The sequence below is a fragment of the Streptomyces olivochromogenes genome (assembly GCF_001514115.1).
Lineage (GTDB): Bacteria > Actinomycetota > Actinomycetes > Streptomycetales > Streptomycetaceae > Streptomyces > Streptomyces olivochromogenes.
This window is the reverse complement of the sequence record NZ_KQ948472.1, coordinates 1,515-116,857: the sequence shown is the minus strand read 5'-3', so window position 1 is coordinate 116,857 and position 115,343 is coordinate 1,515. Positions and strand designations below refer to the sequence as shown.

The 115,343-nt window shown below is 70.0% G+C and carries 91 protein-coding genes and 3 pseudogenes (1 of these 94 only partly in view); 52 read left to right on the top strand and 42 right to left on the bottom strand.

Annotated elements, in window-relative coordinates; all coding sequences use genetic code 11:
- A protein-coding gene (locus AQJ27_RS40880; RefSeq protein ID WP_067380706.1) for an acyl-CoA dehydrogenase family protein crosses the window boundary here: on the top strand, window positions 1-909 show its 3' portion. 261 nt of this gene lie to the left of the window's left edge; only the last 909 of its 1,170 coding nucleotides appear in the window; its start codon lies off the left edge, out of view; it ends in the stop codon at window positions 907-909.
- A gap of 96 nt (window positions 910-1,005) precedes the next feature.
- Here the strand turns inward: AQJ27_RS40880 and AQJ27_RS56780 are convergent, their stop codons facing one another.
- From AQJ27_RS56780 to AQJ27_RS40860, 5 genes are all read right to left on the bottom strand, one after another.
- Window positions 1,006-1,173 (bottom strand): hypothetical protein, encoded by a 168-nt coding sequence (locus AQJ27_RS56780; protein ID WP_159064532.1) that lies wholly within the window; start codon window positions 1,171-1,173, stop codon window positions 1,006-1,008.
- Between the two features lie 128 nt (window positions 1,174-1,301).
- Entirely contained in the window at window positions 1,302-4,220 is a 2,919-nt protein-coding gene (locus tag AQJ27_RS40875; RefSeq protein ID WP_067380703.1) for an FAD-binding and (Fe-S)-binding domain-containing protein, read from the bottom strand.
- 65 nt (window positions 4,221-4,285) lie between these two features.
- Window positions 4,286-5,158: an enoyl-CoA hydratase/isomerase family protein gene (locus AQJ27_RS53265; protein WP_079065634.1), complete on the bottom strand. Its 873-nt coding sequence runs from the start codon at window positions 5,156-5,158 to the stop codon at window positions 4,286-4,288.
- 112 nt (window positions 5,159-5,270) lie between these two features.
- Window positions 5,271-6,116 (bottom strand): fumarylacetoacetate hydrolase family protein, encoded by an 846-nt coding sequence (locus tag AQJ27_RS40865; protein WP_067380697.1) that lies wholly within the window; start codon window positions 6,114-6,116, stop codon window positions 5,271-5,273.
- Window positions 6,117-6,376: 260 nt separating this feature from the next.
- Complete coding sequence (locus tag AQJ27_RS40860) at window positions 6,377-8,830, bottom strand: SpoIIE family protein phosphatase (RefSeq protein WP_067380693.1); 2,454 nt, start codon at window positions 8,828-8,830, stop codon at window positions 6,377-6,379.
- A 252-nt stretch (window positions 8,831-9,082) separates the two neighbouring features.
- Between AQJ27_RS40860 and AQJ27_RS40855 the strand changes: the two genes are divergently transcribed.
- Together AQJ27_RS40855 and AQJ27_RS40850 are read left to right on the top strand one after the other, a co-directional pair.
- The gene (locus AQJ27_RS40855; RefSeq protein ID WP_067380690.1) at window positions 9,083-10,345 is read left to right on the top strand and encodes a PucR family transcriptional regulator; all 1,263 of its coding nucleotides are present in this window, start codon (window positions 9,083-9,085) and stop codon (window positions 10,343-10,345) included.
- A gap of 95 nt (window positions 10,346-10,440) precedes the next feature.
- A complete protein-coding gene (locus AQJ27_RS40850; protein WP_159064531.1) occupies window positions 10,441-11,634 on the top strand; it encodes an RsbRD N-terminal domain-containing protein in 1,194 nt (397 codons plus the stop codon).
- Here the strand turns inward: AQJ27_RS40850 and AQJ27_RS59265 are convergent.
- From AQJ27_RS59265 to AQJ27_RS40835, 5 genes and pseudogenes are all read right to left on the bottom strand, one after another.
- A complete protein-coding gene (locus AQJ27_RS59265) occupies window positions 11,550-11,957 on the bottom strand; it encodes an ATP-binding protein (RefSeq protein ID WP_244313883.1) in 408 nt (135 codons plus the stop codon). The genes AQJ27_RS40850 and AQJ27_RS59265 overlap by 85 nt on opposite strands.
- Window positions 11,958-11,993: 36 nt before the next feature.
- Window positions 11,994-12,466 (bottom strand): annotated as a pseudogene (locus AQJ27_RS53255) (PP2C family protein-serine/threonine phosphatase); the annotation flags it as partial.
- A gap of 438 nt (window positions 12,467-12,904) precedes the next feature.
- Window positions 12,905-14,845, bottom strand: a complete 1,941-nt coding sequence (locus tag AQJ27_RS40845; RefSeq protein WP_067380684.1) for an FHA domain-containing protein — start codon at window positions 14,843-14,845, stop codon at window positions 12,905-12,907.
- A 297-nt stretch (window positions 14,846-15,142) separates the two neighbouring features.
- Window positions 15,143-16,942: a serine/threonine-protein kinase gene (locus AQJ27_RS59260; protein ID WP_235613877.1), complete on the bottom strand. Its 1,800-nt coding sequence runs from the start codon at window positions 16,940-16,942 to the stop codon at window positions 15,143-15,145.
- Window positions 16,943-17,305: 363 nt separating this feature from the next.
- Window positions 17,306-18,937, bottom strand: coding sequence for an IucA/IucC family protein (locus AQJ27_RS40835; protein WP_067380681.1), 1,632 nt, complete (start codon window positions 18,935-18,937; stop codon window positions 17,306-17,308).
- Window positions 18,938-19,023: 86 nt separating this feature from the next.
- On the opposite strand from AQJ27_RS40835, the gene AQJ27_RS40830 reads away from it, so the two are divergent.
- From AQJ27_RS40830 to AQJ27_RS40820, 3 genes are read left to right on the top strand one after another with little or no spacing between them, the layout of a single operon-like run.
- Complete coding sequence (locus tag AQJ27_RS40830; RefSeq protein ID WP_067380678.1) at window positions 19,024-20,520, top strand: IucA/IucC family protein; 1,497 nt, start codon at window positions 19,024-19,026, stop codon at window positions 20,518-20,520.
- A gap of 49 nt (window positions 20,521-20,569) precedes the next feature.
- Window positions 20,570-21,835: a VWA domain-containing protein gene (locus AQJ27_RS40825; protein WP_067380675.1), complete on the top strand. Its 1,266-nt coding sequence runs from the start codon at window positions 20,570-20,572 to the stop codon at window positions 21,833-21,835.
- Window positions 21,835-22,650 (top strand): hypothetical protein, encoded by an 816-nt coding sequence (locus AQJ27_RS40820; protein ID WP_067380672.1) that lies wholly within the window; start codon window positions 21,835-21,837, stop codon window positions 22,648-22,650. Before AQJ27_RS40825 ends, AQJ27_RS40820 begins: the two co-directional genes overlap by 1 nt.
- Window positions 22,651-22,814: 164 nt before the next feature.
- On the opposite strand, the gene AQJ27_RS40815 is transcribed toward AQJ27_RS40820, so the two are convergent.
- Together AQJ27_RS40815 and AQJ27_RS40810 are read right to left on the bottom strand one after the other, a co-directional pair.
- Window positions 22,815-23,201: a hypothetical protein gene (locus AQJ27_RS40815; protein WP_067380669.1), complete on the bottom strand. Its 387-nt coding sequence runs from the start codon at window positions 23,199-23,201 to the stop codon at window positions 22,815-22,817.
- Window positions 23,202-23,305: 104 nt separating this feature from the next.
- Complete coding sequence (locus AQJ27_RS40810; protein ID WP_067380666.1) at window positions 23,306-23,941, bottom strand: winged helix-turn-helix transcriptional regulator; 636 nt, start codon at window positions 23,939-23,941, stop codon at window positions 23,306-23,308.
- 85 nt (window positions 23,942-24,026) lie between these two features.
- Between AQJ27_RS40810 and AQJ27_RS40805 the strand changes: the two genes are divergently transcribed.
- The 4 genes from AQJ27_RS40805 (at window position 24,027) to AQJ27_RS40790 (ending at window position 27,202) form a co-directional block, all read left to right on the top strand.
- Window positions 24,027-25,235, top strand: a complete 1,209-nt coding sequence (locus AQJ27_RS40805) for a pyridoxal phosphate-dependent aminotransferase (RefSeq protein ID WP_067380663.1) — start codon at window positions 24,027-24,029, stop codon at window positions 25,233-25,235.
- A 90-nt stretch (window positions 25,236-25,325) separates the two neighbouring features.
- On the top strand, window positions 25,326-25,925 hold the full coding sequence (locus AQJ27_RS40800; protein ID WP_067380659.1) for a histidine phosphatase family protein: 600 nt from the start codon (window positions 25,326-25,328) through the stop codon (window positions 25,923-25,925).
- 144 nt (window positions 25,926-26,069) lie between these two features.
- Window positions 26,070-26,699, top strand: coding sequence for a hypothetical protein (locus AQJ27_RS40795; RefSeq protein ID WP_067380656.1), 630 nt, complete (start codon window positions 26,070-26,072; stop codon window positions 26,697-26,699).
- Between the two features lie 80 nt (window positions 26,700-26,779).
- The gene (locus AQJ27_RS40790; protein WP_067380653.1) at window positions 26,780-27,202 is read left to right on the top strand and encodes an acyl-CoA thioesterase; all 423 of its coding nucleotides are present in this window, start codon (window positions 26,780-26,782) and stop codon (window positions 27,200-27,202) included.
- Between the two features lie 21 nt (window positions 27,203-27,223).
- On the opposite strand, the gene AQJ27_RS40785 is transcribed toward AQJ27_RS40790, so the two are convergent.
- Window positions 27,224-27,625: a winged helix-turn-helix transcriptional regulator gene (locus AQJ27_RS40785; protein ID WP_067380649.1), complete on the bottom strand. Its 402-nt coding sequence runs from the start codon at window positions 27,623-27,625 to the stop codon at window positions 27,224-27,226.
- A 205-nt stretch (window positions 27,626-27,830) separates the two neighbouring features.
- Between AQJ27_RS40785 and AQJ27_RS40780 the strand changes: the two genes are divergently transcribed.
- Window positions 27,831-29,324, top strand: coding sequence for an MFS transporter (locus AQJ27_RS40780; RefSeq protein WP_201264469.1), 1,494 nt, complete (start codon window positions 27,831-27,833; stop codon window positions 29,322-29,324).
- Here AQJ27_RS40780 and AQJ27_RS40775 read toward each other — a convergent pair.
- Window positions 29,297-30,151 carry an NAD(P)H-binding protein gene (locus AQJ27_RS40775; protein WP_067380646.1) on the bottom strand — a complete coding sequence of 285 codons (855 nt, stop codon included), beginning with the start codon at window positions 30,149-30,151 and terminating at the stop codon, window positions 29,297-29,299. The two genes, AQJ27_RS40780 and AQJ27_RS40775, sit on opposite strands and share 28 nt — an antisense overlap.
- 95 nt (window positions 30,152-30,246) lie before the next feature.
- On the opposite strand from AQJ27_RS40775, the gene AQJ27_RS40770 reads away from it, so the two are divergent.
- Window positions 30,247-31,119: an AraC family transcriptional regulator gene (locus AQJ27_RS40770; RefSeq protein WP_235613879.1), complete on the top strand. Its 873-nt coding sequence runs from the start codon at window positions 30,247-30,249 to the stop codon at window positions 31,117-31,119.
- Here AQJ27_RS40770 and AQJ27_RS40765 read toward each other — a convergent pair.
- The gene (locus AQJ27_RS40765) at window positions 31,074-31,307 is read right to left on the bottom strand and encodes a hypothetical protein (protein ID WP_067380643.1); all 234 of its coding nucleotides are present in this window, start codon (window positions 31,305-31,307) and stop codon (window positions 31,074-31,076) included. The two genes, AQJ27_RS40770 and AQJ27_RS40765, sit on opposite strands and share 46 nt — an antisense overlap.
- 203 nt (window positions 31,308-31,510) lie before the next feature.
- Between AQJ27_RS40765 and AQJ27_RS40760 the strand changes: the two genes are divergently transcribed.
- On the top strand, window positions 31,511-32,323 hold the full coding sequence (locus tag AQJ27_RS40760; protein WP_067380641.1) for a chitosanase: 813 nt from the start codon (window positions 31,511-31,513) through the stop codon (window positions 32,321-32,323).
- An 87-nt stretch (window positions 32,324-32,410) separates the two neighbouring features.
- On the opposite strand, the gene AQJ27_RS40755 is transcribed toward AQJ27_RS40760, so the two are convergent.
- From AQJ27_RS40755 to AQJ27_RS40725, 7 genes are all read right to left on the bottom strand, one after another.
- Entirely contained in the window at window positions 32,411-33,808 is a 1,398-nt protein-coding gene (locus tag AQJ27_RS40755) for a nucleobase:cation symporter-2 family protein (RefSeq protein ID WP_096240421.1), read from the bottom strand.
- Between the two features lie 223 nt (window positions 33,809-34,031).
- Complete coding sequence (locus AQJ27_RS40750) at window positions 34,032-35,420, bottom strand: 8-oxoguanine deaminase (protein WP_067380638.1); 1,389 nt, start codon at window positions 35,418-35,420, stop codon at window positions 34,032-34,034.
- Between the two features lie 179 nt (window positions 35,421-35,599).
- Window positions 35,600-36,547 carry a factor-independent urate hydroxylase gene (pucL, locus tag AQJ27_RS40745; protein WP_067380635.1) on the bottom strand — a complete coding sequence of 316 codons (948 nt, stop codon included), beginning with the start codon at window positions 36,545-36,547 and terminating at the stop codon, window positions 35,600-35,602.
- Window positions 36,548-36,552: 5 nt separating this feature from the next.
- Complete coding sequence (uraH, locus tag AQJ27_RS40740) at window positions 36,553-36,951, bottom strand: hydroxyisourate hydrolase (RefSeq protein ID WP_060894368.1); 399 nt, start codon at window positions 36,949-36,951, stop codon at window positions 36,553-36,555.
- Window positions 36,948-37,463, bottom strand: coding sequence for a 2-oxo-4-hydroxy-4-carboxy-5-ureidoimidazoline decarboxylase (gene uraD, locus AQJ27_RS40735; RefSeq protein ID WP_067380633.1), 516 nt, complete (start codon window positions 37,461-37,463; stop codon window positions 36,948-36,950). The genes uraH and uraD overlap by 4 nt, the downstream gene beginning before the upstream one ends.
- A 133-nt stretch (window positions 37,464-37,596) precedes the next feature.
- The gene (locus AQJ27_RS40730; RefSeq protein WP_067380630.1) at window positions 37,597-37,965 is read right to left on the bottom strand and encodes a helix-turn-helix domain-containing protein; all 369 of its coding nucleotides are present in this window, start codon (window positions 37,963-37,965) and stop codon (window positions 37,597-37,599) included.
- A complete protein-coding gene (locus tag AQJ27_RS40725) occupies window positions 37,962-38,213 on the bottom strand; it encodes a YkoF family thiamine-binding protein (RefSeq protein WP_054237051.1) in 252 nt (83 codons plus the stop codon). Before AQJ27_RS40725 ends, AQJ27_RS40730 begins: the two co-directional genes overlap by 4 nt.
- Before the next feature lie 170 nt (window positions 38,214-38,383).
- Here AQJ27_RS40725 and AQJ27_RS40720 point away from each other — a divergent pair, with 170 nt between their 5' ends.
- The 4 genes from AQJ27_RS40720 to AQJ27_RS40705 all read left to right on the top strand — a co-directional run bounded on the left by AQJ27_RS40720 (window position 38,384) and on the right by AQJ27_RS40705 (window position 43,040).
- Window positions 38,384-39,241: a TIM barrel protein gene (locus AQJ27_RS40720; RefSeq protein WP_067380626.1), complete on the top strand. Its 858-nt coding sequence runs from the start codon at window positions 38,384-38,386 to the stop codon at window positions 39,239-39,241.
- Between the two features lie 44 nt (window positions 39,242-39,285).
- Complete coding sequence (locus tag AQJ27_RS40715) at window positions 39,286-40,212, top strand: 2-hydroxy-3-oxopropionate reductase (RefSeq protein WP_067380623.1); 927 nt, start codon at window positions 39,286-39,288, stop codon at window positions 40,210-40,212.
- A gap of 771 nt (window positions 40,213-40,983) precedes the next feature.
- Complete coding sequence (locus AQJ27_RS40710; RefSeq protein ID WP_067380620.1) at window positions 40,984-42,441, top strand: catalase; 1,458 nt, start codon at window positions 40,984-40,986, stop codon at window positions 42,439-42,441.
- A gap of 362 nt (window positions 42,442-42,803) precedes the next feature.
- Complete coding sequence (locus tag AQJ27_RS40705) at window positions 42,804-43,040, top strand: hypothetical protein (RefSeq protein WP_067380617.1); 237 nt, start codon at window positions 42,804-42,806, stop codon at window positions 43,038-43,040.
- A gap of 258 nt (window positions 43,041-43,298) precedes the next feature.
- On the opposite strand, the gene gcl is transcribed toward AQJ27_RS40705, so the two are convergent.
- Window positions 43,299-45,083, bottom strand: a complete 1,785-nt coding sequence (gene gcl, locus AQJ27_RS40700; protein ID WP_067380614.1) for a glyoxylate carboligase — start codon at window positions 45,081-45,083, stop codon at window positions 43,299-43,301.
- 280 nt (window positions 45,084-45,363) lie between these two features.
- Between gcl and AQJ27_RS40695 the strand changes: the two genes are divergently transcribed.
- Window positions 45,364-46,251, top strand: coding sequence for a hypothetical protein (locus AQJ27_RS40695; protein WP_067380785.1), 888 nt, complete (start codon window positions 45,364-45,366; stop codon window positions 46,249-46,251).
- 60 nt (window positions 46,252-46,311) lie between these two features.
- Here AQJ27_RS40695 and AQJ27_RS40690 read toward each other — a convergent pair whose 3' ends face one another.
- Both AQJ27_RS40690 and AQJ27_RS40685 read right to left on the bottom strand, forming a co-directional pair.
- Window positions 46,312-47,919: an AMP-binding protein gene (locus AQJ27_RS40690; protein WP_067380611.1), complete on the bottom strand. Its 1,608-nt coding sequence runs from the start codon at window positions 47,917-47,919 to the stop codon at window positions 46,312-46,314.
- On the bottom strand, window positions 47,916-49,595 hold the full coding sequence (locus AQJ27_RS40685) for an AMP-binding protein (RefSeq protein WP_067380607.1): 1,680 nt from the start codon (window positions 49,593-49,595) through the stop codon (window positions 47,916-47,918). The genes AQJ27_RS40690 and AQJ27_RS40685 overlap by 4 nt, the downstream gene beginning before the upstream one ends.
- A gap of 101 nt (window positions 49,596-49,696) precedes the next feature.
- On the opposite strand from AQJ27_RS40685, the gene AQJ27_RS40680 reads away from it, so the two are divergent.
- From AQJ27_RS40680 to AQJ27_RS40670, 3 genes are all read left to right on the top strand, one after another.
- On the top strand, window positions 49,697-50,536 hold the full coding sequence (locus tag AQJ27_RS40680; protein ID WP_067380604.1) for a helix-turn-helix transcriptional regulator: 840 nt from the start codon (window positions 49,697-49,699) through the stop codon (window positions 50,534-50,536).
- Window positions 50,537-50,801: 265 nt separating this feature from the next.
- A complete protein-coding gene (locus tag AQJ27_RS40675) occupies window positions 50,802-53,624 on the top strand; it encodes an AAA family ATPase (protein ID WP_201264468.1) in 2,823 nt (940 codons plus the stop codon).
- A gap of 275 nt (window positions 53,625-53,899) precedes the next feature.
- Entirely contained in the window at window positions 53,900-54,691 is a 792-nt protein-coding gene (locus AQJ27_RS40670; protein ID WP_067380600.1) for a S1 family peptidase, read from the top strand.
- Between the two features lie 163 nt (window positions 54,692-54,854).
- On the opposite strand, the gene dmpI is transcribed toward AQJ27_RS40670, so the two are convergent.
- Both dmpI and AQJ27_RS40660 read right to left on the bottom strand, forming a co-directional pair.
- Window positions 54,855-55,037, bottom strand: coding sequence for a 4-oxalocrotonate tautomerase DmpI (gene dmpI / locus AQJ27_RS40665; RefSeq protein WP_067380597.1), 183 nt, complete (start codon window positions 55,035-55,037; stop codon window positions 54,855-54,857).
- A 104-nt stretch (window positions 55,038-55,141) separates the two neighbouring features.
- Window positions 55,142-56,008 (bottom strand): LysR family transcriptional regulator, encoded by an 867-nt coding sequence (locus AQJ27_RS40660; protein ID WP_067380594.1) that lies wholly within the window; start codon window positions 56,006-56,008, stop codon window positions 55,142-55,144.
- 52 nt (window positions 56,009-56,060) lie between these two features.
- Between AQJ27_RS40660 and AQJ27_RS40655 the strand changes: the two are divergent.
- A pseudogene (locus tag AQJ27_RS40655) lies at window positions 56,061-56,697 on the top strand (LysE family translocator).
- Between the two features lie 177 nt (window positions 56,698-56,874).
- On the opposite strand, the gene AQJ27_RS40650 reads toward AQJ27_RS40655, so the two are convergent.
- Window positions 56,875-58,053, bottom strand: a complete 1,179-nt coding sequence (locus tag AQJ27_RS40650) for a winged helix DNA-binding domain-containing protein (RefSeq protein WP_079065628.1) — start codon at window positions 58,051-58,053, stop codon at window positions 56,875-56,877.
- 177 nt (window positions 58,054-58,230) lie between these two features.
- Here AQJ27_RS40650 and AQJ27_RS40645 point away from each other — a divergent pair, with 177 nt between their 5' ends.
- Window positions 58,231-59,391: a magnesium and cobalt transport protein CorA gene (locus AQJ27_RS40645; protein ID WP_067380591.1), complete on the top strand. Its 1,161-nt coding sequence runs from the start codon at window positions 58,231-58,233 to the stop codon at window positions 59,389-59,391.
- A gap of 144 nt (window positions 59,392-59,535) precedes the next feature.
- On the opposite strand, the gene AQJ27_RS40640 is transcribed toward AQJ27_RS40645, so the two are convergent.
- On the bottom strand, window positions 59,536-60,072 hold the full coding sequence (locus AQJ27_RS40640; protein ID WP_079065626.1) for a DinB family protein: 537 nt from the start codon (window positions 60,070-60,072) through the stop codon (window positions 59,536-59,538).
- A gap of 334 nt (window positions 60,073-60,406) precedes the next feature.
- On the opposite strand from AQJ27_RS40640, the pseudogene AQJ27_RS53240 reads away from it, so the two are divergent.
- Window positions 60,407-60,604, top strand: a pseudogene (locus AQJ27_RS53240) (CorA family divalent cation transporter); the annotation flags it as partial.
- Window positions 60,605-60,683: 79 nt separating this feature from the next.
- Here the strand turns inward: AQJ27_RS53240 and AQJ27_RS40635 are convergent.
- The gene (locus AQJ27_RS40635) at window positions 60,684-61,325 is read right to left on the bottom strand and encodes a TetR/AcrR family transcriptional regulator (protein WP_067380588.1); all 642 of its coding nucleotides are present in this window, start codon (window positions 61,323-61,325) and stop codon (window positions 60,684-60,686) included.
- Window positions 61,326-61,466: 141 nt separating this feature from the next.
- On the opposite strand from AQJ27_RS40635, the gene AQJ27_RS40630 reads away from it, so the two are divergent.
- The 10 genes from AQJ27_RS40630 to AQJ27_RS40580 all read left to right on the top strand — a co-directional run bounded on the left by AQJ27_RS40630 (window position 61,467) and on the right by AQJ27_RS40580 (window position 75,016).
- Window positions 61,467-63,026: an acyl-CoA synthetase gene (locus tag AQJ27_RS40630; RefSeq protein WP_067380585.1), complete on the top strand. Its 1,560-nt coding sequence runs from the start codon at window positions 61,467-61,469 to the stop codon at window positions 63,024-63,026.
- 36 nt (window positions 63,027-63,062) lie between these two features.
- Window positions 63,063-64,280, top strand: a complete 1,218-nt coding sequence (locus tag AQJ27_RS40625; RefSeq protein ID WP_067380582.1) for an acyl-CoA dehydrogenase family protein — start codon at window positions 63,063-63,065, stop codon at window positions 64,278-64,280.
- A gap of 92 nt (window positions 64,281-64,372) precedes the next feature.
- Complete coding sequence (locus AQJ27_RS40620; RefSeq protein WP_067380579.1) at window positions 64,373-65,803, top strand: MFS transporter; 1,431 nt, start codon at window positions 64,373-64,375, stop codon at window positions 65,801-65,803.
- Window positions 65,800-67,173 carry a PhoPQ-activated protein PqaA family protein gene (locus tag AQJ27_RS40615; protein ID WP_067380576.1) on the top strand — a complete coding sequence of 458 codons (1,374 nt, stop codon included), beginning with the start codon at window positions 65,800-65,802 and terminating at the stop codon, window positions 67,171-67,173. The genes AQJ27_RS40620 and AQJ27_RS40615 overlap by 4 nt, the downstream gene beginning before the upstream one ends.
- A 398-nt stretch (window positions 67,174-67,571) precedes the next feature.
- Window positions 67,572-69,251 carry a PucR family transcriptional regulator gene (locus AQJ27_RS40605; RefSeq protein ID WP_067380569.1) on the top strand — a complete coding sequence of 560 codons (1,680 nt, stop codon included), beginning with the start codon at window positions 67,572-67,574 and terminating at the stop codon, window positions 69,249-69,251.
- Window positions 69,252-69,447: 196 nt separating this feature from the next.
- Window positions 69,448-70,689: a branched-chain amino acid ABC transporter substrate-binding protein gene (locus AQJ27_RS40600; protein ID WP_067380567.1), complete on the top strand. Its 1,242-nt coding sequence runs from the start codon at window positions 69,448-69,450 to the stop codon at window positions 70,687-70,689.
- A 157-nt stretch (window positions 70,690-70,846) separates the two neighbouring features.
- A complete protein-coding gene (locus tag AQJ27_RS40595; protein ID WP_067380773.1) occupies window positions 70,847-71,752 on the top strand; it encodes a branched-chain amino acid ABC transporter permease in 906 nt (301 codons plus the stop codon).
- A 5-nt stretch (window positions 71,753-71,757) separates the two neighbouring features.
- Window positions 71,758-73,437 (top strand): branched-chain amino acid ABC transporter permease, encoded by a 1,680-nt coding sequence (locus tag AQJ27_RS40590; RefSeq protein WP_067380770.1) that lies wholly within the window; start codon window positions 71,758-71,760, stop codon window positions 73,435-73,437.
- Window positions 73,434-74,303, top strand: coding sequence for an ABC transporter ATP-binding protein (locus AQJ27_RS40585; protein ID WP_067380563.1), 870 nt, complete (start codon window positions 73,434-73,436; stop codon window positions 74,301-74,303). Before AQJ27_RS40590 ends, AQJ27_RS40585 begins: the two co-directional genes overlap by 4 nt.
- A complete protein-coding gene (locus tag AQJ27_RS40580) occupies window positions 74,300-75,016 on the top strand; it encodes an ABC transporter ATP-binding protein (protein ID WP_067380560.1) in 717 nt (238 codons plus the stop codon). Before AQJ27_RS40585 ends, AQJ27_RS40580 begins: the two co-directional genes overlap by 4 nt.
- A gap of 105 nt (window positions 75,017-75,121) precedes the next feature.
- Here AQJ27_RS40580 and AQJ27_RS40575 read toward each other — a convergent pair whose 3' ends face one another.
- Window positions 75,122-77,389 (bottom strand): MMPL family transporter, encoded by a 2,268-nt coding sequence (locus tag AQJ27_RS40575; RefSeq protein ID WP_067380557.1) that lies wholly within the window; start codon window positions 77,387-77,389, stop codon window positions 75,122-75,124.
- Between the two features lie 138 nt (window positions 77,390-77,527).
- Window positions 77,528-78,232 (bottom strand): LmeA family phospholipid-binding protein, encoded by a 705-nt coding sequence (locus AQJ27_RS40570; RefSeq protein WP_067380554.1) that lies wholly within the window; start codon window positions 78,230-78,232, stop codon window positions 77,528-77,530.
- A gap of 102 nt (window positions 78,233-78,334) precedes the next feature.
- Here AQJ27_RS40570 and AQJ27_RS40565 point away from each other — a divergent pair, with 102 nt between their 5' ends.
- Window positions 78,335-79,000 (top strand): TetR family transcriptional regulator, encoded by a 666-nt coding sequence (locus tag AQJ27_RS40565; RefSeq protein WP_067380551.1) that lies wholly within the window; start codon window positions 78,335-78,337, stop codon window positions 78,998-79,000.
- 32 nt (window positions 79,001-79,032) lie between these two features.
- Here AQJ27_RS40565 and AQJ27_RS40560 read toward each other — a convergent pair whose 3' ends face one another.
- From AQJ27_RS40560 to AQJ27_RS40535, 6 genes are all read right to left on the bottom strand, one after another.
- Complete coding sequence (locus AQJ27_RS40560; RefSeq protein WP_067380548.1) at window positions 79,033-79,806, bottom strand: hypothetical protein; 774 nt, start codon at window positions 79,804-79,806, stop codon at window positions 79,033-79,035.
- A 299-nt stretch (window positions 79,807-80,105) separates the two neighbouring features.
- Window positions 80,106-81,806, bottom strand: coding sequence for a helix-turn-helix domain-containing protein (locus AQJ27_RS40555; RefSeq protein WP_067380545.1), 1,701 nt, complete (start codon window positions 81,804-81,806; stop codon window positions 80,106-80,108).
- 428 nt (window positions 81,807-82,234) lie between these two features.
- Window positions 82,235-83,221 (bottom strand): aldo/keto reductase, encoded by a 987-nt coding sequence (locus AQJ27_RS40550; RefSeq protein ID WP_067380542.1) that lies wholly within the window; start codon window positions 83,219-83,221, stop codon window positions 82,235-82,237.
- Complete coding sequence (locus AQJ27_RS40545) at window positions 83,218-84,051, bottom strand: amidohydrolase family protein (RefSeq protein WP_067380539.1); 834 nt, start codon at window positions 84,049-84,051, stop codon at window positions 83,218-83,220. Before AQJ27_RS40545 ends, AQJ27_RS40550 begins: the two co-directional genes overlap by 4 nt.
- 142 nt (window positions 84,052-84,193) lie before the next feature.
- On the bottom strand, window positions 84,194-84,547 hold the full coding sequence (locus AQJ27_RS40540) for an L-rhamnose mutarotase (protein WP_235613880.1): 354 nt from the start codon (window positions 84,545-84,547) through the stop codon (window positions 84,194-84,196).
- Window positions 84,547-85,299 (bottom strand): SDR family NAD(P)-dependent oxidoreductase, encoded by a 753-nt coding sequence (locus AQJ27_RS40535; RefSeq protein WP_067380536.1) that lies wholly within the window; start codon window positions 85,297-85,299, stop codon window positions 84,547-84,549. The genes AQJ27_RS40540 and AQJ27_RS40535 overlap by 1 nt, the downstream gene beginning before the upstream one ends.
- Window positions 85,300-85,708: 409 nt before the next feature.
- Between AQJ27_RS40535 and AQJ27_RS40530 the strand changes: the two genes are divergently transcribed.
- From AQJ27_RS40530 to AQJ27_RS40490, 9 genes are all read left to right on the top strand, one after another.
- On the top strand, window positions 85,709-86,503 hold the full coding sequence (locus AQJ27_RS40530) for a FadR/GntR family transcriptional regulator (RefSeq protein WP_067380534.1): 795 nt from the start codon (window positions 85,709-85,711) through the stop codon (window positions 86,501-86,503).
- A 246-nt stretch (window positions 86,504-86,749) separates the two neighbouring features.
- The gene (locus AQJ27_RS40525; protein ID WP_096240423.1) at window positions 86,750-89,959 is read left to right on the top strand and encodes a discoidin domain-containing protein; all 3,210 of its coding nucleotides are present in this window, start codon (window positions 86,750-86,752) and stop codon (window positions 89,957-89,959) included.
- A gap of 50 nt (window positions 89,960-90,009) precedes the next feature.
- Entirely contained in the window at window positions 90,010-91,107 is a 1,098-nt protein-coding gene (locus AQJ27_RS40520) for an enolase C-terminal domain-like protein (protein WP_067380530.1), read from the top strand.
- Window positions 91,108-91,134: 27 nt separating this feature from the next.
- A complete protein-coding gene (locus AQJ27_RS40515) occupies window positions 91,135-92,520 on the top strand; it encodes an ABC transporter substrate-binding protein (protein WP_067380528.1) in 1,386 nt (461 codons plus the stop codon).
- Complete coding sequence (locus AQJ27_RS40510; RefSeq protein WP_067380526.1) at window positions 92,517-93,449, top strand: carbohydrate ABC transporter permease; 933 nt, start codon at window positions 92,517-92,519, stop codon at window positions 93,447-93,449. The genes AQJ27_RS40515 and AQJ27_RS40510 overlap by 4 nt, the downstream gene beginning before the upstream one ends.
- Window positions 93,446-94,360, top strand: coding sequence for a carbohydrate ABC transporter permease (locus tag AQJ27_RS40505; RefSeq protein ID WP_067380524.1), 915 nt, complete (start codon window positions 93,446-93,448; stop codon window positions 94,358-94,360). The genes AQJ27_RS40510 and AQJ27_RS40505 overlap by 4 nt, the downstream gene beginning before the upstream one ends.
- 29 nt (window positions 94,361-94,389) lie before the next feature.
- Entirely contained in the window at window positions 94,390-96,084 is a 1,695-nt protein-coding gene (locus AQJ27_RS40500; RefSeq protein WP_067380521.1) for a class I mannose-6-phosphate isomerase, read from the top strand.
- Window positions 96,081-96,968, top strand: coding sequence for an ROK family protein (locus AQJ27_RS40495; protein WP_067380518.1), 888 nt, complete (start codon window positions 96,081-96,083; stop codon window positions 96,966-96,968). The genes AQJ27_RS40500 and AQJ27_RS40495 overlap by 4 nt, the downstream gene beginning before the upstream one ends.
- Window positions 96,969-97,319: 351 nt before the next feature.
- Window positions 97,320-98,153 carry a PIG-L family deacetylase gene (locus AQJ27_RS40490; protein WP_067380516.1) on the top strand — a complete coding sequence of 278 codons (834 nt, stop codon included), beginning with the start codon at window positions 97,320-97,322 and terminating at the stop codon, window positions 98,151-98,153.
- A 391-nt stretch (window positions 98,154-98,544) separates the two neighbouring features.
- On the opposite strand, the gene AQJ27_RS40485 is transcribed toward AQJ27_RS40490, so the two are convergent.
- The gene (locus AQJ27_RS40485) at window positions 98,545-99,276 is read right to left on the bottom strand and encodes a dienelactone hydrolase family protein (protein ID WP_067380514.1); all 732 of its coding nucleotides are present in this window, start codon (window positions 99,274-99,276) and stop codon (window positions 98,545-98,547) included.
- Between the two features lie 292 nt (window positions 99,277-99,568).
- On the opposite strand from AQJ27_RS40485, the gene AQJ27_RS40480 reads away from it, so the two are divergent.
- The gene (locus tag AQJ27_RS40480; RefSeq protein ID WP_235613881.1) at window positions 99,569-101,098 is read left to right on the top strand and encodes an amidase; all 1,530 of its coding nucleotides are present in this window, start codon (window positions 99,569-99,571) and stop codon (window positions 101,096-101,098) included.
- Between the two features lie 245 nt (window positions 101,099-101,343).
- Here the strand turns inward: AQJ27_RS40480 and AQJ27_RS56775 are convergent, their stop codons facing one another.
- Together AQJ27_RS56775 and AQJ27_RS55895 are read right to left on the bottom strand one after the other, a co-directional pair.
- Window positions 101,344-102,387, bottom strand: coding sequence for an NAD(P)/FAD-dependent oxidoreductase (locus AQJ27_RS56775; protein ID WP_067380512.1), 1,044 nt, complete (start codon window positions 102,385-102,387; stop codon window positions 101,344-101,346).
- Window positions 102,348-104,873: a twin-arginine translocation signal domain-containing protein gene (locus AQJ27_RS55895; RefSeq protein ID WP_159064529.1), complete on the bottom strand. Its 2,526-nt coding sequence runs from the start codon at window positions 104,871-104,873 to the stop codon at window positions 102,348-102,350. Before AQJ27_RS55895 ends, AQJ27_RS56775 begins: the two co-directional genes overlap by 40 nt.
- A 288-nt stretch (window positions 104,874-105,161) precedes the next feature.
- Here AQJ27_RS55895 and AQJ27_RS40465 point away from each other — a divergent pair, with 288 nt between their 5' ends.
- The 7 genes from AQJ27_RS40465 to kdpA all read left to right on the top strand — a co-directional run bounded on the left by AQJ27_RS40465 (window position 105,162) and on the right by kdpA (window position 113,550).
- Window positions 105,162-106,208 carry a magnesium and cobalt transport protein CorA gene (locus AQJ27_RS40465; protein WP_159064528.1) on the top strand — a complete coding sequence of 349 codons (1,047 nt, stop codon included), beginning with the start codon at window positions 105,162-105,164 and terminating at the stop codon, window positions 106,206-106,208.
- A gap of 507 nt (window positions 106,209-106,715) precedes the next feature.
- Complete coding sequence (locus tag AQJ27_RS40460) at window positions 106,716-107,132, top strand: SAV_915 family protein (protein ID WP_067380508.1); 417 nt, start codon at window positions 106,716-106,718, stop codon at window positions 107,130-107,132.
- A gap of 9 nt (window positions 107,133-107,141) precedes the next feature.
- Window positions 107,142-108,605, top strand: a complete 1,464-nt coding sequence (gene lysA / locus AQJ27_RS40455; protein ID WP_079065619.1) for a diaminopimelate decarboxylase — start codon at window positions 107,142-107,144, stop codon at window positions 108,603-108,605.
- A 148-nt stretch (window positions 108,606-108,753) separates the two neighbouring features.
- Window positions 108,754-108,843, top strand: coding sequence for a K(+)-transporting ATPase subunit F (gene kdpF, locus AQJ27_RS40450; protein ID WP_101913836.1), 90 nt, complete (start codon window positions 108,754-108,756; stop codon window positions 108,841-108,843).
- Window positions 108,843-111,008: a potassium-transporting ATPase subunit KdpB gene (gene kdpB, locus AQJ27_RS40445; protein WP_079065618.1), complete on the top strand. Its 2,166-nt coding sequence runs from the start codon at window positions 108,843-108,845 to the stop codon at window positions 111,006-111,008. The genes kdpF and kdpB overlap by 1 nt, the downstream gene beginning before the upstream one ends.
- Before the next feature lie 2 nt (window positions 111,009-111,010).
- Window positions 111,011-111,898 carry a potassium-transporting ATPase subunit C gene (locus AQJ27_RS40440; protein WP_067380503.1) on the top strand — a complete coding sequence of 296 codons (888 nt, stop codon included), beginning with the start codon at window positions 111,011-111,013 and terminating at the stop codon, window positions 111,896-111,898.
- Between the two features lie 2 nt (window positions 111,899-111,900).
- Window positions 111,901-113,550, top strand: coding sequence for a potassium-transporting ATPase subunit KdpA (kdpA, locus tag AQJ27_RS40435; protein WP_067380501.1), 1,650 nt, complete (start codon window positions 111,901-111,903; stop codon window positions 113,548-113,550).
- Between the two features lie 90 nt (window positions 113,551-113,640).
- Here kdpA and AQJ27_RS40430 read toward each other — a convergent pair.
- A partial coding sequence (locus AQJ27_RS40430; RefSeq protein ID WP_159064527.1) for a DUF4118 domain-containing protein occupies window positions 113,641-115,343 on the bottom strand: 1,703 nt, incomplete at its 5' end.

The window sequence follows — 115,343 nt, the reverse complement described above, 5'->3', positions numbered from 1 at the left end:
GTAGGTGTCTCCGTGCACGTGCTGTCGTGCTTCGGCCTGGCGACGATGGGCACCGAAGAGCAGAAGCAGGAGTGGCTGCCCGCGATGCTCGGTGGCGAGCTGCTGGGTGCCTACTGCCTCTCGGAGCCGCACGCCGGCTCGGACCCGGCCGCGCTGCGGACCCGGGCCCGTCTAGACGGCGATCACTACGTCCTGAACGGTGCGAAAGCCTGGACGACCCACGGCGGCCACGCGGACTACTACAAGGTCATGGCCCGCACCTCGGAAGACCGCACGGGTATCTCGTGCTTCATGATCCCCGCTGACACCGAGGGCCTCACCGCTGATGTGCCCGAACGGAAGATGGGCCTGACCGGGTCCACGACGGCGACCATGGTCCTCCGGGACGTCCGTGTCCCGGTCGAGCGGCGTATCGGTGCTGAGGGCGGCGGCCTGCGTATCGCTCTCGCAAGCCTGGATTCCGGTCGTCTCGGTATCGCGGCCGTCGCGGTCGGTCTCGCCCAGGGCGCTCTCGACCACGCGATCGCCTATGCACGCGATCGGGAGACGTTCGGATCACGCATCATCGACCACCAGGGAGTCGCGTTCCTGCTCGCCGACATGGAGGCCGCGGTCTTTTCAGCGCGTGCTGCGACCCTCCATGCCGCCCGGTTGAAGGACGCGGGGCTGCCGTTCAGCCGTGAGGCGTCGGTCGCGAAGCTCGTCGCGACCGACAATGCGATGCGTGTCACCACTGATGCGGTGCAGGTCCTCGGCGGGGTCGGCTACACGCGCGACTTCCCGGTCGAACGGTACATGCGTGAGGCCAAGTTGACTCAGATCTTCGAAGGCACGAACCAGATTCAGCGCATGGTCATCGGGCGGTCGCTCGCCAAGTCCAACAATGGTGACCTCACCCTGGCCCCTTGAGGCTTGGCTCCAAGGCTGATCGGAAAATCGATGTCCGGGAGGGCAGGCGGCAGCCTCCGGTCCGCGTGCGGACCGGGTAACGGTGCGACGGGCCGGTCAGGCTGATGCCGGAGTGAGCGCGACTTGGTGGCCGACGGCCTGGAGTTGGCGGACGAGATCGCGGATCGTGGGGTCTAGGTGGCGGCGGTGCCGGGCGATGACGAGTATCGAGCGGGTGACAGCGACCAGGGCGCTGACCCACCGCGCCCGGGAATGCCGTCGCACCCCCAATATGCAATCAGGGCAATTGATGTGCGCCCGTCGCTTCCGGCCTCCGGCATGAAGTGAGCATAGTAACCGAGGGTGACCGCAGGCGAGGAGTGCCCGAGTCACCACACCAAGAACACTACGGACTATCTGGTGAGTTCTTCGAGCAGGAAGATGAAGGACTCGTACGGCTGCCCGGTGGCTTGCCTCAGACCCATCTCGCACGTGCGGTTCGCCGAGAGGTACGCCTGCGCCGGAGAGGCGTCGAGTCCGGCCTTCTCGTCCCGTGTCGCGGAGACCACCAACTCCGGATGGAGCAGACCACGGTCTCCCGCGGTGCCGCAGCAGGTGGTGCCGACGGGCACCACGGTCGCATCCGCCAGGAAGGACGCGACGGCCTTGAGGTCACGGTTGAGCCCGAGGTGGGTCGTGGAACATGTGGGGTGAAGCGCGACCGTCTCGAGCTTGCGGTTCACCGAGAGAAGGGGAAGCAGGTCCCGGCACCAGGTGATCGAGTCCCGGATGCTCATGGCGTTCATCTGATCGCGCCGCGAGTCGTCAACGTGTTCGGCGACGTCGTCGAGCAGTCCGTGGGTGCAGGATGCGGCGTCGACCACGACAGGCAGCGAGCCATGATCGCTCCACCGCCAGAGGGCGTCGCAGACCGCCTCCGCCATCCAACGGTGCCCCTCTGCCAAACCCTTGCTCGCCCACGGCGTCGAGCAGCACAGTCCGCGGACGTCATCGGGAATCCACACCGGCATGCCGGCGCGGGCGGAGAGCGTGACGAATGCCTCCGGGAGCGATGGCGTGGTCGGCTTGTCGGGGTCGCGGCCGAAGATGCGGTTGATGCAAGCCGGGAAGTACACCGCACGCGCCGACTCTCGTTCGGTTTGCGGGAGGTGAGCCGGTGCCGGGTGGGGCATGGGGCCCGGTACCGAGGGGATGAGATCGCTGCCTGCGACGAAGCGCGCCGCGTTGGTCAGCTCCGTGAGAACCTTCACGCCGATGTGGGACTGGATGCCGTCGACGCCCGACATCGCCATGCGCGCGAGCCTCTCGATCCGACCCCAGTGCCTGGCCGCGGCCAACCCGGCACGCTCACGGGCAGCGGTGGATTCGGCGCGGCGGAAGCCCTTTATCAGGTCACCGGTGTTGATCTGCAGGGGACACGGAATGGCGCAGGTTCCATCAGCGGCGCAGGTCTCGATACCGTCGTATTCGTATTCGGCCTGGAGCTGTGCAAGCACCGGAGAATCCTCGGCCTGGCGAGCCATCTCCCGGCGGAGGGCGATCCGTTGTCGGGGGGTCGTGGTCACGTTACGGCTGGGACACGTGGCCTCGCAGAATCCACACTCGATGCACAGGTTCGCCACTTGTTCGATCTTGGGCGTGGATTTGAAATGCTTGAGATGGATGTCCTCGTCGGTCGTCAGGATGACGTCTGGTCCAAGGACCCCGTGGGGATCCGCCAGCCGCTTCAGGCGCCACATGATGTCGGTCGCTTTGGCACCCCATTCGCGTTCCACGAAGGGTGCCATGTTGCGTCCGGTGCCGTGTTCGGCCTTGAGCGAGCCATCGTACTTTCCGATGATCAAGTCCACGAGGTCGGCCATGAACGCCCCGTAGCGTTCCTTGTCGGTCTCCTCGGAGAGCAAGGGAGTCAAGGTGAAGTGCAGGTTGCCGTAGGCGGCGTGGCCGGCGACCCCGGGCAGGAATCCGTGCTTGCTGAGCAGTTGCTGCAGGTCGTGGGCACCTTCAGCGATACGCGCGGGAGGGAAACAGACGTCTTCATTGACGACCGCGCTTCCTTCGGGCCGTAGACGGCCGACGATGCCGAGCAGGCCCTCGCGTACCCGCCAGTTGAACTCGATGAGTTCTTCGTCTCGGGTGAACTCGATCGGGTGCAGCAGGGTGGCGTGCGCGAGAAGGTCCTTCACGCTCTGCTCGGCGTCGTCGAGCGCGTCGGCTTCGCCGCGGAACTCCACGAGGAGCGCGGCTGCCTTGGGATCGAGCGTGCGCCAGTAGGAGGGGGCGCCGGGAAATGCCTTCGCGGCCTCGGTCAACGCGGGCGCCATCATCAGTTCCACCGCCTCGGCGCCCAGCCCGACCAGCGCGGGCACCAAACGTGCCGCCGCATCGATGGATTCGGTCGAGATCCAGGTCACGGTGGTGGTCCCGGGGTTCGGGAGGGTGTCGATCACGACCTCGGCCATGAAGGCCAGGGTTCCTTCCGAACCGACGAGCAGCCGACGGAAGATTCCCAGCGGGGTCTCCGCGTCGAGGAAGGCGTTGAGGGCGTATCCCGTCGTGTTGCGGATGGTGTACTTGTGCTTGATCCGTTCGACGAGTTCCTCGTCGGCGAGTATTTCCGCCCGAAGGGCGAGCAGGCCGTCGGCAAGTTCGGGCTCCGCCTTACGGAACTCGGATTCGGCGTCGGCGGCTTCGGTATCTATCGTGGTTCCGGAGGGGAGCACGAAGGTGATCCCGGATACGCAGTGGTAGGCGTTTCGGGACAGCCGGCACCGCATGCCTCCCGCGTTGTTGGCGACGACTCCGCCGATGGTGGCGACATCGGCGCTGGCGGGATCGGGACCGAGTCGGCGCCCATGACGTGCGAGCACGGCGTTCGCGTGAGACAGGATCGTGCCGGGGCGCGCCCGTAGACGGGCACCGTCGTTTTCGACGGTCATTCCGTTCCAGTGGTGTCGGACGTCGATCAAGATGTCGTCGGACTGTGACTGACCGTTGAGGCTGGTGCCGCCGGATCGTAGCGTGGTGTGTCGCCCGGTCCGGCGACAGTAGTCCAACAAGGCGGCGACGTCGGCAGCGTCTCGTGGTCGCACGACGACCTGCGGCAGAAGCCGGTAGGGGCTCGCGTCCGAGGCGTAGCGCACCAGATCCGAGAGCCGATGCAAGACCTGCTCGGCACCCAGCAGTTCGGTCAGGTCGCGGGCAAGCTCTGTCGGTGAGCCGCCGAGGTGTTCGATGCCGATCGCATCGGGCTGCGCCGGCCCGTCCGGACGTCCGATACGGGTGGTTCGGGGGGCGAGAAGTTTCCTCATGCGATGACCTCCGAGGTTCGTCAGAGCGTTGAGGTGTCCGGGTGGGCAAGGACGAGATTCGCGTGTTACTCGGGCGGACGTTTGCGAGGAGTCGGGTTGTTGACCGGCCTCTGAGTCGAGAGTTTCGACAAATAGGCCATCTCCAACTCGCCTTCATATGTTTCGGCACCGGCCTTCAATGCTTCCTCCATGCGCGCTTGCGTCACCTCGCTGGCGACACTCAAATCGGACTCATGAGCTTCCACCAAGAGTCCCTCCGGAATGGAATTGAATGCGCCGGTGTCCACGGACTCCTTGGCGTGGGCGATGGCATGCGCAGGAAATGAAGCGATCCGATGAGCCAGTTTTTCGACAAAAGGCGTCAGCTCGTCCGCCGGCAACGCTCGGTTGATATAACCGTAACGTTCTGCCAGTTCTGCTGGTATGTCGTCGCAACCCAGGAGTACCTCCAGGGCGCGTCCCCGCCCCATGAGCCGTGGCAGTCTTTGCGTAGCGCCGCCTCCCGGAACAAGACCGATCGCCACTTCCGGTTGGCCGAAGATTGCTTTGCCGATGGCTGCGAAACGCATGTCCATGGCCAGCGCGATCTCACTGCCTCCACCCCGGGCCCGACCCTCGATTTTGGCAATGCTCACCTTGGGCATGTTCCTGAACCGCTCTCCGATCGTCTGCGTAAGACGAAAACTGCGCGTATGGGACACCTTTTTGGAGCCACTTCCGACCCGGCCCAGACCGGAGTGGGCCACGAAGAAATCGGGGAGCGCGCTCTGCAAGACGACGACTCGGACGCTCTCATCGTCCTCGAGTTCCCTGCCGAGTTTGTCGAATTCCTGCGACAGAGCTTCATCGAGAAGATTTATCGGCGGGTGATCGATGGTGACGAATGCGACTCCGGAATCAAACCCGATCCGGAAACACTTGTAGTCGAGATATCGCATGGGTGAGGCCCCATTTCGGTGTGATGCATGTTCTTCTGCTCGTGTCCTTACGCGGGACAGGGCGCAAGGGGTCGGGATCGAGCCCGGCCGGTGTCAGTTCGCCACTCCCCGATCAGGCACGCGCAAACCGCTGGCGAAGCTCGCCGATGCCGGTGATGTAGCTGACCAGTTCCTCGCCCGGCTGCAGCCACCGCTGCGGGTTGCGGCCGATGCCGACGCCTGCCGGGGTGCCGGTGAAGATCACGTCACCGGGCAGCAGCGGCAGAGTGGCCGACAGGCCCTCGATCAGCTGGGGCACCGGGAAGATCAGGTTGCTGGTGCGGGAGTGCTGCATGGACTCGCCGTCGATGGCGCAGCCGAGTTCGAGGTCGTCCGGGTTGTCGAACTCGTCCACGGTGACCACCCACGGCCCCATCGGGGCGAACCCGGGGAACGACTTGCCCATACTGAACTGCGGCGCGGGGCCCTCGGTCTGCAGGATCCGCTCGGAGATGTCCTGGCCCACGGTCAACCCGGCCACGTAGGACCAGGCGTCGGCGGCGGACACCCGCTCGGCGCGCCGGCCGATCACCACGACCAGCTCCACCTCCCAGTCGGTGTGCCCGCCCTCGGGCAGCGTCACCGTGCCGACCGGCCCGCTGATCGCGGTGCGGAACTTGGTGAACACCGGTGGGAACTTGTCCGGGGCCGCCAAGTTGGACTCGGCGGCGTGCTCGCGGTAGTTCAGTCCCATGGCGAACAGTTGGGTCGGCGTCGGGGTGGGCGAGCCGAGGTCTGCGGTGTCGAACGCGGACGCGTTGCTCAGGTCGGCGTCCTTGGCCCAGCCCAGGAAGTCCGCCCAGGCGTGGTAGGCCGCCTGCGGGTCGGGGCCGAACCGGCCGCCGCTGGCCTTCTCGACATCCACCGCACCGTGTTCGGTGAAGACGGTGAGTCGGCCTGAGAGGTTTCCGATGCGCATGGGGGGCTCCTTCGAAAATGGTGGATGGGACCTGGATGTGTCACTTCCTGCTCCGATCGCTCCGATCGCCCCGATCGGGGATCCAATGGCGTCGGTAGGAACGACGCTAGGAGGGAGCAGAGGCACCGCCACTGGGCGCAGAACACCATATTTACGCTCAATTTGGTTGTTCTGCACCAATTCGCCCGACGGGCCGTGCGTCAGCCTTGCGGCGCGGCTCGGGAGGAGAGCTGCGGCGCCGTCCTGGCTGCCAGATCCCTTCAAGCGTGCTTGGGCAGATCTTGTTCAGCCCACACGACCTTGCCGCCCGGTATCCAGCGGCAGCCCCACGTACGCGACAGCTGGGAGACGAGGAGGATGCCGCGGCCGAACTCGTCGGTGGTACGTGTGTGACGAAGACGCGGGAAGGACCTGCCGGCGTCGGATACTTCGCAGGTCAGCAGCCGGTGTTTGATCAGGCGCAGGGCTATGGGCCCGGCACCGTGACGGATCGCGTTGGTGACCAGCTCGCTGGCGATCAGCTCCGTGTCGGCGATCAGGCTCTCCAGCCCCCACCGGGTCAGCTGCCGGGCCACCAGGCTGCGGGCACTGCTGACGACGGCCGGGTCCCGGGGCAGGTCCCAGGACGCGGTCTGGCACGGATTCAGAGCACGGGTCCGGGCCAGGAGCAGGGTGACGTCGTCGGATGGTGACTGCGTCGGCAGCGCCTCGATCACCGAGGAGCAGAGGTCGTCCAGGGGCCGACGGGGCTGGGCTGCCAGGGTGGCGCCCAGTTGCCGCATGCCGACGTCGATGTCGCGATCGCGGGTCTCGACCAGGCCGTCGGTGTAGAGGGCGAGCAAGGTCCCCTCGGGCACGTCCATCTCCACGGCCTCGAAGGGAACCGAGCCGACACCGAGTGGGGCTCCGGTGGGGAGGTCGGGGAACGTGACCTTTCCCTGCGGGTCGACGACAGCGGGCGGGGGATGCCCGGCCCGTGCCATCGTGCACCGCCGGGTGACCGGGTCGTAGACGATGTAGAGACAGGTGGCGCCGGTGACCATCAGGCCGCCGTCGCCGGCGTCGTCGTCTTCGTCCGACTGGCACCGGACCGTGTCGTCGAGGTGGGACAGCAGTTCGTCGGGGGGCAAATCCATGTCCGCCAGCGTGCGCACAGCCGTTCGGAGCCTTCCCATGGTCGCCGCGGCGTTGATGCCGTGCCCGACGACATCCCCGACGACAAGCGCCACCCGGGCGCCGGACAACGGGATCACATCGAACCAGTCGCCTCCGACGCCGGTCTCCACGTCGGCCGGCAGGTACCGCGAGGCCGCCTGGATCGCCGCGCTGTCCCTCACTCCGTGCGGAAGCAGCTTGCGTTGAAGGGCCAGGGCCGCTGTGTGCTCGCGGGTGTACTGGCGAGCGTTGTCCAGGGACAGTGCGGCCCTGGTGACCAGTTCCTCGGCGAGGAGCAGGTCGTCCTCCTGGAACGGCATCGGTTCCTCGGTACGGATGAACAAGGCCACACCCAGCACGGCGTGCCGCGCGCGGATGGGGACAAGCATCATGGAGTGCATCCCGTTTTCACGAATGGCCTGCGCCCGCGCGGGGTCATGGTCCACCCATGTGCCGGGAGAGGCGTCCAGGGTGGGTTGCAGGTGAGAGCCTCCGGAGGAGAGCACCCTGATCCAGGGTGAGGTCGGGGGGACGCAGATGGACTCGCCGCGTGTCCAAGGCGACTCGGGAGTCCCCGGGTGGATCGAGGCGAGGCCGGCACGGCGAAAGGCCGGACCGCGCTGCCCCGACGTGCTGGTGCGGGAGGCGGGTTCGTCGCCGAGCGGGACGGACTCGGCCAGGTCGACGGCGGCGTAGTCAGCCAGGAGGGGCACGGCGAGGTCGGCCAGTTCCTGACTGGTCTGCATCACGTCCAGGGTGCTGCCGATCCGGGTGCCGGCCTCGCTGAGGATGGCGAGGCGCTCGCGGGCCCGCTGGTTGCCGGTGACATCCACGCTCATGGAGCACACCCCCAGTGGCCGGCCATCGGCGTCGCTCAGGCAGAAGAAGGAGGCCGCAAAGGCGTGCTCTCTGCGCCGATCCGACGGCGGCCACGCCCGGTATTCATGGACCGCGGCCATGCCACTGCTCAGCACCTGGCGCATCACCGCTTCGAGCGCCTCGGATTCGAGGCCGGGCAGCGAGTCCGGGAGGCGCCGTCCGAGCCGCTGGGCACGAGGGATGCCGTCCTGGAGTTCGATGACGTCGTTGACCCAGGTGCAGCGCAGTTCCACGTCGCGCACCACGATGCCGATCGGTGTGCGCGTGAGAAGCGACTCCCGCACCGACCCGGCGGCCTCCACCGCGGAGAGTGCGGCGATATCGGTGCCGGAGACGAGCCAGTGGACTGATCCGTCGCGCCCCCACAACAGCGAGACACGCAGGCTCACATGGAGGGTGTGGCCTTCGCGGTGATGGATCGTCGCTGTGCCGGACCAGCCGCCCCGGGCGCGGCGCTGCTCGCAGGCGGCCCATACGTGCAGTGCGTCCTGGAGGAACGGCAGCACGAACCAGGCGGGCCGGCCCACCACGTCTTTGGCCGCGTAACCGACAAGCCGTTGCGCGGTGTTCGTCCAACCGACCACCGTTCCCTCGCCGTCGATCATCGCAATCGCAGCGTCCGGCACCTCTCGAGTACCCAGTGCCTCCGTGAGGCCGTATCGGACAATATTGGTCGACATCGATCGCCCCTAGGTTGCTTCCGAAGAACGGCTTGAAGGCGAGTCGATCCCCCGGATCGCGCTCCGGAGGGTGTCGCCAGTAACCAGAGGCTAGGCGTGAACCGCACGGCAACCACTGGGCGCTTAGTACGACCTTCGGGTGGGAGTTGGTGCCAATGAACTAATCCGTCGGCGGTATTCGCGCAGGTTTGCGGAGTGCGGCCTGTCGCTTCCCGAAGAAGCGGATCACGGACGGCCCTGTAGCATTGCGGTATGGCTGCGGAGAATCCAGAGGCCGCAAAACAACTGTCCGTGGTCGCGGCGAACGTAGGGTCACACCTCCCGGAGGTCAGCCGCGACATAGGGGACTATGTCATTGCCGAGATCCCGGAACTCAGGGGCGACGAAACCGTCATTAAAATCCTGCGGGCGAGCATCGCGGAAAATGTCGCCACGTTGCTGCACATTTTCGAGAACGACATATCTCTGGACAAGATCGAGGGGCCTGCGGCCGCTCTTGAGTACGCCAGGAGGCTTGCTCAGAGAGGTATCTCCCTCAGCGCGATGGTGCGCGCCTACAGAATCGGCCACTGGCGTTTTCTGCAATGGTGTCTGGACGAACTCAACCGGCAGGACGCCGGCGAGGATCTCGCCATCGCGACCAACCGGCGCATGCTGCGGGTCAGTTTCGGTTACATCGACCGCGTGACCGAGCATGTCATCGCGGTCTACCAACAGGAACGCGATCACTGGCTGCTCAGCCAGACCGCCGCGCGCGCCGCGCGCGTGCGGGACATCCTCACCGAGAAGGACGTCGACCTCAACTGGGCCGAACCAGCCCTTGGTTACCGGCTCCGACAGCACCACCTCGGACTGGTGGCCTGGCTGCCCACACTGACGGGCGGGGGCGAGGGACTGGCCCGACTCCACCGGATCACCAACGAGGTCGCCCAGAAGCTGGACTGCCCCGCCAGGCCGCTTTTCGTCCCCCGCGACGCCGTTGTGTCCTGGGCCTGGCTGCCGCTCGGCTCGCACGGCGACGTCTCCTGGCAACAGGTGTCGGACGTCGTCGAGCGCTGCGATCCTTCCGTGCACGTGTGCGCTGGACGCGTGGGCTACGGCATCGAGGGATTCCGCTCCACCCACCGCCAGGCAGTACGCACGCAGGAACTTGCGGCAGCGGCCAAGCCGGCCCCCCAGTTCACCGACTTCTCCGCTGTCGCTCCCATCGCCTTGATGGCCACGAACATGGACGACATGCGCGCGTGGGTGTGGAGCGTCCTGGGGCCTTTGGCCGTCGACGACGAGAACAGCGCACGTCTTCGGGAGACGGCACAGATATTCCTGGACACCAGCTGCAGTTACACCGCCACCGCCAGCGCTCAGATTCTCCACAAAAACACCGTGCAGTACCGCATCCGGAAAGCCGAGGAAATCATGGGGCACCCTGTCCAGAAAGGGCACACTGATCTGGAAATTGCGCTGCGCGCCGTTCAGTACCTCGGCTCGACGCTCCTTCGCACCAGCCCCGCCTGAGGCGGGCAGCAGGCCGACCGTGCGCATGCGCTGCCGGAGTGCGGCCTGTCGCGTCCCGAAGAAGCGGGAAACGGACGTCCCTGTAGCATCGAGGTATGGCTGCGGAGCATCCAGAGGCTGCGAAACAACTGTCCGTGGTCGCGGAGAACGTAGGGTCACACCTCCCGGAACTCAGCCGCGACACAGAAGAGTATGTACTTGCCGAGATTCCGGAGCTCAGGGGCGACGCGACCTTCATTAAAATCATGCAGGCGACCATCGCGGAAAATTCCGCCACGTTGCTGCACGTTTTCGAGAACGACATTCCTCTGGACAAGATCGAAGGGCCCGCGGCTGCTCTTGAGTACGCCAGGAGGCTGGCTCAGAGGGAAATCCCCATCAGCACGCTGATCAGGGCCCACAGGCTCGGCCACTGGCGTTTTCTGCAATGGTGTCTGGACGAACTCAACCGGCAGGGCGCAGACGTGGATCTCGCCACCGCGACCACCCGCCGCATGCTGCAGGTGGCCTTCTGTTTCAACGACCGGGTGACCGAGCATGTCATCGCGGTCTACCAACAGGAACGCGATCACTGGCTGCTCAGCCAGACCGCCGCGCGCGCCGCGCGTGTGCGGGACATCCTCACCGAGAAGGACGTCGACCTCAACTGGGCCGAACCAGCCCTTGGTTACCGGCTCCGACAGCACCACCTCGGACTGGTGGCCTGGCTGCCCACACTGACGGGCGGGGGTGAGGGACTGGCCCGACTCCACCGGATCACCAACGAGGTCGCCCAGAAGCTGGACTGCCCCGCCAGGCCGCTTTTCGTCCCCCGCGACGCCGTTGTGTCCTGGGCCTGGCTGCCGCTCGGCTCGCACGGCGACGTCTCCTGGCAACAGGTGTCGGACGTCGTCGAGCGCTGCGATCCTTCCGTGCACGTGTGCGCTGGACGCGTGGGCTACGGCATCGAGGGATTCCGCTCCACTCACCGCCAGGCAGTACGCACGCAGGAACTTGCGGCAGCGGCCAGTCCAGTCCCGCAGTTCACGAACTTCTCCCATGTCGGTCCCATCGCCTTGATGGCCACGAACATCGACGACATGCGCTCCTGGGTGTGGGGCATCCTGGGACCCTTGGCCGTCGACGACGAGAGCGGCGCACGGCTTCGCGAGACCGTGCAGCTATTCCTCGGCACCGGCTGCAGTTACACCGCCACCGCCAGCGCTCAGATTCTCCACAAGAACACCGTGCAGTCCTTGGATACTCCGTCCAGCAAGGGCGCATCGCCCTCGTCCATGGTGGACGCCTGATGGGGATGGGGAATCGCGGTGCTGGAGTCGAACACTTCACACGTGAGGGCGTGGTCACAGAGCAGCCGAAGGTGGATCGGACCAGTGGTGTAGCGAATGGCGTTGTTCACCAGCTCGCTGAGGATCAACTCGGTCGTGAAGGCAAGGTCGTCCAGGCCCCAGTGCGCAAGCCGGCGCGCAACAGCAGCGCGCAGGTCCGCCACCGCCGCCGGCTCTGAGGAAACATCCCAGTCGGCGACCTGATCAGGTCGCATGCCGCGAGTGCGGGCGACCATCAGCGCGACGGCTCCGCCGGGACGGACTGGGAGCAGTGCCTCGAACACGGCCGCGCAGGTCTCCTCCGGGCCCACAACGCCTTTCCGGGCGGCAGCTCGGCTCAGAACCCTCCGCAGCAGTGCGAAACCGGCATCCGTGCCCCTTCCTCGACGCTGGATCAGGCCGTGGCCGTAGAGCACCAGTTGGCTGCCCTCGGGCACCTCCCACTCCGCTGTGGTGAAGGAGCCGCCGCCCAGGCCGAGGGGCGGCCCGGCGGCACGTCGGGGAATTCCACCCGGCCATGGGGACTGATCACCGCGGGCGGCCGATGCCCGGCCCGCGACACCGCGCAGTGCCGGGAGACCGGGTCGTAGATCGCATAGAGGCAGGTCGCTCCCCTGAAAAAGCCCTGCCGTGCGTCAGGGCCGTGGCCCCACCGGGTCGCGAGATGATCGAGACGGCTCAGGAGTTCGTCGGGCGGCAGGCCGGTCGAGGCGAGGTTGCGGACCGCGCCGCGCAGCCGGCCGATCCAGGCGCGGGCGCGCGGGCCGCCCCCCACCACACTGCCCACGGCCATGGCACGCGGTTCTCGGGCAGCGCGACGAGCTCGATCCAGTCGCCCGATGTCTCCGATCGCGCAAGCCGATGGCGGACTGCCACGTCGACGGCGTGCTGGGCGATCGGGCTCCGGGAGGCGTGGAGCATCTCGAGGGCTGACGGTTGTGGTGCGTCCGCGGACGTAGCCCAGTGGCTGTCGTGCCCTGGGTGCCTAGGGTCGGCCCGGCCGGGAACGCCTGACCTGTTTCTTGGTAGCCGCCCTTTTTCAGTAGCCGCCCCCACCCCAACCGTCGCCGCCGCCGGTGCCGGTGCCGGTGCCGGTGCCACAGAACCGTGGGCACATCGACCGCGTAACGCGGCACGCCCCCTGAAAGACGCTGGAGGAGAACACGACTGTCCTCTTCTCCGGGAAGAAGCGGAGCCGTGTTCTCCTCGGCGCGGAATGTCCCGCCCGGCCTCAGACCGGGTTGGAGGGCACGGAATCCTGCGGGACGAGGGCCGGCGGGCCGATCCGCGGGTCGACGGGGCGCGGGACGTAGACGGGGGAGTCCGATTGGTAGAAGAGGTCGATGTCGGCTTCCTCGCCGCCGACGATCAGCGTGTCCCACGCACCGCTTTCCTGCAGCGTGCGGAGCGTGGCCGGGTCCAGCGTCAAGAGGTGGTTGCGCAGTTCCTCGTCGGTAGGCATACCGGGGAGACGGGTCGCGAGGCGCTCGCGTATCGCGGTCATGCGCTCCAGCAGGGCGTCGAGGGACGCGTGCTCGGGTTCGGAGCCGTCGCCGGGTTCCGGTTCCATGCTGCGGGCGATGATGTCCTTGATGGCGCGGGTGACGCCTTGTTCGTCGGTGGTGACCATGGCGTTCCAGGCCCGGCTCTTGTGCCGGTACTGAAGCATGGACATGGCCGCCTCGTGCCGGATGAAGTCGGCGTCGCGCAGCGGCCTTCCCTGCCATGTGCGGCTGAGGGAACGAGCGAGCGAAGTGGCGGAGGCGAGACCGCTGTTGAGACCGCGGCCCGGCCAGAAGTGGATGGCGTTGGCCGCGTCGCCCAGCAGAAGACCGTACGTACCGGGGCCCGTCGCGGTCGGTCGGCTCAGCTGCGCCGTGAACCGCGGGCGCTGCACCATGTCCAGCCGGAACGACGTGATCGCGGTGAGGTCGTTCTCCGGGACGCCGAACAGCTTCAGCCCCTCCCGGATCCGCTTCCACAGGGGTGAACTGCGCAGCAGGGCGGGCAGGAAGAGGGTTCCGTGCGTGGGACAGCGGAACTCGTGGTCCTCTTCGCGGCTCATGACGCAGGGGCGAGCGGCGATGCACTCCTCGAAGACCTGACGGACCGGGTCGATGCCGATCACGTTGCGGGCCTCCTCGCGGGTGAGCCGCATGTTCAAGAAGCCCTCGCCGCGCAGCGAGTTGAGAAGAAACCTGTTCTGCGACACGGTCAGCAGGACGCTCATCTGGTCCGAGAGCGGGGACTTGACCCGAAGCCCCAGCACCACGTCCTGCAGGTGGTCGCCGTCAAGGGAGTAGATCGAGGCGTCGGCCGCGCCGAAGCGGTCGGCGTAGTGCTCCCGCGTGCGGGATCGTCCGCCTTCGCAGATCGCCAGGACGTGTTCCTGCGCGAGCCGACTCTGGTGCTCCGACGGGTCGAACCGCTCCGCCACCAGCCGGATCGCGGCGTTCTTGTTCGCCAACTCCAGCAGGCGGTCCTCGATGTAGGCGATCCGGATGTTGCGGGGAGGCAGGCCGTCCACGGAGTCCGGTCCGACGGGCCACATTTCCGAATAGTCGCCCACGTCCTCGAACAGCGCCGACTGTATGTCCTCGGGCAGAGCGAGGTACTGCCGGCTCTGGACGGTCACGACCTGCTGTCGACGGACGTTCCCCTGGGTCTCGTCCTTCCAGACGACGGTGGAGCCGTTCTTGGTCCACCGCCCTTCGTAGACCGTGATCGAGACCCGCCCGCGCAGCATGTTCTCCAGCGTCAGCGCGAAGGCGAGGCCCACCGGGCCTCCGCCGGTGATGGTGACCCTGAGCACGCCGGGGTCCGCGGAGGCGCTCACCCGGGGTGCGTCGAGGTGGGAGAGATCCATCATCGTCTCGATGGCGTCCTCCGACTCGAAGAGGAACGTCTCCTCACCGATTCGGATGCGGTCGCCGGAGCGCAGTGCATGCCGTGTGATGCGCTGGTCGTTGACGAAGGTGCCGTTCCGGCTGTTGCGGTCATAGAGCACGAAGCCGGCATCCTCCTCGAGGATTTCGGCGTGCAGACGGGAGGCGTTGGCGCTGACGATCACGACGTCGTTGTCGCTCTTGCGACCGAACGTCAGTGGAGCAGCGCTCAGGACCACGCTTTGACCAGTGAAGGGGCCCGTTTGCCCCAGGATGACCGATGGCACTCATACTCCTTATGAACGACATCCAACTGCGAAAGAGAGACCGCGTGACGCGGCTGACCCGACACGAGACCGGAGCCTTCACTCAAACGTGAACGTGACCTGGTTTAGTTCGATTCTTGCGACAAATTCGTTCCGCGCCTCGTCGCGGGGCCGCGATCCGGACACCTCACCGCGCCACAGGAGAACTCCGGACACCTCGCCGCGCAGGAGAACTCCGGGCACGGGACGGCCCGGACCGAGGGCCGCCCCGCTCCGCAAGGCGGTCCGAGCCGTCGGTCGGTGCCCGGACGGCGTGCCTCAGTTCGTTCCGTTCTCGCAAGTCAGCGACAGGGGCACCATGTTGGACTTGCCGTGCACGGGTGCCTTGAGCTCCACGCCGATCTCGCTCTCGAGCTTTCCGGCTTCCGCCCACGTGCTCAGGCTCACCGTGTCCTGCTTGCTGAGCCCTCCGTCGTCCGAGAACACCAGCGTCCTCCAGTGCGGATCGGTCACCGAGCCGTCCTTGGACACCCAGCGGTAGGAGAACTGGGCCGGGAGCCGGTCCACCGTGAACGTCGCCGTAAAGGTGGGCGCCTGCTCGCTCGGCGGCGGGCACTGTCCCGAGTACGTCGTGTGCGAACCCGTCACCGTCACCCGCACCCCCAGGGTGGCGGAGGCGCCTTGGTCGCCGCCCTGTGTGCTCGCGGCGGTGGCGTTCCCGGCGTTTTTCGAGGCCGAACCCGCCCCTGTGGTGGCGCCGGCGCTCTGCCGATCTCCACTTCCGTTTCCGTCGTTCATGAGCGCATAGCCCACCCCGGCCAGCGCCAGCACGCACAGGGACACGCCCGCGGCCACGAGCGCGATGCTGCGCCGGCTGCGCCGCGCGTCAACCGGGGGGACGGAGGAGGCGGGTGTTCCCGCGGCGCGCGGATCCAACGCAGCGGGATCCGCGACCGCGGGCTGCGCCGAAGGATCCGCGCCCGTCGCCTGCGCCAGGACATGCGTGACCGTGGGCTGCGCCGAAGGATCCGCGGCCTTCGCCTGCGCCAGGGGATCAGCGACCGTGGGCTGCGTCACGGGATCCGCGCCCGCCGCCTGCGCCGAAGGTTCCGCGACCGTCGCCTGCGCCAAGGGATCAACGACCGTGGGCTGCGCCAAGGAGTGCGTGACCGTGGGCTGTTCCCCAGGATCCGCGGGAGACGTGCGTGTCGTGGGCTGCGTCGAAACGGTCGGGGAGTCGGAGGACGGCTGCACGATTCCCGCGTCGGGGATGCCGCCCTGGCCGACGAGGCGCAGCTCCTGTGCCGCCTGCTCGGCGGTGAGGCGTTCGTCCGGATCCTTGCGCAGCAGTCCCTCGATGACCGGAGTGAGGGTGCCGGCCCGGCGGACTTGCGGCAACTCCGCGTCCACGATGGCCCGCAGGGTGCTGAGCGGGGTGTTCTGGCGGAAGGGGGAGCGTGCCTCGACGGCCGCGTACAGCAGCACGCCGAGCGACCACAGGTCCGACGCGGGCCCGGACCGCTGGCCCAACGCCCGCTCCGGAGCCAGGAACTCGGGCGATCCGACGACTTCACCGGTCATGGTGAGCGCGGAGTCGCCCTCGATCATGGCGATGCCGAAATCGGTGAGCACCACCCGGCCGTCCTTGGCTATCAGCACGTTGGCCGGTTTCACGTCGCGGTGCAGCACACCGGTCTCGTGGGCGGCCTGGAGCGCGGCGAGCACCTCGAGACCGATGGACGCGGCACGCTGCGGGGAGAGTCGGCCCTCGGCCTTGAGCAGGTCGGCCAGCGACTGGCCGCGGACCAACTCCATGACGATCCACGGGCGGCCCTCCTCCATGGCCACGTCGTAGACGGTCACCACGTTCGGATGCGCCACCCGGGCCGCGGCCCACGCCTCACGCTCCAGCCGCGTGTACATCCGGTCGATGTCGGACGCCGCCAGTCCGGCAGGCGCCCGGACCTCCTTGATGGCAACCTCGCGGTGCAGCACCTTGTCGTAGGCGCGCCACACGGTGCCCATGCCGCCCGCGCCGAGGGGCGACAGCAGACTGTAGCGGCCGGCGATCACCCGTTCGCTGCCCGACTCTTGGGACACGGTGTCCTCATTGGCCATCGGAGCGATTCTCCCTTTCCCTACCCAAGCTGCTCGTCAGAGCGCGGACATCGCACGTGGACCATGCACCTGGCCTGCCCGGAAAGCAGGGCACGGACGGGGTGACCCCACAGCGGAGGAACCCGCGGCGACCCAACGGACTAATCCGACGGTGATCGTACCGTCGTTTACCGGACGCGGATGCAGACGTGTGTGCGACACCGCCCGGGTCGAATCGCTCCATCATCACGTTCATCTGTCGTCCCCTGTTGTTCACCTCGCCAGGTCGGCGGGTCGATGGTGGAGGTCCGCCCGGATCCAGGGGCCGGCACGGGAGTTGAGCTGGTCGTTCGCCAGGGGGAGGGCGTGAGGAGGAACCCGGTGCTAGGCGCGGGCCAGTGGGTTCGGCAGCGGGAGGTAGCGGGCGTCCGCGCCGTCCGCGCCCGTCCAGCGAAGCAGCAGGTTCGTCTTGCCGGGGAGCGTGGGGGCGGCGAGCAACTCCGCGATCTCGTGCGCGATCCCGGGCAGGCCGTGGTGGGCCAGTTCGCTCCGTACGGCGGGCCACGGGTCCCAGCCCGGGTGGTCCTCCGCGAGCAGGGCGGCGAGTTCTGACACGTTGTTGACGATCAGGCAGTAGACCAGCCGCTCCCATCCGGCGGCCCGGTCCACGTCCGTGAGCAGCTTCACGCCCTCCGCGTCCCGGAACAGCGCCTGCACGGGGACGCCGTCGGCGTCCACGGCCACCACCGTGTTCTGCAGATGTGCCTCCAGGACGACTCCGTGCCGCGCGAACGCCTCCAGGGCCGGGGGGACGACCTGGCGCAGATACGCCGTCCACCAGGCGGACGGGTCGGCGAGACCGTCGAGGGGGCTGCCCTCGAAGCCCTCCACAAGGGCGGCGGCGAGGAGCGGCGTCGCGCCGGGGACGACGTGCTCACGCAGCCCGTCGCGGACGAGGACCGCGAGTTCCTCGAAGGCGAAGTCGGCGGTGCGGTAGCCGCGGTCGCTCAGCCAGGAGGCGCCCGTGCTCACGCCGGTCCTCGTGCCCGAGCTTGTCCCCGTGGTCGTAGTTGTAGTCGTGTTCGCGAACGCGGCGGCTGTCGCCTCGTCCGTACGGCGCAGTTTCAGGAGGTCGTGGCGCCACAGCCGGCGGATGTCGTTGGTGATGCGCACGTCGAGGCTGAACTTGACGAAGACGTCGTCCTCGGGGGCGTAGAGCGTGCGGATGGCGGCCGTCGGCCACAGCGGGCGCGCGGTGCGGCCCAGGCGGATCAGCCGGCCGTCCGCGAAGGCGGCCCGGATCTCCGGGCGGGCGCCGACCAGGTCGAGCTGCCAGGGGTGGGCCGGAAGCAGCCGGTAGCCCTCCGGGGACGGCCCGAAGTCGTCCAGCGCCGAGGTGTCGCCCTCCTCGACGACCGCGTCCTCCCGCACGCCGAGCAGCTCCAGCGGGAAGCGGGCGTACGCCTCGGGCGCGTACGGCAGCCAGCCGGCGACGGGTCCGCCGCCCCGGGCCTTGGGCGCCGGGTGGTACGGGTGCCCGGTGATCAGGGACTGCTCGGAGCGGATGTACGGGTCCGCGGGCGGCGTCGCGTGCAGGCGCGCGGCGAGCAGTGTGGCCACCGCGTCCCGGCTGTCGATCATCTCGGCGGGCAGCTCGGGGTTGGACAGACCGGTGAATCCGCGCAGTTCCTCGGCGGTGAGTTTGACCAGGTCGGCGTGGGTGAGCCGATGCCAGGCCCCGTCGGCGTACACCTCGGGCGCCATGGGCCTGCGCGTCCCCCGCACCCGCAGCAGCCGCCCGCTGGGTCGCAGTCGGAACACTCCGGAGCCCTCGGCGACCCGGCCGGGGTCCTCGGCAGGCTCATCGGATTCCTCGGCAGGCTCTCCGGGTCCCTCGGCGGGCTCCCCCACCTCCCGCAGCAGACAATTGAGCAGCGGCGCGGCGGCGTACTCGTCGGCGGCCTCTTCTATGTCGTCCCTGGGGTGCCTGGGGGGCATGGAGTCCACGCGATCCATTCGTTCCATACGGTGCACTGGTGATCAGTATGTCTGTCGGCGCGGGCGACCGCGACGCGCAGTCCCCGTACCCAAGGAGCCCGACCGTGCACCGTCCCCCCACGCCCGACGCCGAGGCAGCGCTCGCCGACGAGCTGAGCGCCGTACGCCCCGCCCTCTCGGCGCCGTACGCGGCCGGGCTCCCCGGCGCCCGGGCGGCCGTGCTGAGCCGTCTGTGGCGTGCGCTGGCGTACGAGCCGATGCCGTGGATCGCGCGCCGCGAACCGGGGGCCGACGGGCTAACGCTCCACCTCACCGACGGCCGCCGGCTGCACGGCCCGCGCCCGGATCCGTACGCGACCACCACGTACGTCACCGAGGTCCGGCTGGACAACACGGTGTACGAGCGTCCGGCGCGGCTCATGACGGCCCTCGGTGTACCGCACGCGACCGCCTTCGCCGTCGAGCTCGACGACAGTGTCGCCTCGTTGGCCCTGTCGCGCGCGAACCAGCCCGGAGTCGACCAGGAGCCCCTGACCAGCTGGGAGTGGGAGCAGCGGGTGGTCGACGGGCATCCGTACCATCCCAACTGCCGTTCCCGGCCCGGGTTCTCGGTGGCCGAGGAACTCGCCTACGGGCCGGAGCACCGGCCGGTCGTGGAACTCGGCCTGGTGGGCGCGGACGACTGTCTGGTCCGGGGTGAGTGGCCCAAGTGGCTGCGGGACGAGGGCCGTTTCCTGATCCCCGTCCACCCCTGGCAGCTGGCGCACGTCCTGCGCACCGCGCCCCAGGAGACCGTTTCCGCACACCCGTTGATGTCGCTGCGCACCCTCGCCCTGCCCGACGGACCGCACGTCAAGACCGCGCTGAGCGCCCGGCTGACCTCCTCCGTACGGGACATCTCGGTCTACTCGATCGAGACGTCGGCGACGGTGTCGGCGTTCGCGGAGGACATGGCGGCCCGGACGGACGGCCTGCTGCACGTCACCCGCACCCTGGGCGCCGTCACGGCCCACTCCCCCGACCTGGCGGCGGTGCTGCGCGAGTCCCCGGACGTGTACGCGCACCCGGGCGAGCGCGTCCTGCCCGTGGCCGCCCTCGCCACCACCGAGCTGCCCCGATCGGCCGCCTGGCTGGCCGACTTCACCCGCCTCGCGCTCACCGTCTGTCTGCGGCTGCTCGACCTGGGGGTGGCCCTGGAGGCGCACGGCCAGAACCTCCTGGTCGTGCTGTCCGCCACCGGCGCCCCGGTCCGGCTCGTCTACCGCGATCTGGCCGACATCCGTGTGAGCCCGGCCCGGCTGGCCCGGCACGGCATCCCGGCCCCGGCGCTCTCCGGACGGATCGTCACGGACGACGTGACCACCCTGCGCCGCAAGATGTTCGGCTCGCTGATCGGCGGCACGCTGGGGGCGACGGCCGGTTCGTCGGCCGTACTGCGGGAGGCCCTGGAGAGCGTCGTACGGGATCTGCCGCGCACCCCGGACCTGGCGGTCCTGCTCGACGAGCCGCTGCCGACCAAGGCGTTGAGCCTGATGCGGCTGTCTCCGGAGACTCCGGGGGACATCTGGGCGCAGCTTCCCAACCCGTTCGCCACCCGATAGTTCGTAGATCGTTTTGAAGCCCGGCACCTTTGCTCCATAGGATCCTGCGATGATCACAAGACAACGGCTGGCGGCAGGAGTCTGCGCCCTGCTCGCCGCCCTGACGGCCGGGATCGCCTTCCCGACCGGAGCGGTCGCCGACGAAACGGCGGAGCAGGCCGCTCCCAAGGTCGAACTCGTGCTGGACGTCAGCGGTTCGATGCGGGCGCGCGACATCGACGGCGGGTCGCGCATGTCCGCGGCGAAGCAGGCGTTCAACGAGGTGCTCGACGCGACACCCGAGGAGGTCCAGCTCGGCATACGGACCCTCGGCGCCAACTACCGCGGCAACGACCGCAAGACGGGCTGCAAGGACACCGCCCAGTTGTACCCGGTGGGCACGCTGGACCGCACGGAGGCGAAGACCGCGGTCGCGACGCTCACGCCCACCGGCTGGACGCCGATCGGTCCCGCGCTGCTCAAGGCGGCCGACGACCTCGACGGCGGCAACGGCACCCGGCGGATCGTGCTGATCAGCGACGGCGAGGACACCTGCCAGCCGCTCGACCCGTGCGAGGTGGCCCGCGAGATCGCCGCCAAGGGCATCGGGCTCACCATCGACACCCTCGGGCTCGTGCCCGACGCCAAGACCCGCGACCAGCTCAGCTGCATCGCGGACGCGACCGGCGGCACGTACACCTCGATCCAGCACAAGGAAGAACTCACCGACCGTGTCGGTCAGTTGGTGGAGCGCGCCGCCGACCCGGTGGTGACGCCGGTCGCCGTGGAAGGCGCCACCGCCTGCACGAGTGCCCCGACGCTGAAGTCCGGGCTGTACACGGACCGCGAGGAGTTCGGGCAGCACCGCTACTACCGCGTGGACGTCAAGCCGGGCCAGGAGCTGCGCGCCTCGGTGAGCGTCGCGGCCGACCGCGAGGTCAACCCGGACTACGGGGTGCTGCTGCGCGCCGTCACCGTGCACGGACGTGAGATCGTGCGTGGCGAGGCGGCGGGCAACGGCCGTACCGACGTCATCTCGACCGGTCTGCGCTATCCCAAGGCCGAGAGCGACGACGAGAACGCCCCCGCCGAGACCGTGTGTCTTCAGGTGTCCAACTCCTTCTCGGCGGCGAGCGGCGTGAAGACCACGCCGGGCATGCCGGTGGAACTGACGGTCGACGTCGTGGACGGGCCGGACCAGGCGAGCGACGTGGCCTCCTTCGGCCTCGGCCGCGGCTGGTGGCTGCTCGGCGCCCTCGTGCTCACCGGCTTCCTGGCGGGTGTGCTGTGGGGCTGGGTCTCGCGCCTGCGGATCGCGGTCTGGAGGACCAACTGATGCGTGTCAGAAGAGTGTTGAGCACCACCCTGCTGCTGCTCGGGATCGCCGCGGCGCCCGCCGCGGCCGACTCCTCGCCCTCCGCGAGCCCCTCGGGCGACAGCGCCGCGCCGACCCAGGCCGGCACGTCGTTCCGTACGGCGACCGAGATCGAGCAGGGCCAGCAGGCGACCGCCAGCGGGTCCACGGGCGACTACCTGTACTGGTCGTTCCCCGCGGACGCCGGGCAGCGGCCCACCGTGAAGGCGACGGTGAAGCTGCCGGAGGCCTCCACGCGGCACGCCGGCCAGACCTGGCAGCTCGACGTCTACGACGGGCTGCGGCGCCGCCAGGCGTGCCAGTACGGGGCGCAGACACGGACGGCGGCGCAGGACGCGGCCTCCGTGGAGCTGGCCTGCACCATGCGCACGGTCCGTTCCTGGTCGGAGACCTGGGCCAACGACCCGCTGCCGGGCACGTACTACGTCCGGCTGACCGTCACCGGGCTGCAGGCCTCGGACCTGGGTCTGCCGGTCGGGGCCGAGGTCAAGGTCGACTCCAAGGACATCGGCGGGTCGGCGGCGGTGGACGGTTCACTGGCGAAGCCGCTGGTGCCGGGCATCGCGACGAGCGCCGGGAAGTCCGACTCCGGCTCCGGTTCGTCGACGGCCGCGCTGTCGTCCATCGAGCCCGACGACGGCTGGGCCTCCGGCTGGTGGTCCGACCGCTGGGTGTGGACCGCGATCGGCGGCATCCTCGCGGCGCTCGCGGGCATCGGCGGGTACGCGTTGACCCGGGGGTCGGGACGGCCTTCCCGGGTGCCGCCGGGTGCGTAGGAACACGTAGGCGTCCGTGACGGCTCCAGGTGCGTAGGCACACGTAGGCGTCCCTGACGGCTCCGTGACGGCGAAGGCCCGCCGTGCCCCCTCGGCACGGCGGGCCTCGTCCCCCGCCCGGGTTCCGGTCCGGTGAGGTGCTGGGGTGGCGAGAGGTGTCCCGGCTACCAGCAGGCCGGGAGCGTGTTGGTCTCGCTGCCGATGGCGGTGTCCTTCATCCAGCCGTACTCCCCGTTGTCGGCCTCGGTCCACTCCCAGCGGTAGGGGTGCGGGCCGCCCACGTACTCGTCCGGGTTGCCCCCGTCGTAACGGCACTCGAACCAGCTGGGGTTCGAGTACATGTGACCGACGATGCGGCTGGAGTCCGGGTAGAACCGGGCCAGGTCCTTGTAGCCGTAGACCGGGGCGCCCGAGCGGTTGTTGCACCACCAGTGGCTCCCGCTGTACCAACAGCCGCTCGCGGCGGACGCGGCAGGCGCGGCGGTGGTCCCGAGGCCGACGGCGAGCGCCGCGGCGCTGAAGAGCACCGCCAGGGGCTTGTTGATACGCATGCGAGCCACCCTGTGGCCGCCGCCCCGCCACCCGCAATGCTTTCGAAGGCGCTGGAAGTGTCTGGCGCGAGCGGCACGCGACGGCTACGGGGACCGTACCGGCGTCACTCCCCGCGCAGCACCTTGGCGAGGGTGCTCTCCCCCGTGACCTCGATCCGTCCCTCGCGCACCGCGTCCAGCACGGTCGAGATCCCGCGGCTCACATCCGTGCAGGTTCCGGTGTCGAGGCTCAGCCGGACGTCCGGCTCCTCCGGGGCAGGCCCGTCCCCGTACGCGGGCCCTTCCTCGGCGCCCAGCCACACATGGAACTCACCCTCGTCCAGGCGGACTTCGACCAGCCCTTCAGCGCCCTCCCCCGCGAGGCCCCGCAGCAGCGGCAGCGCGAACCAGTGCGCCCGTACGGCGTCCGTGGCCCCGCGCTCGCCGAGCGAGGGAGCGCCCCACTCGCCGAGCGCCTGCAGCACGGGCAGCAACTCCCGCCCCCGGCCGGTGAGTTCGTAGACGTACGCGGCGCCCGGCGGCGGCAGTCGGCGTCGGGTCGTCAGTCCGTCGCGCTCCATGTCCTTGAGCCGGGAGGCGAGAACGTCCGTGCTCACGCCCGGCAGATCCGCGTGCAGATCGGTGTAGCGGCGCGGGCCGCCGAGCAGCTCGCGGACGATCAGGAGGGTCCAGCGGTCACCGACGGCGTCGAGCGCTCGGGCCGCGGAACAGTACTGGTCGTAGCTTCGGCGAGGTGACATGCGACGCAGTCTAGACATGTTGTTGGACTTTCCAAGCACTCACTTGGTAAAACCAAGCAACACCACGAACCGGAGGACACAGCGCATGGAGTTCCGGCAGTCGAGCAAGCTCAGCGAGGTCTGTTACGAGATCCGCGGCCCGGTGATCGAGCAGGCCGACGCACTGGAGGCGGCGGGCCACAGCGTGCTGCGCCTCAACACCGGCAACCCCGCGCTCTTCGGTTTCGAGGCACCGGAGGAGATCCTCCAGGACATGATCCGGATGCTGCCGCAGGCGCACGGCTACACCGACTCGCGCGGCATCCTCTCCGCCCGCCGCGCGGTCGCCCAGCGCTACCAGGAACGGGGCCTGGAAGTCGGCGTGGACGACGTCTTCCTCGGCAACGGCGTCTCCGAACTGGTCTCCATGGCGGTCCAGGCGCTGGTGGAGGACGGCGACGAAGTCCTCATCCCCGCCCCGGACTTCCCGCTCTGGACGGCCGTCACGACCCTCGCGGGCGGCAAGGCCGTCCACTACCTCTGCGACGAACAGTCCGACTGGTACCCGGACCTGGCCGACATGGAGTCGAAGATCACCGACCGCACCCGCGCGGTCGTCATCATCAACCCCAACAACCCGACCGGCGCGGTCTACCCCCAGGAGATCATCGAGGGCATCCTCGACCTCGCCCGCAGGCACGGCCTGATGGTCTTCGCTGACGAGATCTACGACCAGATCCTGTACGACGACGCGGTCCACCACTCGGCCGCGGCGCTCGCCCCCGACCTGGTGGTCCTCACCTTCTGCGGTCTGTCCAAGACGTATCGCGTGGCGGGCTTCCGCTCGGGCTGGCTGGTGGTGACGGGCCCCAAGCAGCACGCCCGCAACTACCTGGAAGGCCTGACCATGCTGGCCTCCATGCGACTGTGCCCCAACGCGCCCGCCCAGTACGCCATCCAGGCCGCGCTCGGCGGCCGCCAGTCCATCCACGAACTGACCGCGCCCGGCGGCCGCCTCCACGAACAGCGCAACCGTGTCTGGGAGAAGCTCAACGAGATCCCGGGCGTCTCCTGCGTCAAGCCCAAGGGCGCGCTGTACGCCTTCCCCCGCATCGACCCCGAGGTCCACAAGATCCACGATGACGAGAAGTTCGTCCTGGACCTCCTCCTCCGCGAGAAGATCCAGGTCGTCCAGGGCACCGGCTTCAACTGGCCCCGCCCCGACCACTTCCGCATCCTCACCCTCCCGCACGCCGACGACCTGGACGCGGCGATCAGCCGGATCGGACGGTTCCTGGGCGGGTATCGACAGTAGGGCCGCCGTATGGCGCACTCCGACCTGCGGACCGCAGGGGGCGATGACACCGTACGGGAGGAGTGACAGGACCGGAGAAGGGTGTCGGCCATGGGTGACCTGATCCTCGTGCGGCACGGCGAGACCGAGTGGTCCCTGTCCGGGCGGCACACCGGATCGACCGACATCCCGCTGACGGAGAACGGCCGCGAGCAGGCCAAGCGGCTGGCCCCGCTGGTCGCCTCGCACCACATCGCGGCGGCGTTCGTGAGCCCGATGCAACGGGCGCGGGAGACGGCGCGGCTGGCCGGGGTCGAGGGGGCGCGGGTGGACGCGGACCTGTGCGAGTGGGACTACGGCGGGTACGAAGGGGTCACGACCGTGGAGATCCACCGGACCCGGCCCGACTGGTTCCTGTTCGACGACGGGGTCGCGCCGGGGCCGCCGGAGCATCCCGGGGAGAGCCCGGAGCAGGTCGGGGCACGGGCCGAGCGGATGCTCGCCAAGGTCGACGCGGCGCTCGCCGAGGCGGAGGGCAGTGTCGTCCTCATCTCGCACGGGCACTTTCTGCGGGTGCTGACCGCGCGGCGGCTGGGGCTGCGGGCTTCGGGCGGCGCGTTGTTCCAGCTCGCCACCGGGACGGTGAGCCGGCTGAGCACCGAGCATCGGCGGCATGTCGTGGCCGGCTGGAATGTCAGACCCCCGTCGTAGTCTTCGAGTGGGTTCGGGTGAGCCGGGGACGGGGTTGGCCCAGGGGGATCGTCGTGCCCGGACTGCGGGCCGGTGGGGGCCGTTCGCGCGGTTCCCCGCGCCCTGACGGGGCGCTACGGCCGACATACGGAAAGGGGTGCCGTCATGACACGACCGCCGACCGTCGCGCAGCGGCGTGTCATCGATGCGGCGGACCCGGTCACCGGGCGGCTGAAGGGGACGGACGCGCAGCTCGCCGCGCTGGTGAAACGGGGGCTCGCCTTCCGGCATCCACGGCCGCCGCACGACCACTTCCTGACGCCCGCCGGGCACCGGATACGGGAGACGCCCGAGCCGACTGCGGCGCCTGAGCCTCCCGCCGCCCCCTCCGACTCGGGTGTGTTCACCGCGCGGATCGGCGGCGAGGAGAACGCTACGGGCGGCCCCTCCCGCACGCGCGAGGTGCACAGTGCCTGGCAGGGGCTGCTGGAGCTGCGGCGGATGACCCATCGGGACGGGGCGGTGGACCGCCCGTGCGGATGGGAGCGTACGCATCTGGTGCAGGCCGCCGCGCTCGCCCTGGAGGCCGCCGGGCACCGCCCCGCGGCAGGGGAGGGCCCCGGCTATCGGGTGCGGGCGACTCCGCAGCCGGAGGCGGTCGCCGTGCGCGAGCCGGACGCCGAGGCGCTGCGGGCCTGCGCGGCCACGCTGGAGAAGGCGGGCTGGCAGGTCGGCGAGCACACGGAGCCGCGTACGGGAACGCGGTATGTGCTTGCCTCACCCCGGCGGGCGTGAGGTCCCTCGATCCCCTTCCGCCTCTCAGTAGAGTGGCGTCCGTTCCGGCTGTCGTACACACGATCGAAGAGGGGAATGCCGTGACTGAGCCGTTTTCCGTGCCCGTGACCGTTCGCGGGTACGAGACCGACACCCAGGGTCATCTGAACCAGAGCGTGTATCTGCAGTACGCCGAACACGCCCGCTGGTGCTTACTCGATGCGGCCGGGATAGGCCAGACCGATCTGGTCTCCAAGGGTGTGGGACCGGTGACCCTGGAGACGACGATCCGCTATCTGCGGGAGTTGCGTGCGGGGGACCGGACCGAGGTGACCTGCGTGTTCACCTGGGGTGAGGGCAAGACCTACCGGATCGGGCAGACGATACGGAAGGCGGACGGCACGGTGGCCGCCGAGTTCACCGCGGTGGGTGGGCTGCTGGACCTCAAGGAGCGCAGGCTGGTTGCGGACCCCCGCGTGTACTTCCGCGCGCTGGCCACCGATCCGGGCGTCTTCGGCCTCTGAGCCCACCCCGCGTGGCGCGGTCTACACGTCCAGCAGCTCCGGGCTGTGCTGGGCGTCGTAGGCCGCGCGCGACTCGGCGATCGTGACGCGGTGCCGCTCCGCCCAGTCCGTCAGGGACAGCAGGGTGGCGTGCAACTCGGCGGCCACCGGCGTGAGTTCGTACTCGACCTTGGGCGGGACCGTCGGGTGGACGGTACGGGTGAGGAGTCCGTCGCGCTCCAGATTGCGCAGCGTCAGGGTGAGCATGCGGCGGCTGATGCCGTCGATGCTGCGCTCCAGTTCGGTGAAGCGGATCGGGCCGTGCGCGGCGGCCACGATGATCTGCACGCTCCATTTTCCGGCGACCCTGTCAAGAACCTCGCGGACCGGACATGCCTGCGCGTGCACGACCTGCGGGGTAACACCGGTGTTCCCTTGGGACATTGAGGTGCCTCCTTATGCCGATTTCCATGGTCACTCACGATGTACCCCGTTACAAGTCGTGCACCTATGGAAGCGCGTCGCACACGTGGTCGCATACATGGAGGTCGTCGTCATGCCGTTCCGGACCGAGTCACCGTCCGAGCCGCCGGTCCCCCGACCGTACTCCCGCTGGGCCTCGCTCGTCGTCCTGTGCGCGGGCACCCTGATGACGATCCTGGACGGGAACATCGTCACCGTCGCGATGCCCGCGATCCAGAGTGATCTGGGGTTCTCGGGGCCGGGGCTCGCCTGGGTGGTGAACGCGTATCTGATCCCGTTCGGGGGGCTGTTGCTGCTCGTGGGCCGGCTCGGGGACCTCGTGGGACGCAGGCGGATGTTCGCCGCCGGGCTCGTGGTGTTCACGGCGGCGTCCGTGCTGTGCGGGGTCGCCACCGACCGGGGCCTGCTGGTCGCGGCCCGCGCCCTGCAGGGTGTCGGCGGGGCGATGACCTCGGCCGTCGTCCTCGGCATGCTGGTCGCGCTCTTCCCCGAACCACGTGAACAGGCCCGCGCCATCGCGGTGTTCAGCGCGGTCGGCGCGGCGGGCGGGGCGCTCGGCACCTTCCTCGGCGGGGCGCTGACCCAGACGGTCGGCTGGCACTGGATCTTTCTGATCAACCTGCCGATCGGAGTGGTCGCGTGGCTCGCCGCGATCCGGATCCTCGCCCCGGACCGGGGAGTCGGGCTCGGCAAGGGCGCCGACTATCCGGGCGCGGCACTGGTCACGGGCGCGCTGATGCTGACGGTGTACACGATCGTCGGCGCCGGCGACCGGAATCCGGGGACCACGCTCGCCCTGGCCGTGGTCTCGCTCGGCCTCTACGCCGGCTTCCTCCTGCGTCAGGCGCGGGCCGCCCGTCCGCTGCTGCGGCTGCGGCTCTTCCGCTCCCGCGTGCTGAGCGGCGCCAACGGGGTGCAGATCCTGATGGTCGCGGGGATGTTCGGCTTCCAGTACATCGGTGCGCTCTACCTCCAACGCGTCCTCGGGTACAGCGAGTTGGCCACGGGCGCCGCGTTCCTCCCCGCGCCGATCGCGGTCGGGGTGCTGATGCTGACCCTGTCCGCGCGGACGATCGCCCGGTTCGGTCCGTACCGAGTGCTGCTCGCCGGGCTCGTCCTCATCACCGGAGGCATGGCCCTGCTGAGCCGGGCCCCGGCCGAGGGCTCGTACGTCGCCGACGTACTGCCGGCGATGCTGCTGCTCGCCGCCGGTTTCGCGGCCGCGATGCCCGCGGTGACGGGGCTCGCCATGACGGGCGCCCGGGAGGAGGACGCGGGACTGGCCTCCGGGCTCTTCAACACCACGCAGGTGGTGGGCGGTTCGCTGGGGCTGGCCGTGCTGACGACGCTGGCGGCGAGTCGCACGGAGCGTCTGACCGGCGGGGGTGAGGGGACCGTGGCGGCCCTGGCGGACGGTTACCGGCTCGCGTTCACGGTGGCCACGGGGATCGCGCTGGCGGCCCTGGCCCTGGCGGCGGCGATCCTGCGGCCGGGACGGGGACACGTCCCGCACGTCTCCTCCGCCCCCGCCCCCGCCCTCGAGGAGACACCAGAGCCGGTGCGGACCTCCGCGGAGGAGACTCCCGAAGCGGCGCACGCAGCCGACGCGAAGCCCGCGTCCGAAGCCGGTCGTCAGGTCCGCGCGAAGGCCTCCCCGTGATCACGCGCCCACTGCTCGAAGGTACGCGGGGCACGGCCCAGCACCGCCCGCACATCGTCCGTCACCACCGCGTTGCCGCCGGTACGGACGTACGCGGTGCCCGCCAGCACGCCGTCGGCGTAGGCCTCGGACATCCCCGCCTCGATGAACCGCTCGCGGAGCCGCGCCGCAGGAACGTCCTCGGTGGTGACGGGGCGGCCGAGCACCTGGGCGAGGGTGGCGGCCTGGTCGGCGGTGGTGAGGAGTTCGGGTCCGGTCAGGGTGTGGACGCGGCCCGTGTGACCGGGCGCGAGCAGGGCCTCGGCCGCGACCTCGGAGACATCGCGCGGGTCGACGACACCTTGCGCGCCGGTGCCGGTCGTATCGGGCACCGGGGTGCCGGAGCGGATCGCCTTTCCCCAGCTCAGGGTGTTGGAGGCGAACGACGAGGGGCGCAGGATCGTCCACTCCAAACCGCTTGCCCTGAGGGCTTGTTCGCCGCCGAGGTGCCAGGTGCCTGCGGGGCCCACGGCCGGGTCACCGGTGCCGATGGCCGAGAGCTTGACGACCCTGCGTACGCCCGCCGCACGCGCCGAGTCGACCAGCGCCGCGTCCCGTTCCGTGTCGTCGGGGCCCAGGACGGCCACCGTGAAGAGGGCGCTCGCGCCGGACAGCGCGGCCGCCACGGAGGCGGGCTCCCGGAAGTCGCCGCGGACCGCTTCCACGCCGGGCGGCAACTGCGCGCGGGACGGATCCCTGGTCAGGGCGCGGACCTTCGCGCCGCGGGCCGCGAGCTGTCTCAGGAGTTCACTGCCGATGGTGCCGGTGGCACCGGTCACTAGGATCATGTCCTCACCGTGCCTAGCCGGTACCGCCCGGCTCTAGGAAATTCCGGCACGGTTCCCGGGCCCGGTCGGCGCGCCGGCGCGTCTACCGTGGGAACGTGACCACCACCTCGTACGACGGCCCGGGGCAGGCGAAGCCCGGCGCTGCGAACGCTCTCCACGAGGAGGCCGTGCCGGTCCCCGACGCACTGCGCCCCTGGTTCGCCGACATCGGGCTCACGTCCGTCGCCGGTGATCTGCGCGAGCCCTTCGCGCATGTCCCGGACGCGGCGACGAAGGTGGTGGTGCGCGTCGAGGAGAACGGCCGCCGTGATGTGCTGGTCGTCGGCCCGCGCGCCCGTGCCTCCTACCACGCGGGCAAGCGGCTGGCGTCCTGCGTACAGCTGCGGCTGGGACCGGGGGCGGCGCGCCCGCTGCTCGGCGTGCCGGCGCTCGATCTGGTGGGCGCGGTGGCGCGGCTCGCGGACTTCCCGACGGCCACCGCGCGCGAACTGGCCGTGGAACTCCTGCCGTTGGAGCTGGACGAGGTGGTGGCCCGGCTTGCCGAGACGCTGCCCGGACGGCTGGCACCGGCCGACCGGGCGCGCACCGGGCTGCTGCGGGCGGCGGTGGCGGCGATGTCGACGGACGCGGGTCGACCGCCCGCGGGGGTGGGTGAGTTGGCGCGGCGGCTGTCGGTCAGCGAACGGCAGTTGCGCAAGCTCTTCGCGGACGGTGTCGGTCTCTCCCCCAAGCACTACGCCCGTATCGCCCGCGTCCGCCACGTCCTCACCCGTGCCCGGCAGGCGCCGCGCACGTCGTGGGCCCAACTGGCCGCCGCCAGCGGCTACTACGACCAGTCGCACATGACCGCCGACTTCCGGGCGCTGATGGGTGTGCCGCCCACGTCGTTCTTCACCGGCCGACTGCCGGCCGCGCGGCCGTGTCAGGCGTTGCGGGTCGCTACCGGGACCTGGTTGAAGCCGCAGTAGACCGCGATCAGGCCGTGGGCGGCCGGCGTCAGCGGGGCCGAGACATAGGCGAGGCCGACCGTGGCGGGGTAGGCCGGCGAGCCGAGGGCGAACCGGACGCGGGTGCGGCGGGCGCCGTCCATGTCGACGCGGGCGTCGAAGAGATGGCCGGTGCGGGCGAGGTGCCACCACAGGGCCTGGAAAGCCATCACGTGCCTTCCCCCTTGTGACCGGCCCCGACCAGGGCTGTGCGCTCAGACCGTAGCCCAGCGGCGCCCGGCAGCCGTGGCAGAAGCCTCAACTCGCCCTCGCCGGGCGGGTGTACGCCGCTCGGAATCTCTGGTAGGAAACTTTCCTAACAGTACGTGGACGCAACACTCCCCTCATCGGAGGTACCGTGCACACCCCCCACATGGATCCCCGGCTCCACACCTCACGGCGCACACTGCTCACCCTGATCGGAGCCTCGCTGGTGGCAGGCCCCCTCCTCGCGACCCAGTCCCAGGCCGCCGCCTCCGGCGGCCTGGACGACCCGGCGAAGAAGGAGATCGCGATGAAGCTGGTCTCCAGCGCGGAGAACTCCTCGCTGGACTGGAAGGCGCAGTACAAGTACATCGAGGACATCGGTGACGGGCGCGGCTACACGGCCGGCATCATCGGCTTCTGTTCGGGCACCGGGGACATGCTGGACCTGGTCGAGCTGTACACCCAGCGCAAGCCGGGCAACGTCCTCGCCAAGTACCTGCCCGCCCTGCGCCAGGTGAACGGCGGCGACTCGCACCAGGGCCTGGACCCCGGCTTCCCCGCCGACTGGCGCAAGGCCGCCCAGGACTCGGCGTTCCAGCAGGCCCAGAACGACGAGCGCGACCGTGTCTACTTCAACCCCGCCGTCGCCCAGGGCAAGACCGACGGCATCGGCGTCCTCGGCCAGTTCACCTACTACGACGCCATCGTGATGCACGGCGACGGCGGCGACAGCACCAGCTTCAGCAACATCCGCAGGCGCGCCCTGGCCAAGGCCAAGCCGCCGGCCCAGGGTGGCAACGAAGTGACGTATCTGAACGCCTTCCTCGACGCGCGCGTCTGGGCGATGAAGCAGGAGGAGGCCCACTCCGACACGACCCGCGTCGACACCGAACAGCGCGTGTTCCTGCAAAAGCGGAACCTGAACCTCGATCCGCCACTGGACTGGAAGGTGTACGGGGACAGCTACCACATCGGCTGAGACCGAGACCCGCACTCCGGGGTGCGGATCATCCGGCCCCCGGGGTGCGGATCATCCGGCCCCGGGGTGCGGATCCCGACCGGACCGCTACGCGCCCACCACCGCGGGGCCGGGACCGGTGCGCCTGTCCGCGATCTCCTCGCCCGGCTCCATCGGAGCCGTGACCTCGTCGTCGTCCCGGTTTCGGCCCAGGTGGTTGAAGACGAGGTTGAGCAGGACGGCCGCCACGCACCCCGTGGAGATCCCCGAGTCAAGGACGATCCGCGCGGTCTGGGGGAACGCGTGGTAGAAGTCCGGCGCGGTGATCGGGATGATCCCGACGGCCAGCGACACGGCGACGATCAGGACGTTGTTGTCCTTCTCCAGGCCGGCCCTGACCAGGGTCTGGATGCCGCTGGCCGCGACCGAGCCGAACAGGACGACGCCCGCCCCGCCGAGGACCGGGCGCGGTACGACGGCGATCAGCGACGCGGCCATCGGGCACAGGCCCATCAGCACCAGGAAACCGCCGCCGGTGGCGACGACGTACCGGCTGCGGATCCGCGTCATCGCGACCAGCCCGATGTTCTGCGCGAAGGCGCTGCACATGAAGCCGTTGAAGAGCGGGCTGAGGGCCGAGCCGAGGGTGTCCGCGCGCAGGCCCGCCGCGATGGTCCGCTCGTCGGCCGGACGCTCGACGATCTCGCCCAACGCCAGCATGTCCGCGGTCGATTCGGTCATCGAGACCACCATGACCACGCACAGCGAGAGGATCGCGGCGAGCTGGAACTGCGGTGCGCCGAAGTGGAACGGCGTCGGGAAGCCGACCACGTCCGCGTCGGTCACCGGACCGAAGTCCGTGACACCGAACGGGATCGCCACCAGCGTGCCGATGACCAGGCCGAGCAGCACGGCGATCTGCTTGACGAAACCGCGGGTGAAGCGGCGCAGCAGCAGCACGAGCACGAGCGTGGCCGCCGCGAGGCCCAGGTAGGTCGGCGAACCGTAGTCGTGCGCCGCGGGATCGGGTCCCTGCGCCCAGCCGAAGGCGACCGGCAGCAGCGAGACACCTATGAGGGTGATGACGGTGCCGGTGACGACGGGCGGGAAGAAGCGGACGGCCTTGCTGAAGAAGGGGGCCGCCACGAAGCCCAGGACGCCGGCGACCATCACCGCGCCGAAGATGATCGGCAGGGCGTCGGACCTGTCCTTGGTGGAGGCGACGACGGCGGTCATGGGGGCGACGCCCGCGAAGGTGACGCCGTTGACGAACGGCAGCCGCGCTCCGATCTTCCAGAAGCCGAGGGTCTGGAGGAAGGTGGCGAGGCCCGCGGTGAACAGGCAGGCGCCGGTGAGGAAGGTCAGCTCGGTGGGGGACAGACCGACGGCGGCGCCGACGATCAGGGGTGGGGCGACGACTCCCGCGTACATGGCGGCCACGTGTTGCAGGCCCGTGGTGGCCATCTTGAGTGCGGGCAGTTTCTCGTCGACGGGGTGGGCGGTCACGGCGGCTCCTCCGGGCGGGTAACACGTCGGCTCTGACGTGGGTTTCAGGAGGTGGTGCGCGGTCGTGCGGGACCGGGGGACGGAACGCCTCAAAAGGGGCGAGGGAGACCGTTCCGGGGCGCGCACGTGCATGCACGCCCCGGAGACGGCCGCCATGGACCCCGCTCGGGTCCACGGCTACCGGCCGAGGGCCGTCCCCCTCGGCCGGAGTTCTTTCGGTGGGTCAGGCCCCCGCGGCGATCCGCGCGAGGCGCTGTGCCTCCGCCCGCGTGGCGCGGGCGATGTCGTCCTCGTCGACGTGCAGCAGCCGGCCGTTCTCCACCACCGGCTCACCGCCCACGAGCGAGAGCGTGACCGGGGCCGCCGCGCCGAAGACCAGCGCGGTCACCGGGTCGGCGATCGAGGCGTGCGCGAGGGTGTCCAGCTTCCACAGCACGAGGTCGGCGAGCTTGCCCGGCTCCAGGGAACCGATCTCCGCCGCCCTGCCCAGGACCTGGGCGCCGCCGTAGGTGCCCAGGCGCAGCGCCTGACGGGCGTTCAGGGCGGCTTCCCGGTGGGCGCCGAGGCGGTTGATGAGGAGGGCGTTGCGCAGTTCGGTGTGGAGTTCGCCGGACTCGTTGGAGGCGGTGCCGTCGACGCCGAGGCCGACCGGGACACCGGCCGCGAGCATGTCCGGGACGCGGGCGATGCCGGCCGCGAGTCGGGCGTTGGACGAGGGACAGTGGGCGACACCGGTCTTCGTACGGGCGAAGGCGGCGATGTCGGAGTCGTTCATGTGGACGCAGTGCGCCATCCACACGTCCTCGCCGAGCCAGCCGGTGGACTCGAAGTACTCGGTCGGGCCCATGCCGAACAGCTCCTTGCAGAACTGCTCCTCCTCCACGGTCTCCGAGCCGTGCGTATGCAGTCGTACGCCCTTGCGGCGGGCCAACTCGGCGCCCTGACGCATGAGTTCGGTGGAGACCGAGAAGGGCGAGCAGGGCGCGACGGCCACCTGGGTCATGGCACCGAAGGAGGGGTCGTGGTGCTCGTCGACGGTCGCCTCGGTGGCGGCGAGGGCGCCTTCGAGGGTCTCGACGGCGAAGTCCGGCGGCAGCCCGCCGTCCTTCTCGCTGCGGTCCATGGAGCCGCGGGCGAGGGTGAAGCGGACGCCCATCTCGCGGGCGGCCCGGATGACGGCGCCGGACAGGTCGCCGGAGCCCTGCGGGAAGACGTAGTGGTGGTCCATGGCGGTGGTGACACCGCCGCGGGCCATCATGGCGAGGGAGCCCTGCGCGGCGGCGGAGACCATCGGCTCGTCGATGCGCGCCCAGGTCGGGTAGAGCGCGACGAGCCAGTTGAAGAGGTTGTGGTCGGTGGCCAGGCCGCGGGTGATCCACTGGTAGAAGTGGTGGTGGGTGTTGACCAGGCCGGGGGTCACGAGGTGGCCCGTGGCGTCGATACGGCGTACGACGTTCTCCAGGCCCTCCGGGGCCCTGCCCGCGCCGAGCGACTCGATGCGGTGGTCCGCGACGACGACATGGCCCGATGCGTGCTCGGTGTCGCCCGCGTCCACCGTCGCGATCGCACAGTTCTCGATGACGATGCGCTGGACTTCTGCCGATGCTGCCATGGTGCGTCCTTCTTCGTTTCGAGGGGTGGGCACGGCAGGACCCTAGGAGGTTTGAGTGCCGCGGCGGTCGATGCCACGGGTGCCGAAGGAGGGGCCTTCGCCAAGGCCTCGGAGGTTGGCCGGAGGCTGGTACGGAAGTGGGCTTGGAGGCCGGCTCGGAGGCCGGCTTGGAGGCCGGCTCAGAGGTTGGTGAGGTCCACCGGGATGTGCGGCTCGCAGCCGTCGCGCAGGATGGTGGCCTCGATCAGTCCGTAGGGCCGGTCGGCCGCGAAGTACACCTCGTTGTCGTTCTCGAGCCCGAACGGCCCCAGGTCGACGAGGAAATGGTGCTTGTTGGGAAGGGAGAAGCGGACCTCGTCGATCTCGCTGCGGTTCTCGATGATCCGCGAGCCCATCTGGTACAGGGTCTGCTGCAGCGACAGGGAGTAGGTCTCCGCGAAGGCCTGGAGCATGTGCTTCCTGACCTGGTCGTAGGACTTCTCCCAGTTGGGCATCTTCTGCTCGTCGCCGGTCCAGTTGAAGCGCCAGCGGCCGGAGACCTGGGTGGCCAGGATGCGGTCGTACGCCTCGGGGAGCGTCGTGTACTTGTCCTTGACGTAGCCCCAGAACTCGGAGTTCGTCGAGTTCATCACGACGAGGTCCTTCAGCCCCGAGATGACCTCCCACGACGAGCCGTCATAGGTGATCTGGGTGACCCGGGTCTCCTGGCCCTTGCGCACGAAGGAGTGCTTGACGTCGTCGGCACCGATGAACCTGGAGTTGGCGTCGGAGGTCTCGATGCGCTCCCAGGCGTACTCCTCGATGCGGATGCGCGCGGTCCTGATCGGCTCCTGCGAGGTCACGAAGTGCCGGGCGAGGTGGATGCCGAACTGTTCGGCGGACTCGATGCCGTACTCCTTGGCGAAGGCGTACACCGTGTTCTTGGTGGTGTCCGTCGGCAGGACGTTCGCGTTGGAGCCCGAGTAGTGGACCTCTTCCATGTCGCCGCTCAGCGCCACGGACACGTTCAGGTCCTTGATGTGGTGCGTCGCGCCGTCGCGGGTGATCTTCACTACGCGGTTCTCGGCCTTGCCGTACTGGTTCTGTCCCAGCATCACAGGGCGGCCGCGGTGGGAATTGTCAGTCATTTCTGCTAGCTCCCTCGGTAAACGGAGTAGCCGAACGGGTTGAGCAGCAGCGGTACGTGGTAGTGCTCGCCCGGCCTGACGGCGAAGGTGATCGTCACCTCGGGGAAGAACACTCCGCTCGCACCGCTGTCCCGATTCGCGGGGGCGTCCTGCTGCGCATCGGCTTGCTTCTTCTCGAAGTACGCCTCGACCTCGAAGTCGAGCCGTACGTGGGTCGTCCCCTCCGGCAGCGCCGGGAGGTCCTTGCACCGCCCGTCCGCGTCGGTCGCGGAGCCTCCGAGCTCCCGCCAGTCCGCCGTGCGGCCGCCACGGGCCGCGAGCCGGACGGCGACGCCCTCGGCGGGGCGTCCGACGCTGGTGTCCAGGATGTGCGTGGACACGGATGCGGTGGTGTCGGTGCTCATACGTTCTCCTCCTCCACGAGACGGGTCAGCCGGATGCGGTTGATCTTGCCCAGTTCGGAGCGCACGATCTCGCGCTCCTGCTCGGGCGAGTTGCCGATCCGTTCCTTGACCGCGTCGCGCATCTGCTCGCCGGTCCGGCCGGTGGCGCAGATCAGGAAGACATGGCCGAACCTCTCCTGGTACGCCAGGTTCAGTTCGAGCATCTCCTCCTTGAGCTCCGCGGAGGCGCCGGCCATGCCGCGCTGCTCCCGGGAGGAGGTGGGGTCCCCGGGCTTCGGCCGCCCGATCGGCGGGTGCCCCGCCATCGCCTCCGCGAGGTCCTCGGCGGTCAGCTCGGCCATGGCGGCGTCGCTCGCGGCGAAGAGGTCGTCGGGGGTGGCATACGGGCGGCGGGCGAGCAGGGTGCGCACCCAGGCCGTCGAGGCGCACGCCTCGTGGAGGGCGGCGTGGGCCGCGTGCTCCTCCAGGGCATTGAACCGGGCGAGACCGCCGGGTGTCGTACTCGAAGTCACGGGAAGCCTCCGTGGCCTTGTGCTGGACGGGCTGCGGCTAGCTAACGCCCTCGGAAACACCACGTCAACACTTTGTTGAAAAATCGAGGTAACAACCGACGTCCCGCGCGAGGCGACCACCGACGCCCGGCGCTCAGGCCTCCTTCTCGCGGTTCAGGTAGTTGTAGACGGTGAAGCGGCTGACACCCAGCGCGCTCGCCACCGTCTCCACGCCGTGCCGCACCGAGAAGGCCCCGCGGGCCTCGAGCACCCGTACGACCTCCTGCTTGGACTTGCGGTCGAGGTCGGCCAGCGGCTTGCCCTGCTTGCGCTCCAGGGCCGCCAGGATGTGATCGAGCGAGTCGGCCAATTGCGGCAGCCGTACGGCGACCACGTCCGCACCCTCCCAGGAGAGCACGACGTCGTCGGGGCCGGCCTCGTCGGGCGCCACCATCTCGCCCCCCATGGCGTCGACCAGCGGCTTGACCGCCGCGATGAAGGGGTCCTCTCCGATACCGGTCACTTATCGCCCTCCCCGACCGCGTTCACCTGCAGCGAGACCCTGGTGGCACCGGCCGCCAGAGCCCGGCGCAGCAGCGCGTCGACCGCGGTGAGCACCGCGTCCGCGTCCCCCTCGGCGGTGTTGCCGAACGGGCCCACGTCCACGGCGTCCAGTTCGGCCGCCTCGATGACCTCGCGGGCGACCAACGCGTGCGGGGGCGCCTCGTCGAGGTCGAAGGGCTCGGTCGTGAACTCCACTCTCAATCGCACGCGCTCAACCTACTGCGCGGTGCCGATTTTCCGGGAGCCCCCTCTTGACAAGCCTCGACGCCCGACGGCAGTCTTCCATTAAGCAGAAAGTAACTTCCGCAATACGGAATTCATTGACGTCTCGACTCTCGCCGCCGAACGTCTCGACACGGAAGGGAGCGCCGAGCCACATGCCGGGTTCCGAATGGGGCACAGCCACCGAGCAACGCTTCAACGTCAACCTGTCGATCCTCTTCACCGAACTCCCGCTCCTGGAGCGCCCCGCGGCCGCCGCCGCGGCCGGCTTCACCGCGGTCGAGCTGTGGTGGCCCTGGGTCGACTCCCCCACCCCCGAGCGGTCCCAACTCGACGCCTTGAAGAAGGCCATCGAGGACGCGGGCGTCCAGCTCACGGGGCTGAACTTCTACGCCGGACAGCTGCCCGGTCCCGACCGGGGCGCGCTGTCGATCCCCGGCGTGGAGTCGGAGCGGTTCCGCGCCAACATCGACGTGGCGGCCGACTTCGCGCGGTCGGTGGGCTGCAAGGCCCTCAACGCGCTGTACGGCAACCGTGTCGAGGGCGTGGAGGCGGCCGAGCAGGACGCGCTCGCGCTGGAGAACCTGGTCCTCGCGGCCCGGGCCGCCGACCGGATCGGCGCGATCCTCCTGATCGAGACCCTCAACCAGCCCGAGTCACCGCTCTATCCCCTGGTGAGCGCCCCGGCGGGAGTCGCCGTCGTCGACAGGGTCAACGAGGCGACCGGCCTCGGCAACGCCAGGTTCCTCATGGACCTGTACCACCTGTCCATGAACGGCGAGGACCTGCCGTCGGTGATCGAGCGGTACGCCGCGAAGACCGGCCACGTGCAGATCGCCGACAACCCCGGGCGCGGCGCCCCGGGCACCGGGACCCTGTCCCTGGAGGACCTGCTCGGCCGGCTGCGGAAGGCCGGTTACGAGGGCTGGGTCGGCCTGGAGTACAAGCCGGGCGACCGTCCGAGCGCGGCGGCCTTCGACTGGCTGCCGGCCGAGGCCCGAGCCGCCCGCTGAGCGGCAACTCATCGACGTATCAGAGCAGTCAGAGAGGCACCCTCATGAGCAGCACTCTTGCAGATTCTTCCCGCCCTAACCGTCCGGCCCGCCCGGCGGTCGCCTGGATCGGTCTCGGCATCATGGGTTCCCCCATGTCGGAGAACCTGGTCAAGGCCGGGTACGACGTCACCGGGTTCACGCTGGAGCAGGACAAGCTGGAGCGCCTCGCCGCCGCGGGCGGTACGGCCGCCGGTTCGATCGCCGAGGCCGTGCGGGACGCCGACGTGGTGATCACGATGGTGCCCGCCTCCCCGCAGGTCGAGGCCATCGCGTACGGCCCCGACGGCATCCTGGCGAACGCGAGGTCCGGCGCGCTGCTGATCGACATGTCGTCGATCACCCCGCAGACCTCGGTGGACCTCGCGAAGGCGGCCGCCGCGAAGGGGATCCGGGTTCTGGACGCTCCCGTGTCCGGCGGCGAGGCCGGGGCGATCGAGGCCGTGCTGTCGATCATGGTCGGCGGCGAGCAGGCCGACTTCGACGAGGCCGAGCCGCTCTTCGAGGCGCTCGGCAAGACGATCGTGCTCTGCGGTCCGCATGGCTCCGGCCAGACGGTGAAGGCCGCGAACCAGCTGATCGTCGCCGTGAACATCCAGGCGTGCGCCGAGGCCGTGGTCTTCCTGGAGAAGTCCGGGGTGGACCTGAAGGCCGCGCTCGACGTCCTGGGCGGCGGTCTTGCCGGCTCCACCGTACTGACGCGGAAGAAGGACAACTTCCTGAACCGCGACTTCAAGCCCGGCTTCCGTATCGACCTGCACCACAAGGACATGGGCATCGTCACGGACGCCGCCCGCACGGTCGGCGCCGCGCTGCCGGTCGGTGCCGTGGTCGCCCAGCTCGTCGCCTCCCTGCGCGCCCAGGGCGACGGCGGCCTCGACCACTCGGCCCTCCTCCGCTCCGTGGAACGCCTCTCAGGCGCCCACCTCTGACACGCCCCGTCACTCCAGGCACAACCCTGACGCCCTCGACGACGACCCTGATCCCTCGGGCACAACCCTGATCCCTCGGGCACAACCCTGATCCCTCGGGCACAACCCTGATCCCTCGGCCGCGGCCATGGCGCCTCGCGCGCGAACGGATGTGCCAAGCGCGGCCGGATGCGTCGGCCGCAGACCTGAGACACGCGGGGCGAAGCGCTGACACCTCGGGCGCGGCTCGATGCGTCAAGCGCCGTCCTGGCGCGAGGGGCCCAGCCCCGACGCAGCAGGCAAGGCCCGTACGTCGGGCGCGACCTGACGGCGTCGGGCGCAGCCCCGGTACACCGGGCACGGCCCCGATATCCCGGGCGCAGCCTGACGGCGTTGGGCACAACCCCGGCACCTCGGGCACAGCCCCGACCCAGCGGGCGCAGCCCGTACGTCGGGCGCGACCTGACGGAGTCGGGCACAGCCCCGGTGCACCGGGCGCAGCCCCGGCACCCCGGGCGCGGCCTGATGCGTCGGACGCAGCCCCGCCATGTCGGGCGCAGCCTCGATGTGTCGAGGGCGGACTCGATGGGGCGGGCGCAGCCCCGAGGGCTTCGGGGTGGTTCTGAGACTTCCGGGTGGTGTCGTCGCTGACACCTGTCCTGTCGCGCCCAAGCGGCGGCGCCACCCGGAACCCAACCCATTTCAACAAACTGTTGACGTTCGGAACGCCCCAAACCTAGGCTCCACAAAGCGGAAGTCGGTTTCCGCTGCCCCTCGCATGGAAGGTCCACGATGTCGAAGCGCGTGCTTACGACCGAGTCCGGTGCTCCGGTCGCCGACAACCAGAACTCAGCCACCGCCGGCGCGGGCGGCCCGCTCCTCCTCCAGGACCAGCACCTCCTGGAGAAGCTCGCGCGGTTCAACCGCGAGCGCATCCCGGAGCGCGTGGTGCACGCCCGCGGCTCCGGCGCGTACGGCCACTTCGAGGTCACGGACGACGTCACCGGCTTCACCCACGCCGACTTCCTGAACACGGTCGGCAAGCGCACCGAGGTCTTCCTGCGCTTCTCCACCGTGGCCGACAACCTGGGCGGCGCGGACGCGGTCCGCGACCCGCGCGGGTTCGCGGTCAAGTTCTACACGGAGGAGGGGAATTACGACCTCGTCGGGAACAACACCCCGGTCTTCTTCATCAAGGACCCGCTCAAGTTCCCCGACTTCATCCACTCCCAGAAGCGCGACCCGTTCACCGGCAAGCAGGAGCCGGACAACGTCTGGGACTTCTGGGCGCACGCCCCCGAGGCCACGCACCAGGTGACCTGGCTGATGGGCGACCGCGGCATCCCGGCCTCGTACCGGCACATGAACGGCTACGGCTCGCACACCTACCAGTGGACGAACGCCGAGGGTGAGTCCTTCTTCGTCAAGTACCACTTCAAGACGAACCAGGGCGTCCGCAGCCTCTCCACCGAGCAGGCGCAGGAGATCGCGGGCAAGGACCCGAACTCCCACCAGACGGACCTGCTCCAGGCGATCGAGCGGGGCGTGCGCCCGTCCTGGACCCTCCACGTCCAGATCATGCCCGCGGCCGAGGCGGCGGACTACCGCTTCAACCCCTTCGACCTCACCAAGGTGTGGCCGCACACGGACTTCCCGCTCCAGCGCGTGGGCCGGCTGGTCCTGGACCGCAACCCCGACAACGTCTTCGCCGAGGTCGAGCAGGCCGCGTTCGCCCCGAACAACTTCGTTCCGGGCATCGGCCCCTCCCCCGACAAGATGCTCCAGGGCCGGCTGTTCGCCTACGCCGACGCCCACCGCTACCGCCTCGGCGTCAACCACACCCAGCTCGCGGTGAACGCGCCGAAGGCCACGACCGCGGACAACTACGGCCGCGACGGCTTCATGGCGTCCAACGCGCAGGGCCGCGCCGCCAAGAACTACGAGCCGAACTCCTACGGCGGCCCGGCCGAGACCGGCCGCCCGCTGTCGGCCCCGCTGGCCGTCACCGGCTGGACCGGCACTCACGAGGCTCCCCTCCACACCAAGGACGACGACTTCTTCCAGGCCGGCGAGCTCTACCGCCTGATGTCGGCCGAGGAGCGGTCCCGGCTGATCGCCAACATCGCCGGCGGCCTCGCGCAGGTCTCCCGCGACGACGTCGTCGAGAAGAACCTCGCCCACTTCCACGCCGCCGACCCGGAGTACGGCCGGCGCGTGGCGGAAGCGGTCCACGCCCTGCGCGAGGACTGACCCCCTGACCGCGTCACCGGGCCAGACGGGAGGTCGGCCCGGTGACGCGCGGCCCGCGAGGACCCGAGCGACCCGGATGAGGGGTGGTCGCCGGTGGCACGCGGGCACGACGAGGACCGCGGCGGAGGTGAGCCAGTGCGGTGGTGAAGGTCCCGGGACCCCCTTCTCGACCTGAGGGAAGGCCGGCCCCGGTTCCGTCGCGGCCGCCGCGGTCCCCGTCACACACCGAGCGAGACACACCGAGCGAGGCGCCGGGTACGGACTCCGTACCCGGCGCCTCGGCGTGCTCCCGGGGTGCTCCCGGCGCGGTCCCGGCGTGCTCCCGGGGTGCGGAGTCGGCCGGAGCACAGCAGCCTGAAAGCATGGACTATCCCAGCATCGTCGTGCACGCCCCGGCACTGGACGGCTCACGACGGGTCACCACGGGGGACGAGACGCTCGGTGTCGCCTATCACCTCGACGACGTCGTCGAGATCCTGCGGCGGGCCGAGGTCGACCTGGACGAGATCGAGGTCGACAAGAGCGACATCATCGACTGGCAGGGCGGCGGCCCCGACCACTGGCCGGGATTCGAGGAGCTCGAGCTCCCGGAGGACTGAGAACACGCCTCCGACACGTACTCCAGTGGACGTACGCCGGATACGCAACCCTCAAATCAAGCTCTGAACACGGCTCCGGGGGCTTCAACTCACCCCGGTGGTGGGCACATTCTCGGCACACGAGGCCCGCCGGCACGGGGGCGGCGGGCCTCGTGACGGGGGTACGGGGGAACACGGGGGAACAGCACGAGGGGCGGCTCACCCAAACGGTGAACCGCCCCTGGTACGTGCGCGACCGGTACGCGAGGAACGCGTACGTCAGACCTTCAGCGTCCTGATGGACGTGGGCGCGTGGCCCGGCTCGGTCGCGATCTCCTCGAACTCCACGACGTTGCCGATGTCGTTCGTCGTGGACATCGAGATGTTGGTGACGCGCTCCAGGATCGCCTCGACGACGACCGGCACCCGGTACTCGGCGGCGAGCTTCTTGGCCTGCTCGAAGGCGGCGCCCAGCTCGGCCGGGTCGGTGACGCGGATCGCCTTGCAGCCGAGGCCCTCGACGACCTTGACGTGGTCGACGCCGTAGACGCCGAGCTCGGGCGAGTTGATGTTCTCGAACTCCAGCTTGACCTGGAAGTCGATGTCGAAGGCTCGCTGCGCCTGGCGGATCAGGCCCAGGTAGGCGTTGTTGACCAGGACGTGGACGTACGGGATCCGGTGCTGGGCGCCGACGGCCAGCTCCTCGATCATGAACTGGAAGTCGTAGTCGCCGGAGAGGGCGACGACGGAGGCCTCGGGGTCGGCCTTGGCGACGCCCAGCGCGGCCGGGATCGTCCAGCCGAGCGGTCCCGCCTGGCCGCAGTTGATCCAGTGCCGGGGCCGGTAGACGTGCAGCATCTGGGCGCCGGCGATCTGCGAGAGGCCGATGGTGGAGACGTACCGGGTCTCCGGGCCGAAGGCCTTGTTCATCTCCTCGTAGACGCGCTGCGGCTTGATCGGGATGTCGTCGAAGTGTGTACGGCGCTGGAGGGTCGCCCTGCGCTCCTGGGCGGAGGCGGCCCACGCGGAGCGGTCCGGCAGCCTGCCCTCGGCCCTGAGTTCCTTCGCCACCTGGACGAACAGTTCGAGCGCGGCCTTCGCGTCGGAGGCGATGCCGTAGTCCGGGGCGAAGATCTTGCCGATCTGGGTGGGCTCGATGTCGACGTGGACGAAGGTGCGGCCCGCGGTGTAGACGTCCAGCTTGCCGGTGTGGCGGTTGGCCCAGCGGTTGCCGATGCCGAGGACGAAGTCGGACTCCAGGAAGGTCGCGTTGCCGTAGCGGTGCGAGGTCTGCAGGCCCACCATGCCGGCGTTCAGCTCGTGGTCGTCGGGCAGGACGCCCCAGCCCATCAGGGTGGGGACGACCGGGATGCCCGTCAACTCGGCGAATTCCACGAGGAGTTCGCCGGCATCGGCGTTGATGACACCGCCGCCGGCGACGATCAGCGGCCGCTCGGACTCGTTCAGCAGCCCGATCGCCTTCTCGATCTGGGCGCGGGTGGCGGCGGGCTTGTACGCCTGGAGCGGCTCGTACGTCTCCGGGTCGAACTCGATCTCGGTGAGCTGGACGTCGACGGGCAGGTCGATGAGGACAGGTCCCGGACGGCCGGAGCGCATGAGGTGGAAGGCCTGCTGGAAGACGCCGGGGACCTGGGCCGCCTCCAGCACGGTGACCGCCATCTTGGTCACCGGCTTCGCGATCGAGGCGATGTCGACGGCCTGGAAGTCCTCTTTGTGGATCACGGCGGTCGGCGCCTGCCCCGTGATGCACAGGATCGGGATCGAGTCGCCGATCGCGGAGTAGAGGCCGGTGATCATGTCGGTGCCGGCGGGTCCCGACGTACCGATGCAGACGCCGATGTTGCCCGGGTGGGTGCGGGTGTAGCCCTCCGCCATGTGCGAGGCGCCCTCGACATGGCGGGCGAGGGTGTGGCTGATCCCCCCGGCGGCCTTGAGGGCCGCATAGAAGGGGTTGATCGCCGCGCCCGGGACGCCGAACGCGTCGCTGACGCCCTCGCGCTTGAGGATCTCGACTGCCGCGCGGGCAGCGGTCATACGAGCCATGGAGTACTCCTGCTTCGGCTGTCGGATTCGCGCTCCCGTCGCGCCCCTCGGAGAGCTGGTGATTCCTGGTGATTCCGCAGTGCGGTAATTCCATATTGCGGAAACTAACTTCTACTATCTGGAAGTAATGTAGGTGGCGTGCCGAAGAGCGTCAAGGGTGCGCAGCCGGCTGGATCCGCAGGAGGGAAGGGCGGAGGTTGTCGGAGCGTTTGGCTGCCGCGGGCCGCCCGCCTGGAGGACGATGGACACGCTGTCCCGACGTGACGTCCTGGAGTGGGCCATGGCCGAGAGCGTGCCGGTGCGGTGTCCGGCCTGCCGTCGCGAGCATCTCTTTGCCGCGCCGTCGTACCCGTGCGTGTGCGGCGCCCCCGTCACGCCCCCGCTCGACCTCCTCGCCGATCCCGCGCCGGTCACCCACCGCACCTGGGACGAGGACTGGGTCACGGTCCCCTGCGACACCTGCGGGCGCGCGGACCAGTGGCCCCATCCGGAACTGGGCTGCCCCTGCGGAGCCATGCTGCGGATTCCGGTACGAGGGGTACGGCGCCCCCTGCGCGCGGAGGTCGTGCCGGGCACCGGCGCCCCCGCGGACCTGGAGACGGAACCGGAACCTGAGGCGGCACCGCACACCCCCGAGCCACCGTCCCTCGACACCGCCGGGTCGCCGCCCTTCGACACCGCCGGGTCGCCGCCCCTCGGTACCGCAGGGTCGTCACCCGCCCCCGCCACGCCGGGCAGCCCTCTCATCCCCGACCACGTCCCGCTGCCCCGCACCACCCCGACACCGCGCCCGGTGTTCCAGCCGGTGACCATCCGCACCGCCCGGGACGCCGTCACGGCGGCCGCGCTGTATCTGCGGTGGCTCGGCTACCGCGACATCCGCAGGGCGGACCAGCGCCCGCCCTCGGGCATCGGACTCGCCGCCCGCGGCATGCTGGCGCAGGTGGACCCCACCGTCCGTCCGGCCACACTGCGCGACGTGGAGTGCCTGTGGCTGACGGCCATGTCGGAGTCCACGGGATGCGTCTACTTCTCCCTGGCCGGGTACGCGGACGACGCCCGCGGCCGCGCCGACGCCCTCGGGATCCCCCTCTTCGTGCTCGACCTCACGGGCACCCCCCAGCCGGTGAACACCCACGCCGACGAACTCCTCGCCACCGGGGCCTGAACACCGGCACGCGGGCCTGCACCCCGGCGTGGGGCCAGAACACCGGCAGGGGGAAGCGTCCTAGTCGGCGTACGTCTGCCGCAGTTCGATCTTGCGGACCTTCCCCGACACCGTCATCGGGAAGGACTCCAGGACCTGCAGACGGCTGGGGATCTTGTAGTGGGCCAACCGGTCCTCGCAGAAGGCGCGCAGTTCCTCCAGCGTCAGGGGGTCGGCCGGGTCGAGCGGGATGACGCAGGCGAGCACCTCCTCGCCGTAGCGCTCGTGGGGCACCCCGACCACCTGGACGTCGGCGATCTTCGGGTGGGCGTAGAGGAACTCCTCGATCTCGCGCGGGTAGATGTTCTCGCCGCCGCGGATGATCATGTCCTTGATGCGGCCGACGATCTCGACATACCCGTCCTCACGCATCACGGCCAGGTCGCCCGTGTGCATCCAGCGCCCCGCGTCGACGGCCTCGGCGGTCTTCTCGGGCTCGTTCCAGTAGCCGAGCATCACGCTGTAGCCGCGGGTGCACAGCTCTCCGGCGGTGCCACGCGGCTGCGTCACCCCCTCCGCCGGGTCGACGACCTTCACCTCCAGGTGCGGGAGCACCCGGCCGACGGTGCCGGTGCGGTGCTCCAGGTCGTCGTCCCTACGGGTCTGCAGGGACACGGGCGAGGTCTCGGTCATGCCGTAGCAGATGGAGACCTCCGCCATGTGCATCTCGGCGACCACCCGCTTCATCACCTCGACCGGGCACGGCGAGCCCGCCATGATGCCGGTGCGCAGCGAGGACAGGTCGTACGTCGCGAAGCCGGGGAGGTTCAACTCCGCGATGAACATGGTCGGTACGCCGTACAGCGAGGTGCAGCGCTCCTCCTGGACCGCGCGGAGCGTCGCGGCCGGATCGAAGGAGGGCGCGGGGATGACCATGCAGGCGCCGTGCGAGGTCGCGGCGAGGTTGCCCATGACCATGCCGAAGCAGTGGTAGAAGGGCACGGGGATGCAGATCCGGTCCTGCTCGCTGTAGGCGATCGACTCGCCCACGAAATAGCCGTTGTTGAGGATGTTGTGGTGGGAGAGGGTCGCCCCCTTGGGGAAGCCCGTCGTGCCCGAGGTGTACTGGATGTTGATGGGGTCGTCGCAGGACAACTCGCCCTCACGGACCCGGAGTTCCTCGCGGAGATCCGGAGTCCCGCGCCCGATCAGGGCGTCCCAGGTCGGGTCGCCGATGTAGACGGTCTCCCGCAACTGCGGGCATCTGCCGCGCACTTCCTCGACCATCGCCCGGTAGTCGCTGGTCTTGTGGCTGAGGGAGGCGAAGAGCAGCGAGATGCCGGCCTGCTGGAGGACGTACTCGACCTCGTGGGTGCGGTAGGCCGGGTTGATGTTCACCATGACCGCGCCGACGCGGGCGGTGGCGTACTGGACGAGCACCCACTCGGGGCAGTTGACCGCCCAGATGCCGACCCGGTCGCCCTTGGCGATGCCGGTGGCCAGCAGCGCGTACGCCAACTCGTCGACGTCCGCGGAGAACCGGGCGTACGTCCAGCGCCGCCCGGACGGCACGTCGACGAGCGCCTCCCGGTCCGGCCAGGCCGCGACTGCCCGGTCCAGGTTGGCCCCGATGGTGTCGCCGAGCAGGGTCGTCGCGCTGGTTCCGTGCGCGTAGGAGAGTGCGCTCACCGGAAGTCCTCCTCGCGGTACTCGGCGTCCGAGCCGACTGCCGTGGCCTCGCGCAGCTCGATCCGGCGGATCTTGCCGGAGATGGTCTTGGGGAGTGTGCCGAATTCCAGACGGCGGATGCGCTTGTACGGCGCGAGGACCGTCCGCGAGTGTTCGAAGAGCACCTTCGCCAGGTCGGGGCCCGGTTCGTGGCCCGTGGCGAGGACGATGTACGCCTTCGGGACGGCGAGCCGCAGTTCGTCGGGGGCCGGGACGACGGCAGCCTCCGCCACCGCCTCGTGCTCCAGCAGGGCGCTCTCCAGCTCGAAGGGCGAGATCTTGTAGTCGGAGGCCTTGAACACGTCGTCGGCGCGGCCGACGTAGGTGATGTATCCGTCCTCGTCCCGGGCGCCGATGTCGCCGGTGCGGTAGTAGCCGCCCGCCATCGCCTCCGCCGTACGGTCGGCGTCGCCGTGGTAGCCGGTCATCACGCCCACCGGTCGCGCCGACAGATCGAGCGCGATCTCCCCCTCCACCGCCCCGGGCGCACCCGTGACCGGGTCGAGGAGTTCGACGCGGAAGCCGGGACTCGGCCGTCCCATGGAGCCCGTCTTGAGCTGCTGCCCGGGGCTGTTGGAGACCTGGACGGCCGTCTCGGTCTGCCCGAAGCCGTCCCGGATGGTGACGCCCCAGGCGCGCCGCACCTGCTCGATGACCTCCGGGTTCAGCGGCTCACCGGCGGCGACGGCCTCACGCGGCGGGGTGCGCAGCTGCGTCAGGTCGGCCTGGATGAGCATCCGCCACACCGTGGGCGGGGCGCAGAAGGTGGTGACGCCCGCCCGGTCCATCTCCGCCATCAGCCGGCCCGGGTCGAAGCGCGTGTAGTTGTGGATGAAGACGGTCGCCTCCGCGTTCCAGGGCGCGAAGAGGTTGGACCAGGCGTGCTTGGCCCAGCCGGGCGAGGAGATGTTCAGATGCACGTCGCCGGGCTTGAGCCCGATCCAGTACATCGTCGACAGATGACCGATCGGGTAGGAGGCGTGGGTGTGTTCGACGAGCTTGGGGCGGGCGGTGGTGCCGGAGGTGAAGTAGAGCATCAGGGGGTCGTCCGAGTGGGTGACCCCCTCGGGCTCGAAGCCCGGGTCGGCGGCGTACGCCTCCTCGTACGACTGCCAGCCGGGCCGCGCTCCCCCCACCGTGATCCGGGTGTGGCGGCCGGGCACTTCGTCGAACTTCTCGGCGTCCTCGGCGCGCACGATCACATGCCGGACGCGGCCGCGCTCGACCCGGTCACGCAGGTCGGCGGGGCCCAGCAGGGTGGTCGCGGGGATGACGACGGCGCGCAGCTTCATCGCGGCGAGGGCCGTCTCCCACAGCTCGACCTGGTTGCCGAGCATGACCAGCACGCGGTCCTCGGCGCGCACGCCCCGGGCGCGCAGCCAGTTGGCCACCCGGTTCGAACGCTCGGAGAGGGCGGCGAAGGAGAACTCGGCGCGCTCGCCGTCCTCCTCGACGATGTGCAGGGCGGTGCGGTCGTTGTCCCGTGCGATGACGTCGAACCAGTCGAGCGCCCAGTTGAAGGACTCCGGGCGGGGCCAGTCGAAGCCCTCGTACGCCGTGGCGTAGTCCGCACGGTGCTCCAGCAGGAAGTCCCGCGCGGCGCGGAACTCGTCCGTCGCACCGTTCGTCACCGTCATGTGTCCTCCTCGTTGCCGCACAGCCGCTTACCATCGTGTATTCCGTGATGGAGGTCTCACCACCCCCGAACGGGGGTACGCCGCGACGAAGGGGCGAACACGTGGCAGCAGACACGGCCGAGGCGGTGGAGATGCGTGGTGCGCTGGTACGACTGCGGCGCGCCACGGGGCTGCCGGTCGCCTTCGGCGGCCTCGTCGAACCCGGTCGCGCCCAGGTACGTATCAGCGAACTCAGCGGTACGGCGACGCCCGCGCTCAGCGCCCTCGCCGTGTCCTCGGGCAACGGCCTGGGCGGCAAGGCGGTCGCGCTGGCCCGGCCCTGCGCGGTGACGGACTACTCCGCCTCCCGGCAGATCAGCCACGAGTACGACGTGGCGGTCGCCACGGAGGGCCTGTGCTCCGTGATCGCGGTACCCGTCGTCGTACGCCGCCGGGTGCGCGGGGTGTTGTACGGCGCCCTGCGCACGGCCCAGCCCCTGGGTGACCGCACGCTCGGCGCGGCGGTGGCGGCGGCCCGGGACGTGGAGCAGGCGCTTGTCGTACGGGACGAGGCGCAGGTGCTGCTGACCGTCGCCCGGGAGCCCGAACCTGCGGTCGGGAGCCCCGCGTGGGAAGAGGTCCGCGAGGCGCACGGGGCGCTGCGGGCACTGGCGCCGCGCATCGTCGACCCGGCGCTGCGGGCCGAACTGCTGGACGTGTGCGGGCGGCTGGCGGGTGCGGCGGCGTCCGACGCCCGGACGCCTCGCGTCGACCTCGCCCCGCGCGAGGTCGACGTTCTCGCCTGCGTCGCGACGGGAGCCACCAACGGGGTCGCCGCCGAGCGGTTGGGGCTGCGGCCGGAGACGGTCAAGGGGTATCTGCGCTCGGCCATGCGCAAGCTCGGTGCGCGCACCCGGTGGGAGGCGGTGGTCGCCGCGCGGCGGGTTGGGTTGTTGCCGTAGCTTTCCGGCTGCCCCGGCTTTGGCCGCTCCGCGGCCTTTTCTCCGTCGCTCCGCGACGGTTTCCCACCCAACCACCCCTTATGCCCGCTCCGCGACCCCCGTCACCGGCCACTCCGCGCCCCCCATCTGGCGTTCTTCATTCAGACGGCGGCGCCCTGAAATACGTTATGCCAACACTCCTGTTATTTCCCTCACCACCCCGAGACTCCGAAATTCAAAGAGTCGTTGCCTAATATTGGCTCGGACACGACATGCGAGGGGAGCGGTGACCGTGCGAGGGGACTTCAAGGAGCCTGCGAGACCCCGCCCCGACCTGGTCATCGGCCGGGAGGAGCTCTTCGCGAGCGCGCGCGAGCAGCTCTCCGACGGAGGCAGCGTGCTGGTGCACGGCCCCGCGGGAATAGGAAAGTCCACCGTCCTGCGTGCGCTGGCCGCGGAATGCGCCGAATCGGCACACACCGTCTTGCGCTGCTCGGCGACCGAGTCCGAATCCCATCTGCCCTTCCTCGCCCTGGCCGACCTCCTCGGCCTGGTGGTGGACCAGGTCTCCGACCGGCTGCCCGCCCCACAGCGCACCGCCCTCGAATCGGCCCTCACCGGCCGCGGAGAATCGACCCTGCAACGCGACGGCCTCGCCCTGCGCCTCGCGGTCCTCTCCGTGCTGCGCGCGCTGGCAGCCCAGGGCCCGGTCCTGATCGTCGCCGACGACCTCCAGTGGCTGGATCCGGCCAGCGCCGAACTGCTCGGCTTCGCCGCCCGCAGGCTCGGCGAGATGCCCGTACGGATGCTGTCCGCGGTGCGCACCGACACCGAGCCACGGGACCAACAGCACGACCGCCATCTACGCGCGTCCCCGCCGGACACCCTGGCCGTGCGGCTCAACCCGCTCTCCCGCGCGCAGGTCGCCGAACTCCTCGGCAACCGCGGCTACACCGGGCTGCCCCGCACGACCGTTCGCGACATCCACCGCACCAGCGGCGGCAACCCGCTCTTCGCGCTGGAACTCGGCCGCGCGCTCGCCGAGAATCCCGCCCGGCCCAACCCCGGCGAACCACTGCCCGTGCCGACCTCGTTGCGCGCGCTCGTCCTCAGCCGTCTGGAGATGCTCTCCGCCGAGGCCCGCCACACCCTGCTCGTCGCGAGCGCGGGCGCCCGCCCCACGCTGAGCCTGCTGCACGCGGCCGGCCGCGAGAACGCCGAGGCCGAGACCACGCACGCCGCCTCGCTCGGACTGCTGGCGACCGAGCGTGAGACCCCGGGCATCCGGTTCGCGCATCCGATGATCTCGGCCGCCCTGTACGCGGAGGCGAGCGCCCAGGAACGCCGCGCCGCCCATGGCGCGCTCTCCACTGCCGCCTCCGACCCCATCGAACGGGCCCGGCATCTCGCCCTGGCCACCACCGGTACCGATCCGCAGGTCGCCGCCCGGCTCGGGGAGGCGGCGGCCGTGGCCAGGGACCGGGGCGCGCCCTCGGTCGCGGCCGGGCTCGGGCTGCTCGCGGCCCGGCACTCTCCCCCGGAGACCGTTCCCGGCCCGGACGAACGGCGGTTGCAGGCCGCAGAGGACGCGCTGACCGCCGGGGAGTCGGACCTCGCGCGGGACATCGCCCGTGACGCGCTCCGCCGGGTCACGGCGCCGGCGGATCGTGTCCGCGCCTGGATGGTCGTCATCGACGCGGCGGGGCAGGCCATGGCCGAGGTCGACGCGGTCTTCCCACAGGCCCTCGCCGACGCGGGCGAGGACCCCCGGCTGCTCGCGCTCGTGCGCTACCAACTCGCCTGGCGGGCCCTGCTGGTGGAGGGCGAGATGGCCAAGGGCCGCGAGGAGGCTGCGATCGCCGCCCAGCTCGCCGCCCGCGCCGGGGACCGGCCCACCGAACTCCTCGCGCTCGGCTTCCAGGCCCAGATGGAGACCCTGATGGGCCACCCGGGCGCACCCGCCACCATCCAGCGGGCGATGCGCGAACCGCAGGACCCCCGGGTGGCGTGCGACCACAACGGCGCCGGCGCCGCCCGCTTCCGCTGGCTGATCATGGGCGACCAGCTCGCCGAGGCCCGCACCACGATCACCGCCCTGCTGCGCGAGGTGCGGCGGCGCGGGATGGTCGAGAGCGAGGTGCACTTCCTGCGCGGGCTCGCCGAGACCGAGCTGCGCTCCGGGCACTGCGGGCGGGCGCTCGACCTGGCCCGGGAGAGCCTGCGGCTGGCCCGCGACACGGGAATCGGTGAGGCGGCCACCGCCATGTTCACCTCGCTCGCCGAGGCCGCGGGCGGCGACGTCGACCGGGCGCTGGCGCTGGCCAGGGAGGCCGTGGACCGCGCGGAGGAGGACGGCGACCTGGTCTACCTCTCGCGTGCCCTGGGCGCCCTCGGGCACGCCCAGCTGGTGGCCGGGGACTCGCTCGCGGTCGTGCAGTCCCTGCGGCGGGTACGGGAGCTGGAGGAGCGGCTCGGGGTCACGGACCCGGCCCGGGGGCGCTGGCACGGCGACCTCGCCGAGGCGCTGGTGCGGATCGGTGAGCCGGTCGAGGCGCAGGACGTCATCGACGCCACGCGGGCGCAGGCGCTGCGGCTCGGGCGGGAGAGCGTGCTCGCCGTGCTCGACCGGGCGGAGGCGCTGGTGCGGGCCGCGCGCGGTGAACAGGGGCCCGCGGTACGTCAGCTGACGGCCGCTCAGGACCGGCTGGGCAAGCTGGGCTACGGCCTGGAGGAGGCCCGGGCGGCGTACGCCCTGGCCGGGCTGCGCACCCACCGGCCGGGGCCGACCTCCTACGACGAGGCGACGCGGCTGTTCCGCCGCTGCCGGGCGCTGCCGTGGCTGCGGCAGGTGGAGTCCGCGAGTGCGGCCGGGCCGGCGGTGGCCTCGGCCACGACGCCGCTCGCCCCCGCCGCGCTCGACAGCCTCGCCGCGACGGAGCGTCAGGTCGCGGCGCTGGTCATGGAGGGCGCCACCAACCGGGAGATAGCCGCGCGGCTGTTCATCAGCGTGAAGACCGTCGAGGCGACGCTGACGCGGGTGTACCGGAAGCTGGGGATTCGGTCGCGGGTGGACATCGTTCGGCTGGCTGCGGGGCGCCGGAGCGGGTGAATTTTCCCCGCTCCCGCCGCCCCTGCCCGTCCCATCCGTACGGGCAACCCCCACCGGCCCGCAGGCGAAGGTCCGGCGGCTAAACCCCGTGTCTCTCAAGCAAGGGTTTTCCCTCCCGCAACTCGCCTAGGGGGTTCCCCTCTTGGATGCGGAACGTTCCGCCTTCTAGCGTGAGCGTCGTGCCGCTCGCTCGGGCACACGGCGTCCACCCACAGACGCCGTGCGATACCCCCCACACCCGCGCGTCCCCCCACCGGCAACTTCTGAGGAGATCCATGTTCGGGCTCAACCGCGCCAAGAAGACCGCCGCCCTCTGTACGGCGACCGCTGCCGCCGCCGCGACCGCTCTCCTGTGCGCACCCGGCGCCGTCGCCGCCCCCCAGCCGATCGTCGGCGGCACGACGACCACCACGACCGCGTACCCGTTCATGATGCAGATCACGGACGCCTCGCAGAACCAGTTCTGCGGTGGCACCCTGGTTTCGGCCACGAAGGTCGTCACCGCCGCCCACTGCATGGTCGGCGAGACCACGAGCAGCGTCCGCGTCATCGGCGGCAGAACGTACCTCAACGGCACGAACGGCACCGTCAGCAAGATCAGCAAGATCTGGATCAACCCCGACTACACCGACGCCACCAACGGCGACGACGTGGCCGTGCTGACCCTGTCGACGTCGATGTCGTACACCCCGGCGTCGTACGTCGCCTCCACGGACACCGGCGTGTACGCCACCGGCGCCACCGCCCGCATCATCGGCTGGGGCACCACGTCGGAGAGCGGCAGCTCCTCCAACCAGCTGCGCACCGCGACCGTCCCGATCGTGTCCAACTCCAGCTGCGCCGGCTCCTACGGTTCCGACTTCGTGGCCTCCGACATGGTCTGCGCCGGATACACCTCCGGCGGCGTCGACACCTGCCAGGGCGACAGCGGCGGCCCGCTGCTCATCGGCGGCGTCCTGGCGGGCATCACCTCCTGGGGCAACGGCTGCGCCGAGGCCGGCTACCCGGGCGTCTACACCCGCCTGACGACCTTCTCGAACCTGGTGAAGACGCAGATCAACTCGTAGCCACCAGTCGCCGGTGACTGCTCGTCAGTCACCGGCGGCCGACGGGCTCCCCAGACTCCTGAGCATCCCTCAGGTGAAAGCCAGGGGGCGTTGCGGGCCTCCACGAGCGGCCCGCAACGCCCCCTATCCATTTCTCCCCCGCTTCCTCCCCCGCTCCTCCCCTCTACTTGTCGGCGGTCAGCTTCCCCGCACTGCCCCAACTGTCCGCCGGCACCTCGTGGATCCAGACGTACACGCTCTCGGCGGGGATCCTGTACGCGTCGACGAAGGCGTCGGTGACGCGTTTGACGAGGTCCCGCTTGAGCTCGACGTCGCGCGGACCCTGCTGAATGGTGACGATGGGCATGACTGAACTCCCTCTCCTGGGGCGGCTCCGGCCGCCTTCCGGCTACGGGTCCAGTTCATCGCGCGGGGGCTCGTCGACCAAGAAGCGGATCGCGACCGCAGCGATCAGTTCTCGTGATCGCCGCAGGCCGCGAGCAGGGCGTCCAGGTGCGGCGTCGGCGTCGCGCCGTGCACGGCGAGTCCCGTGGTGAGCGCGAGTCCCGGCGCCCGGAAGGGTACGAAGGCGACTCGGGGGCTGTGCAGGACGCGGGCGTGCGAGGCGTAGACGACCGTCCACAGCGGCCGGGTCCCGATGCTGGCGAGGGTGTCCTGCAGCGAGCCGCTCACCGGTCCTGGCAGTGGTTCGAAGCCGGCGTCGTGACAGGCCCCGACGACCAGGTCGACCAGGGTGGGGTTGTTCCGGCGCGCGGTGATGCTCAGCGGGAGTGGGGCAAGTTCGGCGAGGTCGATCCCGTCGCGGGCGGCCAAGGGATGCCCGGCGGGCAGCGCGGCCACCAGCGGATCGGGCCACAGCGGCAGCACGCGTACGCCCGGCAGGGGCTCCGCGCCCCGTACGAACGCGGCGTCGAGGCGACCGTCCACGACCCGCGCGAGCCGCTCCTGCGCGGGAAGCGAGACCAGCTCGACCTGGACCGCGGGCTTCCGCACGGCGAAGCCCGCGAGCACCCGGTCCAGGTGAGCGCCGAGTCCGGTACTGGTGCCCAGGCGCAGCACCTCGGCCGCGGCGACCGACGCGCGGGCCCGCTCCACGGCGGCGAGCACCGCCCGTGCCTCGGGCAGCAGCCGCTCCCCCGCCCCCGTCAGCCGTACGTGCCGCGGTGAACGGTCGAACAGTTCGGCACCCAGCTCCCGCTCCAGCCGCCGTATCTGCTGGCTGATGGCCGACTGCACGATGTGCAGGCGCTCCGCCGCCCGCCCGAAGTGCAGTTCCTCGGCGACCGTGACGAAGTGGACGAGTTGCCGCAGTTCCATGTCCGGGACTGTAGGGCCCCTGTTTGAATGGCGGCCGTTGGGGGTGATGGACATGGTGTCCACGGACCGGTTCCTGGCGTTCGCGGCGATGTCGCTGCTGGTGATCGTGATTCCCGGGCCGAGTGTGCTGTTCGTGATCGGGCGGGCGCTCGCGCACGGCGGTGATGACCGCGCTGGGCAATGTCGTCGGCTCGTATCTGCTGGTGACCGCGGTCGCCTTCGGGATCGGCTCGCTGGTGGAGCGCTCGCTGACCGTCTTCCTGGTGGTGAAGCTGGCGGGTGCCGCGTATCTGGTCCTGCTGGGGATACGGGCGTTGCGGCACCGCAAGGAGATGAAGGCCTCGGCGTTGCGGCAGGAGCCCGCAGCCGCGGCACGCGGTGATCTGCGGACCGTCCTGGACGGCGCCCTCGTCGGCCTCACCAACCCCAAGGGGCTGGTCTTCTTCGCGGCCGTGCTGCCGCAGTTCGTGGACCACTCGGCGGGGCGGGTGCCCGGGCAGATGCTGGTGCTCGGTCTGATCCCGATCTCCATCGGGCTGGTCACCGACACCCTGTGGGGGCTGACGGCGTCCGCGGCCCGCTCCTGGTTCGCCGGCTCGGACCGTCGGCTGTCGCTGATCGGGGGCGCGGGCGGCTGCACGCTCATCGGGCTCGGGGTGACGGTGGCGGTGACGGGTCGCGCGGACTGAGTGCCCTGGACGGACGTACGGGCGCTGCGCGACTTCAGTGACGTGCGCGGCTCGGGTGACGCGTATGGCTCAAGTGGCGTACGTGGTTCGGATGATGTGTATGGCTCAAGTGGCGTACGCGGTTCGGGTGATGTGTATGGCTCAAGTGGCGTACGCGGTTCGGGTTGCGTACGTGGCTTACGCGGCCACGGTCCCGAAGCGGACGTCGTACGACGCCGACGCGCCGAGCAGTGTCCGGAGCAGCCCCTCGGCCTCCGCCACCACCTCCTCCCGCTGGACCTTCGTGAGCCGGCCGAAGGGTTCGATGGTGAGCACGTCCCCCTCCTGTCGCCACAGGCCCCCCAGGAAGCCGTCGACGAGCAGCGTGCAGTACGCCTGGTTGCCCGCCCAGGTACGCCCTTTGAGGCCGGCGGGCACCACCCGGGAGCGGTCGGCGTGCGAGAGGAGCAGGTTGTCGAACTCGGGCAGGAAACGGGGCGGGGCCGGGGTGTCGGCGTCGGGGCGGGGCGCGTCGGGGAGGTCGAAGAGTTCGACGCCGTTCTCGTCACGGAAGGTGAGCAGTCGCGGGCGCAGGCGTTCGAAGGCCTCGCGCAGCCGGGTCAGCCCCGCCCAGGTCTGCATGTCCTTCACGGAGGCGGGCCCGAACGCGGCGAGGTAGCGCAGGACGGCCGCGTCGGGGCCCGGGGACGGCTCGGTGGGACGGCCCAGCCAGTGTTCGGCGGTGGTCAGCGTGACCTGGCCGCTGCGGCCCCACAGTCCGCGCGGGGTGACCTGGACGAGCGGCAGCCGGCAGCGGGCGGCGACCGAGAGCGCGAAGGGGTCGGCGTCCGGCCAGTGGACGAGCAGTTCCTCACGCAGCTGTTTCATCGTGCGCGGTTCGGCCTCCACCAGCTCCCGGGCGATCACGGCGAGCCGGTCCAGGTCGACACCCGCGAGCCCCTTGCGGAAGTTGTTCAGCTCCCGGTCGCGGGCCCCCTGCACGAGCGGTCGCAGGGTGAGGGCGTCGTCGGCGGTGTGGGTGTGGATGGTGGAGCGCAGGGTCACGATGCGGACGACGGCACGGTCCTCCATGGCCGTCGACAGCTCCTCGGGCCGGAATCCTTCCAGTCGGGCGGCGAGGGCGTAGTACGGCGGCTTCACGTTCTGCGCCTGGAGACCCACGAGGTGCCGGACCGCGTCCGTGACGCCACGCCCGGCGGACCGGCGCAGCAGGAGCTGGCGGGCGAGGGTCGCGCGATTGAGAGCGCGCGGGTCGAGCAGGGGTGCGGGGTGGGCGCCGACGCCGCGCCCCCTGTTCCCACTCCCGTCCACACCGCTCGCGTCCGCGTTCGCCTTCGCCTTCGTCGTCGTCGTCATGCTGTGCACGCTAACGGGGCTTGCGGACACCTTCTGTCCGCAATCCGTGAGACCCTCCACGGGCATGCCCGGCCGGACCCGCCCGGACGGTACGCCCACTGCCCGCCCGCGACATATGACCCGTATATCCTTCTCCGTGATCACAGCGACGTACCTGCGACTTGGGAGGCAGCCGCAATGTCCGAGCGACGCCCCCGTCCGGCCGCCAAGAACGGCAGAATGCCCGTCTGGCGACGCGCCCTGAACCCGCCCGCCGCGACCGGCGTGACACCCCCGGCGCCGCCCGCCGACCCCCCGGAGCCGGAACCCGCCGCCGCCGACAGCGTCGTACAGGCGGCCCTGTACCGCGACGGTGTGCGCGTCTCCACCCCCGCTTCCCTCGCCGACACGTTCCGAGAGCTGCGCGACCAGCCGTCCGGCATGGCGTGGATCGGCCTGGCCCGCCCCACGGAGGCCGAACTCCTCTCCCTGGCGGCCGAGTTCGACCTGCATCCACTCGCCGTCGAGGACGCGATGGAGGCACACCAGCGTCCGAAGCTGGAGCGCTACGGCGACACGCTCTTCGTCGTCCTGAGCGCGGCCCGCTATCTGGACGCGGCCGAGGAGGTCTACTTCGGCGAACTGCACGTCTTCGTGGGCCCCGACTTCGTGATCACCGTCCGGCACGGCGCGGCGCCGGACCTGTCGGCGGTGCGCCGCCGCATGGAGGACACCCCTGAGCTGCTGAAGCTCGGCCCCGAGGCCGTCCTCTACGCGATCCTCGACTCCGTGGTCGACGGCTACGTCCCCGTCGTCTCCGGCGTCCAGAACGACATCGACGAGATCGAGACCGAGGTCTTCCGAGGCGACCCCGAGGTGTCCCGCCGCATCTATGAACTCTCCCGCGAAATGGTCGAGTTCCAGCGCGCCACGCGCCCGCTGGTCGGCATGCTGCACGGCCTGATGGCGGGTTTCGCCAAGTACGGCACCGAAGAGGAACTCCAGCGCTACCTCCGCGACGTCGCCGACCACGTCACCCACACCAGCGAACGCGTCGACGGCTTCCGCCAGGCCCTCACCGACATCCTCACCGTCAACGCCACCCTCGTCACCCAACAACAGAACGCCGAGATGCGCGCACTGGCGGAGGCGGGCTTCGAACAGAACGAGGAGATCAAGAAGATTTCGTCGTGGGCGGCGATTTTGTTCGCGCCGACGCTGGTGGGGACGATCTACGGGATGAACTTCGACCGGATGCCGGAGTTGCACTGGGTGCTCGGGTATCCCTTCGCGATTCTCCTGATGGCGGTCGTATGCACCAGTTTGTACGTCATCTTCAAACGGAAAGACTGGCTCTGAGTAATCGCCCTGAGTGGCGTGCCCGTGAGTGGCTGCGGCCCGGATCACGGGCTCCGACGGCGCTTCCGAGGCCGCTGGGGAGAATCCCGGGAGAATGAGCCGCGCTCCGATCTGGGCGGTCTCCTGCTAGGGCGCAGCGGTCGGCTACTCGCCGGTGGTGCCGTCGATGGCCTCGCGGAGGAGGTCCGCGTGGCCGACGTGGCGGGCGTACTCCTCGATCACGTGCTCAAGGACGAACCGCACGTCGGTGTCACCGAATTCCCGGTTCGGCACAATGCGCGCGAGGTCGACGGTCACCCTCGCGAACACCTGCCGCGACTCCTCGCACGCCTTCAGGTAGTCCGCGTAGACGTCCCTGGCCGGCGTGGCGTCCGACTCGTCGTACCACTCGCCGCCGTCAGCGGTGGCATAGGTCCGATACGGGAAGAAGTCAGGCGTCGTGCCGGCCAACGTCCGCTGGAACCAGGCACGCTCGACCCCCTGCAGATGGCGCATGAGCCCCAGCAGGGTCAACGCCGACGACCCCACAGCACGTAGCCGCAGCTGTGCGTCCGAGAGACCCTCGCACTTCCACAGGAAGGTCGCTCGGTGGTAGTCGAGATTCGAGGCGATCACCTCCAACCACGGGCCCGATACCACACGCTCGGGCCGGACGATCTTCTGGACGACAAGGTCGCTCACGCTGGGGTCTCCCTGCTGGGCATCAGTCTTGGCCGAGTTGGTACGTACCCACGATCCGAGGACCGAGCAGCCTCTCTATCGGCACCTCGGGGGCACGTTCGACCAAGAAGACCTCTCTTCGCATCGGAACTCATCGCTCGACGCCGCACCGAGCGTGGCCAGGTGTCGCTGCGAGTCGCAGACGGCCTGAACGCAACCCGGTCAACCCATGCGGGCACAGGATCGGCGAGCACGAGCACACGTGGCGCGGATCCCTGCGGGACACCCTCGCTGGGGAGAATCTGGGGAGTAGCCAGAGGCCGCCAGAGCCGTATCGCCGCAGGTCAGCGCCCCTCAGGTAGACAACTTCAAGGAGATCTCGAGCTGGGCGGCGATTCTGCTTGCTCCCACACTCGTTGGGACGATCTACGGCATGAACTTCTCCCACATGCCCGAGCTGCACTGGGGGTTCGGATACCCCTTCGCGATCGGCTCGATGGGGATCGTATGCGCCAGTTCGTACGTGATTTTCAAGCGGCGGGACTGGCTCTAGGGTTGGTCGCCCCCACGCAGAGCGTCCGCCGCCTCGTACGTCACAGCGCCGTAGCGGCCTCGGTCTGGACCGGCTCCGGTTACCGGCGCTCTGGTCCACCTTCTGCGCCGACCACGGGTGGCCGCCCCTCGAACCCGTTCGCCCAGTACCGCCCCCTCAGCGACAGGTCGAGAAGCATCTCGGTGACCGCCTCGGGCGACAGTGGGCGCGGATCGGCCTCCAGCCACCACTGGAGTACGGAGATCTGCTCGCCGACCCAGGCGCGGGCGAGCACCTCGACGTCGATGCGGGGGGTCACCCCGAAGTGCTCGGCACGGGCGCTGAACACCGCGGCCGCCGCCTGGGTCCGTGCCTCCACGAGCTGGCGCAGCGCCCGCCCGTCGCCCTCACCGCGCAGCACGACCCGGTAGGCGTCTCGCTCCTCGTCGGCGTGCCGGAACATCTCCAGGACCGGTTTGCCGGTGAAGCCCTGCGCGTCGGCGGCCAGGAGTGGCCGGAGCCGGCGGTCCAGCTCCTCCTGGAGGTCGGTCACGACCTGGCCGAGCAGGTCGTCCTTGTCCGTGTAGTGGCTGTAGAACGTCGCGCGTCCCAGGTCGGCACGCTCGGTGATGTCCTCGACCTTGATGTCCGCGTAGCCCCGTTCCAGCACCAGTGACACCAGCGCGTCCCTGAGCAGACGTCGGCTGCGTCGTACACGGCGGTCCCCCACCTCTGGCGACATCGGTCCTCCTCGCAGTCCTGATCGTGTTGCAGGTTACACCTCCATTGACAGTCCGACTGTTTCTAGACACGCTGTCCAGCATTGGTCATCAAGGCAAATATCTGCCGGTCGCACGAGTGTCGAGAGGGATGTGGTTCGCCGGTGAACCTGGGCAGCTACCTCAGCCGCAGCAGCACGTTCTGGCCCGATCAGGAGGCTCTGGTCTGCGAGGAACAGCGCTGGAGCTACCGGGAGTTGGAGGACTCCACCAACCGGCTCGCGTCCGCTCTCCTCGTGCGCGGCGTTCAGCCGGGGCAGGCCGTCGCGACCTTCGCGGGCAACTGCGGGCAGCTCGTCGAGACGGAGATGGCCCTGTGCAAGGGCGGCTTCCTGCGCGTGCCGATCAACTCGCGCCTCGCCGCGGAGGAAGTCGAGCACATCCTCGACTACGCCGCCGTACAGGTCCTGTTCACCGATACCGCGCACGCCGAGGTCGCACGTCGTGCCGTCGCCCGCGCCGGCGCCGACTGCCTGGTCGTCGACTACGACAACACCGTCGAAGGCGTCACGCACTACAGCGACCTGCTGGCCGAGGGCACGGCCTCCGAGCCCGTCGCCGTAGACGTGAGCGAGGACGATCCCGCCGTACTGAACTTCACCTCGGGCTCCACCGGCAAACTCAAGGCCGCCGTGCAGACCCAGGGCAACCGGCTCGCCAACATGCGCAAACTCCTGATGACCCCGGGCGGCGGTCCCTCCACGGCCGAGCGCTATCTCGCCGCCGGACCCATCACCCACGCCACCGGCATGGGGCTCCTCGCGTCCCTGTCGCGTGGCTCGACCGTCGTCGTACTGCCCAAGTGGGACGCGGAGCTGTTCCTGCGCACCGTCGAGGCCGAACGGATCACGACGACCTTCCTCGTGCCCACCATGCTGAACATGGTGCTGGCCCACCCGAGCCTCGCCGGGCACGACCTGTCGTCCCTCACCTCCGTGCGCGTCGGGGGCGCACCGGTGTCACCGCAGCGGCTGCGCCAGGCGGTCGAGGCGTTCGGGCCCGTACTCATGCAGGGGTACGGACTCGGGGAGACGACCAGCGGCATCACCGTGCTGACCGCCGAGGACGTGGCGGCCGGCATCACCTCCGACCCGGACCTGCTGATGTCGTGCGGGCGGCCCGTCTTCGACACGGAGGTGCGGGTCGTCGACGACAGCGGCAAGCCCGTACCGGCCGGGAGCCTCGGCGAGATCGTCGCGCGCGGGCCGGACTGCGTGCGCGCGTACTGGAAAGAGCCGGAGCTGTCCGCCGAGACCTTCCGCGACGGCTGGGTGCACACCGGCGACATCGGCTACCTGCGCGCGGACGGCTATCTGTTCATCGTCGACCGCAAGAAGGACATGATCATCTCCGGCGGCTTCAACATCTACTGCAGCGAGGTCGAGGCCGTCCTGTACGAGCACCCCGCCGTCGCGGAGGCGTGCGTGGTGGGCGTACCGGACGTGCAGTGGGGCGAGGCCGTCAAGGCGGTCGTCGTACGGCGCGAGAGCGCCGCGCTGTCCGAGGGCGAACTCATCGAGTTCTGCGCCGAGCGCCTGGCCCGCATCAAGAAGCCCAGGTCGGTCGACTTCGTGGACGAGCTCCCGGTCAACCGCAACGGCAAGACCGACCGGCGCGCCGTCCGCGACCCCTACTGGGCGGGCGCCATACGCAAGGTCCACTGACCCGCCCCCTGCCCCCACGACTGGAGCCGCACAGCCATGCCCTTCTCCCTCACCCCCGGCTACGACGACAACCCCCGCCTCGCCGACCTCGTCGGCCGCCTGCGGACCTACCTCGACGGCGAACTCGCCGCCTATGAAGCCGACTTGGGCCTCACCCACGAATCCGTCTACACCCGCTCGATGCTCGAACCCGTCTGGAAACGCAGCCGCGAACTCGGCTTCTACGGCATCCACCTGCCCGTGGAGCAGGGCGGTCAGGGCCTGACCTTCACCGAACTCGCCGCCCTGAAGGAGGAAGTGGGCGCCTCCGGCCGGGTGCTGCAGCACAGCGTGCTCGGCGAGATGGGCGGGCCGCTGCGCGCGGGATCCATCCTCCAGTACGCCACCGACCACCAGCTGGAGAAGTACCTGCTGCCCGTCATCCGGGGCGAACGCGCCTGCTGCTTCTCGCTCACCGAGACCGACGCGGGCTCCGACGTACGCGCCATGCGCACCACCGCCACTCCGGACGGCGAGGGCTGGCGCCTCACCGGCCACAAGGTGTTCTCCTCCGCGGGGCCCTTCGCCGACTTCTCGGTCCTCATCGCGCGCATGGCCGAGCCGGAGCCCGAGGACGGCACCCCGCCGGGCAAGCCGAGGTTCTCCGCGTTCCTTGTCGACCTCGACGCACCCGGCGTCACCGTCGAGGCGGGCGAGACCCCGATGTCCGGCGAGCACATCGAGAGCGACATCGTCCTCGACGACTGCTACGTCGGCCCCGGACAGCTCCTCGGCGACGTCGGCGACGGCCTGCGCATCGGTCTGGGCCGCGTCACCACCAACCGCCTCCTGCACTGCCCGACCGCCCTCGGCGGCGCCCGCCGTGCCCTCGCGCTCAGCGTCGACTTCGCCCGGACCCGGCAGGTCTTCGGCGCCCCGCTCGGTGCCCTGCAGTCCATCCAGCACAAGCTCGCCGACATGGCAGCCGCCTACTACGCGGCGCGCGCCATGACGTACGACGCGCTCGCCGCCCTGGACGCCGGCGACGAGCCGCGCACGGAAGCGTTCATGTGCAAGCTCTTCGTCGCCGAGAACGCCTTCCGCATCGCCGACGACGCCGTACAGATCCACGGCAAGGCCGGACTCGTCCGCGGCTCCGAAGTAGAGCTGTTGTTCCGGCAGTTGCGGATGTTCCGGATCCTCACCGGCTCCTCCGAGATCCAGCGGAACGCCATCGCGGGCTCGTTGCTTCTCGGTGACCGGCCACGCGGTTGACCTCACCGCGAACCGAGCGGCCCAACTCCCGTACCTGAAAGGCCTGATCCGCCCCGTCCTCGCACGAACCCCGCACCGGAGGTCAGCTCACCGTGGACACTGTCGTCCCCGCCCGAAGCGTGGGAGACCGGCTCGACCGGCTCCCCCTCACCTCGTTCCACCGCAGACTCGTGGTCGCGCTGGCCGGAATGATCGTCTTCGAGTGGATCGAGACCCACTCCTTCGCATTCGCCGCACCCATCCTGCGCGAACAGTGGGACCTGCCGATCTCCGGGCTCGCGGCGGTCGTCGCGGTCAGCTCGCTCGGCGCGTTCGCCGGCGGTGTCCTGGGCGGCTGGCTGGCCGACCGGGTCGGGCGACGCCGCACGCTCCTCGCCTTCGCCGCCGTCTACTGCCTGGCCGCCCTGTCGGCCACCTCGGTGCAGTCGCCGGAACAACTCCTGGTGGCACGCACCGCCGTGCAGTTCGGCGCGCAGGGCACGGCGGTGGTCGCCATCGTCGTCCTCTCCGAGTTCGTGCCCGCCGCCGCTCGCGGACGCATGCAGACCTACAAGGTGGCTCTCGGATCCCTCGGCATCCCGATCGCCGCCTGGTCGGGGTATTTCCTTCTGCCGCAATGGAGTTGGGGATGGCGTCTGCTGTTCGGGCTGGGAGCGTGCGGGGCCGTCTTCGCCGTGCTCGTGTGGCGGTGGGTGCCGGAGAGCCCGCGCTGGCTGGCCGCTCACGGACAGACGGAGCGCGCCCACGAGGTCGTCCGCGCCATCGAGCGCGCTTGCGGGGTGGAGCCGTCGGACCCGGCGCCGTCCCGATCCCCCGACGGAGCCGGGGCCGGTACCGCAGCGAGGCCCCGCGTCCGTGCGGTCGGCCTGATCACCGGCGCGTACCGGCGCAGGTTCCTCGTCGTGACGGCCCTGTGGACCACCGGCCTTCTCGCGTACTCCGCCTTCACCACCTGGACCCCCACCCTCCTCAAGGACAACGGCCTCACCCTCGACGACACGCTGCTGCTTTCCGCCGTCCTCGCCACGGCGGCCCCCATCGGCGCGATCGTCGCCGCACCGCTCATCGACCGCTGGGACCGGCGCACGACGCAGCTGGTCCTCGGCGCCCTGACCGCGACCGTGCTGCTGCTGTTCAGCGTGGCCCGGTCCCCCGCGACGATCCTCGTCTTCGGATTCGCCGTCAGCCTGCTGTTCCAGATGGCCGTGCCCTTCATGCAGGTCTACTCCGCCGAGGTGTTCCCCACCCGGATCCGTGCCGTCGGCTCCGGCACCGCCAACGCACTCTCGCGGATCGTCAACTTCGCAAGCCCCGCCCTGGTGACCGCCGTGTACGGAGGTCTCGGCTACACGGCCGTCTTCGTTCTCCTCGCCGCCCTCGCCGCCACGGGCGGATGCGCCGTGTACCTCTTCGGGCCGCGTTCCACGGGCGTGAGCCTGGAGGACGCCGCATCCGGCGGGGGCACGACACCAGCCCCGGGCACCCGCGCCACCCGTACCGACACCGCAGTGGAGAACATATGACCGACTCGACGATCTCGGCGTACACGGCGGCCGGTGACTACGCATGGAAGCACGTCGGTCCCGCCGGCCTCTTCGACCTCGGCGAGCTGTACGACACCGAGAGTCTCGACGTGGTGATCGAGAAGGACGCGGTCGAGGAGAGCGCCGCCCGGCCCGGCGCCCGCGTGCGGACGATCGTCCTGACCTTCACCAGCCAGCGGTGGCACGGCATGACATGGCGTCACCCCGTCCACGTCTACGCCCCCGCCCACACCCTTGAACATCCCCCGGCCCACGGAATCGCGGGCATCATCGGCACCGAGGCCGACTTCTGGACGGAACCCGGCAACGAGCGCCGTGTCATCCCGGAGACCGGCCAGGAGACGGAGAAGGAGTACGCGGAAGGCGTCGCCGTCGATCTCGGCATTCCGGTCATGGTCTTCGCGACCCCTCCCGAACTCCCCATCGACATGAACGAGTCGGACCTCAACGGCTACAGCAACCGGAAGTTCTTCGAGACGGGCGACTTCACCTGGTACGGCTACTACCCCGTCGCCACGTCCTATCTGCGCGCCATCACCCTCCTGACGACTCTCCCGGGACTCGGCGTCCGCAAGGCCGTGCTGTTCGGCCACTCCAAGCGCGGCATCGGCTCGAGCATCGCGACAGGAGTGGACCCCGACCGCCTCGCCGGCATCGTGACGACGGGCACCAACGGGATGAACATGCTGGAGGCCACCGCCCGCAAGATCGGTCAGCTCGGCATGGACGTCGCCGGCCCTTCAGTGCGCAGGGAGGGCCTCGGATTCCTCTCCGCCGACACGCAGTTGAGGATGTTCAACACCCCGCTCGGCTTCGAGGCGCTCAAGCGATTCGACCCGTACTTCTGGCGCGACTCCCTCACGACGCCATGGCTCGTCGTCAACGGCACGAACGATCCGTTCTTCGCCGTGGACGTCGCGCAGAGCATGCGGCACGCGAAGGGACCGACCACACTCCTCGCCGTCGACGACCTCACCCACACCTGGGCTTCCCAGAAGATCCTCGCCGCCTGGCGGATGTGGCTGGACCACCTCGCCCACGGACGCCCCCTGCCCACCCTCGACAACCTGACGGCCGAGCGGTCCTCCGATCACCTCACCGTGACCACACGTACGAACATTCCGATCACGGCGGCCCACCTCGCCACCGCCGGCGTCCGCGGCACGGACTGGCGCCAGGCCAAGTGGTCCCTGACCGCCATGACACAGACAGCCGACGGGACGTACCGCGTCAGCGTCCCCTTTCCCGCGGACACGAGCATGGCCTGGTACGTGGAGCTGCGGCACGGAACCCCGTCGGATCCCGGGTTCGTCACCTCAGCGGTCAAGGTCGAAGGGCCTGGGGTGTGAACGGCTTCCCGGCTGCGAGGTCAATGGCCGGGCGGGTGAACACTCCCCCCCTCGAGTTCACCCGCCCGGCGTGCGGCCCGTACGAGCGCGGACCGCAGGCATCCCGCGTGGGGATGTCGACACCGGCCATCACCGAGACGTCCGTGCAGTCGGTGAAGGTGCCGGACGCCTGCGCGGCGGCGAACCGGGGAAACGCCTGCGGCGGGATGGCGAGCACGACAAGGTCGCCGGGTTCGAGCCGGAAGGGCCTGTCGGAACATTGAGCCACAGTGAGACGTCGTGTGGCTTTGCCCGGCGGGACAGTTCCAGGGGACCGTTGTTGTTCCGGCGGACAACTCCGCTGGTCGGAGGGGGAAGTTAGCGTGCGGCGGTCCCGTCCGGCTTCCTCGGAGAGCCTCATGTACACGCCCCCGGATCCCTCCGTGCCCGCTGTCGTCCAGCTGCAGCATGTCGTAACGACCCTCTCCGGTCCTCTGGTGGATCTCCTCGTCGCGCCGCTGGGTACCGAGCGTCCGCTGACGTCGGTGGTGATCGCGGAGCCCGATGACGAGCTTCGCTCCCACGACGAGGCGCTGGTGCTCGTCATCGGAGCGCGGGGCCGGGCCGCGCTGGGGGCGGTGATGGCGGCCGGACGGTGCGGTGCGACGGCCGTCGCCGTGCGGACGGGCGCGGACCCCGCTGACGTGGAGGCACTGCGCCGGGCCGCGTCCGAGTGCGGGGTGGCACTGCTGGGGGTGAGTGACGGGGCCCGTTGGGAGCAGGTCGAGGCGGTGGCCCGGACGGTCGTGGACACGGTGCACCAGGCACCGGATCTCGCCGGGCAGTACGCCGACAACGATCTGTTCTCGCTCGCGCAGACCCTGGCTTCGCTCACCGGCGGCATCGTGAGCGTCGAGGACACCGCCAACCGCGTGCTGGCCTACTCCCGCTCCGGCGACCGGGTCGACGAGGTGCGTCGGCTGTCGATCCTGGGCCAGGCCTGTCCCGAGGGATATCTGGCGGTGCTGCGCGAGGCAGGTGTGTATGCGCGACTGCGCGCCGGCGAGGAGGTCCTGGAGGTCGCCGAGCGTCCGGAGCTCGGCGCACGCCGCCGGGTGGTGGCCGGCGTCACCGCGGGCAGCAGGCTGCTGGGCACCATCTGGGTCCAGGAGGGACCGGCGCCGCTGGCGGAGCGGACCGGTGAGCTGCTGAAGGGTGCGGCCCGGCTCGCCACGCTGCTGCTCATCCGGCACCCCGGAGGACCCGGACGGCACAGCGTGCTGCGTGAGGAACTGGCCGCCGGGCTCCTGGAGGGGCGGCTGCCGCCCGGTTCGCTGGCGGGACAACTCGGCGTCATGCCGGACTGCGCGGCGACCGTGATCGGCATCGACCTGCGTGAACGGGACGACATGGACGGTCCGTCACTGGAACTGGGCCGGGCGCGCACCACCGAGATCGTCTCCGTGCACGCCGCGGCGTACCGGCGCACCGCGGTCGCCGCCCCGCTCGACGGGCGGCTCTACGTGCTCGTCCCGGAGTCGGGCACGGGCCCCGACCAGGCCGCGAACACCTCCCAAGCCGACTCTGTCGCGGAGTCGACCCTGCTCACGTGGACCGCCGAGCTCGTGGCCACCCTCCGGCGCCACCTGGGCACTCCCGTCCAGGCCGCCATCGCCCCGCCCGTACGAACGCTCACGGAGGCCCCGGCGGCCAGGCTTTCGGCAGACCGCATCCTGCGCGTCATGGAGCGGGAACCGAGCCGGCCGGTGGCGACGTACGCACAGGTGCGCGCCGCCGTCGTCCTGGGCCAGGTGCTCGACCTCCTCGCCGACCACCCGGCCATTCAAGACCCCGCGGTACGAATCCTGGCCGACCACGACCGCAGGCACGGCACGGACCTGTGCGGGTCGCTTCTGCAGTACCTCGATGCCTTCGGCGAGGTGAAGGAGGTGGCGGAGAGGCTCCACATCCACCCCAACACCCTTCGCCACCGCATCCGGCGGGCCGTGCAGCTCAGCGGACTCGATCTGCACGACCCCGACCAACGGCTCGTGGCCATGCTGGAGCTGCGCAAGATCCGTGGGCAGGACCGCGGGTGAGCGCGGCATGTGACAGCCGTGCTACCGGCGTTGTCCCGGCGGACAACAACAGACCCTCGACATCTGCCTGGGGAACAGAGGTAACAGGGTCGCCGCACGCCTAGCGTTCAGCCACCGCGCACAGCAGTTCCCGGCCAGGGAACGCCGAGGGGCCATGCCCCGGCGCGGTTCTGCGGAACTTTCTGGGGAGGCATCCATGCACCACACTCGTCTGCTGAAATTCGGTGTCCCGCTGTTGGCCGGGGCACTGACGCTGACCGCGTGCGGCAGCCGCGACGAGGGCGACGACACCGGCTCGTCCGCGAGCACGGGCACGACGATCACCATCGGCTTCGACGCCCCGCTGTCGAAGGATCTGGCCGCCGTCGGCCTGGGCATGAAGAACTCCGCCGAGTTGGCCGTGAAGAAGGCCAACGCCGACAAGGTGGTGCCGGGCGTCACGTTCAAGCTGGCCTCCAAGGACGACCAGGCGACCCCGAACATCGGCCAGCAGAACGCCGCCGCGTTCGTCGCCGACAACAGCGTCGTCGGCGTCGTCGGTGCGTACAACTCCTCGGTGTCCGCAGCGATGCAGTCCACCTTGCACGACGCGACGATGGTGCAGGTGTCGGGCGCCAACACCGCCGCGACCCTCACCCAGGGCGCCGACTACAAGACGGCGCCGAAGCGGCAGTACGACAACTACTTCCGCACCATCAGCACCGACGCCGTGGCCGCTCCCGTGATGGCCGAGTACTTCTACAAGGACCTCAAGGTCAAGAAGATCGCCACGGTGGACGACAAGAAGACCTACGGCACCGGCATCGTCGAGAACTTCACCGACGCGTACAAGAAGCTGGGCGGCAAGGTCACCATCCACCAGTCCATCAACCCGGACGAGGCCGACTACGCGGCCGTCGTCAACAGCGTGAAGTCCTCGGGCGCCCAGGGTGTGTTCTACGGTGGTGAGTACCCGCAGGCCGGACCGTTGAAGAAGCAGCTCGTCGCGGCCGGGTTCGACGGTCCGATGGGCGGCGGCGACGCCGTCAAGGACGACCAGCTCATCCCGCTGGCCGGCGCCAAGGCCGCGAACGGCGTGTGCGCACACTCGGACGGCGCCCCGATCGACTCCCTCGACTCCGCGAAGTCGTTCGTCGCCGACTACAAGGCGGCCGGTTACTCCGAGGGGTACGGCGTCTTCGGCGCGTACGTCTACGACGCGACGACCGCGCTGATCAAGGCGGTCGGCGCCGCGGTCGACGCCAACGGCGGCAAGGCGGGCGACCTCACGCAGCTGCGGCCGAAGGTCGTCGCGGCCATGCAGCAGGTCGCGTTCGACGGCGCCACCGGCGAGGTCGGCTTCGACGAGTACGGCGACAGCGTGAACCAGGTCATCAGCGTCAACTGCGTGAAGAACGGCGCCTGGAAGAACGGCGTCAAGATCGTGACCGTCAAGTAGCCGTAACCCACGCGGGCGCTCCGCCGCCGAACGCCCGGCCAACGGAGCGCCCGCACCCCCGCACCCTCTGCTTTCGCACGTTTTCGCACGTTAGGTACCCCGGGTGACCTTCACGGACTTCCTGCAACTTCTCACCGACGGCCTGGTCCTCGGTTCCATGTACGGCCTGATAGCCGTCGGCTACACGATGGTCTACGGCATCCTCCAGATCATCAACTTCGCCCATGGCGAGATCTTCATGCTGGGCGGCTTCGGCGCCCTGTTCGCCTACGCCTGGGTGCCCGCCCTGCACGAGATCTCCCTGTGGGCCGCGCTGCCGGTCATGCTGGTCGTCGGCGTCCTGGTCTCGGTCACCGCCGCGGTGGCCGCCGAACGCTTCACCTACCGCCCGCTGCGCAACGCTCCGCGGCTGGCGCCGCTGATCACCGCGATCGGCCTGTCGCTCTTCCTTCAGCAGGTCGTCTTCAACTTCTTCACGCTGCCCGGCGAGTCGATGGGCATCACCGCCCCCGTCCCCTTCCCCCAACTCGACGGCGGGCCCCTGCGTCTGGGCGGCGTGACCGTCTCGTACGCCGCGATCCTCACGCTCGTCGTCGCGGCGGGCGCGATGACCGGACTCACGTACTTCGTGGGCCGCACCCGCACCGGGCGGGCCATGCAGGCCACCGCCCAGGATCCGAAGACCGCCCGCCTCATGGGCATCGACACGGACCGTGTCATCGTCGTCGCCTTCGCCGTCGGCGCGGTCCTGGCGGCGGTCGCCTGCCTCACCCAGGGGCTCAGGCTCGGGAGCATCTCGTACAACATGGGGTTCATCGCGGGCCTGAAGGGCTTCACGGCCGCCGTGCTGGGCGGCATCGGCAACATCCGGGGCGCCATGCTCGGCGGGGTCGTCCTCGGTGTCGCCGAATCCCTGGCCTCGGGGCTGCTGCCGCATCTGCCGTCGCTGCAGATGTTCGGCGGATCCGTGTGGAAGGACGTGTGGGCCTTCGTGATCCTCATCGTCGTCCTGCTGATCAGACCACAGGGCCTGCTGGGCGAACGCATCGCGGACAGGGCGTGACCGACATGACGATCAAGATGAGTTCCCGTGTCGCGCAGGCCCTCACCGCCACGGGTGCGGCGCTGACGCTCGCCTCCCCGTTCCTCGCCTGGACATGGACCGCCGCCTACCCCGGCAATCTCACGCTCAACGGCTACCCGGGGGGAAGCCAGGTCGTCACGCTGGTCACCGGACTGCTCGCCACGATGTTCGCAGCCGCCGCCTTCGGGGTTCCGGGTGTGCGCCGGCTGGCGCCCGCGGGAGCCGTACGCGCACTGCGGGCCGCCTCGCTCGCGGCGCTGACCACCACCTGGGTCACCGTCGCGGCGATCGCCATCACCCTGGGCGGCGCCGTCAACGTCGAGCCGGGCGGCTGGCTCGCCGCCGTCGCCGTACTGCTCCTCGCGACCGGGGCGCACGCGCTGGCCGACGACACGGCCGAGTCGCCGCCGAAGGGCGTGCGGCTGCCCTGGGCGGTCGAAGTCGCCCTGATCACCGTGGTGTTCCTGGCCGCCATGTTCGTGCTGACGTACGGCATCACCACGGACTCGGCCGAGGACTTCCTGGCCTTCCTGCCCGCCGCGGGGTTCGGTGCCCGCGCGCTGTCCGTCGCGGGGGTCACGCGACGGATCAGTGAGATCAACGCCCGCCATCGGGTCGCGGTCGCGGCGCTGGCCTCGGCGCTGGTCTTCCCCTTCACCCAGACCGGCGACCAGTACACGGCGATCGCCGACAACATCCTCGTCTTCGCGGCGGTCGCGCTCGGCCTCAACATCGTCGTCGGCCTGGTGGGACTGCTGGACCTCGGCTATGTCGCGTTCCTCGGCACGGGTGCGTACTCGGCGGCGCTCGTCTCCGGCTCGACGTTCTCCACGTTCCACATCGCGCCCTGGCCGTTCTGGGCCACCGCCCTGCTCGGGATGGGAGTCTCACTCCTCGCGGGCCTGATCATCGGCGCGCCCACCCTGCGGCTGCACGGTGACTACCTCGCCATCGTCACCCTCGGCTTCGGCGAGATCTTCCGCATCACCGTCAACAACCTCGACGGCACCTCGGGACCCTCGCTGACCAACGGCCCCAACGGAATCAACGCCATACCCGACATCGAGCTGTTCGGCTTCGACTTCGGCGCACCGCACACCATCCTCGGTGTCTCCTTCGGCAGGTTCGCCAACTACTACCTGCTGCTGCTCGCGGTGATCGCCGTCATCGTCTTCGTGTACGCGCGGGCGGGCGACTCCCGGGTCGGACGGGCCTGGATCGCGCTGCGCGAGGACGAGAAGGCCGCCACCGCCATGGGCATCGAGGGCTTCCGGTTCAAGCTCCTCGCCTTCGGGCTCGGTGCCTCCCTCGCGGGACTGGCGGGCACGGTCATGGCGCACCTGCAGACCAACGCCGTTCCCGACAACTACAAGTTCGCCGACACCGCACCACCCAACTCGGCGTTCCTGCTGGCCGCGGTGGTCCTCGGCGGCATGGGCACCATCTCCGGGCCACTCGTCGGGGCGGCACTCCTGTACCTGATCCCGGCGAAGTTCGAGTTCTTCAACAGGTACCAGATGATGCTGTTCGGCCTCGCGCTGATCGTGATGATGCGGTTCCGCCCCGAGGGTCTGGTGCCCGACCGCAAGCACCAACTCGAGTTCCACGACGAGCAGGTCTCCGGCGCCGAGGCGCGCCAGGTGGCCGCGGAGGCCACCGTATGAGCACCCCACCCGTCCTCGAAGCCCCCGGCACGGGCACCTCGCCGCTGCTCGAGGCCCGCCGTGTGACCATGCGGTTCGGCGGCCTGACCGCCGTCGACGGCGTGGACCTGACGGTGGGCCGGGGCCAGATCGTCGGCCTGATCGGTCCCAACGGCGCGGGCAAGACCACCTTCTTCAACTGCCTGACCGGTCTGTACGTCCCCACGGACGGTGAAGTCCGCTTCGACGGCGCGGCGTTGCCGCCGAGACCCGCCAAGGTGACGCGGGCCGGAGTCGCCCGCACCTTCCAGAACATCCGCCTCTTCGCCAACATGACCGTGCTGGAGAACGTGATCGTGGGCCGCCACACCCGCACCACGGCCGGCCTCCTCTCCGCGATCGGACGCGGCCCGCGCTACCGCCGTGAGGAGCGCGAATCCCATTCCAGGGCCGGGGAGTTGCTGGAGTTCGTCGGTCTGGGCGGGCAAGGGAACCAGCTCGCCCGCAACCTCTCGTACGGGGCCCAGCGCCGTCTGGAGATCGCCCGCGCGCTGGCCAGCGAACCGAAGCTGCTGCTGCTCGACGAGCCGACGGCCGGCATGAACCCCCAGGAGACCAGGGAGACCGAGGAGCTGGTCCACGCTGTCCGTGACCAGGGCATCGCCGTCCTCGTCATCGAGCACGACATGCGGTTCATCATGAACCTCTGCGACCGGGTCGCCGTCCTGGTCCAGGGCTCCAAGCTCATCGAGGGCGCGCCCGGGGACGTACAGGCGGACGAGCGGGTCGTGGAGGCCTACCTCGGCGCGCCGGACGATGAGCCACCACCCCTGGACGAGGGCGACGAAGCCGCGACCCGTGACCCGAATCAGGAGAGGACCGCATGACCGCGCTGCTGGAGGTCGAGGACCTGCGGGTCGCCTACGGAAAGGTGGAGGCGGTCAAGGGCATCTCCTTCTCCGTGGAGGAGGGGCAGGCCGTCACGCTCATCGGCACCAACGGCGCCGGCAAGACGACCACGCTGCACACGCTCAGCGGCCTGCTGACGCCTTCGGGCGGCCGGGTGCGTTTCGCCGGGCAGGACCTCGCGGGCGTGCCGGCGCACAAGGTCGTGGCCCTCGGCCTGGCGCACTCCCCGGAAGGCCGGCACATCTTCCCCCGGCTGACCGTCGAGGAGAACCTGCTGCTCGGCGCGTTTCTGCGCAAGGACGCCGACGGCATCGCGGACGACACGGAGCGGGCGTACACGCTCTTCCCGCGGCTGCGCGAACGGCGCATCCAGCCGGCCGGAACCCTCTCCGGCGGCGAGCAGCAGATGCTGGCCATGGCGCGAGCCCTGATGTGCCGTCCCCGGCTGCTGATGCTGGACGAGCCGTCCATGGGCCTCTCGCCGATCATGATGAAGAAGATCATGGCGACCGTGGCCGAGCTGAAGGCGACCGGCACCACCATCCTCCTCGTCGAGCAGAACGCGCGCGCCGCGCTCTCCCTCGCCGACCAGGCGTATGTGATGGAGACCGGCCGGGTGGTCCTGTCGGGCAGCGGCGAACGGCTGCTGCACGACGACAGTGTGCGTAAGGCGTATCTGGGCGAGGAGTGACGGACCGGGCAGCGCCCGGGCACACAAGTATCTCGGGCTGCTGCCGCCGTTGTGGGCGGCAGCAGCCCGAGATACTTGGTCTGTTCTACGGATGGACCGGAACCGCTACCGGATGCCCGACTGCGGATACGGGATGTCGGCCGCCCCCACCTGCGTGCCGGGCGCGTCGGTGTCCGGCCCGGCACCCTCCGCCGCCGTAGCCGCCCGGCTGAGTCGCTCGCCCTCGATGTCGACGTCCGGCAACAGCCGGTCGAGCCACCTCGGCAGCCACCAGGCGGCCCGGCCGACCAGCGCGAGGACAGCCGGGACCAGCGTCATGCGGACCACGACCGCGTCGACGAGCACGCCGAAGGCCAGCGCGAAGGCGATCGGCTTGAGCATCGAACTGCCACCGGGCACGAAGCTCGCGAAGACGCCGAACATGATGAGCGCCGCGGCGGTCACCACGCGCGAGGCGTGCCGGGACCCGGACAGGATCGCCTCCCGGGGGCCCGCCCCATGGACGTACGCCTCCCGCATCCGACTCACGAGGAACATCTCGTAGTCCATCGCGAGGCCGAAGAGCACGGCCATCACCAGGACCGGCAGGATGCTGACGACCGGTCCGGTCTCCTCCACCCCCAGCAGGCCGGCCAGCCAGCCCCACTGGAAGACGGCGACGACCGCGCCGAACGTGGCCGCCACGGAGAGCAGGAATCCGAGGCTCGCCTTGAGCGGGACGACCAGGGAACGGAAGACCAGCAGCAGGAGCAGCAGGGACAGGCCGACCACGACCAGTGCGAAGGGGAGGAGGGAGTCGGCGAGGCGGGCGGAGACGTCGATGCCGACGGCCGTGGTGCCGGTCACCGAGAGCTCGGCGCCGGTCTTCTCCTGCCAGTCGGGGGCCTCGTCCCGGATGTGCTCCGCGAGGTCCTTGGTCTTCTCGTCGTCGGGTCCGGTCTGCGGCACGACCTGGAGGACGGCGTCTCCGTCCTTGGTGAGCTGGGGCCTGCCGACCGTGGCGACGCCCGGTGTCTCCTTGAGGTCCTTGCTGAGGGCGGCCGTGGCCTGCTGCGGGTCCTTGGCCCGGGAGGTGTCGGCGAGGATCATCAGCGGGCCGTTGAAGCCGGGCCCGAAGGAGTCCGAGATGATGTCGTACGCCTTGCGCTGGCCACTGGCCGCGGGGGCGGATCCGTTGTCGGGCAGGGCGAGTTGGAGGTCCCGCGCGGGTGCGGCGAGGGCGAGCAGGCCGACGAGCACGGCGACCAGGGTGACCAGCGGGCGGCGGATCGCGAGAGCGCCCCACCGCTCTCCGAAGGCGCGCTTGGCACTGTGGCCGGTGCCGTGGGCCGCCCGCTCGCGGCGGTCGGCGCGGGAGCCCGCCTTCGGGCGCAGCCGCTCGCCGGCGAAGCCCATCAGGGCGGGGAGCATCGTGAGCGCGACGGCGACGGCGATCAGTACGGCGGCTGCTCCGGCCAGGCCCATGACGGTGAGGAAGGGAATGCGTACGACGGCCAGTCCGGCGAGCGCGATGACGACGGTCAGTCCGGCGAAGACGACCGCGCTGCCGGCGGTCGCGGTGGCGGTCGCCGCCGACTCCTCGGTGGCCATGCCGGTGGCGAGCTGGGAGCGGTGGCGGGAGAGGATGAACAGGGCGTAGTCGATACCGACCGCGAGCCCGAGCATCGAGGCGAGCGAGGGCGCGGTGCTGGAGACGGTGAACACGCCGGTCAGCGCCTGGAGTCCGAGCAGGGTGGTGGCGACCCCGGTCACGGCGGTCAGCAGGGGCATGCCCGCGGCGAAGAGCGATCCGAAGGTGATGGCCAGCACGCAGAGGGCCACCACCAGGCCCAGCAGTTCCTTGGAGTGGCCGCCCTCGCTGCGGGCGCCGCTGCCGTAGGCGGATCCGCCGACCTCCACGGTGAGACCGGCGTCCTTGGCCGCCTGTGTGGTCTTCTCCAGGGCGGGCAGGCTGGTGTCCGCCAGGTCGGCCTTGCCGACCTGGTACCGCACCTGGCCGAGCGCGGTCGTGTGCTCGGGCGAGATCGTCCTGCTCTGTATGGGGTCGGTGACCGCGGCGACCTGGGGTGCCTTGTCGGCCTTCGCCATCGTGGCGCTGATCACGGACGCGTACCGCGGCTCGGTTGTCTCGTGCCCCTTCGGCGCGACGAACACGATCTGCGCGCTGGTTCCGGCCGCGGAGGGCAGTGACGCCTTCAGGGTGTCCATGGCCTGCTGGGATTCCGAGCCCGGGATGGTGAACTCGTCGTCGGTCTGGCCGCCGAAGGCGACCAGACAGGCGATCACGGCGGCCAGCACCGCCAGCCATGCGGCCAGCACGGAACGTCGGTGCCGGAAGGCGCCTCGGCCGAGCCGGTAGAGCAGGGAAGCCATGAGTCGTGCTCCTTGAGGGGGGTGACGAAGTGCGAGCGGCACGTCCGGGGATCAGGACCGGAGAGGCGGGTCGGACCGCGTGGGGGCGCCGGTGGGTCAGACGTCGAAGGTCGCGGGCCGCCGGGGGACGCCGGTGGGTCAGACGTCGAGGGTGGCGGGGCCGCCGCGGAGGGACAGGCTCAGGCCGTTGTCGGTGACGGTGAGCCGCTGCGGCTTCAACTCCAGTGGCAGGTCGGCCAGTTCAACGGTGCGCCGGGCCTTTTCGGTGAGCTTTTCCGACAGGGCCTCGGGCAGGGGGTTGCCGTTGAACGTGGGCTGCTCGGGAGTGATCTCGATCGACATGCCGTGCAGAGAGGGCTTCAGGGGAATGGCGACCGCGCCTCCCGGACCGGCGTGGACGATCAGACGTCCGCTCGCGGGGTCGGCCGCCATCGTGCCGTTCATCTGCCGCAGCTGGTCGCCGGCGAGGGACTCGGTGCCGATTCCGACGTCCACGGTGGTCGACCGCACCGTGACCGCGCCGGCGCCGGGGCGCACGTCGCGGAGCCGGGCATCGATGTCGAGATCGTGAAACTGGTTCACGGACGCCCCGGCGGCCTCCAGCTCGACCTCGGGATAGACGCCCTGGGCCAGCTGCCACAGCGCCGGTGTGCTGCCCAGGCCGACGTCGGGGGTCTTCCCCAGCCGGTGCTCGGCCGCGGTGGCGAACCGGTCGGCCACCCGGCCGCGCACCGTCAGCTCGGCCGTGCCCACGGCGCCGGCCAGGGCGAGGACGGTGACCGCGGCGACCGCGGTGCGGGGCCGCGACCGGGCGCGGCGCAGTAGACCGCGAAAAAGTGTCATGACTGACACGATACACAAAGTGTCAGGACTGACAGTTTTTGGGGAACGCGATAGACATGAACGCGACAGAACGGTGCCTGCGGTGCGTGACAGGATGAGGCCGTGAACGAGCAGGGCATGCGCGCCGAATCCGTCAACGTGGAAAGCGGACCCGAGGAGGGGCGGAGGGCCCGGAAGAAGGCCGCCACCCGCCAGGCACTGCAGCAGGCGGCCGCCCGCATGTTCGCGGAGCACGGCTACCAGGAGACGGCGGTCAAGGACATCGCCGCGGCGGCCGGGGTCACCGAGCGCACCTTTTTCCGCTACTTCCCCTCGAAGGAAGACCTGATCTTCGCCGAGATCCTCGACCTGGTGCCCTTGTTGAAGAGGGAGATCCCCCGGCGGCCCTCGGCAGAGCCCCCGCTCTCCGCCGTCCTGAACGGCCTGCTCACAGCCGCCGCCGAGCTCGACTCGGGACTGGCCATCCTCTTCGTCGGCGCACCGCCCCGCTCCCTGTCGGGCAACGCGCCGCGCACCCACGTGCTGACCTCCTTCGAGGACGGCATCGCCGACGCGCTCAAGACGCGCTTCGCGCAGCAGGCGCCCGACGAGCCGTCCCACAAGCGCGCACTGCGCGCCTCGGTATTGGCCCGCGCGGCGGTCGCCGCCGTCCGCAGCGCCCTGATCGCCTACTCCTCCGACAGCACCGGGGACGCGGACCATCGCTCCGTCGACGACTTCACCGCGCTGCTGAAGGAGGCGTTCGAGGTCCTGCGGGGCGCCGCGTAGGGCGGCATCCGAGTGCGACCGTCAGCGCTTGGTCAGCCGTTCGGGTAAGCCTCGGCTATCTGCTTGGCGTGCAGCACAGTCCACTGAGCCAACATGTCGTGTACGAGGTAGAGGTCGCGGCGGCGGGTCCAGGCCTGACCCGACTCGGTGTCGTACGTGTGCGGCATGGCGAAGCCGCGGGGAGCGTACGCCTTCATGCCGCGGTCGCGGGTGGTCTGGACGCAGCGCTTGTGGTGGTCGCGGAAGCCGATGACGCAGGCGGTGCCGACACCGCCCGGGACCTTCTTGCGGGCCTCCAGAACCTGGGCGGCGACCCCGTCGGTGCTCAGATAGGTGATCGTCCCGTCCGGCGCGATCACCGGCTCGATCGAAGTGACGTCGGACATCCCGTACTTCGAGTCGAGGAAGCGGGCTATCTCCCACTGGGCGTAGACGGGGACATCCCGCCGGGCTCGGACCTTGGCGACCGTGTCCGCGAGTTGCTCGTTCACCGGGCCCGGTTCGTAGCGGACCTTGGTCGGGTCGCCGCCACCGACCGGGGGACGGTTGCCGAAGGCGTACGCCACGACGAAGTCGCACTCCGCCGACGGCGCCGTCTCCGGATGCCAGTCAAAGCCCACGTCGTAGACAAGGGGGACCAGGGCTTCGGCCGTGTCCTTGTCGTCAAGTTCCGAGGCCAGTACGGCACGCATGTGGCGGAGCAGACCGGTGGCGGACCGGTCGGCCGCACTCGCAGGGGTCGCGCTCAGCAACGCGGGGGCGGCCACGCCCGCGGTCAGGGCGGCGGCGAAATCGCGTCGCTTCATGAAGTGTTGGGCCCTTCTTGGATCACTCGACAAGGGGTTCGTGCTTCACGGGTGCGCCTCATGTCCGTCGATGCCGGCCGTCCTGAAGGCGGTCAACGGGGCGACGGCGTGCGCAAAGACGGAAGACGGCACCGGCGAAGAAACGATCTTCAAGTCATGGATGCTTCGGGCCTGAGTGAACTGCGCGATGTACGGGACGTGGCCTGTCGGCGTGGATCAGCCGTCGCGCGAGGGACCCATGGCGCGGCTGAGCTGACCGCCTGAGGGGAAGGCGATCGAGCCGGTGTTCTCGTGACCCGTCAGGAGGCGGGGAACGGATCGGTTCTCAGCCCCGGGGAGACTCGGCCGAGACGGAGCTGGAGCATCGCGACCAGCCGGTGTTCCGGGTCGTCCAGGTCCAGGCCGGTCATTGCCGCGGCCCTGCGCACCCGGTAACGCAGGGTGTTGGGATGGATGTTCAGGGTCTTCGCCGCCTCGGAGACGTCGCCGAAGGCGTCGAGGTAGCGCAACAGCGACTCGGCCAGCTGGGTTCCCTGCTCCGCGTCCCGCGCGACCAGTTCCTGCAGCGCGCGGTCGCGGATCTCCTCGTGTTCCTCCAGAAGCCGCAACAGGTCGCGCACCATCAGGGAAGCGGCCAGCTCGCGGTGGGTGCCGACCGCGCGCTCCGGAGTGCGGGCCATGATCTGCAGAGCGTGGTGCCCTCGCAGTTTGACAGCGGGGATGTCCTCCAGACACGCGGCCGTGCCGGCGACAACGGCCTGCACCGGAGTATTCGTGTGCCGGTGCAGCGCCGACACGACCTCGGTGGCCCACCGTACGAGCGGTGCGTCGTCGGAATCGGGGGCGTCGACCCGGTGCCCCGCACAGACGGCGGCCGGCTCCGGCAGCATGGCGTAGATCTGCCCGCATGCCTGTGCTACGAGCGCGTTCTTCCGTCCCGCGGCCGCGTGTACGGCGATGATCTCGGCAGCCTCGGCGCGCCGCGCCTCCTGCCAGGAAGTGTCGCCGCCTTCCTCGCCGTTCGGTCGCTCGCGCAGATCGAAGGCGACAACGGCGGCAGCGGCGGAAGGTTCGATCCCGAAGTGGGCAGCGAGGGCCGCGGAATTGAAGCGCCCGGTCAGCAGACTGTGGGCGAGGTCGGAGCGGGAGAGCAGCCGGGCTGTCGAGTCGCCCTCGTAGTAGTGGTCGATCAGTTGCGGTGCGGCGAGCCGTGCGGCGCCGCGCAGCGTCTGCTCGGTGTTCTGCGCGAGAGGGCGGTTGCCCTCCTGTACCCAGATCGTTCCGAGTGGGCGCCCGCCCGCGCTGATGCCGATCACCAGCCGACGCCTCAGGCCCATGTCCGGCCGCGCCTCTACCTCGACCGTCTCGCCGCCCGAACGGGCGCGCCGGTACACGCCCCATTCCCGCAGCAGCGCCAGGTAGGGCTCCGGGCACTGACGGCCGAGTATGGACTGCCGGCGCAGCTCATCGGCCTCGTCGCCCGGTCCGGCGTAGGCGAGAACTCGGTATCCGTTGTCCTCGATGCTGACCACGCCGTGGCTGAGGGTCGCCAAGGTCTGGGCGAGAGAGAACAGGTCACCGCGCATGGCCGGCTGCGGGTCTCCGGGTCCGCCTTGACGTATCCGCCGCGCTTCGGTCTCCACCTGCTCCCACCGGGTGCCGCTCGGTATGCCGAGCACGGCGACACCCGATGCCTCGCCGGCGATCCGCAAGAGCTCGGGGACGGCGCTCTCACCGTCCTTGAGCCGGACTGCCACGGCACTCGCTCCCGTCTTCCCGGCGGAGGTTACGGCGTTCACGGCGGCGGCATCACGCGCGCCGACGGCCAGGACCAGCGCGCGGGGAACGGCCGCGGGCGTCTCTCCCGGCTCCGCGATGATCACGTCGCTGACGTCGGCGTCCTCCCTGGTACCCCAGACCACGGCAGCGCCGAGCGCCGTCGCAAGAGCACGGAGGGGTACGACAGGGGCGTTCTCATCGCCGCCGCCCAGTAGATCCATGGCGCATGGTAAGCACGGGCGTCAGGCACTCGGCCATCGCTTCGATCACACCGGAGCATCCGACTCGCACCCAAGACGCCACGCGTCCGCCACGGTTGCCATCCGGCTGCCCCTTTCGCGGCAATCGTGGATGCAGAAGCTCCCGCTGGAACGTCACGAGGTCCTCTGCGCCCCGCTCTCCACTGAATTCGGCGGCTAGAAGCCACAGCCGAACACTCAGCGTGCCTACGGCGACGCCACGGATGGACTGGCCTCCCATCGCAGGTCAGCGCCACCAGGCGCTGCTCTGAGGAGGTGCGGCCTCGATCGCAGACGCCGACGGAGCATCTGAGGTGGAACACCAAAACGGGCGACCTCCGACGGCGGAGAGAGGGGATGTCTCCATGCGCGACGTCACATGTGTGCGGGTCATGGTGTGTCAGCCGCTCTTACGAGGGCGGGCCTTCCGCCGCCTGTGTGGCTGCCGTGTCGAGGTCCAGCCATGCTTCCTCGGTCAGATCGGTGGCGGCCCAGCGGGCAGCGGACACGACCTCCTCCGGGGTACGGAAACCCGCGACCACGCAGGCCACGCAGGGGTCGCGCAGCGGAAACCGCAGGGCGGCGTGAGGGAGTGCGGTGCCGTGTCGACCGGACACCCCGGCGAGGAGCCGAGCACGACGCAGTGCCGATTCCGAGGCGGGGCCGTAGTCGAAGGTGGCGTCACTCGCGGGGTGAGGGCGGCTGAGCAGACCGGAGTTGAACGGGGCGGCGGCCACCACCGAGACCCCACGTTCGGCGCACGCGTCCAGCAAGGGGCGAGCGGTGCGGTCGAGAAGGGTCCACCGCCCGGCCACCATCACGGCGTCGACCTCCGCCCCTGCGACGATGCGCAGCAGCGGGGCGACCGTGTTCATGCCGACACCGACGGCACCGATGACACCTTGGTCGCGCAGAGCCGTCAACGCGGGCAGGGCATGGTCGAGGGCGGCGTCCAGGTGATCGTCGGGATCATGGACGTAGACGATGTCCACATGGTCCAGTCGCAGGCGACTCAGGCTGCCTTCCAGACTTCGCAGTACGCCATCGCGTGAGTAGTCGGGGCGGCGGACCAGCGTGTCGGGTACGGCGAAGCCTCCTGCCGTCAGGTCGGATCCGGTGGGTGCCGGGTGGGGTTCCAGCAGTCGGCCGACCTTGGTGGAGATGGTGAACTCCGCCCGTGGACGGTGAGCGAGGGCATCGCCGAGCCGCCGTTCGGACAGTCCGAGGCCGTAGTGCGGGGCGGTGTCGTAGTAGCGCACCCCCATGTCCCAGGCGGCCTCGAGGGTGGCCTGTGCCTGGCGGTCGTCGATCGGGCTGTAGAGGTTGCCGAGGGGGGCGGCACCGAATCCCAGCGTGCTGACACGGACGCTCGTACGACCGAGCGGGCGGGCCTTCACGAGGGGATTCCGTACCAGCGCGCGGCCGTTGTCCCGAAGACCGCTTCCCGTTCGGCGGCGCTGAGATCCTCGGTGAGTGATTCGGCGACGGCCACCACCTCGTCGTACTCGGCGGCGAGCAGGCAGACCGGCCAGTCCGAACCGTACATGAGGCGGTCCGGTCCCATCGTCGCGAACAGTACGTCCACGTAGGGGCGCAGAGCCGCAGCCGGGGCCCCGCCGGTCCGGGTGACCAGGCCGGACAGCTTCACCGTCACATTCGGGCACTCGGCCAGATCGGTCAGCAGCGCGGTCCAGGAGACGAGGCCGTCCGGACTCACGACAGGATTGCCGGCGTGATCCAGCACGAACCGGACGTCGGGCGACTCGCGCACGGCCCGCACCGCGGAGGGCAGTTGGTCGGGGCGGACGAGAAGGTCGTAGACGAGGCCCGCTGCCGCGACCGACGTGATGCCGCGGCGGACCTCGGGGCGCGCCGGCCACTCCGGGTCGGTCTCGTCCTGGATGCCGTGCCGGATACCGACGAGCGCGGACCCTCCGGGTTGCTCCCGCAGCTCCGCGAGGCGGTCGGCGATGCCGGGTTCGGTCAGGTCGGTCCAGCCCACGACCGCCCGCACATGCGGGTCCGTACACGTCAGGGCCAGCAGTTCCGGCGTCTCCTCCGGCACGGCGAGGGTCTGTACGACCACGGTGGCGTCGATCGCGTTCCGCTCGAGCGCCGGCCTCAGTTCAGCGGCGGTGAAGGTCCGGCGCAGCGCAGGCACGTCGCTGGTCCACGGCTGATCGCGAACTGACAGATCCCACAGGTGGTGATGAGCATCGATACGCACGGTTCGGTCCTTGAGCGTCGAGAAAAACTGACGAGGGAAAGGCGCACGCACCCGCTGCGAGGAGCGCGGCGCGGGAGCGCCCTTCTCGCAGCGGCCGGCGCGTGAGGTGCGGCCCGCGGACGGCTCCGGCGTACGTGAGCTCTCAGTCAAGGTGGAAGATCTCCTCCGCGGGGGCCCACCGCTGTCCCTCGGCCGCGGTGTCCAGGGGCCGCTGGCACGGGTCCGTCAGCGCCCACCACTCGCGCGAGACCGCGTCGGCGGCGATCGCCGCGGTGTCGGCGGCGTAGTCGGTGCCCGTGTACTCGAGGTAGCTGAACAGCAGGCCGTCGCGCAGGAAGATGGAGTAGTTGCCGATGTTGGCACGCTTGAGGGCTGCCAGGACGTCCGGCCAGACGGCGGAGTGGAGTGCGCGGTACTCCGCCTCCTTCTCCGGGCGCAGCCGAATCACGGTGGCGAAGCGCTGTACTTTCATCGGTGCTTTCATCGGTGCTTTCATCAGCCCTCCTTCCGCAGCCGCAGCCCGTCCATACCGCCGTCCACGGCCAGGGCGGTGCCCGTGGTGGACGCGGCGCCGGGCGAGGCCAGATAGGCGACCGCCGCAGCGACCTCGTCAGCACTGACCAGACGGCCGTGCGGCTGCCGGGCGGCCAGCGCCGCGTGCTCCGCCGCCGGGTCGTCCGCCCGCTCGAGGAGCCGGTTGACCCACGGTGTGTCGGCGGTGCCGGGACTGACGGCGTTGACCCGGATTCCCTCGGGCAGCAGGTCGGCGGCCATCGCCCGGGTCAGGGAGAGCACCGCGCCCTTGCTGGCCGAGTACAGCGCCCGCTGCGGCAGGCCGGCTGCCGCGGCGATCGAGCTGATGTTGACGATCGCCGCGTGGGCCGATGCGCGCAGCGACGGCAGTGCGGCCCGGGTGACCCGCACAAGCCCGAGGACGTTGATGTCCAGAACCCGGTGCCACTCGTCGTCGGGGTTGTCCTCGATACCGCCCTGCGCACCGATCCCGGCACTGTTGACCAGGACGTCAAGCCCGCCGAGTGCCGAGACGGCCTGCTCCACGGCTGTCACGACCGAGGGATCGTCGCCGATGTCGGCCCGGACGTGGACGGCGAAGCCCTCAGGCGCCGCTTCGGCCCGGTCGAGCACGGCGACGCGCGCTCCCTGCGCGGCGAGCAGCCGGGCGCTGGCCAGGCCGATGCCCGAGGCACCGCCGGTGACCAGGGCGCTGAGTCCTTCGAACGTACCCATGTCAGGCCTGCCCGGATGTCTGGCGCTGGTGGCCGCCGCCGATTCCCACTTCCACGATGTCTCCTTCGTACAGGTAGCGTTCATCGGTCAGCCAGGTACCGGATCAGTCGTGCACCCCGAACATCCGGTCAGAGGTGCCCTTGTCCCACCGGGCGTCGCGTGCAGGGGCCACCCCGTATCGCGTACCGCATGAGGAAGGATCTGCTTCATCTGGCAGGCAGGACCTTAAGGATGGGATCCATTCTGCGCAACACCCCCACAGGCGTGCGTAGTTTCTTCCGTTTTGATGCGAGCTTCGCAGGACTTCTGCCTGAGGTCTGACTGATCTCTTCCCAACGCGCAGCGGCAGTGCCATATTGGCCACCGTCAATGAATCAGATTAATCCGTGGCGCAAGAGGGGGGTTCGCCTTGGGCGACTCGACACAGGTTCCTGGCAAGGCAGATGACGCGACGTCACATCCCTACCGTCCGGGGTATGAACTGGTTGCGGAACAACTGCTGAACTACATCGCCCAGGAGAACCTGCGGCCCGGCGACCGCCTCCCCACCGAACAGGGCCTGGCCCAGATCCTGGGAGCATCCCGCAACGTCACCCGGGAGGCCGTGAAGGTCCTGGCCGCCATCGGCCGGCTCAATGTGCGGCGAGGCGCCGGCATCTTCGTCGCCGCCTCGGTCGGCGGGCTACTGGACGACGAGCTCTCGCACTTCCGGCCGACCAGCATGGAAGACGTCCGCATGCTCCTGGACTACCGCAAGGTGATCGAGTCGGAGACAGCACGCCGTGCCGCCTCCCACGCCACCCCGATCGAGGTCCGGGCCATTCGGGAGAGCGCGGAGAGCTCCCTGACAGCGGCCACGATGAACGACGTGGACACCTTCGCCAAGGCTGATGCGGCCTTCCACGACGCGGTGGGCGCCGCCTCGCACAACGTGTTCCTGAGGTCGAGTGTCGCCGGTGTGAGGCGCTTGGCATCCCAGTCCGACGTGCTGCTCTTCCACGGTGACGTGCCCGGATCGCTGGAAGTCGCCGCAGGTCAGCATGTGGCCATAGCGGAGGCGGTCGCCGCGGGGGCGGCCGATCTCGCCGAGCGGCTGATGGTGGAACACATCGCCACCACACAGAGCCAGTTCGAGAAGAAGATTCGCGACCGGCTGTTCAGCCCCGGCGCTCACGCGGCCCCTGAGGGACCTCCGGGGTCTTAGCGGAGCGGCAGCACCGGGGCTCCACCGCCGTGCGCGGAAGCAGCAGTCTCGTGAACCGGCCGACCCCGCCTGTGCCGCGGCACAGCGATCGAGCCGCCCAACGCCCTGAAGTCCCGGTGGACGACCGGGACTCCCAGGTATCAACCTCCCTCAGGCGATTGGATACGTGTGTCTCATCCGTCTGCGCGCAGGGGCGTCTTCGCGCCGCTGCGAAGAAGTTTCACGGCCGCCTTCTCGGTGGCCGCGATGGCAGCCCTGCTGAACGCCGTGCCGGCCCAGGCGGCTCCCCCGCCGCCGGACCTTGATGTCTATGTCTCTCCGACCGGCCGGGACGCGGGATCGGGCAGCGCCGCACACCCCTTCAAGACCCTCGACCATGCGCGGGACTACGTACGCGACGTCAAGCAGAAGGCCAAGGGTGACATCCATGTCCGGCTCATGTCCGGTACCTACCGGCTCAGCCGTACCTTCGCCCTGACCGCCCAGGACTCCGGCCGCGACGGACACAGGATCTTCTACGAGGCCGCCCCCGGCGCACATCCGGTGATCAGCGGAGGCGAGCGGATCACCGGCTGGGTTCCGGCCGATGGAGCAGGAGGGGTCTACAAGGCCAAGGTGGGTGACATCGACACCCGCCAGCTCTATGTGGACGGCGAGTTGGAGACCCGGGCGCGCAGCGGCAAGAACCCCTCCGGCTTCAGCAAGACGTCCACCGGCTACGCCTTCACGGATTCCAGCCTCAACGCCTACAAGCGTCCCTCGGACCTGGAGGTCGTCAGCTCCTGGGGCTGGAAGCTGATGCGCTGCCCCGTGCAGTCGATCGCCGACAACAAGATGACCATGCGGCAGCCCTGCTGGCACAACGCCCATCTCCAGCAGGGCCAGGAGATCCAGAACCCGACCTGGCTGGAGAACGCCCGCGAACTGCTGGACACGCCCGGTGAGTGGTACCTGGACAAGGGCGAGGGCGAGATCTACTACATGCCCAAGGCCGACCAGAACCTGTCCACCGCCACTGTCACCGTGCCGCTCGTGCAGGACCTGGTGGACATCAACGGCACCAGGACCGCCCCAGTCAGTAACGTGTCCTTCCGAGGCATCACCTTCTCCTACTCCACCTGGCTCGCGCCCAGTTCCTCCGAGGGCCTCATCGAGGGCCAGGCCGGCTTCCGGATGGTCGGCAACGACCCCGACTTCGACGCGACCCGCCTGAAGTGGCAGAAGACGCCCGGCGCCGTCAATGTCAGCTACGGCCACGGCATCGACTTCGAGGGCAACACCTTCACCCATCTCGGCGCGGTCGGGCTCAACCTGAACACCGGTACCCAGGGCACCGGCATCACGGGCAACGTCTTCCGCCAGATCGCCGCCACCGGCATCCAGATCGGCGGGGTCGCGGTGATCGACGCCCACCCCGACGACTCCCGGGACATCACCAAGGACACCAGGGTCGACAACAACGTGGTCACCAAGGTCGCCGACCAGTACAACGGCTCCATCGGCATCCTGGCCGGCTACACCGACCACACCACGATCACCCACAACAAGGTCTACGACCTGCCCTACACCGGCATCTCCGTCGGCTGGGGCTGGGGCCTCACCGACCAGGGCGGCAACAGCAACTACCCGGGGAATCTGGGCGTACCGGTCTGGGACACCCCCACGACCAGCCGCGACACCCAGGTCACGGACAACGAGATCTACGACATCATGAAGTCGCAGGCCGACGGCGGTGCCATCTACACACTCAGCACCGACCCCGGCGGCGTGGTGTCCGGCAACTACATCCACGGCATACCGTCGCCCGCCTACGGCGCGATCTACCACGACGAGGGCAGCCGGTACTGGACGAACACCGGCAACGCCCTGTGCGATGTCGCCTACCAGTGGCTGTTCCTCAACCACGGCATGGACATCAAGGCAACAGGCAACTACACCACCCAGCCCGCCTACTCCGCCCAGGCCAACAGCACGAGCAGCACCATCACCGGCAACACCACCGTGGACTCCTGCGCCCAACTGCCCGCTTCCATCGTCAACAACGCGGGCCTGCAGCCGAGTTACCGCCATCTCGACCCGGGCCCCGATGTCTTGGACCACCAGGCGCCCGGCAGTCCCGGCACTCCGGTCGCGGTCACCGATTTCCCGACGGTGGCAGACCTCACCTGGGCGGCATCCACCGACGACACCGCGGTCACGGGCTACTCCGTCTACCGCGACGGCAAGCTGATCAGCGCCAGCGGCAACACCTCGGTGCGCCTGTCGGGCCTGACCGCCGGGCAGACGTACGCCTTCCGGATCACCGCCCGCGACGCCGCCGGCAACGAGTCCGGCCCCGGCCCGACCCTGCACGTCACCATGCCCACGGGCACTGACCTGGCCCTCAAGAGACCCATCACCGCCTCGTCGTACTCGGAGGACAACACCCCGCAAAAGGCGGTGGACGGAGACCTGTCCACACGCTGGGCCCAGGGCCTGGGCCTGCCCGACCCGTCCTGGATCCAGGTCGATCTCGGTGCGTCGTACGACGTGAACGGCGCGATCACGACCTTCGAGAAGGCCAGCGGGTACAAGTACCGCATCGAGGTGTCACCCGACGAGGTCCACTGGAAGACACTCGCGGACCGCACCGCCGCGAACACCACGGCGGCGACCGACTACGCCCACACGAACGATCCGGTCGCGGGCCGTTTCGTACGACTGACCGTCACCGGATCCAGCTGGAACGGCGGCAGCATCTACGACTTCCAGGTCTACGGCACCCCCAGGACCGTCACGGACCACACGGCCCCGACCGCCCCCGGGCAGCCCACGGTCAAGCCGCTGCTGCCCGGCCTGGTGGATGTCAGCTGGCCCGCGGCCACCGATGACACCGGCGTGACCAGCTACGTCGTCTACCAGGACGGCAAGCGGATCGGTGTCACCGACGCCATGACCCTGCGGGTCTCCGGCCTGACCGCCGACACCGAGTACTCCTTCACCGTCGTGGCACGCGACGAGGCGCTGAACGCCTCCGACCCCAGCAAGGCGGCTGTCGTCACCACGCCGGCCGACCACGACCTGGCCCTGAACAAGCAGGTCACCGCCTCGTCGTCGTACTCCGCGGACTACGCGCCCGAGAAGGCGGTGGACGGGGATCTCTCCACCCGCTGGGCGCAGGGCGCGGGCCTGCCCGATCCGTCCTGGATCCGGGTCGACCTGGGCAAGGACACCGCTGTCTCCAGCGTGGTGACCACCTTCGAGAAGGCCGGCGGCTACAAGTACCGCCTGGAGTACTCCACCGACGGCACGACCTGGTCCCTGTTCGAGGACCACACCTCCGCCGCCACCGCGTCGTCGGCCGTCCACTCCTTCGCCGACGCACCCGTCACCGCACGCTACCTGCGCCTGACCGTCACCGATTCCAGCGGCAACGGCGGCAGCGTCTACGGGCTCCAGGCGTACGGCGGCTTCTGAGCACCCCGCTTCCGAGCCAAAACCCCTTCCTACAGAAGACGAAAGCCAGGATGAAGATCACCCATGTCGAAGTACACCGGATCGATGTTCCGGCAGCCAGTCCGCCCTTCCGCTGGCGCGACGGGCTGAGCGGAAGCGCTCCGGTGGGCGACGGCGCGGTCCTGCACATCGGGACGGACGAGGGAGCCGAGGGAGTGGCGCTGTTCGCTCGCCCGGGCGCCTACTCCACCCTGCGGGACCTGGTGGACCGGGTCTTCCGTGCGGAACTGGTCGGAGCCGACCCGTTCCAGCGGGAATGGCTGTGGCACCGGGTGTGGGAGCTGGACCGTATCCACGAACTCCCGCTTCCCACCCTGGGCCTCATCGACATCGCCCTGTGGGACCTGGCCGGCCGCTACCACGGCGAGCCGGTCTGGCGCCTGCTCGGCGGCTTCCGGGACGCCATCCCCGCCTACGCCTCCACCTCGACGTTCTCCAGCATCGCGGAGTTCCTCGACGTGGCGGATCAGTGCCTGGCCCTGGGGTATCGCGGTATCAAACTGCACGCCTGGGGCGACGCCCGCCGTGACGCGGAACTGTGCCTGGCCCTGCGCGAGCACGTCGGTCCGAGCGTCCCTCTCATGTACGACGGATCAGCGGGCTTCGACCTGCCCGACGCGATCCGGCTGGGGCGGGCGCTCTCCGAGGCCGACTATCTCTGGTACGAGGAGCCGATCCGCGAATTCAGCATCTCGGCCTATCAGCGGCTGGCCGAGACCGTGGACGTACCGCTTCTGGTGGCGGAGACCTCCGACGGAGCGCACATGAACGCGGCGGACTTCATCCGGGCCGGTGCCGCCACCTTCGGTGTCCGGGCCGGCACCACCCTCCGGGGCGGCATCACCGGCGCCATGCGCACCGCGCATCTCGCCGACGCCTACCGTCTGCGGGCCGAGGTGCACGGTTCGGACATTCCCAACCACCACCTGTGCATGGCCATCTCCAACACCACCTACTACGAGTCCCTGGTGACCTCGGTGAACGTCGTCCGAGAGCGCCACGTGGACGACCAGGGCCTGGTGCACGCCCCCGCGGGGCCCGGCATAGCCCTTCCCCTCGATTTCGGCTACGGCAGCGAACTCCTGCCGTTCGTCGAGCAACCGCGCTGAGCGGCGCAAGAACAGAAAGGCAAGACAATGGGGTCTTCCATAGCTCCGAGAACCGGCCGGCGTCACTCCCTGCTCCGCACGGCGGCCGTCACGCTGTCCCTGGCCACCGCGGCCGCCCTGGCAGGCTGCGCCAGCGCCGACACCACAACCGATTCCTCCTCCGGGCAGTCGGCGTTCAAGCCGGTCGCGCAGAAGGAGGGCTCGCAGATAACGGTGTGGGCCGACTCGACCAGACTGCCGTCGGTGCAGGCGTACCAGAAGTCGCACCCCGACGTGAAGATGAAGATCGTCACGTACGACGGCGGAGCCGACGGATCGACGTATCTGCAGTCGAAGGTGCAGCTGTTCGACAGGACCGGCAGCGGGTGGCCCGACGTGGTGTTCGGCACGCCGACCGACGTGACCTGGGCGTCGGAGGCCACCAAGCCCGGCGCGCGGCCGTTCGCCGCGCCCCTGGACGAGAAGCTCGTACCGCAGAGCACCCTGGACGGATTCGCCAAGGGTTCGCTGACGCCCTGTCAGTTCAACGGCCACACCTACTGCATGCGCAATGACATCGCGCAGGTCCTCCTCTGGTACAACAAGTCCCTCATGGACAAGTGGGGATACAAGGTTCCCACCACGTGGCAGGAGTACGAGGCCCTCGGCAAGCAGGCCGCCAAGGACCATCCGGGCTATCTGGTCGGCTCGGTCGGCGACACCAACTCCCACGAGTCGTACTTCTGGTCGGGCCAGTGCCCCGCGTTCAGTCTGGTGAAGCCCGGCACCCTGCGCACCGACCTGCAGGACCCGAAGTGCACCCGGATGGCGAAGCTGCTGGACAACCTCATCAGCGCCAAGGCCATCGCCACGCAGGGCTTCTTCAGCCAGGGATTCGCCAAGAACAGCGGCGGCAAGGTCCTGATGGCCTACGGCCCTTCCTGGTACGGCCAGTACCTCTTCAAGGCCGGCTTCAAGACTCCGGCCAAGCAGATCGCCGCGGCGCCCCCTCTGACCTGGCAGGGAGAGAGCACGACCGCCACGGGCAACGTCGGCGGCGGCGTGTGGATGGTGTCCTCGCACAGCGCCAACCTCAAGGCGTCCTCGGACCTGGTCACCTGGCTGACCACCTCCGACGAGAACCAGGCCACCGCGCCCACCTATCCGGCCTACACCCAGGCCGCGAAGGCCTGGCTGGCCAACCCGGCCAACAGGAACTACTTCGCCAATGATGTGAGCGAGCCGTTCCAGCAGGCCGCGAACGAGGTGTGGACCGGCTGGTCGAACACCAGGTTCTCGGACTCCACCGCCTGGTCCAGCGTCGTCCTCCCGGCTCTGACCTCCGGAAAGAGCCTGACCGAGACGCTGCCGGCCTGGCAGCAGGAGATCGCGGGCGAGGCCAAGACCCAGGGCTACAAGGTGGTCGATCAGTGACCTTGCTGGAGACCGAGCGCGTCGCCGTCTCCCCCTTGCGCCGCGGCACCACGCCGCGGCGCAAGGCCCGCGGCCGCGCAGGCTACTTCTTCGTCGCCGGCTACGCGCTGCTGCTGCTCGCGTTCGGCGTCTTCCCCACCGGGTACGCGTTCTACCTCGCGCTCACCAATGACCGGGGCCAGTTCACCGGGCTCAACCAGTTCGTGAAGGTCATCCAGGACTACCGCTTCGCCCCTGCCTTCACCCACATGCTGGTCTATCTGGTCATGTGGCTGGTGACCCTCGTCGTCCTGGTCGTGCTGACCGCAGTGGTTCTGCGCGGCCGCGTGCGTCCGGGCACATCGGCGCTCTTCCGCTTCCTGTACTACATCCCGGGCGCCCTCGCCGGAGTGGCGAGCGTCCTGGTCTGGCTGTTCATGCTGGACCCCGACGTCAGCCCGGTGTCCTGGCTGCTCACCGCCATGGGGCTGAAGACGTTCGCCGCCGCCCTGGCGCCCGGCAACCTGCCGCTGATCCTCATGCTGATCGCCTTCTGGACGGGCGCCGGAGGCTGGATGGTCGTGATGTACGGGGCGTTGAACAACATACCCGACGAGGTGCTGGAAGCGGCCCGCATGGACGGCGCGGGCCCATGGCGCACCGCCTGGCACATCCAGATCCCGATGATCCGGCAGTGGATCGTCTATATGACGATCATGGCTTTCGCGACGGGCACCCAGTTGTTCGTCGAGCCCCAGCTTCTCCAGACCGCCAGCCTCGGCAGGGTGAGCCCTACTTGGTCGCCCAACCAACTGGCCTACGTCTACGCCTTCCAGCAGGGCGACTTCAACGGCGCCGCAGCCATCTCCGTCGTCCTCCTCGCCGTAGGTCTCCTCGCCGCCGGGCTGCTGGTCGCTCGCTCGAACCTGTTCAAGTTGGACGAGAAATGACACAGACCGCTCTCTCCCTGACGGCCGTGAAGCGGCGCATCCGCCTTTCCAGGACCCTCCCCTTCGTGGTCGTAGGACTCCTCCTGGCTCTGCTCCTGGTGTTCTTCGTACTGCCGGTGATCTGGCTGCTGTTGGCGCCTTCGAAGACCGCCGGCGAAGTGGTGCGGGACAACCCGCTCTCCTTCGGCTCGTTCCATCAAATAGGCACCGCCTGGCGGCACCTGTTCGCCTTCCAGGACGGCGCCATGGTGAAGTGGCTGCGTAACTCGGCCGTCTACTCGGGCGGTTCGCTCATCCTGACGCTGGCCGTCAGCGTTCCGGCCGGCTACGCGCTGGCGCTGACGAATTTCCGGGGACGCAAGACGCTCCTCGTGATCACCCTGGTCACCATGATCATGCCGCAGGCCACCCTGGTGCTGCCGATCTTCCTGGAACTCAACCGCTTCCACCTGATCGGCACCATCTGGTCGGTGATACTCCCCTTCTCGTTCTATCCGTTCGGCGTGTACTTGGTTTACATCTACTTCGGGAGCAGCCTTCCCAGGGACCTGCTGTCCGCCGCGCGGATCGACGGCTGCACGGAGTGGCAGCTCTTCTCACGCATCGCGCTCCCGCTCGCCAAGCCGGTGGTCGGACTGGTCGCGTTCTTCAGCTTCGTGGGTAACTGGAACAATTTCTTCCTGCCGTATCTCGTCCTGCCGAACAGCGAGCAGTTCCCCGTCCAGGTGGGCCTGAACCAACTGCTGACCTCGACGCCGTCCTTCAACCCCGTCGCCGGCGCCGGACTGAACGTCACCATCCCCGAACTCGCCCTGGCCATCATCATCGCCATCCTGCCTGTGCTGGTGCTCTTCCTCTTCTCGCAGCGCACTCTGGTGTCCGGGATGCTCGCCGGAGCGAGCAAGGAATGAGCGCTGCCCCCGTCTGTAAAGGAGACCGTGTGTACCGGCTCGATCCGCGCTACGCCCCCGCCCCGCAGGCCGTCCTCCACACGGGATGGCAGGCAGTGGCCTCCCAACTCCCCGATGGCCCCGCGGTGGTGGCCATCGACGGGCCCCCGTCCGTCGACTGGTCCCTCCTCGCTGATCGCCTCGCACACGAGCTGACCGGGCGCGGCGCCCCCGTCACCCTGCTCGACATCCGGAGCCACTACGCACGGCCGGCGCACGTCAGGAGCCGTACCGAACGCCCGGCGGACGCCGACGACCCCTACTTCCGCAAGCTCGCCGAAAATCCCCTCGACGACCTCTTCGAGAGCCTCCCGATATCCGCACCGCCGCAGGAAGGGCTGCTCCTCGTCCACGGGCCCGGCGCCGCCCTCGTGGATCACGACCTGCTCTGGTACGCCGATGTGCCCAAGCGATACGCGGAGGCCTCCGTCGGCGCGGGTGAAGTGGGCGCCAACCTCGGTCTGCCGGACGAGAAGCCCGACTTCAGACGGCTGTTCTACATCGACTGGCCGATGCTCGACCAGCACCGCGACTCGCTCGCACACCGCCTCGACGCCTGGCTCGACATGCAGCACCCCGACCACCCGGCGTGGATCGACGGAGCAGGCCTGCGCGCCACGTACGCCGCGCTGGCCCGCAAGCCCGTCCGCACCCGTCCGTACTTCAACTCCACCCCCTGGGGCGGCCATTGGGCACAGCGCGAGCTGGGCTTCAACCCCGACGCCCGCAACACCGCGCTCGGTTATGAACTGATCGCGCCCGAGGCGGGCATCCTCATCGGCACCGGACCGGAGACTCAGGCCGAGGTGCCGTTCCAACTCCTGTGCGTGCTGGAACCGTTGAGCGTACTGGGGGCAGAGGCGCACGCCCGCTTCGGCACGTCCTTCCCGATCCGCTTCGACTACCTGGACACCGTCGGCGGCGGCAGCCTCTCCGTGCACTGCCACCCGAAGGAGTCATATATGCGCGAGCGTTTCGGCTGGGCGTACACCCAGCACGAGACGTACTACCTCACCCGCGGCAGCTCCGACACCAAGGTGTTCCTCGGCCTGCGTGAGGACACCGACGTCGACGTCTTCCGCAAGGAGGTGGAGAGGGCCGTCACCGACGGAGTCCCCATGGACCCCGAGGACCACGTCCTGGCCTTCCCCGCCGAGCAGGGCCAGCTGTTCATGATCCCGGCGGGCACCCCGCACGCCAGCGGCGCGGGCAACCTCGTACTGGAGATCAGCGCCACCCCCTATCTCTACAGCCTGAGGTTCTACGACTGGCTGCGGCCCGGCGCCGACGGCAACCCGCGCCCCCTGCCCTACGAGCACGGTTTCGCCAACCTGGAGACCGGACGACGCGGGGAGGCCGTCGCCCGTGACCTGGTGCAGAAGCCGCGCACCCTGCGCGAGGGCACCGGCTGGCGGGAGGAGGTCATCGGCGGGCTGGCCGAGATGTTCTACGAGGTCCGGAGGTTCGTGCTCGACGCCGAGGCCGAGGCCGCCGACGACACGCAGGGACGGTTCCACATCCTGAACGTGGTGGAAGGGGAAGGCGTCACCGTGCACACGGCGGCCGGGGACCGGCACGAACTCGCCTACGCGGAGACGCTGACCGTGCCGGCCGCGGTCGGCCGGTACACCCTGCGAGCGGCCGGTGCCGACCCGGTGCGTGTCGTGAAGGCGCTGGTCCGTTGATTCCGGTCCTGGAGATCGGCGGCACCCATGTCACCGCGGCGCTCGTCGACCCGCGCGACGGACGTGTCACCAGCCGCACGCGCGAACCGCTCGACGCGGACGGCGACGCCGAAGACATCCTCGGCATCGTCCGACACTGCGCCGACGGGCTGTCGGTACCTCCTGGTGCGCGGTGGGGCGTGGCGGTGCCAGGGCCGTTCGACTACGCGAGGGGGATCGCCCTCTTCAAGGGCGTGGGCAAGTTCGAGGCCCTGTACGGGATGGACGTGCGAGCAGCACTCCTCGACGGACTGCGGCAGTGTCCCGGCGACGTCGTGTTCCTCAACGACGCCCACGCCTTCCTGACCGGCGAGTGGTCCGCGGGCACCGTCCGCGGGCACCGCCGCGCCGTGGGCATCACGCTCGGCACCGGTGTCGGCTCGGCGTTTCTCGCCGACGGCCGCATCTGCGACCACGGTCCCGGCGTACCGCCCGAGGGGCGGATGGACCTCACCGAGATCGACGACCGGCCGCTGGAGGACACCGTCTCCCGCCGGGCGATCCTCGCCCGCTACGGCGACCCCGCCGCCGATGTACACGACATCGCCGAACGAGCCAGGGCAGGAGAGGAGCGGGCCCGGCGGGCGCTGGACGACGCCTTCACCCGACTGGGCGCCGTGCTGGGCCCGCGCCTGCTGGCCTTCGGCGCGACCGCCCTGGTCGTCGGAGGCTCCATGGCCCGCTCCTGGGACCTCGTCGCCCCCGCTCTGTCCACCGGTCTCGTGACCGGGGGCTGGACGCCGGACGACCCGCGTGCCGACGCACGGCGAACCCGCGCGATGAAGCCTGCCGGCCCCGCGGGGGACGCCGCACTGGTGGGCGCGGCCCGCGCGGCGGTGGCGTGAGACCGACGAAGGGGAAGCACATGCCTTGGACGCCTGGCCCTCGGCCCGGCCGTGCTCTGCGTCGCGATCGCGCCTTAGAGATCATTTTCACCTTGGTCGCTCTGGTCTGAGACATGCGGGTCGCGCCTGTACCTCGTTCGCGTGGAAACGCCGACGCCTGGAAGGCCAAGTGGCCGCGGCGGGAACAGCCGGTCCGGCCGGCACGGTTGCATCGACCGAGGGACCGGCGCCGCACGGGCGGGGAACACGGAGACCATCAGGTCGTCCGCCCCACCAGGATCCGGGCCCCAGGGTCGCGGTACGCCCGCCGCGCACTCGGACCAAGACGCTTTTCTGCAGGAGGACTGTTTCATGACCGACCGGCCCTTGACGCTTATGGCAGTACACGCCCACCCCGACGACGAGGCCACCGGAACCGGAGGGGTCCTCGCGCGGTACGCGGCGGAAGGCATCCGCACGGTTCTCGTGACGTGTACCGACGGCGGTTGCGGTGACGGACCGGGGGGTGTCAAGCCGGGCGATCCCGGGCACGATCCGGCGGCGGTCGCCTTGATGCGCCGTCAGGAACTTGAGGCGAGCTGTGACGTCCTGAAGGTCAGCGATCTGGAGATGCTGGACTATGCCGACTCCGGGATGACGGGCTGGCCGAGCAACGACGCCCCCGGATCCTTCTGGCAGACCCCCGTGCAGGAAGGCGCGGCCCGACTCGCGGGACTCATGCGGCACTACCGACCCGATGTGGTCGTCACCTACGACGAGAACGGCTTCTACGGCCACCCCGACCACATCCAGGCCCACCGCATCACGATGGCGGCGCTGGAGATGACCGCGCTGACACCGAAGGTGTACTGGACCACGATGCCCCGCTCGATGATGCAGCGGTTCGGCGAGATCATGCGCGAGTTTCATGAGGACATGCCGGAGCCGGATCCTGCCGAGGCCGCCGCGATGGCCGAGATCGGCCTCCCCGACGATGAGATCACCACGTGGGTGGACACCACCGCGTTCAGCGGTCAGAAGTTCGACGCGCTGGCCGCGCACGCCAGTCAGGGCGAGAACATCTTCTTCCTCAAGATGGGCAAGGAGAGGTTCGGCGAGTTGATGGGCATGGAGACCTTCGTACGTGTCCAGGACGCCACCGGCGCGGCCATACCCGAGAACGATCTCTTCGCCGGACTGCGCTGATCCGCCGCCCGACCGGCCGGGGAAGCCACCGCGCTCGTCCCCAGACCACCTGGCAACCGCACGGGTGGGAGACCTGCGCGCTGCTGACTCGTAAGGTGCGCGACAGCCCAGGTCACGAGAGCGGTCTCCGGCACCGACCGCGAGACCCTTCAACAGTGAAGCCGGTCGCCCTGTCAGCCAATCGAGGCGTTCGACACCGAACCTAGGCGTCCACGCCCGCGCGCCGCCCCGACCGGCCGGTACCACCGATGGCCGGTACCGCCGCGATCGGGGCGGTCGTGCATCTGCCGGCTACCGCCCATCGAGGAGGGCCGGGACCTGTCCTCGATGAGCGGCATCCTGGCCGACATCGCCTACCGTCCACTGGCCCGGCGGCGGAGCCAACCCGCGGCTAGCTCAGATGCCGGGTGAAGAACTGGGCCGCGGCGTCTCCCGCGAACTGCGGGACGCCGGTGTGGCCGCCCATGTTGGCGTGCAGCGTCTTCTCCTTGGAGCCGAAGGCGTCGAACAGGTCCAGGGCCGCCTGCCGGTCGTTCCCTCTGTCGTCCCACTGCAGCAGGACGTGCAGCGGAATGGTGACCTGGCGGGCCTCCTCGAACATGGTGCGAGGGACGAAACTCCCGGCGAACAGAACGGCGGCCGAGATGCGCGGCTCGACCACCGCCAGCCGGGTCCCGATGGAGATGACTCCCCCTGAGTACCCGACCGGGCCGCCGATCTCGGGCAGCGAAAGGAGGGAGTCCAGGGTGGTCTGCCATTCCGGGACTGCCTTTTCGACCAGGGGGAGGACGAGCCGGTCCACGATCTCGTCGTCGACCGGCTCGCCGGCCTCCAGCGCCCGGTGCAGGTCGGCGCGGGCCTGCTCGGCGGCGGCGGAACGGGGCCGGTCACCGCTTCCGGGGAGCTCGATGGTGGCCGCGGCGAAGCCCTCCGCCGCGGATTGCCGGGCCCGGGCCGCCAGTCGGGAGTACATCTTGTGCAGTCCGCCGGGGTGGCCGAGCAGGATCAGCGGCGCCGGTGCGGATGCGGATCCGGGCGTCCACAGGATGCCGGGGATCTCGCCGAGGGTGAATTCGCGCTCGAGGACACCGTCGTCGAGGCGTTGTTCGGAAGTGAAGTGCATGGTCGAGCCTTTCGGGAGTGCTCAGAAACGGCGCTCCCGGACGACCTATCGCCCGACCGTGACCCCGGAGGGGAGCACCCATGTCGATACTGTGTTCACGGGTACCACCTCCTCGTTCTCTCGCACGGCCTCCGGCAAAGTAGCAGTGGTCGTGGTGGTCCGCCAACGGGTTTTTGCGGAGGCTCCGTGGTGGGCCGGGCGCGCCCCGGGCTCCCGTTCACCACGTACCACCAACCCCGTTGCGCGAAGCGGCATTTCATGGCCTCTTCCAGTGGCCGATACGGTCGGATTCATGGAGTGGAATTTTCCGACGGCCGAAGAACTCGCGGCTGCCTTGCGGGCCGGTGAAGTGAGCTCGGCGGAACTGACCGAAGAGGCGATCGCCCGTATCGAGCGGGACGACAAGGCGATCAACGCCATCTGTGTGCCGGACTTCGGCCGTGCGCGGGCCGCCGCGCGCGGTGCCGACCAGGCGCGCGCCCGTGGTGAGGACCGGCCGCTGCTCGGCATTCCGGTGACGGTGAAAGAGTCCTACAACATCGCCGGGCTGCCCACGACCTGGGGCATGCCGCCGCACCGGAACTACATGCCGGCCGAGGACGCGGTGCAGGTGTCGCGGCTCAAGGCCGCGGGCGCGGTGGTGCTCGGTAAGACCAATGTGCCTTTCGGGCTGCAAGATGTGCAGAGCTTCAACGAGATCTACGGCACCACCAATAACCCGTGGGATCACGGTCGCACGCCGGGTGGATCCTCCGGCGGATCAGCGGCGGCCCTGGCGTCCGGATTCGGCGCGCTGTCCATCGGTTCCGACATCGCCGGTTCGTTGCGCACCCCCGCACATTTCTGCGGTGTCTACGCACACAAGCCGACGCTCGGGCTGGCGGCGAACCGCGGTATGGTCCCGCCGTCCGCGCCGGCATTGCCGGCCGACCCTGACCTCGCCGTCGTCGGTCCGATGGCGCGCACCGCCCGCGACCTCGGGCTCCTGCTCGACGTCATGGCCGGACCGGACCCGCTGACGCTCGGTGTGGCGCACGACTTGACGCTGCCGCCCGCGCGCCACGAGCGGCTCTGCGACTTCCGGGTCCTGGTCCTCGACGAGCATCCGCTCATTCCGACCGGGTCCGCTGTGCGGGCGGGCGTGAACCGGGTGGCCGACGCGCTGGTCGACGACGGCGCCCGCGTCGAACGGCACAGCCCGCTGCTGCCCGATCTGACCGAAGCCGCGATGCTCTACACGCAGTTGCTGTTTTCGAGCCAAGTCGCACGTTTTCCAGTCGAAGCGTACGAGCAGCTGCGGACCCGCGCCGCCGAACTGGGCGCGGACGACCAGAGTCTCGATGCGGCGCGGCTGCGCGCCATGGTGTTCAGCCACCGCGACTGGATCGAGGCGAACAGCCGTCGCGAGCTCCACCGCCATGGCTGGCGGCGGCTCTTCGCCGAGTTCGACGCCGTGGTGTGTCCCATCACGCCCACTCCCGCGTTCCCGCACGACCACAACCCCGATCCGAGGGAACGCCGACTCGACATCGACGGCGTCGACCACCCGTACTTCGACCAGCTCGTCTGGGCCGGTCTGCCCACCATGCCCGGTCTACCCGCCACCGCCATACCAGCGGGCCGGTCCCCCGAGGGTCTGCCGGTGGGAGTGCAGCTCATCGGCCCGATGTTCGAGGACCGCACCCCGCTGCGGCTGGCCGAACTGCTCGAGCAGAAGATCGGCGGCTTCCAGGCACCGAAGCAGGGCGTGCTGCCCGGGTGTGCGGTGGCCTCACCGGCACCTCGTCCTGAAGTCCCGGTCGGCCAGTCCACCTTGTCGTAACTGGCCGTGTCCCGATTGCCCCGGCGCCCGTTCGCATGGAACTGCTTCCGCCGACGCGTGAACACGCGAGCACCAATCGCGGCGATCCGGTCGCGGTGGTCCTCGACGGGGCGGACTTGACCGATGAGGAGATGCAGCGGCTGGCGCGTTGGACCAATCGCCCGGCTGGACGGCGGCCTCGCGCCCGGCAAGGACGCCGACGTGATCCTGTTGCCAGGCGGATCGCGGCGGCCACCGCGCGCGCGTCAGCCGAACCCGTGGGCGCCGAGCTCGGCGTAGCGGGCGGACAGCTCGGTCATGTCGCGTTCCGCTCCCTCCCGCAGCCAGCGCCCGTACATCCCGGCCGCCTCACCCTCCTCCAGGACGTGGCCCGCGACCCCCGCGGCCAGCGAGCCCGCCGTCCAGCCCGACAGGAGGGCCCGCAGCACCCCGTGCGACGAGGCGGGGTCCAGCAGGACGCCCGCGTCCCCGGCCACGAACCAGCCCGGCCCGGCGGCCCTCGAGCACAGCCGCCAGCTGACGTCCGCAGACCGGGCCGGTCCCTCGGGCACAAGGCCCGCGAACTCCTTCGGGGGCCCGCTGCGCGGCCGCCCCTGCTCCGGTACGAAGTCCAGCCGCATCCACTGGTATCGGTCCCGGCCCACCCGCGCGGTCCACGTCCAGCCGGAGCGGTCCGCGGCGATCGCCGGAGCCGCGTCCCGCTGCGGACAGGACCCGGCCGCGTAGCCGTACCGGATCAGCAGTCGTGGCGAGCGCGGCGGGGCGGTCAGGCCGAGGGCGCGGCTCAGCCAGCGGGCGCGGCCCGTCGCGTCGATGACGGTACGGGTACGCAGCGGCGCGGCCGTCCCGCCCAGCCGGACCCCGGTCACCGCGCCGCCCTCCACCACCGGTTCCCGTACCCGGCAGCCGAGACGGACCTCCGCGCCCGCCTCCCGGGCCCGGTCCAGCAGCAGCGCGTCCAGCCGCCGGCGGTCCACCTGGAAGCCGTGCCAGGGACCGCTCTCGTCCCGCCCGAACGGCTGGAACCGGGGCTCCGTGCCCCACCCGACCGTGATCCCCTCGTGCCGGGCTCCGACGGCGTCAGCGAATCCGCCGGGCAGCAGCCGGGCCAGCAGGGTCTCGGCGCCCGGGTGCAGGGCCTCGCCCGGGCGGGCCACGGGTGCGGCCAGGCGTTCGGTGAGCACGGTCCGCAGCCCGGCGGACGCGCAGACGATCGCCGCCGCGCATCCGGCGGGCCCGGCCCCGGCGATCAGGACGTCGGCGTCGGTACGGACGTGTCGCGCGTCCACGGGCCTTGGTCCCTTCGCAGCAGTACCGTACGGCCGTCGGTGTAGGCCGCGACGTCCTCGGCGATCTCCACCAGCACCTTCTGGATGTTGCCGGGGTCGCGGCTCTCGGCCCCGGGCCGGTAGACCCGGAACCGGTAGCGCCGCGGTCCGGCCAGGCGGCCTCTGGCGGACCGTTCGGCCTCCGCGAGTCCCGCGTCGCCCGCCTCCACCGCGGTGAACGACAGGACCGCCCACGCCGACTTGGCCTTCAGGATCTCGATCACCGCCCGGTCCCCGAACCGGGTCACGAACTCCGGGTCGTGGATGCCGAGGCTCCAGTAGACCGCCGACATGGCCAGCACTCGTGCCTTGGTCTCGGCGAGGTCCACACGCGCGGTGAGGTACGCGGTGAGCCGGTCCTGGGTGGTGATGTAGTCGGCCCGGTCGATGTCCTGGTACGCGACCACCGCGCGGCCGCCGACCACCCGGACCTCGGGTCCCCTGATCCCGTCCCACGGCAGCCGGCCCAGTCCCCGGACCTCCTCCATGCCGATCTCGGCATCGGTCAGCGGCACGATCGTCGGCCACGGGTAGGGGAAACCGGATGCGTGCTTGAGCGGGGTGAAGGTCCGCGTCGCGTCCGGTGCCACGGCGGGCCAGTAACTGCCCAGCGCGGCGCAGAGCTTGGCGTCCTCCAGGAACGGCGTGCCGAGGCTGTACGCCTGCATGTAGCGCTGGAGCGGGGCCCCGGGCTCGTTGTAGACCAGCCCCTGGCTCACCTCCCAGCCCGGGTCGGTCACCCCGGCCGCCGCGTCGGGCAGGCCCGAGTACCGGCCGCGGGCGTCGTCGGGCAGAGGGCGTGCCACCGGGTCGCCGGGCGCGGGCTGCCCGACCACCGCGGTGACGGTGTCGTCGTAGATGTCGAAGCCCTTGGGGAGGGTGATGTCGCCGGCGAAGCGGAACTCCGAAAGCGGCCGCGGCGGTAGGGCCCACAGGGCGTCCCGGGTCTCCTCGGGCACCGAGGTGCGCCACCACACGGTCAGGTCGTGCTGGTTGACGTCGGGGAAGAAGTCGGGGGGCGCGACGCTGCAGAAGGCGGGCTTGAAGGTGTCGATCTCCGCCGCGAGTTGCGGGCACTGGACGGAGACGAAGCCGTCCCCGGCGAAGTCGATCCAGTGCTGGGCCCGGTAGCCGCCCTTGTGGGTGATCGTCTCCATGTCCGGGTTGAGGTTGAGGTCCTCCAGCCGGCCGTCGTCGTGCAGGCGGTGGCGGATGTTGACGTACTCGGGGGAGCGCCGGTCGTTGTCAGGGACGGCGCCCTGCGCGTACGTCGGCTCGGTCTCGACCGCGCCGGGGATGAGCTGGACGGAGGAGAAGTACAGGATGCCCGGGTCCTGGACCAGGTCGGAGGAGACGTCGAAGGTCAGCCACTTGCCCCCGAACCGGGCCCGGTTGGCGAAGGGCTGCGGCTGGGGGGCGAGGACGCCCGAGCCGTGGGCCTGCTGTGCGGGGAGCAGCGCGGCGATCTTGTCGTCGCGGATGGTGAAGGGGAAGGCGTCCAGATCCTTGCCGGTCCACTCGGTCGGATAGCCCTGCTCCCGCAGGAACAGGTGCATCCGCTTGAGTTTCTCGTTGACCATGCGGGAGTCGAGGGAGAGGGACAGGTCCAGGCCCGCGACGCACTCCCGGCCGGGGAACAGCTTGTGCAGCGGTACCCAGAAGGTCCGCTCGTCGTCGCCGGACACCACGTTCCGGGGCCCGAAGCGCCGGCTGTCGGCGCCGGTCACCTGCATGGCGAGGTACGGGGCGAAGCGCTGCGGGACCGTGTGGAAGACGAACGGCTGCTTCGGGTCGAGGGCGGCGAACTGGCGGCCGCGGGCGTCGTAGCTGGGGCCGGTGGTACCCATACGGGTGATGCCGGTGCGGGAGAAGCAGAGGTCGGCGTGGCGACCGTGCACGGAGCCGGTCGCGTCGCGGTAGTCGAGGGCGAAGACGACGACGCCGAGGGGGTTGTCCCCGGCGATCTCCCGGAGCCGGTCGAGGGTGGGCGGGTGGACCCCGTAGACGTAGTTCTCGACGGCTTCGATCTCGGCGAGGGTGGGGAACGCGCCGAGGGTGCGGCCGCGGCCGTCGGTGAGCACGGCCGCCGCGGCGAAGGCGTGGTAGAGGAGGCTGCGCGCCGGGTTGCCGGGCTCGATGCCGCGGGCCGGCAGGGACGGTGCGAAGTCCCCGAAGCCGGGTACCGCGCGGTCGAGTGCGGGGATCGGCTTGGCCAACTCGGCAGCCAGGTCGCGGGCGCCGATGTCCAGGACCCCGCGGGTGACTGTGCGCAGGAGCGTGCGCCAGCCCTGGTCGGCGAGGCGGGCGCAGGCCGCCGCGACGGCTTCGGCCAGAGGTCTCACCAGTGGTGATGCCATGGCCTCGTACTGCACGGTGAGCCCGGGAAATCCGAGTAGGAGCCCGCCGACGGCGGCCCCCTTCATGAGATCGCGCCGAGAGAGCTCCACGCCGTTCGCCTCCTGGGGTGTGCCGGATTCCCCTCATCGATCGGTGATTCTGGCGGCTGGGAGGCGGGGGGGTACGCGCGCGACGCGGGATTGCCGCCCAATGGGTTAGCCCGGTTGCCGCGCCGCGCCGGGTTGGCCGTGGGGGTGTCCTGGCCGTGGATTGATGCCGGTCAGCGAGCCGGGGGTGACGGCGGCACCAGATGCGCCCCACGACGTAACTCGTGTCCTCGTGGAAATATGGCAACGGGCCGTACGCGCACCAGGCCGCGCCGGTCGCGAGGAGACGCCATGACGGCCAGCGATACACCCCCGACACCTCCACCGCCGCGGTCGAACCCGGACTCCGTGGTCGACTGCGCCCTGTACGAACACGGCAAGCGCCGACCGGGCCTCCTCCCCCTCCACCAGGCGATGACCGCCTGCCACGCCACCCCGGACAGCTTCGTCTGGATCGGCCTGCACGAACCCACCGAAGACCAGCTCCAGAGCGTCGCGCGCGCCTTCGGCCTGCACCCCCTGGCCGTCGAGGACGCCCTCACCGCCCACCAGCGCCCCAAGCTCGAACGCTACGACGACACCCTCTTCCTCGTGATGCGGACCGCGCTCTACGTCGAGCACGAACACCTCACGGCCACCAGCGAGATCGTCGACACCGGCGAGATCATGGTCTTCATGGGCAAGGGCTTCATCGTCGTCGTACGACACGGCCCCTCCCGCCAGCTCACCGGCGTCCGGCGCACCCTGGAAAGCCGCCCCGAACTGCTCGCGCACGGCCCCGCCGCCGTACTGCACGCCATCGCCGACACCGTCGTCGACCAGTACCTCGAGGTCGTCACCGCCGTCGAGACGGACGTGGACGAAGCGGAGGGCTGCACCTTCGCGCCCCAGCAGGCCCACGACATCCGCCGCGTCTACCAGCTCAAACGCGAGCTCCTGCAGCTGCGCCGCGCGGTGGCCCCGCTCGCAGGGCCGATGCGGGAGCTCGCCGGAGGCCGGCTGCCCGGCGTGGACAAGGACATCGCCACGTACCTCCGCGACGTCAGCGACCACCTCACCCAGGCCGCCGAACGCATCACCACACTCACCGAGGTGACCGACACCGCCCTGTCCCTCGCCCTCGCGCAGACCGGCGTCCAGCAGAACTCCGACATGCGCCGTATCAGCGCCATCGGCGCCCTCATCGCCGTACCCATCGGCATCGTCGGCATCTACGGCATGAACTTCGACCACATGCCCGAACTCCACTGGACCTTCGGCTACCCCCTGGTCATCCTCGGCATCATCGTCATCTGCACCGTGATCTACCGGGCCTTCCGACGCAACGGCTGGCTGTGAGCGGCGTGGGGAGGTTGCACCGCGCTCTGTTCCCGTCCGTCGCCCGGTACTGCCTCGCGCACGCCGCCTGTCCCGTGCCGGCGGTGCCGTCTTCGCCCCTCGAGAACGACCTCGCCTCCGTGCACCGTCGCATCAGTCTGCGGATGCCGCTCGACGCCCGGGAGCTGACGGACGGCAGGCCCTGACCGAGCCCCCTGCGGGCGAGCGAGAGCGGGCGCCGTCGTGCGCCGCCCGCGACGCGGCGCGCCGGCGGCATGTCCGCGGGCTCGATCCCGTACGCGCCCGTCAGCGGCCGAGGGCGGCCCCGGCGTGGTTCTGACCGTGGCCTCGAACGCGCCGCTGACCAGGCATCCTCCTGCCCATCAGCGTCGCGTTATGGGTCGGGGACAGGGCGTCAAGCATCCGTCAGTGAGGGGCCCCGGACCCGGTCGGGCGGGCATAGCTTCATCGAAGCGCCCGGCCGATCCGACCGAGCGGCGCACGTCGCCTTCTTCGAGGAGCCGCATCATGTCTCCAGTCGAGCATTCCGAGGACCCGGAGCCCTCCGAACGCTTCCCGGCCGGACTTCTCTTCGTTCCTGTCCGGTCGGGGCCCACGGGCTGCACGGCCCGGTTCTTCCGCACCCCACTGGGCGGCCGTACGGCCGTCGGCTTCACCTCGGCGGCCAAGCTCACCGCCACACTCGGCACGGACCAGGCCTCCATCCGGCTCTCCGAACCCGCACTGCGCGCCCTCGCCGCGCCCCTGGGCGTCACCGCCCTCACCATCGACCCGCAGTTCTCCGCCCCCTCGGCCGACCGCACCGCGGCCACCGCCCGCGAGCGCGAGAACTCCTGGCGCCGCTGGCACCCCCAGCACGTCGGCGCCCTGCGGGTGACCGGCGCCGCCGCCGTCGTCGCGTGCCTGAACCTGCTGATCGGCTGAGGAGACGCCATGTCCATTCAGGAACTGCCCATCCAGGAAAAGCCCGACCAGGAACTGTCCGTTCAGGAACAGCCTGTCCAGGAAAAGCCCGTTCAGGAACTGCCTGTTCAGGAACTGCACCGGGCACCCGGGACCGACAGCCCCGGCCAAGGAGCCCACACCGACGCACGAGACGCCGAAGGCCTCTCCGTCTGGCCCCGCTCCGCCCACCCCGAACCCCACGGCGACATCTCCGTCGGCGGTGTCTCCCTCACCGAGGCCGCCGACCGCTTCGGCACCCCCCTCTACATCCTCGACGAACAGGAAGTCCGCGAGCGCTGCCGCGCCTACCGCACCGCCTTCCCCGACGCCGACATCGTCTACGCCGCCAAAGCGTTCCTGTGCCGGGCCATGGCCCACTGGGTCCAGGAAGAAGGCCTGGGCCTGGACGTGTGCTCCGCCGGAGAACTCGCACTCGCCGTCACCACCGGCTTCCCGCCCGAGAAGATCGTGCTGCACGGAAACGCCAAGAGCCCCGAAGACCTCAGCACCGCCCTGCGCCTGGGTGTCGGCCGCATCGTCGTCGACAGCACCTCCGAGATCGCCCGGCTCGCCGCGCTCACACCCCCCGGCACCCGCCAGCCCGTCATGGTCCGCGTGGTGCCCGGCATCGTCGCCGGCGGACACACCAAAATCCGCACCGGCACCGACGACCAGAAATTCGGCCTCTCCCTCACCGACGGCTCGGCGCAGCACGCCGTCACCCGCATACTCGACCAGCCCCACCTCGAACTCGTCGGCCTGCACTGCCACATCGGCTCCCAGGTCACCACCGTGAAACCGTACGTCGCCGCCGTACGCCGCATGATCGGACTCCTCGCCCGCATCCGCGACCAGCACGGCATCACCCTCCCCCAGCTGAACATCGGCGGCGGCCACGCCATCGCCTACCGCCCCGGCGAAGAACACCTCAACATCTCCGTCCTGGCCGGACGGGTCCGCGCCGAACTCGAAGACGGCTGCGCCCGCGCCCAGCTGCCCGTGCCCCGCCTCACCCTCGAACCCGGCCGCGCCATCGTCGGCCCCGCCGGCGTCGCCGTCTACCGGGTGCTGGCCGTCAAACGCACCGGCACCCACACCTTCGTCGCCGTCGACGGGGGCATGAGCGACAACCCGCGACCCGCCCTCTACGGAGTGCGCTACGCACCCCGTCTCATCGGCCGCACCTCCACCGCACCACCCCGTCTCGTCACCGTCGTCGGCCGCCACTGCGAAGCCGGCGACATCCTCGCCGACGAAGTAGCACTCCCCGGCGACATCCACCCCGGCGACCTTCTCACCGTCCCCGCCGCCGGCGCCTATCACCTTTCCATGGCCTCCGGCTACAACCTCGTCGGCCGCCCACCCGTCGTCGCCGTCTCCGACGGCATCGCACGCGTACTCGTACGCCGCGAATCCCTCGACGACATGAACCGCCGCGACATCGGACTGTAGCGCCGAGTCCCTTCCCCGGACCCTCCGCCGAGCTTCCCCTCGGCGGAGGGCTGCCCCTTGTACAGCACGGGTTGTGCAGCACGGGCGGTCCGAAAGATCAATAAATGCCCCCTGTCCGCAAACCTCTATGTGTGAGGACGAGGTCTCGATGACCGTCGAAAACACCGTCGGCCTGATCGTGGCCGTCTCACTGCTCGCCTACCTGATCGTCGCCCTGATCAAGCCGGAGAAGTTCTGATGTCCGCTCCCGCCGAGACCCGGCCCGCGCCCGTGCCGGACTCCCCTCCGCCCGGACCGGGGCAACCGCGCCGGGTCGGCGCCGGAATGCTCGATCCGACGCAGCTGTGGCGCGCGCTCCCCCAGGCGCTGCGCAAGCTGAATCCGGTCACCCTGTTCCGTAACCCTGTCATGTTCGTGACCGAGGTCGGCGCCGCGCTGACCACGGGTATCGCGGTGGTCCACCCCAGCCTCTTCGGCTGGCTGATCACCGGCTGGCTGTGGCTGACGGTGGTCTTCGCCAACCTCGCCGAGGCCGTGGCCGAGAGCCGCGGCAAGGCACAGGCCGACTCGCTGCGCAGGACCCGGCAGCAGACCACCGCCTGGCGCCTCGCGGGCTGGGAGCCCGGGGCGCCTCAGGACGCCTACCTCGAAGAGGCCGTCGCCGCCTCCGAGTTGAGGCGCGGCGACATCGTGTCCGTACCGGCCGGGGAGCTGATCCCCGGCGACGGCGACGTCATCCAGGGCGCGGCGAGCGTCGACGAGTCGGCGATCACCGGTGAGTCCGCGCCGGTCATCCGCGAGTCCGGCGGCGACCGCAGCGCGGTCACCGGCGGCACTCGGGTGCTCTCCGACCACCTCGTCGTTCGCATCACCCAGGAGCCCGGGCAGAGCTTCCTCGACCGGATGATCACCCTGGTCGAGGGCGCCAACCGGCAGAAGACCCCCAACGAGCTGGCGCTGAACCTGCTGCTGGTCATGCTGACCTTCGTCTTCCTGGTCGCGGTCGTGACCCTGCAGCCGATGGCGATCTTCTCCAAGGACGCGATGGCCGCCGCGCACGACACCGCGGCGCTGACCTCGAACGGTGTCACTGCCATCGTGCTGGTCTCGCTGCTCGTCTGTCTGATCCCGACCACGATCGGCGCGCTGCTCTCGGCGATCGGCATCGCGGGCATGGACCGGCTGGTGCAGCGCAACGTCCTTGCCATGTCCGGCAGGGCGGTCGAGGCGGCCGGTGACGTCAACACCCTGCTGCTCGACAAGACCGGCACCATCACCTTCGGCAACCGGCGGGCGAGCGCGTTCCTCCCGGTCGGGGCGGTCCCCATGGAGCGGCTGGCGCAGGCCGCGCTCCTTTCCAGCTTGGCCGACGAGACGCCCGAGGGTCGTTCCATCGTCGAGTTCGCCTACGAAAAGCACGAGTTGACCGAGCGGGTCGCGAACGGCGCCGAGTGGGTGCCGTTCACCGCCGCCACCCGTATGTCGGGAGTCGACCTTCCCAGCGGTCAGCGGCTGCGCAAGGGCGCGGCGGCATCGGTCGCGGCGTGGGTGCGCGAGCAGGGCGGCGAGGTTCCGCTCGCGCTGGAGGCGACCGTCCAGCAGGTCTCCGCGTCGGGCGGCACGCCGCTGGCCGTGGCGCAGTCCACGAGCGACGGCCGGGCCGAGGTACTCGGTGTCGTCCACCTCAAGGACGTCGTCAAACCGGGTCTGCGCGAACGCTTCGACGAGCTGCGCCGGATGGGCATCCGTACGGTGATGATCACCGGCGACAATCCGGTGACCGCCAAGGCGATCGCCGAGGAGGCGGGCGTCGACGACTTCCTTGCCGAGGCCACGCCCGAGGACAAGCTGGAGCTGATCAAGCGGGAGCAGGCCGGCGGTCACCTCATCGCGATGACGGGCGACGGCACGAACGACGCACCGGCGCTCGCGCAGGCCGACGTGGGCGTGGCGATGAACACGGGTACGTCGGCCGCCAAGGAGGCCGGCAACATGGTCGACCTCGACTCCGACCCCACGAAGATCATCGAGATCGTCGAGATCGGCAAGCAGCTCCTCATCACCCGGGGCGCGCTCACGACCTTCTCGATCGCCAACGACATCGCCAAGTACTTCGCGATCCTGCCCGCGATGTTCGCCGCGGTGTACCCGGGGCTCGACCGGCTCAACATCATGGCTCTGCACTCGCCGCTGTCCGCGATCCTCTCCGCGGTCGTCTTCAACGCGGTGGTCATCGTGGCGCTGATCCCGCTCGCCCTGCGCGGTGTCCGCTACCGGCCTTCCTCCGCCTCGGCCCTGCTCACCCGCAACCTGTGGATCTACGGACTCGGCGGCGTGATCGCCCCGTTCCTGGCCATCAAGTTCATCGACTTCGCCCTCGTCCAGTTCATCCCGGGGATCTGACCATGACACGCATCCCGCACTGGCTCGCCCAGCACATCGCGGCACTCCGGGTGGTCCTCGTCCTGACTCTCCTGACCGGCCTGGCCTATCCGCTGGCCATGGTGGCGGCGGCCCATGTCCCAGGACTCGACGGCAGGTCGGAGGTCACCGGCGCCGACGGCAGACCGGCCGGATCCTCACTCATCGGCCAGTCCTTCACCGACGCCAAGGGCAACCCGCTCAAGCAGTACTTCCAGTCCCGTCCCTCCAACGCCGGTACGGGATACGACGCCGCCGCGTCCGGAGCCGGCAACCAGGGCCCCGAGTCCGTCGTCGACGCGTTGGACAAGCCGAGCCTGCTCACCCTGGTGTGCGGGCGCAGCAAGGCGGTCGGCGACCTGGAAGGCGTCGACGGTTCGCGCCCGTACTGCACGGACGACGGCGTCGGCGCGGTCCTCGGCGTCTTCCACGAGGGCGGCACGAGCGGTCGTGTCACCAAGGTGGTCAGCCTCGACCAGGCCTGCCCCGCGCAGCCGTTCCTCGCCACGTACAAGGGAGTTCGTGTCTCGTGCGCGAAGCCCGGCGCGGACTACAGCCATGCCGTGACCGTCCCCGTGCGTGGCGACGCCCCGGCGAACCCGGTCGTCCCCGCCGACGCGGTCACCGCGAGCGGCAGTGGTCTCGACCCGCAGATCAGCCCGGCGTACGCGAAGCTCCAGGCGCCGCGCGTCGCGCATGAGCGTGGCGCGAGCCTGGCCGACGTACGGGGGCTGATCGCGAAGTACACCACCGGGCGTGCGCTCGGTGTGTTCGGCGAGCCGGGCGTCAATGTCGTCGAGCTGAACATCGCACTCGACCGTAAGTACCCGACGACCGCGACAACCGCGTCGTCTCCGAAGCAGGGAGCCTGATCATGGCGGCCTGGATCCAGGCATCGATCATTCTCGCCGTGGTCGTGGGGCTGCACGTCCCGCTCGGCGACTACATGGCCCGCGCCCTCGACGGCGGGAGGCACTGGCGGGGCGAGAAGACCCTCTATCGCGTCTGCGGCATCGACCCGGCCAAGGAGCAGACCTGGCGGCACTATCTCACCGCCCTGCTCGCCTTCTCCGTCATGAGCATCGCGGCGCTCTTCGCCCTGTTCACCCTGCAGGGCAAGCTGCCCTGGTCGACGGGGCACGAGGGCATGCCGTGGCGGCTCGCGCTGCACACCGCCGTCTCCTTCACGACCAACACCAGCTGGCAGAACTACGCCGGTGAGTCCACCACCGGACATCTCGCCGTGATGGCGGGTCTGGGCGTCCAGGCGTTCGCGTCGGCGGCGGTCGGCATCTGCGTGGCCCTCGCCCTGGTCCGGGGTCTGGTCCGGCGCTCCACCGACGACCTGGGCAACTTCTGGGTCGACCTGCTGCGCACGATCTTCCGGATCCTGGTCCCGATGGCGGTCGTCGGCGGCCTGATCCTGATGGCGGGCGGTGTCATCCAGAGCCTCGGCGGCGGACACACCTTCACCACGGTCGCGGGCGCCAAGCAGACGATCCTCGACGGGCCGGTGGGCTCCTGGGAGCCGATCAAGCTGTTCACCGGTGACGGCGGTGGCGTCTTCAACGCCAACAGCGCCCACCCCTTCGAGAACCCGAGCGCCTGGACCAACGCCTTCGAGATCGTGCTGATGCTGCTCATCCCGACGGCCTGCGTGCGTATGTTCGGCCGGATGATCGGCAGCCTGAAGCAGAGCTGGACCCTGCTCACGGTCGTCGGCATCCTCTTCGGCCTGCTCCTCGCCGCGGGCACACTCGCGCAGAGCGCCCACACCGGCACGGTCACGCAGGCGGTCGGCGGACCGTACGAAGGCACCGAGACCCGCTTCGGCATCCCCGGCTCCACACTCTTCGGCGTGGGGGCCACGGGCTCCGCGGACGGCGCGGCCAACTCCTCGTACGACAGCTTCTCCAGCCTCGGCGGCGGTGTGTTGCTGTCCGCGATGATGCTCGGTGAGATCGCTCCCGGCGGCACGGGCAGCGGGCTCTACGGCCTGATCATGGTGGTCCTGGTGGCCGTCTTCATCGGCGGTCTGATGGTCGGTCGCACGCCCGAGTACCTGCGCAAGCGGATCGGGTACGGGGAGATGCGGTGGGTCGTCGTGTACGCGCTGATCCCGCCGACCGTGATTCTCGCGTGCACGGGTGTCGCGCTCGCCTTCGGCGACGGCCAGAGCTCCATGGGGAACCCGGGAGCACACGGCCTGACCGAACTCATCTACGCGTACACCAGCAATACCAACAGCAACGGCAGCGCGATGGCCGGCTTCAACGGCGCCACCGACTTCCACAACCTGCTGATGGTGTTCGCGATGCTGGCAGGGCGGTATCTCCCGATGGTTGCCGTGCTGGCCCTGGCCGGACGCCTCGCCAAGCAGCAGCCGGGCGTCGTCACGGTCGGCACGCTACGCGCCCAGGGCGTCAACTTCGTCGTCCTGGCCACCGCCGCGGCCGTCGTCCTGGCGCTGCTCAACTTCCTTCCGGCGCTGTCCCTCGGCACCATCGCCGACGGCCTGCTGTAGCGGCCCGAGCACCGGCTGAGCCTGCGATCCCTCACAGGCTCAGCCGGTACGGCACGACGCAGACGGACCAGTCGCCCTCTGGTCGGAGCACTAAGAGGTGGCGGTCACCGGAAGGTCGGGGCGGACCGGTTCGATGCCGGACTCTGCCGGGACGGTGAGGACCATGGTGAGGCCGCCGCCGGGGGTGTCCTCGGCGGCGAGGGTGCCGCCCATCGACTCGGCGAAGCCGCGGGCGACCGCGAGGCCGAGACCGACGCCCGCGCCGCGGGGAGCGTCTCCGTAGCGCTGGAAGGGTTCGAAGATGCGGTCCTTGGCCTCGTCGGGGACGCCGGGGCCGCGGTCCACGACCCGTATCTCCACCCGGTCGGCCATCGCGGACGCGGAGACCAGGACCGGCGCGTCGGAAGGGCTGTATTTCACGGCGTTCTCGACGAGGTTGGCGACCGACCGCTCCAGCAGGCCCGGGTCGACGGCGACCATCGGCAGCGTCTCGGGGATGTCCAGCGTCACGCTGTCCTCGGGGACCCCGCCGAGAGCCATCGGGACCACCTCGTCGAGGTCGATCTCGCGGATCAGCGGAGTGACCGTGCCCGTCTGGAGCCGGGACATGTCCAGCAGATTGCCCACCAGGTTGTCGAGGCGGTCCGCACCCTCTTCGATGCCTTCGAGGAGTTCCGCCCGGTCCTCCTCCGACCAGGCCACATCATCCGACCTGAGCGAGGAGACCGCTGCCTTTATCCCGGCCAGCGGGGTACGCAGGTCGTGACTGACCGCGGCCAGCAGCGCGGTGCGGATGCGGTTGCCCTCGGCCAGCGCACGCGACTGGTCGGCCTCCGACTGCAGCCGCTGGCGGTCCAGGACCACCGCGGCCTGGGCGGCGAACGCGGCCAGCACCCGGCGGTCCTCCGCCGGCAGGACCCGCCCCGAGAGCGCCAGCGCCATGCGGTCGCTGACCGGCATGTCCACGTCCGCGTCCTCCGGACGTGCGACCGCCGTACGCGTGCCCACGCTGCCCGCGCAGGTCCACGGATCGACGTCACTGGCGCGCTCCAGCAGGGCGACCGACTCCATGCCGAAGGTCTCCCGGACCCGTTCCAGCAGGGCCTCCAGGCTGGTCTCGCCGCGCAGCACACTGCCCGCCAGAACGGACAGGATCTCCGACTCGGCGCGCAGCCGGGCCGCCTGCTGTGTGCGGCGGGCCGCGAGGTCCACGACGGAGGCCACCGACACGGCCACTCCGACGAAGATCGCGATGGCGACGATGTTCTTGGGGTCGGCGATCGTCAGGGTGTGGACGGGCGGGGTGAAGAACCAGTTCAGCAGCAGGGAGCCGACCACGGCCGAGGCCAGGGCGGGATACAGCCCGCCCAGCAGGGCGGCGGCCACCGTCAGCGCCAGGAACAGCAACATGTCGTTGGCCAGGCCGACTTCGGGCGCGACACCGGTCAGCAGCAGCGTGAGGAGGGCGGGTCCGGTCACACCGGTCAGCCAGCCCCAGACGACACGGGACCGGCCGAGCCGTGCGCTGCGGGCCACCGGCAGTCCGCGCCCCTTGCCCGCCTCGCCGTGCGTGATCAGGTGGACGTCGAGGTCGGGGCCCGACTCCCGGGCGACCGTCGCCCCGACGCCCGGTCCGAAGACGTACTGCCATCCCTTGCGCCGGGACACCCCGAGGACGATCTGGGTGGCGTTCACCCCGCGCGCGAAGTCGAGGAGCGCCGTGGGGATGTCTTCCCCGATGACGTGGTGGAAGGTGCCGCCCAGGTCCTCCACCAGCGTGCGCTGGACCGCAA

Coding starts and splice junctions, on each gene's coding strand:
- AQJ27_RS40815 (WP_067380669.1), bottom strand. CDS start 23,201: ATGCGTATCAACAAGCCCCTGGCGGTGCTCTTCAGCGCCGCGGCGCTC.
- gcl (WP_067380614.1), bottom strand. CDS start 45,083: ATGGCTCGTATGACCGCTGCCCGCGCGGCAGTCGAGATCCTCAAGCGC.
- AQJ27_RS59260 (WP_235613877.1), bottom strand. CDS start 16,942: ATGGCCAATGAGGACACCGTGTCCCAAGAGTCGGGCAGCGAACGGGTG.
- AQJ27_RS40765 (WP_067380643.1), bottom strand. CDS start 31,307: ATGGCTTTCCAGGCCCTGTGGTGGCACCTCGCCCGCACCGGCCATCTC.
- AQJ27_RS40585 (WP_067380563.1), top strand. CDS start 73,434: ATGAGCACCCCACCCGTCCTCGAAGCCCCCGGCACGGGCACCTCGCCG.
- AQJ27_RS40705 (WP_067380617.1), top strand. CDS start 42,804: ATGGACTATCCCAGCATCGTCGTGCACGCCCCGGCACTGGACGGCTCA.
- AQJ27_RS40820 (WP_067380672.1), top strand. CDS start 21,835: ATGCGTGTCAGAAGAGTGTTGAGCACCACCCTGCTGCTGCTCGGGATC.
- AQJ27_RS40720 (WP_067380626.1), top strand. CDS start 38,384: ATGCCGGGTTCCGAATGGGGCACAGCCACCGAGCAACGCTTCAACGTC.
- AQJ27_RS40525 (WP_096240423.1), top strand. CDS start 86,750: ATGGCAGCCCTGCTGAACGCCGTGCCGGCCCAGGCGGCTCCCCCGCCG.
- AQJ27_RS40590 (WP_067380770.1), top strand. CDS start 71,758: ATGACGATCAAGATGAGTTCCCGTGTCGCGCAGGCCCTCACCGCCACG.
- AQJ27_RS53265 (WP_079065634.1), bottom strand. CDS start 5,158: ATGCGATATCTCGACTACAAGTGTTTCCGGATCGGGTTTGATTCCGGA.
- AQJ27_RS40850 (WP_159064531.1), top strand. CDS start 10,441: ATGGCTGCGGAGCATCCAGAGGCTGCGAAACAACTGTCCGTGGTCGCG.
- AQJ27_RS40535 (WP_067380536.1), bottom strand. CDS start 85,299: ATGGGTACGTTCGAAGGACTCAGCGCCCTGGTCACCGGCGGTGCCTCG.
- AQJ27_RS40600 (WP_067380567.1), top strand. CDS start 69,448: ATGCACCACACTCGTCTGCTGAAATTCGGTGTCCCGCTGTTGGCCGGG.
- AQJ27_RS40480 (WP_235613881.1), top strand. CDS start 99,569: ATGGAGTGGAATTTTCCGACGGCCGAAGAACTCGCGGCTGCCTTGCGG.
- AQJ27_RS40775 (WP_067380646.1), bottom strand. CDS start 30,151: ATGATCCTAGTGACCGGTGCCACCGGCACCATCGGCAGTGAACTCCTG.
- AQJ27_RS40635 (WP_067380588.1), bottom strand. CDS start 61,325: ATGTCGCCAGAGGTGGGGGACCGCCGTGTACGACGCAGCCGACGTCTG.
- kdpA (WP_067380501.1), top strand. CDS start 111,901: ATGGCGGCCTGGATCCAGGCATCGATCATTCTCGCCGTGGTCGTGGGG.
- AQJ27_RS40855 (WP_067380690.1), top strand. CDS start 9,083: ATGGCTGCGGAGAATCCAGAGGCCGCAAAACAACTGTCCGTGGTCGCG.
- AQJ27_RS40805 (WP_067380663.1), top strand. CDS start 24,027: ATGGAGTTCCGGCAGTCGAGCAAGCTCAGCGAGGTCTGTTACGAGATC.
- AQJ27_RS40490 (WP_067380516.1), top strand. CDS start 97,320: ATGACCGACCGGCCCTTGACGCTTATGGCAGTACACGCCCACCCCGAC.
- AQJ27_RS40485 (WP_067380514.1), bottom strand. CDS start 99,276: ATGCACTTCACTTCCGAACAACGCCTCGACGACGGTGTCCTCGAGCGC.
- AQJ27_RS40575 (WP_067380557.1), bottom strand. CDS start 77,389: ATGGCTTCCCTGCTCTACCGGCTCGGCCGAGGCGCCTTCCGGCACCGA.
- lysA (WP_079065619.1), top strand. CDS start 107,142: ATGTCCATTCAGGAACTGCCCATCCAGGAAAAGCCCGACCAGGAACTG.
- AQJ27_RS40715 (WP_067380623.1), top strand. CDS start 39,286: ATGAGCAGCACTCTTGCAGATTCTTCCCGCCCTAACCGTCCGGCCCGC.
- AQJ27_RS40515 (WP_067380528.1), top strand. CDS start 91,135: ATGGGGTCTTCCATAGCTCCGAGAACCGGCCGGCGTCACTCCCTGCTC.
- AQJ27_RS40555 (WP_067380545.1), bottom strand. CDS start 81,806: ATGGATCTACTGGGCGGCGGCGATGAGAACGCCCCTGTCGTACCCCTC.
- AQJ27_RS40780 (WP_201264469.1), top strand. CDS start 27,831: ATGACGATCCTGGACGGGAACATCGTCACCGTCGCGATGCCCGCGATC.
- AQJ27_RS40505 (WP_067380524.1), top strand. CDS start 93,446: ATGACACAGACCGCTCTCTCCCTGACGGCCGTGAAGCGGCGCATCCGC.
- AQJ27_RS40795 (WP_067380656.1), top strand. CDS start 26,070: ATGACACGACCGCCGACCGTCGCGCAGCGGCGTGTCATCGATGCGGCG.
- AQJ27_RS40695 (WP_067380785.1), top strand. CDS start 45,364: ATGGCCGAGAGCGTGCCGGTGCGGTGTCCGGCCTGCCGTCGCGAGCAT.
- AQJ27_RS40670 (WP_067380600.1), top strand. CDS start 53,900: ATGTTCGGGCTCAACCGCGCCAAGAAGACCGCCGCCCTCTGTACGGCG.
- AQJ27_RS40540 (WP_235613880.1), bottom strand. CDS start 84,547: ATGAAAGCACCGATGAAAGCACCGATGAAAGTACAGCGCTTCGCCACC.
- AQJ27_RS40645 (WP_067380591.1), top strand. CDS start 58,231: ATGTCCGAGCGACGCCCCCGTCCGGCCGCCAAGAACGGCAGAATGCCC.
- AQJ27_RS40800 (WP_067380659.1), top strand. CDS start 25,326: ATGGGTGACCTGATCCTCGTGCGGCACGGCGAGACCGAGTGGTCCCTG.
- AQJ27_RS40760 (WP_067380641.1), top strand. CDS start 31,511: ATGGATCCCCGGCTCCACACCTCACGGCGCACACTGCTCACCCTGATC.
- AQJ27_RS40685 (WP_067380607.1), bottom strand. CDS start 49,595: ATGACGGTGACGAACGGTGCGACGGACGAGTTCCGCGCCGCGCGGGAC.
- AQJ27_RS40440 (WP_067380503.1), top strand. CDS start 111,011: ATGACACGCATCCCGCACTGGCTCGCCCAGCACATCGCGGCACTCCGG.
- AQJ27_RS40810 (WP_067380666.1), bottom strand. CDS start 23,941: ATGTCACCTCGCCGAAGCTACGACCAGTACTGTTCCGCGGCCCGAGCG.
- AQJ27_RS40750 (WP_067380638.1), bottom strand. CDS start 35,420: ATGGCAGCATCGGCAGAAGTCCAGCGCATCGTCATCGAGAACTGTGCG.
- AQJ27_RS40605 (WP_067380569.1), top strand. CDS start 67,572: ATGTACACGCCCCCGGATCCCTCCGTGCCCGCTGTCGTCCAGCTGCAG.
- AQJ27_RS40615 (WP_067380576.1), top strand. CDS start 65,800: ATGACCGACTCGACGATCTCGGCGTACACGGCGGCCGGTGACTACGCA.
- AQJ27_RS40580 (WP_067380560.1), top strand. CDS start 74,300: ATGACCGCGCTGCTGGAGGTCGAGGACCTGCGGGTCGCCTACGGAAAG.
- AQJ27_RS40595 (WP_067380773.1), top strand. CDS start 70,847: ATGTACGGCCTGATAGCCGTCGGCTACACGATGGTCTACGGCATCCTC.
- AQJ27_RS40660 (WP_067380594.1), bottom strand. CDS start 56,008: ATGGAACTGCGGCAACTCGTCCACTTCGTCACGGTCGCCGAGGAACTG.
- dmpI (WP_067380597.1), bottom strand. CDS start 55,037: ATGCCCATCGTCACCATTCAGCAGGGTCCGCGCGACGTCGAGCTCAAG.
- AQJ27_RS40465 (WP_159064528.1), top strand. CDS start 105,162: ATGACGGCCAGCGATACACCCCCGACACCTCCACCGCCGCGGTCGAAC.
- pucL (WP_067380635.1), bottom strand. CDS start 36,547: ATGACTGACAATTCCCACCGCGGCCGCCCTGTGATGCTGGGACAGAAC.
- AQJ27_RS40860 (WP_067380693.1), bottom strand. CDS start 8,830: ATGTCGACCAATATTGTCCGATACGGCCTCACGGAGGCACTGGGTACT.
- AQJ27_RS40825 (WP_067380675.1), top strand. CDS start 20,570: ATGATCACAAGACAACGGCTGGCGGCAGGAGTCTGCGCCCTGCTCGCC.
- AQJ27_RS40460 (WP_067380508.1), top strand. CDS start 106,716: ATGTCTCCAGTCGAGCATTCCGAGGACCCGGAGCCCTCCGAACGCTTC.
- kdpB (WP_079065618.1), top strand. CDS start 108,843: ATGTCCGCTCCCGCCGAGACCCGGCCCGCGCCCGTGCCGGACTCCCCT.
- kdpF (WP_101913836.1), top strand. CDS start 108,754: ATGACCGTCGAAAACACCGTCGGCCTGATCGTGGCCGTCTCACTGCTC.
- uraH (WP_060894368.1), bottom strand. CDS start 36,951: ATGAGCACCGACACCACCGCATCCGTGTCCACGCACATCCTGGACACC.
- AQJ27_RS40650 (WP_079065628.1), bottom strand. CDS start 58,053: ATGACGACGACGACGAAGGCGAAGGCGAACGCGGACGCGAGCGGTGTG.
- AQJ27_RS40835 (WP_067380681.1), bottom strand. CDS start 18,937: ATGGATCGCGTGGACTCCATGCCCCCCAGGCACCCCAGGGACGACATA.
- AQJ27_RS40570 (WP_067380554.1), bottom strand. CDS start 78,232: ATGACACTTTTTCGCGGTCTACTGCGCCGCGCCCGGTCGCGGCCCCGC.
- AQJ27_RS40520 (WP_067380530.1), top strand. CDS start 90,010: ATGAAGATCACCCATGTCGAAGTACACCGGATCGATGTTCCGGCAGCC.
- AQJ27_RS40875 (WP_067380703.1), bottom strand. CDS start 4,220: ATGAGGAAACTTCTCGCCCCCCGAACCACCCGTATCGGACGTCCGGAC.
- AQJ27_RS40785 (WP_067380649.1), bottom strand. CDS start 27,625: ATGTCCCAAGGGAACACCGGTGTTACCCCGCAGGTCGTGCACGCGCAG.
- AQJ27_RS40710 (WP_067380620.1), top strand. CDS start 40,984: ATGTCGAAGCGCGTGCTTACGACCGAGTCCGGTGCTCCGGTCGCCGAC.
- AQJ27_RS40865 (WP_067380697.1), bottom strand. CDS start 6,116: ATGCGCATCGGAAACCTCTCAGGCCGACTCACCGTCTTCACCGAACAC.
- AQJ27_RS40625 (WP_067380582.1), top strand. CDS start 63,063: ATGCCCTTCTCCCTCACCCCCGGCTACGACGACAACCCCCGCCTCGCC.
- AQJ27_RS40560 (WP_067380548.1), bottom strand. CDS start 79,806: ATGAAGCGACGCGATTTCGCCGCCGCCCTGACCGCGGGCGTGGCCGCC.